General features: G+C 62.9%; 113 protein-coding genes, 1 other RNA gene and 1 pseudogene (2 of these 115 only partly in view). 64 read left to right on the top strand and 51 right to left on the bottom strand.

The features are described from left to right. A protein-coding gene (locus AC72UB_RS14025; RefSeq protein WP_505190320.1) for a peptidoglycan -binding protein crosses the window boundary here: on the top strand, positions 1-228 show its 3' end. The gene continues 1227 nt to the left of window position 1, outside the view; the window shows 228 of its 1455 coding nt (coding positions 1228-1455); its start codon lies off the left edge, out of view; the stop codon is at positions 226-228. A gap of 101 nt (positions 229-329) precedes the next feature. On the opposite strand, the gene AC72UB_RS14020 is transcribed toward AC72UB_RS14025, so the two are convergent. From AC72UB_RS14020 to gloB, 3 genes are all read right to left on the bottom strand, one after another. After that, positions 330-1238 (bottom strand): M23 family metallopeptidase, encoded by a 909-nt coding sequence (locus AC72UB_RS14020; RefSeq protein ID WP_505190319.1) that lies wholly within the window; start codon positions 1236-1238, stop codon positions 330-332. A 35-nt stretch (positions 1239-1273) separates the two neighbouring features. Further along, a complete protein-coding gene (clpA, locus tag AC72UB_RS14015) occupies positions 1274-3589 on the bottom strand; it encodes an ATP-dependent Clp protease ATP-binding subunit ClpA (RefSeq protein ID WP_463289580.1) in 2316 nt (771 codons plus the stop codon). Between the two features lie 216 nt (positions 3590-3805). Further along, positions 3806-4573: a hydroxyacylglutathione hydrolase gene (gene gloB / locus AC72UB_RS14010; protein WP_505190318.1), complete on the bottom strand. Its 768-nt coding sequence runs from the start codon at positions 4571-4573 to the stop codon at positions 3806-3808. A gap of 63 nt (positions 4574-4636) precedes the next feature. Between gloB and AC72UB_RS14005 the strand changes: the two genes are divergently transcribed. Both AC72UB_RS14005 and AC72UB_RS14000 read left to right on the top strand, forming a co-directional pair. Further along, complete coding sequence (locus AC72UB_RS14005) at positions 4637-5383, top strand: class I SAM-dependent methyltransferase (protein WP_505190317.1); 747 nt, start codon at positions 4637-4639, stop codon at positions 5381-5383. Between the two features lie 47 nt (positions 5384-5430). Then, the gene (locus tag AC72UB_RS14000) at positions 5431-5868 is read left to right on the top strand and encodes a DUF3429 domain-containing protein (protein ID WP_505190316.1); all 438 of its coding nucleotides are present in this window, start codon (positions 5431-5433) and stop codon (positions 5866-5868) included. A 55-nt stretch (positions 5869-5923) separates the two neighbouring features. Here the strand turns inward: AC72UB_RS14000 and AC72UB_RS13995 are convergent, their stop codons facing one another. Next, complete coding sequence (locus tag AC72UB_RS13995; protein WP_505190315.1) at positions 5924-7759, bottom strand: hypothetical protein; 1836 nt, start codon at positions 7757-7759, stop codon at positions 5924-5926. Between the two features lie 625 nt (positions 7760-8384). Between AC72UB_RS13995 and AC72UB_RS13990 the strand changes: the two genes are divergently transcribed. The 6 genes from AC72UB_RS13990 (at position 8385) to AC72UB_RS13965 (ending at position 13709) form a co-directional block, all read left to right on the top strand. Next, entirely contained in the window at positions 8385-8945 is a 561-nt protein-coding gene (locus tag AC72UB_RS13990) for a F0F1 ATP synthase subunit delta (protein WP_505190314.1), read from the top strand. After that, complete coding sequence (gene atpA, locus AC72UB_RS13985; protein WP_463289587.1) at positions 8945-10483, top strand: F0F1 ATP synthase subunit alpha; 1539 nt, start codon at positions 8945-8947, stop codon at positions 10481-10483. The genes AC72UB_RS13990 and atpA overlap by 1 nt, the downstream gene beginning before the upstream one ends. Positions 10484-10505: 22 nt before the next feature. Beyond that, positions 10506-11372, top strand: a complete 867-nt coding sequence (locus AC72UB_RS13980; protein WP_463289588.1) for a F0F1 ATP synthase subunit gamma — start codon at positions 10506-10508, stop codon at positions 11370-11372. Positions 11373-11390: 18 nt separating this feature from the next. Beyond that, entirely contained in the window at positions 11391-12845 is a 1455-nt protein-coding gene (gene atpD, locus AC72UB_RS13975; RefSeq protein WP_463289589.1) for a F0F1 ATP synthase subunit beta, read from the top strand. A 9-nt stretch (positions 12846-12854) separates the two neighbouring features. Then, positions 12855-13247: a F0F1 ATP synthase subunit epsilon gene (locus AC72UB_RS13970; RefSeq protein WP_463289590.1), complete on the top strand. Its 393-nt coding sequence runs from the start codon at positions 12855-12857 to the stop codon at positions 13245-13247. Positions 13248-13358: 111 nt separating this feature from the next. Beyond that, entirely contained in the window at positions 13359-13709 is a 351-nt protein-coding gene (locus AC72UB_RS13965) for an H-type lectin domain-containing protein (protein WP_505190313.1), read from the top strand. 412 nt (positions 13710-14121) lie between these two features. Here the strand turns inward: AC72UB_RS13965 and AC72UB_RS13960 are convergent, their stop codons facing one another. After that, complete coding sequence (locus AC72UB_RS13960; RefSeq protein ID WP_463289592.1) at positions 14122-15141, bottom strand: ribose-phosphate pyrophosphokinase; 1020 nt, start codon at positions 15139-15141, stop codon at positions 14122-14124. Positions 15142-15242: 101 nt separating this feature from the next. On the opposite strand from AC72UB_RS13960, the gene AC72UB_RS13955 reads away from it, so the two are divergent. Together AC72UB_RS13955 and AC72UB_RS13950 are read left to right on the top strand one after the other, a co-directional pair. Continuing rightward, the gene (locus AC72UB_RS13955) at positions 15243-15839 is read left to right on the top strand and encodes a 2-hydroxychromene-2-carboxylate isomerase (protein ID WP_505190312.1); all 597 of its coding nucleotides are present in this window, start codon (positions 15243-15245) and stop codon (positions 15837-15839) included. Beyond that, positions 15840-16685, top strand: coding sequence for an alpha/beta fold hydrolase (locus AC72UB_RS13950; protein ID WP_505190311.1), 846 nt, complete (start codon positions 15840-15842; stop codon positions 16683-16685). Positions 16686-16755: 70 nt separating this feature from the next. On the opposite strand, the gene AC72UB_RS13945 is transcribed toward AC72UB_RS13950, so the two are convergent. The 5 genes from AC72UB_RS13945 to AC72UB_RS13925 form a co-directional block, all read right to left on the bottom strand. Continuing rightward, a complete protein-coding gene (locus tag AC72UB_RS13945) occupies positions 16756-17784 on the bottom strand; it encodes a threonine aldolase family protein (RefSeq protein ID WP_505190310.1) in 1029 nt (342 codons plus the stop codon). Beyond that, positions 17785-18237: a YcgN family cysteine cluster protein gene (locus AC72UB_RS13940; RefSeq protein ID WP_505190309.1), complete on the bottom strand. Its 453-nt coding sequence runs from the start codon at positions 18235-18237 to the stop codon at positions 17785-17787. It lies immediately after the preceding gene. A 361-nt stretch (positions 18238-18598) separates the two neighbouring features. Beyond that, the gene (locus AC72UB_RS13935) at positions 18599-19522 is read right to left on the bottom strand and encodes a bifunctional riboflavin kinase/FAD synthetase (RefSeq protein ID WP_505190308.1); all 924 of its coding nucleotides are present in this window, start codon (positions 19520-19522) and stop codon (positions 18599-18601) included. A 35-nt stretch (positions 19523-19557) separates the two neighbouring features. After that, positions 19558-20001: a MaoC family dehydratase gene (locus tag AC72UB_RS13930; protein ID WP_463291408.1), complete on the bottom strand. Its 444-nt coding sequence runs from the start codon at positions 19999-20001 to the stop codon at positions 19558-19560. 125 nt (positions 20002-20126) lie between these two features. Then, positions 20127-20990, bottom strand: a complete 864-nt coding sequence (locus AC72UB_RS13925; RefSeq protein WP_505190307.1) for a TIGR01459 family HAD-type hydrolase — start codon at positions 20988-20990, stop codon at positions 20127-20129. A gap of 115 nt (positions 20991-21105) precedes the next feature. Between AC72UB_RS13925 and AC72UB_RS13920 the strand changes: the two genes are divergently transcribed. Continuing rightward, positions 21106-21501 (top strand): rhodanese-like domain-containing protein, encoded by a 396-nt coding sequence (locus AC72UB_RS13920; protein WP_505190306.1) that lies wholly within the window; start codon positions 21106-21108, stop codon positions 21499-21501. A 69-nt stretch (positions 21502-21570) separates the two neighbouring features. Here the strand turns inward: AC72UB_RS13920 and AC72UB_RS13915 are convergent, their stop codons facing one another. From AC72UB_RS13915 to AC72UB_RS13900, 4 genes are all read right to left on the bottom strand, one after another. Further along, a complete protein-coding gene (locus AC72UB_RS13915) occupies positions 21571-22491 on the bottom strand; it encodes a manganese-dependent inorganic pyrophosphatase (protein ID WP_505190305.1) in 921 nt (306 codons plus the stop codon). Positions 22492-22602: 111 nt separating this feature from the next. After that, positions 22603-23511 carry a DMT family transporter gene (locus AC72UB_RS13910; protein ID WP_505190304.1) on the bottom strand — a complete coding sequence of 303 codons (909 nt, stop codon included), beginning with the start codon at positions 23509-23511 and terminating at the stop codon, positions 22603-22605. Next, positions 23475-24245, bottom strand: coding sequence for an N-acyl homoserine lactonase family protein (locus AC72UB_RS13905; protein WP_505190303.1), 771 nt, complete (start codon positions 24243-24245; stop codon positions 23475-23477). The genes AC72UB_RS13910 and AC72UB_RS13905 overlap by 37 nt, the downstream gene beginning before the upstream one ends. Beyond that, positions 24242-25267, bottom strand: coding sequence for a TraB/GumN family protein (locus tag AC72UB_RS13900; RefSeq protein WP_505190302.1), 1026 nt, complete (start codon positions 25265-25267; stop codon positions 24242-24244). The genes AC72UB_RS13905 and AC72UB_RS13900 overlap by 4 nt, the downstream gene beginning before the upstream one ends. A 214-nt stretch (positions 25268-25481) precedes the next feature. Here AC72UB_RS13900 and AC72UB_RS13895 point away from each other — a divergent pair, with 214 nt between their 5' ends. The 4 genes from AC72UB_RS13895 (at position 25482) to AC72UB_RS13880 (ending at position 28499) form a co-directional block, all read left to right on the top strand. After that, on the top strand, positions 25482-25769 hold the full coding sequence (locus AC72UB_RS13895) for a co-chaperone GroES (RefSeq protein WP_463291401.1): 288 nt from the start codon (positions 25482-25484) through the stop codon (positions 25767-25769). Positions 25770-25845: 76 nt separating this feature from the next. Further along, positions 25846-27492: a chaperonin GroEL gene (groL, locus tag AC72UB_RS13890; protein WP_463291400.1), complete on the top strand. Its 1647-nt coding sequence runs from the start codon at positions 25846-25848 to the stop codon at positions 27490-27492. An 82-nt stretch (positions 27493-27574) separates the two neighbouring features. Continuing rightward, positions 27575-27979: a low affinity iron permease family protein gene (locus tag AC72UB_RS13885; protein ID WP_463291399.1), complete on the top strand. Its 405-nt coding sequence runs from the start codon at positions 27575-27577 to the stop codon at positions 27977-27979. Positions 27980-28010: 31 nt separating this feature from the next. After that, the gene (locus AC72UB_RS13880) at positions 28011-28499 is read left to right on the top strand and encodes a GNAT family N-acetyltransferase (protein WP_505190301.1); all 489 of its coding nucleotides are present in this window, start codon (positions 28011-28013) and stop codon (positions 28497-28499) included. 58 nt (positions 28500-28557) lie between these two features. Here AC72UB_RS13880 and AC72UB_RS13875 read toward each other — a convergent pair whose 3' ends face one another. From AC72UB_RS13875 to AC72UB_RS13865, 3 genes are read right to left on the bottom strand one after another with little or no spacing between them, the layout of a single operon-like run. Further along, entirely contained in the window at positions 28558-29043 is a 486-nt protein-coding gene (locus AC72UB_RS13875) for a GNAT family N-acetyltransferase (protein WP_505190300.1), read from the bottom strand. Next, positions 29024-29527: a GreA/GreB family elongation factor gene (locus tag AC72UB_RS13870; protein ID WP_505190299.1), complete on the bottom strand. Its 504-nt coding sequence runs from the start codon at positions 29525-29527 to the stop codon at positions 29024-29026. The genes AC72UB_RS13875 and AC72UB_RS13870 overlap by 20 nt, the downstream gene beginning before the upstream one ends. Next, positions 29524-29976 (bottom strand): NUDIX domain-containing protein, encoded by a 453-nt coding sequence (locus AC72UB_RS13865; RefSeq protein ID WP_505190298.1) that lies wholly within the window; start codon positions 29974-29976, stop codon positions 29524-29526. Before AC72UB_RS13865 ends, AC72UB_RS13870 begins: the two co-directional genes overlap by 4 nt. Positions 29977-30063: 87 nt before the next feature. On the opposite strand from AC72UB_RS13865, the gene AC72UB_RS13860 reads away from it, so the two are divergent. After that, entirely contained in the window at positions 30064-30771 is a 708-nt protein-coding gene (locus AC72UB_RS13860) for an alpha/beta hydrolase (RefSeq protein WP_505190297.1), read from the top strand. 64 nt (positions 30772-30835) lie between these two features. On the opposite strand, the gene AC72UB_RS13855 is transcribed toward AC72UB_RS13860, so the two are convergent. The 3 genes from AC72UB_RS13855 to AC72UB_RS13845 all read right to left on the bottom strand — a co-directional run bounded on the left by AC72UB_RS13855 (position 30836) and on the right by AC72UB_RS13845 (position 32809). After that, positions 30836-31909 (bottom strand): 5-(carboxyamino)imidazole ribonucleotide synthase, encoded by a 1074-nt coding sequence (locus tag AC72UB_RS13855; protein WP_505190296.1) that lies wholly within the window; start codon positions 31907-31909, stop codon positions 30836-30838. Beyond that, positions 31902-32384: a 5-(carboxyamino)imidazole ribonucleotide mutase gene (purE, locus tag AC72UB_RS13850; protein WP_505190295.1), complete on the bottom strand. Its 483-nt coding sequence runs from the start codon at positions 32382-32384 to the stop codon at positions 31902-31904. The genes AC72UB_RS13855 and purE overlap by 8 nt, the downstream gene beginning before the upstream one ends. A gap of 206 nt (positions 32385-32590) precedes the next feature. Next, positions 32591-32809, bottom strand: a complete 219-nt coding sequence (locus tag AC72UB_RS13845; protein WP_463291391.1) for a YdcH family protein — start codon at positions 32807-32809, stop codon at positions 32591-32593. Between the two features lie 226 nt (positions 32810-33035). Here AC72UB_RS13845 and AC72UB_RS13840 point away from each other — a divergent pair, with 226 nt between their 5' ends. Together AC72UB_RS13840 and AC72UB_RS13835 are read left to right on the top strand one after the other, a co-directional pair. Then, positions 33036-33449: an Hsp20 family protein gene (locus tag AC72UB_RS13840; protein ID WP_463291390.1), complete on the top strand. Its 414-nt coding sequence runs from the start codon at positions 33036-33038 to the stop codon at positions 33447-33449. Between the two features lie 11 nt (positions 33450-33460). Next, complete coding sequence (locus AC72UB_RS13835) at positions 33461-33688, top strand: DUF1150 family protein (protein WP_463291389.1); 228 nt, start codon at positions 33461-33463, stop codon at positions 33686-33688. A 75-nt stretch (positions 33689-33763) separates the two neighbouring features. On the opposite strand, the gene AC72UB_RS13830 is transcribed toward AC72UB_RS13835, so the two are convergent. Next, positions 33764-35833, bottom strand: coding sequence for a bifunctional sulfate adenylyltransferase/adenylylsulfate kinase (locus AC72UB_RS13830; protein ID WP_505190294.1), 2070 nt, complete (start codon positions 35831-35833; stop codon positions 33764-33766). Positions 35834-35999: 166 nt separating this feature from the next. Continuing rightward, positions 36000-36938, bottom strand: a complete 939-nt coding sequence (trxB, locus tag AC72UB_RS13825; protein ID WP_463291387.1) for a thioredoxin-disulfide reductase — start codon at positions 36936-36938, stop codon at positions 36000-36002. Between the two features lie 159 nt (positions 36939-37097). Here trxB and AC72UB_RS13820 point away from each other — a divergent pair, with 159 nt between their 5' ends. Next, positions 37098-37598, top strand: a complete 501-nt coding sequence (locus tag AC72UB_RS13820; RefSeq protein ID WP_463291386.1) for an Lrp/AsnC family transcriptional regulator — start codon at positions 37098-37100, stop codon at positions 37596-37598. A gap of 432 nt (positions 37599-38030) precedes the next feature. On the opposite strand, the gene AC72UB_RS13815 is transcribed toward AC72UB_RS13820, so the two are convergent. From AC72UB_RS13815 to lgt, 4 genes are all read right to left on the bottom strand, one after another. Further along, entirely contained in the window at positions 38031-38180 is a 150-nt protein-coding gene (locus tag AC72UB_RS13815; protein ID WP_505190293.1) for a hypothetical protein, read from the bottom strand. A gap of 259 nt (positions 38181-38439) precedes the next feature. Further along, entirely contained in the window at positions 38440-39189 is a 750-nt protein-coding gene (gene pgeF / locus AC72UB_RS13810) for a peptidoglycan editing factor PgeF (RefSeq protein ID WP_505190292.1), read from the bottom strand. A 17-nt stretch (positions 39190-39206) separates the two neighbouring features. Beyond that, positions 39207-40259: a class I SAM-dependent methyltransferase gene (locus AC72UB_RS13805; RefSeq protein ID WP_505190291.1), complete on the bottom strand. Its 1053-nt coding sequence runs from the start codon at positions 40257-40259 to the stop codon at positions 39207-39209. Continuing rightward, positions 40256-41143 carry a prolipoprotein diacylglyceryl transferase gene (gene lgt / locus AC72UB_RS13800; protein ID WP_505190290.1) on the bottom strand — a complete coding sequence of 296 codons (888 nt, stop codon included), beginning with the start codon at positions 41141-41143 and terminating at the stop codon, positions 40256-40258. The genes AC72UB_RS13805 and lgt overlap by 4 nt, the downstream gene beginning before the upstream one ends. Positions 41144-41260: 117 nt before the next feature. Here lgt and AC72UB_RS13795 point away from each other — a divergent pair, with 117 nt between their 5' ends. Genes AC72UB_RS13795 through AC72UB_RS13785 form a run of 3 tightly spaced genes read left to right on the top strand, consistent with a single transcriptional unit; the run spans position 41261 to position 42093 of the window. After that, complete coding sequence (locus AC72UB_RS13795) at positions 41261-41503, top strand: accessory factor UbiK family protein (protein WP_505190289.1); 243 nt, start codon at positions 41261-41263, stop codon at positions 41501-41503. Positions 41504-41560: 57 nt separating this feature from the next. Then, positions 41561-41806 (top strand): type II toxin-antitoxin system ParD family antitoxin, encoded by a 246-nt coding sequence (locus AC72UB_RS13790; protein WP_505190288.1) that lies wholly within the window; start codon positions 41561-41563, stop codon positions 41804-41806. After that, the gene (locus tag AC72UB_RS13785; protein WP_505190287.1) at positions 41803-42093 is read left to right on the top strand and encodes a type II toxin-antitoxin system RelE/ParE family toxin; all 291 of its coding nucleotides are present in this window, start codon (positions 41803-41805) and stop codon (positions 42091-42093) included. Before AC72UB_RS13790 ends, AC72UB_RS13785 begins: the two co-directional genes overlap by 4 nt. 3 nt (positions 42094-42096) lie before the next feature. On the opposite strand, the gene rimO is transcribed toward AC72UB_RS13785, so the two are convergent. After that, the gene (gene rimO, locus AC72UB_RS13780) at positions 42097-43479 is read right to left on the bottom strand and encodes a 30S ribosomal protein S12 methylthiotransferase RimO (RefSeq protein WP_505190286.1); all 1383 of its coding nucleotides are present in this window, start codon (positions 43477-43479) and stop codon (positions 42097-42099) included. Positions 43480-43608: 129 nt separating this feature from the next. Here rimO and murD point away from each other — a divergent pair, with 129 nt between their 5' ends. From murD to recN, 12 genes are all read left to right on the top strand, one after another. After that, the gene (gene murD / locus AC72UB_RS13775; protein ID WP_505190285.1) at positions 43609-45006 is read left to right on the top strand and encodes a UDP-N-acetylmuramoyl-L-alanine--D-glutamate ligase; all 1398 of its coding nucleotides are present in this window, start codon (positions 43609-43611) and stop codon (positions 45004-45006) included. 234 nt (positions 45007-45240) lie between these two features. Then, positions 45241-46404 (top strand): putative lipid II flippase FtsW, encoded by a 1164-nt coding sequence (gene ftsW / locus AC72UB_RS13770; RefSeq protein WP_505190284.1) that lies wholly within the window; start codon positions 45241-45243, stop codon positions 46402-46404. Then, a complete protein-coding gene (locus tag AC72UB_RS13765) occupies positions 46401-47492 on the top strand; it encodes a UDP-N-acetylglucosamine--N-acetylmuramyl-(pentapeptide) pyrophosphoryl-undecaprenol N-acetylglucosamine transferase (RefSeq protein ID WP_505190283.1) in 1092 nt (363 codons plus the stop codon). Before ftsW ends, AC72UB_RS13765 begins: the two co-directional genes overlap by 4 nt. Positions 47493-47495: 3 nt before the next feature. Then, positions 47496-48908 carry a UDP-N-acetylmuramate--L-alanine ligase gene (gene murC, locus AC72UB_RS13760; protein WP_505190282.1) on the top strand — a complete coding sequence of 471 codons (1413 nt, stop codon included), beginning with the start codon at positions 47496-47498 and terminating at the stop codon, positions 48906-48908. A 134-nt stretch (positions 48909-49042) separates the two neighbouring features. Beyond that, on the top strand, positions 49043-49972 hold the full coding sequence (gene murB, locus AC72UB_RS13755) for a UDP-N-acetylmuramate dehydrogenase (RefSeq protein WP_505190281.1): 930 nt from the start codon (positions 49043-49045) through the stop codon (positions 49970-49972). Positions 49973-50013: 41 nt separating this feature from the next. Next, a complete protein-coding gene (locus AC72UB_RS13750; protein WP_505190835.1) occupies positions 50014-50934 on the top strand; it encodes a D-alanine--D-alanine ligase in 921 nt (306 codons plus the stop codon). Next, a complete protein-coding gene (locus AC72UB_RS13745) occupies positions 50922-51956 on the top strand; it encodes a cell division protein FtsQ/DivIB (RefSeq protein ID WP_505190280.1) in 1035 nt (344 codons plus the stop codon). The genes AC72UB_RS13750 and AC72UB_RS13745 overlap by 13 nt, the downstream gene beginning before the upstream one ends. Next, entirely contained in the window at positions 51953-53287 is a 1335-nt protein-coding gene (ftsA, locus tag AC72UB_RS13740) for a cell division protein FtsA (RefSeq protein WP_463290153.1), read from the top strand. The genes AC72UB_RS13745 and ftsA overlap by 4 nt, the downstream gene beginning before the upstream one ends. Before the next feature lie 212 nt (positions 53288-53499). After that, complete coding sequence (gene ftsZ / locus AC72UB_RS13735) at positions 53500-55143, top strand: cell division protein FtsZ (protein WP_505190279.1); 1644 nt, start codon at positions 53500-53502, stop codon at positions 55141-55143. A 188-nt stretch (positions 55144-55331) separates the two neighbouring features. Next, a complete protein-coding gene (gene lpxC, locus AC72UB_RS13730) occupies positions 55332-56252 on the top strand; it encodes a UDP-3-O-acyl-N-acetylglucosamine deacetylase (RefSeq protein WP_505190834.1) in 921 nt (306 codons plus the stop codon). Between the two features lie 129 nt (positions 56253-56381). After that, the gene (locus AC72UB_RS13725; protein WP_505190278.1) at positions 56382-57236 is read left to right on the top strand and encodes an outer membrane protein assembly factor BamD; all 855 of its coding nucleotides are present in this window, start codon (positions 56382-56384) and stop codon (positions 57234-57236) included. Between the two features lie 36 nt (positions 57237-57272). Continuing rightward, complete coding sequence (recN, locus tag AC72UB_RS13720) at positions 57273-58913, top strand: DNA repair protein RecN (RefSeq protein WP_505190277.1); 1641 nt, start codon at positions 57273-57275, stop codon at positions 58911-58913. 62 nt (positions 58914-58975) lie between these two features. Here recN and AC72UB_RS13715 read toward each other — a convergent pair whose 3' ends face one another. The 5 genes from AC72UB_RS13715 to AC72UB_RS13695 form a co-directional block, all read right to left on the bottom strand. Further along, positions 58976-59356 (bottom strand): YybH family protein, encoded by a 381-nt coding sequence (locus AC72UB_RS13715; protein ID WP_505190276.1) that lies wholly within the window; start codon positions 59354-59356, stop codon positions 58976-58978. Beyond that, entirely contained in the window at positions 59353-60741 is a 1389-nt protein-coding gene (locus tag AC72UB_RS13710; RefSeq protein WP_505190275.1) for an FAD-binding oxidoreductase, read from the bottom strand. The genes AC72UB_RS13715 and AC72UB_RS13710 overlap by 4 nt, the downstream gene beginning before the upstream one ends. A gap of 9 nt (positions 60742-60750) precedes the next feature. Further along, entirely contained in the window at positions 60751-61422 is a 672-nt protein-coding gene (locus AC72UB_RS13705; protein ID WP_505190274.1) for a DUF1638 domain-containing protein, read from the bottom strand. Continuing rightward, complete coding sequence (locus AC72UB_RS13700; protein WP_505190273.1) at positions 61413-61568, bottom strand: hypothetical protein; 156 nt, start codon at positions 61566-61568, stop codon at positions 61413-61415. The genes AC72UB_RS13705 and AC72UB_RS13700 overlap by 10 nt, the downstream gene beginning before the upstream one ends. Positions 61569-61680: 112 nt before the next feature. Beyond that, positions 61681-62376: a cobalamin B12-binding domain-containing protein gene (locus AC72UB_RS13695; protein WP_505190272.1), complete on the bottom strand. Its 696-nt coding sequence runs from the start codon at positions 62374-62376 to the stop codon at positions 61681-61683. A gap of 152 nt (positions 62377-62528) precedes the next feature. Between AC72UB_RS13695 and AC72UB_RS13690 the strand changes: the two genes are divergently transcribed. Further along, positions 62529-63617, top strand: a complete 1089-nt coding sequence (locus AC72UB_RS13690; RefSeq protein WP_505190271.1) for a PA0069 family radical SAM protein — start codon at positions 62529-62531, stop codon at positions 63615-63617. A gap of 12 nt (positions 63618-63629) precedes the next feature. On the opposite strand, the gene bmt is transcribed toward AC72UB_RS13690, so the two are convergent. Both bmt and AC72UB_RS13680 read right to left on the bottom strand, forming a co-directional pair. Next, positions 63630-64643: a betaine--homocysteine S-methyltransferase gene (bmt, locus tag AC72UB_RS13685; RefSeq protein WP_505190270.1), complete on the bottom strand. Its 1014-nt coding sequence runs from the start codon at positions 64641-64643 to the stop codon at positions 63630-63632. 210 nt (positions 64644-64853) lie between these two features. Beyond that, on the bottom strand, positions 64854-65168 hold the full coding sequence (locus tag AC72UB_RS13680) for a DUF1476 domain-containing protein (RefSeq protein WP_463290142.1): 315 nt from the start codon (positions 65166-65168) through the stop codon (positions 64854-64856). A gap of 214 nt (positions 65169-65382) precedes the next feature. Between AC72UB_RS13680 and AC72UB_RS13675 the strand changes: the two genes are divergently transcribed. The 7 genes from AC72UB_RS13675 to AC72UB_RS13645 all read left to right on the top strand — a co-directional run bounded on the left by AC72UB_RS13675 (position 65383) and on the right by AC72UB_RS13645 (position 74677). Beyond that, positions 65383-66144, top strand: coding sequence for a phosphoribosylaminoimidazolesuccinocarboxamide synthase (locus AC72UB_RS13675; RefSeq protein WP_463290141.1), 762 nt, complete (start codon positions 65383-65385; stop codon positions 66142-66144). Between the two features lie 70 nt (positions 66145-66214). After that, positions 66215-66454, top strand: a complete 240-nt coding sequence (gene purS / locus AC72UB_RS13670) for a phosphoribosylformylglycinamidine synthase subunit PurS (RefSeq protein WP_463290140.1) — start codon at positions 66215-66217, stop codon at positions 66452-66454. 145 nt (positions 66455-66599) lie between these two features. Then, positions 66600-67637 carry an alcohol dehydrogenase catalytic domain-containing protein gene (locus tag AC72UB_RS13665; RefSeq protein ID WP_505190269.1) on the top strand — a complete coding sequence of 346 codons (1038 nt, stop codon included), beginning with the start codon at positions 66600-66602 and terminating at the stop codon, positions 67635-67637. A 134-nt stretch (positions 67638-67771) separates the two neighbouring features. Then, positions 67772-68440, top strand: a complete 669-nt coding sequence (gene purQ, locus AC72UB_RS13660; RefSeq protein ID WP_505190268.1) for a phosphoribosylformylglycinamidine synthase subunit PurQ — start codon at positions 67772-67774, stop codon at positions 68438-68440. 46 nt (positions 68441-68486) lie between these two features. Beyond that, positions 68487-70262, top strand: a complete 1776-nt coding sequence (locus AC72UB_RS13655) for a sensor histidine kinase (protein ID WP_505190267.1) — start codon at positions 68487-68489, stop codon at positions 70260-70262. A 10-nt stretch (positions 70263-70272) separates the two neighbouring features. After that, entirely contained in the window at positions 70273-71601 is a 1329-nt protein-coding gene (locus AC72UB_RS13650; protein WP_463290137.1) for a sigma-54-dependent transcriptional regulator, read from the top strand. A gap of 436 nt (positions 71602-72037) precedes the next feature. Continuing rightward, complete coding sequence (locus AC72UB_RS13645; RefSeq protein ID WP_505190266.1) at positions 72038-74677, top strand: Rne/Rng family ribonuclease; 2640 nt, start codon at positions 72038-72040, stop codon at positions 74675-74677. A 73-nt stretch (positions 74678-74750) separates the two neighbouring features. Here AC72UB_RS13645 and AC72UB_RS13640 read toward each other — a convergent pair whose 3' ends face one another. After that, a complete protein-coding gene (locus AC72UB_RS13640) occupies positions 74751-74984 on the bottom strand; it encodes a sulfurtransferase TusA family protein (RefSeq protein WP_505190265.1) in 234 nt (77 codons plus the stop codon). Between the two features lie 158 nt (positions 74985-75142). Here AC72UB_RS13640 and AC72UB_RS13635 point away from each other — a divergent pair, with 158 nt between their 5' ends. Genes AC72UB_RS13635 through AC72UB_RS13625 form a run of 3 tightly spaced genes read left to right on the top strand, consistent with a single transcriptional unit; the run spans position 75143 to position 78526 of the window. Next, positions 75143-75901 (top strand): cytochrome c biogenesis CcdA family protein, encoded by a 759-nt coding sequence (locus AC72UB_RS13635; RefSeq protein WP_463290134.1) that lies wholly within the window; start codon positions 75143-75145, stop codon positions 75899-75901. A 58-nt stretch (positions 75902-75959) separates the two neighbouring features. Beyond that, positions 75960-77177 carry a hypothetical protein gene (locus AC72UB_RS13630; RefSeq protein WP_505190833.1) on the top strand — a complete coding sequence of 406 codons (1218 nt, stop codon included), beginning with the start codon at positions 75960-75962 and terminating at the stop codon, positions 77175-77177. Then, positions 77174-78526 (top strand): cytochrome P450, encoded by a 1353-nt coding sequence (locus AC72UB_RS13625; protein WP_505190264.1) that lies wholly within the window; start codon positions 77174-77176, stop codon positions 78524-78526. Before AC72UB_RS13630 ends, AC72UB_RS13625 begins: the two co-directional genes overlap by 4 nt. 52 nt (positions 78527-78578) lie before the next feature. Here AC72UB_RS13625 and AC72UB_RS13620 read toward each other — a convergent pair whose 3' ends face one another. The 4 genes from AC72UB_RS13620 to fumC are packed head-to-tail and all read right to left on the bottom strand — an operon-like array spanning position 78579 to position 80644. Continuing rightward, positions 78579-78809, bottom strand: coding sequence for an N-(5'-phosphoribosyl)anthranilate isomerase (locus AC72UB_RS13620; protein ID WP_463290131.1), 231 nt, complete (start codon positions 78807-78809; stop codon positions 78579-78581). 36 nt (positions 78810-78845) lie between these two features. Continuing rightward, entirely contained in the window at positions 78846-79064 is a 219-nt protein-coding gene (locus AC72UB_RS13615; protein WP_505190263.1) for a ribbon-helix-helix domain-containing protein, read from the bottom strand. Continuing rightward, the gene (locus AC72UB_RS13610; RefSeq protein ID WP_505190262.1) at positions 79061-79234 is read right to left on the bottom strand and encodes a DUF4169 family protein; all 174 of its coding nucleotides are present in this window, start codon (positions 79232-79234) and stop codon (positions 79061-79063) included. The genes AC72UB_RS13615 and AC72UB_RS13610 overlap by 4 nt, the downstream gene beginning before the upstream one ends. A 15-nt stretch (positions 79235-79249) precedes the next feature. Next, complete coding sequence (fumC, locus tag AC72UB_RS13605; protein ID WP_505190261.1) at positions 79250-80644, bottom strand: class II fumarate hydratase; 1395 nt, start codon at positions 80642-80644, stop codon at positions 79250-79252. Between the two features lie 101 nt (positions 80645-80745). On the opposite strand from fumC, the gene AC72UB_RS13600 reads away from it, so the two are divergent. Then, a complete protein-coding gene (locus AC72UB_RS13600) occupies positions 80746-81555 on the top strand; it encodes a TylF/MycF family methyltransferase (protein ID WP_505190260.1) in 810 nt (269 codons plus the stop codon). A gap of 24 nt (positions 81556-81579) precedes the next feature. Here AC72UB_RS13600 and AC72UB_RS13595 read toward each other — a convergent pair whose 3' ends face one another. From AC72UB_RS13595 to AC72UB_RS13585, 3 genes are all read right to left on the bottom strand, one after another. Then, positions 81580-82032 carry an SspB family protein gene (locus AC72UB_RS13595; protein ID WP_505190259.1) on the bottom strand — a complete coding sequence of 151 codons (453 nt, stop codon included), beginning with the start codon at positions 82030-82032 and terminating at the stop codon, positions 81580-81582. Positions 82033-82294: 262 nt separating this feature from the next. Then, positions 82295-82650: a transfer-messenger RNA gene (gene ssrA / locus AC72UB_RS13590) on the bottom strand. 65 nt (positions 82651-82715) lie between these two features. After that, positions 82716-83768: an ABC transporter substrate-binding protein gene (locus AC72UB_RS13585; protein ID WP_505190258.1), complete on the bottom strand. Its 1053-nt coding sequence runs from the start codon at positions 83766-83768 to the stop codon at positions 82716-82718. Between the two features lie 362 nt (positions 83769-84130). Between AC72UB_RS13585 and AC72UB_RS13580 the strand changes: the two genes are divergently transcribed. The 6 genes from AC72UB_RS13580 to AC72UB_RS13555 all read left to right on the top strand — a co-directional run bounded on the left by AC72UB_RS13580 (position 84131) and on the right by AC72UB_RS13555 (position 90225). After that, positions 84131-85363, top strand: a complete 1233-nt coding sequence (locus AC72UB_RS13580; protein WP_505190257.1) for an aminotransferase class V-fold PLP-dependent enzyme — start codon at positions 84131-84133, stop codon at positions 85361-85363. A 167-nt stretch (positions 85364-85530) separates the two neighbouring features. Further along, complete coding sequence (locus AC72UB_RS13575; protein ID WP_505190256.1) at positions 85531-86946, top strand: cryptochrome/photolyase family protein; 1416 nt, start codon at positions 85531-85533, stop codon at positions 86944-86946. Between the two features lie 57 nt (positions 86947-87003). Further along, positions 87004-88212: a class I SAM-dependent methyltransferase gene (locus tag AC72UB_RS13570; protein ID WP_505190832.1), complete on the top strand. Its 1209-nt coding sequence runs from the start codon at positions 87004-87006 to the stop codon at positions 88210-88212. A 77-nt stretch (positions 88213-88289) separates the two neighbouring features. After that, on the top strand, positions 88290-88730 hold the full coding sequence (locus AC72UB_RS13565) for a TrgA family protein (RefSeq protein WP_505190255.1): 441 nt from the start codon (positions 88290-88292) through the stop codon (positions 88728-88730). A gap of 100 nt (positions 88731-88830) precedes the next feature. After that, positions 88831-89505: an NUDIX domain-containing protein gene (locus tag AC72UB_RS13560; protein ID WP_505190254.1), complete on the top strand. Its 675-nt coding sequence runs from the start codon at positions 88831-88833 to the stop codon at positions 89503-89505. A 60-nt stretch (positions 89506-89565) separates the two neighbouring features. Continuing rightward, positions 89566-90225 (top strand): GntR family transcriptional regulator, encoded by a 660-nt coding sequence (locus AC72UB_RS13555; protein ID WP_505190253.1) that lies wholly within the window; start codon positions 89566-89568, stop codon positions 90223-90225. A 112-nt stretch (positions 90226-90337) separates the two neighbouring features. Here the strand turns inward: AC72UB_RS13555 and AC72UB_RS13550 are convergent, their stop codons facing one another. Beyond that, positions 90338-90778 carry a TetR/AcrR family transcriptional regulator gene (locus AC72UB_RS13550; protein WP_505190831.1) on the bottom strand — a complete coding sequence of 147 codons (441 nt, stop codon included), beginning with the start codon at positions 90776-90778 and terminating at the stop codon, positions 90338-90340. A 3-nt stretch (positions 90779-90781) separates the two neighbouring features. Next, positions 90782-90889: pseudogene (locus AC72UB_RS13545) on the bottom strand (TetR/AcrR family transcriptional regulator); the annotation flags it as partial. Between AC72UB_RS13545 and AC72UB_RS13540 the strand changes: the two are divergent. Further along, the gene (locus AC72UB_RS13540; RefSeq protein WP_505190252.1) at positions 90851-91774 is read left to right on the top strand and encodes an SDR family NAD(P)-dependent oxidoreductase; all 924 of its coding nucleotides are present in this window, start codon (positions 90851-90853) and stop codon (positions 91772-91774) included. The pseudogene AC72UB_RS13545 and the gene AC72UB_RS13540 overlap by 39 nt on opposite strands. A gap of 174 nt (positions 91775-91948) precedes the next feature. Next, positions 91949-93343 (top strand): aspartate aminotransferase family protein, encoded by a 1395-nt coding sequence (locus AC72UB_RS13535; RefSeq protein WP_505190251.1) that lies wholly within the window; start codon positions 91949-91951, stop codon positions 93341-93343. Between the two features lie 73 nt (positions 93344-93416). Here AC72UB_RS13535 and AC72UB_RS13530 read toward each other — a convergent pair whose 3' ends face one another. Continuing rightward, positions 93417-93773, bottom strand: a complete 357-nt coding sequence (locus AC72UB_RS13530) for a YbaN family protein (RefSeq protein ID WP_505190250.1) — start codon at positions 93771-93773, stop codon at positions 93417-93419. A 173-nt stretch (positions 93774-93946) separates the two neighbouring features. On the opposite strand from AC72UB_RS13530, the gene rnd reads away from it, so the two are divergent. Then, entirely contained in the window at positions 93947-95104 is a 1158-nt protein-coding gene (gene rnd, locus AC72UB_RS13525) for a ribonuclease D (protein WP_463290115.1), read from the top strand. 13 nt (positions 95105-95117) lie between these two features. Here rnd and AC72UB_RS13520 read toward each other — a convergent pair whose 3' ends face one another. Further along, positions 95118-95576 (bottom strand): hypothetical protein, encoded by a 459-nt coding sequence (locus tag AC72UB_RS13520; RefSeq protein ID WP_505190249.1) that lies wholly within the window; start codon positions 95574-95576, stop codon positions 95118-95120. Positions 95577-95712: 136 nt separating this feature from the next. On the opposite strand from AC72UB_RS13520, the gene AC72UB_RS13515 reads away from it, so the two are divergent. Then, positions 95713-96123 carry a SufE family protein gene (locus AC72UB_RS13515; protein WP_463290113.1) on the top strand — a complete coding sequence of 137 codons (411 nt, stop codon included), beginning with the start codon at positions 95713-95715 and terminating at the stop codon, positions 96121-96123. A 22-nt stretch (positions 96124-96145) separates the two neighbouring features. Here AC72UB_RS13515 and AC72UB_RS13510 read toward each other — a convergent pair whose 3' ends face one another. The 3 genes from AC72UB_RS13510 to cobS form a co-directional block, all read right to left on the bottom strand. Then, positions 96146-97951: an aminopeptidase P family protein gene (locus AC72UB_RS13510; protein WP_505190248.1), complete on the bottom strand. Its 1806-nt coding sequence runs from the start codon at positions 97949-97951 to the stop codon at positions 96146-96148. Positions 97952-98029: 78 nt separating this feature from the next. Continuing rightward, positions 98030-99901 carry a cobaltochelatase subunit CobT gene (gene cobT / locus AC72UB_RS13505; protein WP_505190247.1) on the bottom strand — a complete coding sequence of 624 codons (1872 nt, stop codon included), beginning with the start codon at positions 99899-99901 and terminating at the stop codon, positions 98030-98032. A gap of 145 nt (positions 99902-100046) precedes the next feature. Then, positions 100047-101021 carry a cobaltochelatase subunit CobS gene (gene cobS / locus AC72UB_RS13500; protein WP_463290110.1) on the bottom strand — a complete coding sequence of 325 codons (975 nt, stop codon included), beginning with the start codon at positions 101019-101021 and terminating at the stop codon, positions 100047-100049. Positions 101022-101206: 185 nt separating this feature from the next. Here cobS and msrB point away from each other — a divergent pair, with 185 nt between their 5' ends. The 3 genes from msrB (at position 101207) to AC72UB_RS13485 (ending at position 104293) form a co-directional block, all read left to right on the top strand. Then, positions 101207-101665: a peptide-methionine (R)-S-oxide reductase MsrB gene (gene msrB / locus AC72UB_RS13495; RefSeq protein WP_505190246.1), complete on the top strand. Its 459-nt coding sequence runs from the start codon at positions 101207-101209 to the stop codon at positions 101663-101665. A 157-nt stretch (positions 101666-101822) separates the two neighbouring features. Beyond that, positions 101823-102629: a hypothetical protein gene (locus AC72UB_RS13490; protein WP_505190245.1), complete on the top strand. Its 807-nt coding sequence runs from the start codon at positions 101823-101825 to the stop codon at positions 102627-102629. Continuing rightward, positions 102629-104293, top strand: coding sequence for a glycosyltransferase family 4 protein (locus AC72UB_RS13485; RefSeq protein WP_505190244.1), 1665 nt, complete (start codon positions 102629-102631; stop codon positions 104291-104293). The genes AC72UB_RS13490 and AC72UB_RS13485 overlap by 1 nt, the downstream gene beginning before the upstream one ends. Before the next feature lie 115 nt (positions 104294-104408). Here AC72UB_RS13485 and AC72UB_RS13480 read toward each other — a convergent pair whose 3' ends face one another. Further along, positions 104409-105041 (bottom strand): DnaJ domain-containing protein, encoded by a 633-nt coding sequence (locus AC72UB_RS13480; RefSeq protein WP_463290106.1) that lies wholly within the window; start codon positions 105039-105041, stop codon positions 104409-104411. Positions 105042-105109: 68 nt separating this feature from the next. Between AC72UB_RS13480 and AC72UB_RS13475 the strand changes: the two genes are divergently transcribed. After that, positions 105110-105361, top strand: coding sequence for a BolA family protein (locus tag AC72UB_RS13475; protein WP_505190243.1), 252 nt, complete (start codon positions 105110-105112; stop codon positions 105359-105361). A gap of 72 nt (positions 105362-105433) precedes the next feature. Here the strand turns inward: AC72UB_RS13475 and AC72UB_RS13470 are convergent, their stop codons facing one another. Then, positions 105434-107578 carry a malate synthase G gene (locus AC72UB_RS13470; protein ID WP_505190242.1) on the bottom strand — a complete coding sequence of 715 codons (2145 nt, stop codon included), beginning with the start codon at positions 107576-107578 and terminating at the stop codon, positions 105434-105436. Positions 107579-107750: 172 nt separating this feature from the next. On the opposite strand from AC72UB_RS13470, the gene AC72UB_RS13465 reads away from it, so the two are divergent. The 3 genes in view from AC72UB_RS13465 to AC72UB_RS13455 are tightly spaced (at most 3 nt apart) and all read left to right on the top strand, a layout consistent with a single transcriptional unit that may run on beyond the window. Further along, complete coding sequence (locus tag AC72UB_RS13465) at positions 107751-108095, top strand: ArsR/SmtB family transcription factor (protein WP_505190241.1); 345 nt, start codon at positions 107751-107753, stop codon at positions 108093-108095. Continuing rightward, positions 108092-108571 carry an SRPBCC family protein gene (locus tag AC72UB_RS13460; protein WP_505190240.1) on the top strand — a complete coding sequence of 160 codons (480 nt, stop codon included), beginning with the start codon at positions 108092-108094 and terminating at the stop codon, positions 108569-108571. The genes AC72UB_RS13465 and AC72UB_RS13460 overlap by 4 nt, the downstream gene beginning before the upstream one ends. Before the next feature lie 3 nt (positions 108572-108574). Then, on the top strand, positions 108575-109174 hold the 5' portion of the coding sequence (locus tag AC72UB_RS13455; RefSeq protein ID WP_505190239.1) for an SRPBCC domain-containing protein. 276 nt of this gene lie beyond the right edge of the window; 600 of the gene's 876 nt are visible here — the first part of the coding sequence; the start codon lies at positions 108575-108577; its stop codon lies beyond the right edge, outside the window.

Here is a 109174-nt window from a genome sequence, read left to right as displayed (position 1 = left end):
CACACCGACAACGTGCCTCTGTCCGGCACCGGAGAATTCACCGACAATTGGGAGCTCTCCCAAGCCCGCGCGCTGTCGGTCGTGCGCTTCATGGTCGATGATCTGGGCTTTCCCCCCGCCCGCCTTGCCGCCACCGGATTTGGCGAGTTTCAGCCCGTGACGGCAGGCGACAGCCCCGAGGCCCGCGCCCAGAACCGGCGGATCGAGTTGAAACTGACCGAGCGCTAGAAAATTCTTGGCGCAAGAATTTTCGGGGGGCCGTCTGCCCCCCAAGCTGCAATTGCCGGGCAATTGCAGCCCCCCCGAGAGTATTTCGGCCAAGATGAAACCTAAGGGGTCACCGTCAGGGTGATCTCTTGCCGCGACAGTTCTGCGCGGTCGCGGATCAGGGTCGCGGTGGCGGTATAGCGGCCGGGTGGCCAGGCGGGCAGGGTCAGCTTGCGGCCCACCGCGCGGAAGGCGAGCGCTTGGGTCTTTTCGATCTGCACCCGTTCGGTCACCACGGCACCTTCTGGCCCGACAAGGTCGAACAGGATCGCATCCCCCGCCCTTGGGCCAAAGAGATAGGCCCAGACCACCAGGGCGGGCGCTGTGGCGGGCAGATCGGGTGAGGGCAGGCCGGATTTGATCTCGTCAAATGCGGGCACCTGATCGGTCAGGCCAAGGCCAAGGATGCCGCCCGGTTGATGCGGCAGGTCGCGGGTCCAAAGATCGTCTCCCACTGCGTCGCAGGCGGTGGCACCGGGCGCGAAAGGGTCGATCTTGGCGCCCTCGTGGCGGACCGCGAAATGCAGATGCGGAAACTCGGCCCGGCCGGATTGGCCGATCTGGCCCAAGGCGGTGCCGACGGTGACAGGCTGGCCTGATTTGACCCGGACTGAACCTTGTTTCATATGGCAATATTGGGTTTCCCAGCCATTGCCATGGTCGATTACCACGCCATTGCCGCAGTCTTGTCCGGTCGGGAAGGGGGCGGCATCGGCCACCCCGTCGCGCAGGCCCTTGACCACGCCGGGGGCGGCGGCCAGCACCGCGATCCCGGCCGCCATGGCCGCACGGGTGGGCAAGGCAATGTCGGTGCCGTCATGTCCATCGTAGCTGAGCGGCCCGCAGGTATAGTCCGTGGCCTCTGGCCCCGGGTCATGGTCATGATATTGCTGGATATAGCAGTCTTGACCCAAAGTGCAGTCCGCCGGGAACGCCAAGTCAAAGGCCCCCGCCGGGGGGGCGAGGGCCATGAGAAGTGGGGCAAGCGCCCGGATCATCTTTGCGGTTATTCCGCCGTGAGAAGCGGCGGTTTTTGACCCGTCAGACGCGGCTTTTGCGGCTCTTCATAGGTCAGGTGCAGCGCGCCGTCCTTGACGCCGACATGCACCGTGCCGCCCTTGGTCAGCTTGCCAAAGAGCAGCTCTTCAGCCAGCGGTTTCTTGATGTGCTCTTGAATGACCCGGCCAAGCGGGCGCGCGCCCATCTTGTCATCATAGCCCTTCTCCCCAAGCCAAGCGGCGGCCTCGGTCGTCAGGTCGATGTGGACGTTGCGGTCAATCAGCTGCGCCTCAAGCTGCAGGACGAACTTGGTCACCACCTGCATGATGATGTCGCGGCCCAAGGGCGCAAAGGCGATGACCGCATCCAGACGGTTGCGGAATTCCGGCGTGAAGGTGCGCTCAATCGCCGCCGTATCCTCGCCCTCGCGACGGTCGCGGCCAAAGCCGATCGCCGCTTTCGCCATTTCCGACGCGCCTGCGTTCGAGGTCATGATCAAGATCACATTGCGGAAATCCACCGTCCGGCCGTTGTGGTCGGTGAGTTTCCCGTGGTCCATCACCTGCAACAGGATGTTGTAGACATCCGGGTGCGCCTTTTCCATTTCGTCCAGAAGCAAGACGCAATGCGGGTGCTGGTCGACCCCGTCCGTCAACATGCCGCCCTGGTCAAACCCGACATAGCCCGGAGGGGCGCCGATCAGGCGGCTGACCGCGTGCTTTTCCATGTATTCCGACATGTCAAAGCGCAAAAGTTCGACGCCAAGCGACGAGGCCAATTGCTTGGCCACCTCGGTCTTGCCCACGCCCGTTGGCCCGGCGAAGAGATAGTTGCCGATGGGCTTTTCAGGTTCCCGCAGCCCCGCGCGGGCCAGTTTGATGGCCGAGCACAGCGCCTCAACCGCTTTGTCCTGCCCGAACACCACGCGTTTCAGCGTCTTTTCCAGATCGCGCAGCGTTTCGGCATCATCCTTCGAGACCGACTTGGCCGGGATGCGGGCGATTTTGGCCACCACAGCCTCAATCTCCTTGACGCCCAAGGACTTGCGCCGCTTGCCTTCGGCCAACAGATGCTGCGCGGCACCTGCCTCGTCGATCACATCAATCGCCGAATCCGGCAGCTTGCGGTCGTGGATATAGCGCGCCGCCAGTTCGACGGCCGATTTGATCGCGTCATTGGTGTAGCGCAGATCGTGGTGATCCTCAAAATGCGGCTTCAGCCCCATCAGGATCTTGATCGCATCGGGCACCGAAGGCTCATTCACGTCGATCTTCTGGAACCGGCGCGACAGCGCGCGGTCCTTCTCAAAGTGCTGGCGGAATTCCTTGTAGGTGGTCGAGCCCATGCAGCGCAGCTTGCCGCCCTGCAACGCGGGCTTCAACAGGTTCGAGGCGTCCATCGCCCCACCCGAAGTGGCACCCGCGCCAATCACCGTATGGATTTCGTCGATGAAGAGGATCGCATCCGGGTGATCTTCCAGCTCTTTCATCACCTGCTTCAGCCGCTCTTCGAAATCACCGCGATAGCGGGTTCCGGCCAACAAAGCGCCCATATCCAGCGAATAGATCGTCGCACCCGACAGAATATCCGGCGTCTGCTTGTCGACGATCTTTTTGGCCAGACCTTCGGCGATGGCGGTCTTGCCGACGCCCGGATCGCCCACCAACAACGGGTTGTTCTTGCGCCGACGGCACAGAACCTGAATCGCGCGCTCCACCTCGGCCTCGCGGCCGATCAGCGGGTCAACGTCGCCCTTCAGCGCCTTGACGTTCAGATCAACGCAGAACTTCGACAGGGCGGATTCCTTGGCCTCACCGGCCTCGGCCTTCGGAGTCTCATGCTCTTCGGCCCCGGACACTTCGCGCGCCTCGCCGTAAGACGGATCCTTGGCCACACCATGGGCGATGAAATTCACCGCATCATAGCGCGTCATGTCCTGCTCTTGCAGGAAGTAGGCGGCGTTCGATTCGCGCTCGGCAAAGATCGCGACCAGCACATTGGCCCCGGTCACCTCATTGCGACCGGACGACTGCACATGGATCGCCGCGCGCTGAATGACGCGCTGGAAGGCGGCTGTCGGCACCGCCTCGGACCCTTCAACGCTGGTGACCAGCGTCGACAGATCGTCATCGATGAAATCAATCAGGGTCTTTTTCAACTCATCCAGATCAACCGCGCAGGCCTTCATCACGCGGGCTGCGTCAGGTTCTTCGATCAGCGCCAGAAGAAGATGCTCCAGCGTGGCCAGCTCATGTCGGCGGGCATTGGCCAAGGCCAGTGCCGAATGGATCGCCTGCTCCAGTGTGGTCGAGAATGACGGCACGTTCCTGTGCTCCTGTTTTCAGGGCCGGGGAAGGGAGAAAACCCCCGATCCGACCGTGGCCTCATAAGGTAAAGGATCGGTTTTCTTGGGCGGGTTTCAAGCCCTAAATCCAACTCTTTTGCGCAGGGGACAGAAAAGTGATCGGGGGTGACATTTCTGAATCACCGCTGAGAATCTCAAGCCTTTGATTGAGCAGGATATAAACCCATTAACGGCTTAAAACCGATCCTTGCGCGCCCGCAGTTCGGCAAAGACCGCCGCATCGCTTTCGCCCTCCATTCCGAGGGCTGTCTTCATTTCGGGTCGGGACGCGCGCAAAAATGGGTTGGTGGCGCGCTCGCCCGAGAGGCGCGAGGGCACCGAAGGCCGCCCTTCGGCCCGCGCTTTCATCACCCGCAGGGTGCGCGCGGCAATCGCCGGATTGGCCGGTTCCATCGCGGCGGCAAAGCGAAGGTTGGACGCGGTGTATTCATGGCCCGAGCAGATTTGCGTTGCATCGGGCAGGGCGGCCAGCTTTTGCAACGAGGACCACATCTGATCGGGGCTGCCTTCAAAGAGCCGCCCACAGCCCGCCGCCATCAGACTGTCGCCGGTAAAGGCCAGACCGGAGTCGGCAAACACATATGCGATATGGCCGAGCGTATGGCCCGACACGTCGATCACCACGCCAGACTCGGGACCAAAGGGCACCGCGTCCCCCTCGGCCAGCGCCACATCCAAGGGCGGCAGCCGGTGCCGGTCCGCCGCCGCACCCCAGACCTTGGCCCCGGTCGCGCCGCGCAGCGCCTTCACGCCTGCGATATGGTCGTCATGGTGATGGGTCAGGAAGATATCGCTCAGCACCCATTCGCGGCGCGAAAGCTCGGCCAGAATGGGCGCGGCGTCGGGCACATCCACCACGCCTGTGGCCCCCGACACCGGATCATGGATCAGATAAGCATAGTTGTCGGCCAGACAGGGCAGGGTGACAAGTTCAAGTGGCATGGCTTTTTCCCCCGATCCCGGTATCCTTGGCCGCCACTGTGACCAGAAGGGCGGCAAGCTGCAATGCACCTTGATGTGCTGGACCTGCGCAATTTCTACTACCGCACGCAGCTGGGCCGCGTGGCCCAGCGCGCCATCCGCGACCGGATGGTTGACCTTTGGCCACCTTTGGCCGGGCAGACGGTGGCGGGCTTTGGCTTTGCCGTCCCGCTCCTGCGCCCCTATCTGGCCGAGGCGCGGCGCGTCGTCGGGTTGATGCCGGGGCCGCAAGGCGTGATGCCATGGCCTGCAGGGCTGCAGAATGTCTCGGTCCTGTGTGAGGAACATCTTTGGCCCCTGCCCACCGGCATGGTGGACCGTCTGGTCCTGATGCACGGGCTGGAAACCTCGGAAAACCCCGGCTCGGTGCTGGATGAGGCGCACCGCGTGCTTGGTCCGGGGGGCCGGGCGCTGATCGTGGTGCCGAACCGCGCGGGGCTTTGGTCGCGCTCGGATGCCACCCCCTTCGGCTTTGGCCGCCCCTATACCGCCAGCCAGCTGGAAGCGCAGCTCAAACGCCACGGCTTCACGCCCGAACGCAACTTCACCGTGCTGCACGCCCCACCCTCGCAGGCCCCGTTCTGGCTGCGCTCGTCCAACCTGTGGGAGCGGCTGGGCCGCCGATTGCCGTGGCTTTCGGGTGGGGTCTTGATGGTCGAGGTGTCAAAACAGGTCTACGCCCCCACGCGCGGCGGCCTTTTGCAACGCGCCACCAAACCCGTCCGCCTGTGGGAGCCCGCCGCCCAGCCAGTGGCCAGCCCAAAGCAGTGACGCGCCGCCGGGCTTGTCTGCGTTTTGGCGCGCGCTAAACTTGCGCCATGACCAAAGCGCACCCCAACCATGATTTGCCGCCCGCTGTCCGCCTTCTGGGCCTGTCCGGCATCTTGCCGCAATTGGCCTGCATTGCCCACACGCTGGCCTTCGGGGGCAGTTTCGCCGGGCAGGCGGGGCTGGCCTATGCGGCGGTGATCTTGTCCTTTCTGGGCGGGCTTTGGTGGATGGCTGCACTTCTGTCCGGCTTGCGTGACCCGATCCCCTATGTCGTGGCGGTGCTGCCCAGCCTTGTGGGCTGGGGCGCGATGCTCTGGCCTGATGGCGGGCTTTGGCTGATGGCGCTGTGCCTCTTGGCCAGCCCGCTGGTGGATATCAGCCTGTCGCGCCGCATCACGCTGCCGAACGGGTGGCTCCGCTTGCGCTGGCAAATGGCCAGCGGCCTTGGCCTGACCACCCTGATCCTCGCCGCGCTCACCGCCTAATGGGCGTCTTGCAGCGTGCCGTAAGCTTCGCACCCATGACCGCCCACCGGCCCCGTCAATTCTCCAACGGTTCTTGAGTCAGCCGCAAATCGGCGGGCGCAAAGCTGGTGATGCCGTTCAACTGAATCAGCGTCAGCGGAACCTGTGACCCGTCAGCCATCGCCTGATTGACCGTCACCAGCGTAAAGTTTCCAGCCGCATCAAAGGCAGATGTCACCCGCAGATCGAATTGCGAAAACTCGGCGTTCACCGGCACCTCAAACGCCAACTGGTCCTGCGCAGGATCAAAATCGGTAATGATCGTCCGGCTTGCCGGGATGGTCTCGTTGGATGAGCCATCGCTGATCGTCATGCGGTCAGCCCCCGTGCCGCTTTCCATGGTGACAAAGTGGTCGGTCGGCGCGCCGGTGAAATTGGTGAAATCCACCGTCAGCCTGTCATCACCAGCCCCGCCATAAATGGTTGACGCGCTTCCCACCTCAAGCCTGTCATTGCCATCGCCGCCGTAAAGCTGAGATCGATCCGTCGCCACCCCGAAATCATCGCCAACCCCGGCATTCGCAACCGACCCTTGGGTGGCATAAACCACATCATTGCCCTCGGCCGCAAAGCCCGAAGCCCCATTGCGCGCCCAGACAAAATCATTGCCCACCCCGCCATGGGCCTCGCCTGTGCCATCGGCCAGCACATAGTCATCGCCCTCGCCACCAAAGACCGTGGCATTGTCCGGCCCCGTCAGGCTGTCGTTGCCCTCACGGCCATAGGCGGTGGCATCGTCCTCGGCGATCAGCGTGTCATTGCCCGCGCCGCCAAAGCCCACTGCACTGTCACTCAGGCTGATCTGGTCATTGCCCGCCCCGCCAGTGACCACATCATTGCCCGATCCGCTCAACGTCTCGTTGCTGACATCGGGGGCAGGGGCCCAATCCACCACATCGCCGATCTCGGTGCCGTAAAGCACCACGTCATTGACATCAAAGCTGGTCACACCCTGCAGGGTAAAGCTGGCAAAGCGGCCCTCCGCGCCTTCGGTCAAATCGACGATGGTGGCGTTTTGCACCGTGTCAAACCGCGAGCTTATTTCGACGCCATCTACCTCGCGGTTGCCCAAAAGCACCGCAATCTGCTCGGCCCCGGGTTGGAAATCCGTCACCGTCAGCCGCGCCTCGCCGTCCGAGGCATCGTCACGTGCCAGATCCGCGATGAAGGCATCATTCCCGCCGCCGCCGCTCACCAAGGCCCGGCCCGAGACGATCAGCTGGTCAAACCCCGCCCCACCGGCGCCAAACCCCTCGCCAATCGTCTCACCGCGCATGTAGAGCGTATCGCCACCGTCACCGCCATAGGCGCGCGCATCGCCGCTGGCACTCAGCGTGTCATTGCCATCGCCACCGTAAACCGCCGCATCGCCCGTGGCGGTCAACTGATCATCGCCCACCCCGCCATAAGCGACGGCCTCATCTGCGGCCAAAAGCGTGTCATCCCCGGACCCGCCTTGAAGGGTGGCGTTTTCATCGCCGCTCAGCCAGTCATCGCCGCCCAAGCCATAGCCGACCGCGCCATCGGTGACTGTCAGCCGATCATTGCCCTCGCCGCCCAAACCCTGTGCTGCGCCGGAGAGATCAAAGCGGTCCGCACCCGCGCCTCCAAAGGCTTGGGCGCGATCTGCGGCGATCAGGTGGTCATCCCCTGACCCACCCCAGCCCACAGCCTCACCTGCAAGCGACAACAGGTCATTGCCCGCCCCGCCCGCGATCTGGTCATTGCCTGCGCCTTGTAGGCTGTCATCGCCGCCCCCACCATCGTCGCCCCCACCATCCGCACCGCTGCCGCCATCGGCGGAGGTGGCAAGACCGGCAACCAGCAACAACGACAACAGAACAAATTCCACGGCGGCACCTTTTGAAAAGACTACTAAAATGAAAACCTTATCCCTGACCCTGACGAGGGGACGCGACCGGTGTCAATCGCGGTGACAGTGTCGGCCGGGTTTATCCCCCGAAATCACCGCAAGACCGCGCCAGCTGGCCCGGATTGTTTCCACACGCTCCACAAAGCCCCAGTCCCAACGTGACGCTGCGTCACTCTCGCCCCGGTTCACAGCGCCACATCGGTCTGCTGGCTCGGCAGGCAAAGCCCCCCTCTGCCCCCTCGAATCGCGCCTCTGCGACCACAGGGAATCGCCCCCGCACCCTGTGCGCTGTCAAAGCCCCGCATCCAGCCAAGACCCCGGCCTGTTGCGAGGCAGGGGCCAAAACATCGGATGTTAGCGCCGATCCCCGACCCCAAGACCTCTGCCCGGCCCATCTGCACCCCATCTGCTCGGCCATGCCGCAGCGAAATGCCTCATTTGCCGCATGCTTTTCCGCACAAAACCCACCTCTGCCCGGTTGCGGGGTGGGGAAGGCTCTGCTAGAGACGCGCCCAATCGAAAGACGCATGCACCTCGCCTGCGCCATGGTCGGGTTCTGCCCGACCCGGGACAGAAGCGGGTCAAAGACAGCGGAAGGGATGACGTGTCCGAACCAGTTTCGATCTCGCAAGGTATCGCCGGGCGCTACGCCCAGGCCTTGTTTGAACTCGCCAAAGAAGCCAAAGGCCTGAAATCGCTTGAGGCAGATGCCGATGCGCTGCAGGCCGCGCTGGCCGCCAGTGCCGATCTGTCCGACGTGATCGCCTCGCCGGTGATCTCGCGGGGCGAGCAGGCCGCCGCCATTTCGGCCGTGGCCGCCAAGATGGGCCTGTCGGACCTGATGGCCAACACGCTGGCGCTGATGGCCGGCAACCGCCGCCTTTTCGTGCTGCCGCATCTGATCGTTGATCTGAAAGCGCGCATCGCGGTTGAAAACGGCGAGATGACGGCTGACGTCACCTCGGCCACCAAACTCTCGGCGGCTCAGGCCAAGAAACTGGCCGAAACGCTGAAAGCCTCGGTCGGCAAGACCGTGAAACTGAACACCACCGTGGATGAAAGCCTCATCGGCGGTCTTATCGTCAAGCTCGGCTCGACCATGATCGACACCTCGGTCAAATCGAAGCTCGCGGCTCTCCAGAATGCAATGAAAGAGGTTGGGTGATGGGAATTCAGGCTGCTGAGATCTCTGCGATCCTTAAGGACCAGATCAAGAACTTTGGCAAAGACGCACAGGTGGCCGAAGTTGGCCGCGTGCTGTCGGTCGGCGACGGCATCGCCCGTGTGCACGGGCTGGACAATGTCCAAGCCGGTGAAATGGTGGAATTCCCCGGCGGGATCCGCGGCATGGCGCTGAACCTCGAAGTCGACAACGTCGGCGTCGTGATCTTCGGTTCGGACCAGGACATCAAAGAAGGCGACACCGTCAAGCGCACCAAGTCCATCGTGGACGTGCCCGCTGGCAACGCCCTTCTGGGCCGCGTTGTGGACGGCCTTGGCAACCCGATCGACGGCAAAGGCCCGATCGCGGCAACCGAGCGTCGCGTGGCTGACCAAAAAGCCCCAGGCATCATTCCCCGCAAATCGGTGCACGAGCCGATGGCAACCGGCCTCAAGGCCGTGGACGCGATGATCCCCGTTGGCCGTGGCCAGCGCGAACTGATCATCGGCGACCGTCAGACCGGCAAAACCGCCGTGGCCCTTGACGCGATCCTGAACCAAAAGTCGTACAACGACGCTGCCGGTTCGGACGAATCGAAGAAGCTCTACTGCATCTACGTCGCGATCGGCCAAAAGCGCTCGACCGTGGCTCAGTTGGTGAAGAAGCTCGAAGAAACCGGCGCCATCGACTACACGATCGTTGTGGCCGCCACCGCTTCGGACCCGGCTCCGATGCAGTTCTTGGCTCCCTATTCGGCCACCGCGATGGCAGAATTCTTCCGCGACAACGGCCGCCATGCGCTGATCATCTATGATGATCTTTCCAAGCAGGCCGTCGCTTACCGTCAGATGTCGCTCTTGCTGCGCCGCCCGCCGGGCCGCGAAGCCTATCCGGGCGACGTGTTCTATCTCCACTCCCGCCTCTTGGAGCGTTCGTCGAAGCTGAACGAAGATTTCGGCGCGGGCTCGCTGACGGCTCTGCCGATCATCGAAACCCAAGGCGGCGACGTGTCGGCCTTTATTCCGACGAACGTGATCTCGATCACCGACGGCCAGATCTTCTTGGAAACCGAACTCTTCTACCAAGGCATCCGCCCGGCTGTGAACACCGGTCTGTCGGTGTCTCGTGTGGGCTCGTCCGCTCAGACCAACGCCATGAAGTCGGTGGCAGGTAAGGTGAAACTGGAACTCGCTCAGTACCGCGAAATGGCGGCCTTTGCGCAGTTCGGTTCCGACCTTGACGCTTCGACCCAGGCTTTGCTGAACCGCGGCGCGCGTCTGACCGAGCTGATGAAGCAAAACCAGTACTCGCCGATGACCAACGCCGAAATCGTCTGCGTGATCTACGCGGGCACCTCGGGTGCGCTCGACAAGATCGCCGTCAAGGACATCGGTCGCTTTGAAGCGGGCCTCCTGAAGCACCTGCGCACCACCGGCAAGGCGCTTTTGGAAGACATCACCAAGAACGACCGCAAAGTCGCGGGCGATCTGGAGAAAGCCATCAAAGCCGAAATCGCTGCTTTCGCCAAAGATTTCGCGTAACCGGCCCTGAAGGAGAAGGCACATGCCCAGCCTTAAGGACCTAAAAAACAAGATCGCGAGTGTCAAAAACACGCGTAAGATCACCAAAGCGATGCAGATGGTCTCTGCGGCAAAACTGCGCCGTGCGCAGGATGCCGCCGAGGCTGCCCGTCCCTACGCTGAACGCATGTCCGCCGTGATGGCGGGCCTTGCGGCCGGCGTTGGCAAATCGGAAAGCGCACCGAAACTTCTGGTCGGCAACGGCTCGGACAAGGTGCATCTTCTGGTCGTCATGACCGCGGAACGCGGGCTGTGCGGTGGCTTTAACTCGACCATCGTCCGCCTTGCCCGCGCCAAAGCGATTGAGCTATTGGCCGCTGGCAAGACGGTGAAGATCCTGACCGTCGGCAAAAAAGGCCGCGAACAGCTGCGCCGCGACCTTGGCGCGCATTTCGTGGGCCATGTCGATCTGAGCGAAGTGAAGCGTGTTGGCTATGCCAATGCCCAGACCATCGCCCGCGACATCCTCGCCCGCTTTGAAGCTGGCGAATGCGATGTGGTCACGCTGTTCTTCAACCGCTTCCAGTCGGTCATCTCTCAGATCCCGACCGCACAGCAGGTCATCCCTGCCGTGTTCGAAGATGCGGGTGCGGCGGCTCAGTACGACTATGAACCCAGCGAAGAAGCCATCCTGATGGACCTTCTGCCGCGGGGTTTGGCCACGCAGGTCTTCACGGCTCTGTTGGAAAATGGCGCCTCCGAGCAGGGCGCGCGGATGTCCGCCATGGACAACGCGACCCGCAACGCAGGCGAAATGATCACCAAGTACACGACGATCTACAACCGCTCGCGTCAGGCTGCGATCACCAAAGAGCTTATCGAAATCATTTCGGGCGCGGAAGCGCTCTGACGAACCGGAGAAACGTAAATGGCAAGAGCAACGAAAGCGACTGCTGCAGCGGCCACCGCCGCCGGCAAGGTGACCCAGGTCATCGGCGCCGTGGTTGACGTGAAATTCGAAGGCGCGCTGCCCGCGATTTTGAACGCGCTGATCACCGACAACAACGGCAAGAAGCTGGTTCTCGAAGTGGCCCAGCACCTTGGCGAAAACACAGTGCGCACCATCGCCATGGACGCGACCGAAGGTCTGGTTCGCGGTGCAGGCGTGTCCGACACCGGCGCGCCGATCTCGGTTCCGGTGGGCGACGCCACCCTTGGCCGCATCCTGAACGTCATCGGCGAGCCGGTGGACGAAAAGGGCCCGGTCGTGGCGAAAGAATACCGCGCCATCCACCAAAAAGCCCCGTCCTTCTCGGAGCAGGCCACCGAATCTCAGGTCCTCGTGACCGGGATCAAGGTGATCGACCTTCTGGCACCCTACGCCAAGGGCGGTAAGATCGGCCTCTTCGGCGGCGCCGGCGTGGGCAAGACCGTTCTCATCATGGAACTCATCAACAACATCGCCAAAGTGCACTCGGGCTATTCGGTGTTCGCAGGCGTTGGTGAACGGACCCGTGAAGGCAACGACCTCTATCACGAAATGATCGAATCCGGCGTTATCAAGATTGATGACCTGACCGCTTCGAAAGTGGCCCTTGTCTACGGCCAGATGAACGAACCGCCGGGCGCACGTGCCCGCGTCGCTCTGACCGGTCTGACCTTGGCCGAACAGTTCCGCGACCAGTCCGGAACCGATGTTCTGTTCTTCGTCGACAACATCTTCCGCTTCACCCAAGCCGGTTCCGAAGTGTCCGCACTTCTGGGTCGTATCCCGTCCGCCGTGGGCTACCAGCCGACGCTGGCCACCGACATGGGCGCGCTGCAGGAACGCATCACCTCGACCAAAGCTGGCTCGATCACCTCGGTGCAGGCCATCTACGTTCCGGCCGACGACTTGACCGACCCCGCGCCGGCCACCTCGTTCGCCCACCTCGACGCCACCACCGTTCTGTCGCGTGCGATCTCGGAACTCGGCATCTACCCGGCCGTGGACCCGCTCGACTCGACCTCGCGTCTGTTGGACCCGGCCGTCATCGGTCAGGACCACTATGACGTGGCCCGTTCGGTGCAGGGGATCCTCCAGCGCTACAAGTCGCTGCAGGACATCATCGCCATCCTCGGCATGGACGAACTGAGCGAAGAAGACAAACTGACCGTGGCCCGTGCCCGGAAGATCCAGCGCTTCCTGTCGCAGCCGTTCGACGTGGCAAAAGTCTTCACCGGCTCGGACGGTGTGCAGGTTCCCCTGGACAAGACGATCGCCTCGTTCAAGGCGGTTGTGGCCGGTGAATATGACCACCTGCCCGAAGCGGCCTTCTACATGGTCGGCGACATCGAAGAAGTGAAAGCCAAGGCCCAGAAACTCGCTGCGGCTGCGGCGTAAGGGGGGATCATGGCAGGCACCCTGCAATTCGATCTCGTCTCGCCGGAACGTCGTTTGGCTTCGGTCAAGGCGTCCGAGGTGCAGATCCCGGGCGCCGACGGCGACCTGACGGCGATGGAGGGGCATGCCCCCACCATCACCACGCTGCGCCCTGGCATTCTGAAGGCGGTCTCGTCCGAAGGCACCAAGGCCTATGTCGTGACCGGCGGTTTCGCGGAAATCTCCGCCACCGGTGTGTCGGTTCTGGCCGAACGCGCTGTGGCGATGGATGACATGACGCCCGCGCTGATGGAGCAACTGATCGCCGACGCCAGCGAGGCGACCGCTGTCGCTTCGGACAAGGACGCCGCCGACAAGGCGATGGCCGATCTGGTGGCTCTGCGCGCCTCGGTCGCGCAGTAATCTCGGTCCTTATCTGTTCAAAAGGCCCCGGTTCGTCCGGGGCCTTTTCATTTTCTGGAATCTTTCGGCTGTTTTGTGCTTAGACTGGCCGAAAGGACGATGAGGCATTTTATGAAACGCATTTCCGCAGGCCGGGTCGGCATCCTGCAAGGCAGCCGCGTGCTGTTTTCCGATTATGCCGATGGCGGTGTGATGTGGACGGGGCAGGGCGACCGCGAAAGCCGCCACGTCATCACCTTCAAGCCGCCCTTCACCGAACCGCCGGCCGTTATGCTCGCCATTTCCATGTGGGACACCGACCACGCCCACAACGCCCGCGCCGACCTCACGGCGGAAAAGATCACCGCCAAGGGCTTTCATCTGGTGTTCCGCACCTGGGCCGACACTCGCGTCGCCCGCATCCGCGCCGACTGGACCGCGATTGGGGCTGTCCGGGATGAAGAGGATTGGGATGTGATGTGAGCGGGAAATGGCAGGTTTGAGCCCAGAGCGGACGTTAGTCCGCCTGCCTTCTTTTGCCCGGAATCAAGGCGCGGATGCGCCGCCGGGCCGCGCCCGACCTCCCCCTGGGAGGGCGCGTCTGCAACGGGTGCCAGCAGAAATTCGGGGGAAGAACTGGAACCATAAAGTGCCTAGAACTTTTGTCGGCGCGCCGTCCCGAGGTCGGGCGCGGCCCTGTGTTGGATCCGGTCAATGACCACTTCGTCCGCGAAGCTGCCGGTCGCCACACCTCGCCGAACGGGCTTGGGCACAGTTGGCTTGCCCACAGCCAAATGCCCGTAGAACCCGCCCAAACCTTAACAATTCCTGAATCCGCCCAAGCCAACCCCTTGAAAAGGTCGGCCTCGAAAAATGCCCTCCGTCAGGACACCCCTCACCCCCGCGGGTAGAACCCTTCATAAATCGGCACCAGCGTGTCCGTTTCAAAGAGGCTCGACACCGACATGCCGCCCCAGATGTTCAAGATCGCCTGACCAAAGATCGGCGCGGTGGGCACGATGCGGATATTGGGGCAGTTCTTCACCGCCTCCGTCGGCTCAATCGAATCCGTGATGACCAGCGATTTCATCACCGAGTTTGTCACCCGCTCCACCGCAGGGCCCGACAGCACGCCATGGGTGATATAGGAATGCACCTCGGTCGCGCCGTTCTCCAACAAGACCTCGGCCGCCTTGCACAGCGTGCCAGCGGTGTCGCAGATGTCATCCACAATGATGCACTTCTTGCCCGACACATCGCCGATCACCGTCATGCCAGCGACTTCGCCCGCCTTTTCGCGGCGCTTGTCAACAATGGCCAAAGGCGCGTTGATCCGCTTGGCCAGTTCCCGCGCCCGTGCCACGCCGCCGACGTCTGGCGAGACCACCATCAGATCATGCATCTGGTCCTTGAAATGGTGCTCAATGTCCAAGGCAAAGACCGGGCTGGCATAAAGGTTGTCCACCGGAATATCAAAGAACCCCTGAATCTGCGCCGCATGCAGATCCAGCGTCAGCACCCGGTCCACCCCAGCCTCGGTCAGCAAGTTTGCCACCAGCTTGGCCGAGATCGGCGTACGCGCCTTGGCGCGGCGGTCTTGGCGGGCATAACCGAAATAGGGGATCACGGCGGTGATGCGGTCCGCGCTTGACCGGCGCAGCGCGTCACACATGATGAGCAGTTCCATCAGGTTGTCATTCGCCGGCGACGAGGTGGGCTGGATGATATACATATCCTCCCCCCGCACGTTTTCGAACACCTCAACGAAGACCTCGCCATCGTTAAAACGCTCCACCCGCGCATCCACCAGATTGACGCTCATCCCCCGGTGCATCGACATGCGCCGGGCGATGCCCTTAGCCAATGAGAGGTTGGCATTGCCCGAGATAAGCTTCGGTTCGTTGATCGGCGGCATGGGGCACCTTCGGCAAGGGATTCGCACGGGAATCGTGACGTTGACACCGCTTACCACCGGGTTAGGTTTTGGGAAAGTTCACCGCACGAAAGGGTATAGAATTGGCGCATATTGATTACTTCTTGGCGCTCCAATCGCCTTATGTCTATCTTGCGGGCACCCGGCCGGCCGAAATTGCGGCCCGCCACGGCGCGACCGTGGTCTACAAGCCCTTGGACGCCGCGCAACTCTTCCCCCGCACCGGCGGCAAGGTCCGCGCCGAACGCCATCCTTCGCGCAACGAGTATTCCGCGCAAGACCGCGCGCGGCAGGCGCGCAAGCTTGGCCTACCTTTTGACCCCCAGCCGATGTTTGCAGCATCCAACCCAGCACCGGCGGCCTACGCGGTGATCGCGGCCCAAGCCGTCGGCGGCGGCGATCTGGCCGGACTGGTCGTTGCCCTCTCCCGCGCCATGTGGGCCGAGGGGCGCGATATCTCGGATGATGAGGTGATCCGCGCCGCCCTCGTGGCCCATGGCTTTGACGCGGGCACCGCCGACCGGGGCATGCTGATGGCGGCCGAAGCCTATGCCGCTAATCTCGAAGATGCCGTCTCACGTGGGGTTTTCGGCGTGCCGTTTTTTGTGATAGGCGAGCAGAAATTTTGGGGTCAGGACCGGTTGGACGATCTCGAACTGCACCTCGCTGGAAAGCTCTGAATGTTCGACGCCTCTCGCCCTTTGACGCCCTTTACCGCCAACGCCCACCCGCTGCCCCCGCATCGGCACTGGCCACGCGGCGGTGACCGCCCGGTTTTGGCACTGCATTGCAGCCTCGCCCATGCCGGGGCGTGGTCAGGTCTGGCAGAGCGGCTGACGAACCTTACCCTCACGGGCTTTGACCAGATCGGCCACGGTCGCGCGCCCGATTGGGATGGCGTGACCGATCTCCACGACGCCGCCACCGCCGATGCCATCGCAATGGCCGAGGCTTTGGGGCAGGGCGCGCCCATCGACATCTTTGGCCATTCCTTCGGCGGCACGGTGGCCTTGCGCGTGGTGCTGACCCGGCCTGACCTCGTGCGCAGCCTGATGCTGGTTGAACCCGTGATCTTCGCCGCCGCCCGCGCCGCCGGGGCCAAGGCTTGGACGGCGTTTCAAGACGAACATCTCGGCGTTGCCCGGCTTATGTGCTCAGGCGATCGTCTGGGTGCCGCACGGCTCTTCCACGGGCTTTGGGGCACGGGCGAGCCTTTGGAAAGCCTGCCCGATCGCGCCCGCGACTATATCATCGACCGCATCCACCTGATCCCGGCGCAAAACGCCGTACTTTTGGACGACAGCAAGGGCCTTTTGCGCGCGGGCGGGCTCGAGGCTCTGCGCGTGCCGGTTCTTTTGGTCGAAGGTGCGCTCAGCCCGGCGATCATCGCAGCCAATCACGCCGAACTCGCCCGCCGCCTGCCGAACGCCCACTGCGCCAGCGTGGCCGGGGCTGGGCATATGCTGCCCTTGACCCATGCGGATGATCTGGCACAGCTGACGACCGCCCATCTCGCGCTCAGCTGACCCTCCTCGACCGCCTTCGGCGTCTCGTCGAGACCTCCCGACGAGCGACGACGTCGACGCGGAGGTGCCGTCAGCGCAGCGCTGCCAAGAACTGATCCACATCGGCCTCGGTCGTCGACCAACTGGCGACCAACCGCGCCCGCTCGCGCCCCATGGGGGCCGGGAAGGGGTAATAGGCCGCGCCCGCCGCCTCAAGCCGTGCATGGGTGCCCACCGCCCATTCGGGAAACAGGATATTTGCCTCCGCCGGGTGCACAAGGCTGACATCGGGCATCTGCGCCAAACCGCGCACCAGCCGCGCGCCCATGGCATTGGCATGGGCCGCGAGCCGCAGCCACAGCCCATCTTCCAGATATCCCACCATCTGCGCCGACAAGAACCGGTGCTTTGAGAAGAGATGCCCGCCGCGCTTGCGCCGCAGCTCAAACTCCCAAGCTTTGGCCGGGTCAAAGATCACCACGGCCTCGACCCCCATGCAGCCGTTCTTGGTGCCGCCAAAGGACACCACATCCACGCCCGCTTTCCACGTCATTTCGGCCGCCGTGGCGCCCGTGGCCACCAGCGCATTGGCAAAGCGCGCGCCATCCAGATGCACGGGCAGGCCATGCGCCCGCGCCACCCCGGCCAAGGCCGCCACCTCTGCCACAGAATGAACCGTGCCCGCCTCAGTCACATTGGTGATCGACACCGCAGCGGCCTGCACCCCATGCACGCCTCCACCCTTGGCCTTGACGATCGCCGCCTCGAGCGCCGCCGGGTCCATCCGCCCATGCGCACCATGCACCAGCGCCAGCTTTGCACCATGCATGTAAAACTCCGGCGCGCCGCATTCATCCTCGGCGATATGGGCATGCTGGTGGCAAAACACCGCGCCCCAAGGCGGCGTCAAAAGCGACAGCGCCAGCGCATTGGCCACGGTGCCCGTGGCCACCAGATAAACCGCCGCCTCAGGCGCCTCGAAAATCTCGCGGATCTGGTCGCGCGCCCGGTCCATGAAGGGATCGGCGCCATAGCTGCGCGCATAGCCCGCATTGGCCGCCGTCACCGCCGCCATCACCTCAGGCGCGGCCCCGCTCGCATTGTCCGATGTGAACCACATTCAGATGTCCTCCTGAAACACGTAATCGTCCCAGTCGTCCTCCGACACCGCCGCCTCGGACACCGTCTTGTTGCGCATGGAATTGCCGGATTTATGCGTGGAAAGCGGATCGCCCGTGACCAGCGGGTGCCATTCGGGCAACGGTTTGCCATTGTGCAACAGCTTGTAGGCGCAGGTCGCGGGCAGCCAATAGGCAATGCGCGGAATGGTTTTCGGGTTCAGCCGGATGCATTCCGGCACATGGGCAAAGCGGTTGGCATAATCGCCGCAGCGACAGGTCGCATCATCCAACAGCCGACAGGCAACGCGGGTGTATTCCACCTCGCCCGTGTCCTCATATTCGATCTTGTTCAGGCAGCACTTGCCGCAGCCGTCGCACAAGGCCTCCCATTCGGGGGCGGTCATTTTCTTCAGCGGGATGGTTTCCCAAAACCGGGGGCGCAGATTTTCCATGGCGGCAAACTGGCCTTTGGCGGGGGAAAAGGGAAGGGGGGATGTGGGGGGCGGTTATTGCTAAAGCTCAGAAACCAAGTCAGGGCAAAACTCTTTCTACTTTGCCCGGAATCAAGGGCGAAGCCCGCCGGGTATGCCATTGGTTGCGCCATTGGTTCGAGAAACCAATGGCATGGCCCGACCTCCCCCCGGGAGGGCGCGTTTGCAACGGTTGCCAGCAGAAACTCTGGGGAAGAACTTGACCCATAAAGCGCCTAGAACCAACTTCGGCGCGCCATCCCGAGGTCGGGCACGGCCCTGTGTTGGCGATACTTCCCTCGTGAGGAGGGGCTGGGGGTGGGGGGCGTCTGGGGCCCGCCCCTCAAACCCCTGCCAAAATCCCGCGCGCTTTGTCGCAATCGGCGGCCATCTGGTCCAACAACCCCTGCAACCCGTCAAACTTCATCTCGGGGCGCAGATAGTCCACCAGGGCGACCGACAGGTGATGGCCGTAAAGATCGCCCTTAAAGTCAAAGAGAAAGGTCTCAAGGTTCGGCACCGCGCCGCCAAACTGCGGCCGCACCCCAAGGCTCGCCGCCCCCAGATAGCTGCCCGTCTGCGGCCCGCTCAGCACATCCACCTTCACCGCATAGACCCCAAACCGCGGCAAATGCAGACCCGCCACGCTCATATTGGCGGTGGGATACCCCAACTCGCGGCCCCGCTTTTCGCCGTGGATGACCTCTCCCTCAATCCGGTGCCAGTGCCCCAGCATCGCCGCCGCCTCGCGCGGGTTGCCAACGGCCAAGGCTTGGCGGATCGCGGTGGAGGAGATTTCCCGGCTGCCATGCTGGACCAAATCCGCGATGGTCACCGCAAAGCCCATCTCCTGCCCCATGGCCACGAGATCCGCCGCCTTGCCCTTGCGCCCAGCACCAAAGCAGAAATCCGCCCCCACAACGACATGGCTTACGCCCAAACCTTCGGCCAGAACCTCAAGGGCAAAGGCCTCGGGCGACAGCCCCGCCATCGTGGCATCAAAGGGCAGCTCAAACAGCCGCTCGACCCCCATCTTGGCCAACCGATTGGCCCGCGCCTCGGCATTCATCAGCCGGAACGGCGCCGCGCCGGGCGAGAAAAACTCGCGCGGGTGGGGTTCAAAGGTGACAATGCCCAAAGGCGCATCCCGGCGGGCAAGGCTGATCACCGACTGGTGGCCCAAATGAACCCCGTCGAAATTGCCCATTGCCACAGAAGCGCCCCGCGCCCCTGCCGGAATGTCATTCCAGTGCTTGAAAACCTGCATCTTGCCCCGTGCGACGGGGAGGCCCCGCCCGTCTGTCAGTCGAACTTGCGGCTGGGCGCCAGAACCAGCGCCTCACCTTTCAGAACCACCGTATCGCCCACTGCACAATGGGTTTCAAGGGTCACCCGCCGACGCGCGTGATCAATGGCAGTGACCTTCACCACCGCCTCCACCGTATCGCCGGGGCGCACGGGGGCCATGAACTTCAGGCTTTGGCCCAGATAGACCGTGCCATGACCGGGCAATTGCTCACCAATCACCGCCGAAATCAGCCCAGCCGTCAGCATCCCATGGGCAATGCGACCCTGAAAGATGGTGTCTTGGGCATAGGCATCATCCAGATGCACCGGATTGCGGTCGGTCGAAACCTCTGCAAAGAGCTCAATATCCCGATCGGTGACAAGCTTGCGCAGATTGCGCGTCATGCCAATCTCAAGGTCTTCGATGCAGATCGTGCCGCGGGGCATATTGTCCAGCATGAGGTGATTCCCGTTCATGTCGCCCCGCAGCATAGGCGATGCTGCGTTGCGGAACAACATCCCCGCGCAGTTTTCGGTCTTGATTGCGACTTAAGGCGCAATTTTGTTACACGAGGGGGCTGCGGTCAGCCCAGAAACCCCATCGCAAAGGTCGGATAAATCTGCCGCTCAGCCAACCAATCGGTCAACAGGCCTGCATCCGGGGTGGCAGGATCGGGGCCGAACTGATCTGCGGCAAGCCCGGCGGTGATAAAGAGCGTGTCCAAACCCTCGGCAATGCCGCCCGCCACATCGGTGCCGATGCCATCCCCAATGCACAAGATCCGCGCCTCGTCGCTTTGCAGCCCCAGCCTTGCCCGGGCCAGATCATAAATCGGCGGATGGGGCTTGCCGAAATACAAGGCCGTGCCGCCCATATCCTCATAGGCCCCCGCCAGCGCGCCCGCACAGTAGAGCCGCTTGTCGCCCAGATCCGCGATGATATCGGGGTTGGCACAAAGCATCGGCAACCCCCGCGTCTTGCCCAGCAACAGCTGGGCGCGATAGTCGGCGGGCGTCTCGGTCAGATCATCCTCAAGCCCGGTGCAGACAATGCCCTCAGCCTCCAGCATCCCCACCCGTTCCGGCGCAACGGCACCTTCGGGCAGCATCGTAAAGAAATCCTCATCCTTGACCGCCCCGATGTGAAACACCTTTTGGCCCACCGCGCCTTGCAGCATCGCCGTCTGCGCTGCATCGCCGGAAGATACCACCAGATCCCAGGCATCGCGCGGCACGCTCATGCGGTCCAACTGGGCGATCACCGCGGCATGGGGGCGCGGCGCATTGGTCACCAGCGCCACCTTGCCCCCCCCGGCGCGAAACCCCTGCAACGCGGCCACAGCGGCGGGGTAGGGGGTCTTGCCATTGTGCAGACAGCCCCACAAATCACAAAACACCGCGTCATAGCGCGCGGCGATGCTGGCAAGCGACGGAATGATCTCGGTCATGGCGGCCTCCGGTGGTTTCGCCGCTTGTGGCATGGCACGGGCGGCGGTGCAAATCACGCGTTGCAGGGGGCGGCGCAATCATATATGAAAATGTGAATTTGAAAGGAAGCATCCCATGACATCAAGACGTCCGCTGTTGATCGGCCTTGCGCTCTTGCCCTTTGCCGGAGTGGCGCGGGCGGAAACCTTTGCCACTCAGGCGATGGCGGTGGCGGATATGCAGGCCAATGGCGGGCTGATCGTCGACATCCGTACGCCCGAGGAATGGGCCGAAAGCGGCGTCATCGAAGGCGCGCGGCTGGTCACCTTTGACGGGGCCGAAAGCTTTCTGGCCGCGCTCGGCCCAGACTTGGCCTCGGGCCGCGATTTGATCCTCGTTTGCCGGTCAGGTCGGCGCACGGCGGCTGCGGCCGATGCTTTGGCGGGCGTCATTGCCAACCGCATCATCTCGGTGGATGGCGGGATGATCGCGGTGGTGCAGGGCGGCTACAGCCCAGTGCCCGCGCCCTAAGCGCCCGCAAATAAAAAGGCCGGGCGCAAGACCCGGCCTCATCTAATCTTCGACGAAATCTCAGCGGTCTTACAGCTTCAGTGCCGGGATGATCTGCTTCTTGCGGCTCATCAGGCCGGGGATCACCACGGTATCGCCGGTGACCTTCACCCCAAACGACGCCTCAGCCAGCGACTTCACCAGATCGTTCGGCACCAAAAGCGTGGCCTCTTCCTTCAGAATGTCGATGACAAAGAGCAAAACCTGATCGGCCCCGTCCTCTTTCGCCACGCCCACCATCGAATTCATCAGGCTCGCCTTGCGGTCCAGAACAACCTTCGGCGCAGTGGTCTCCAGCACCGAGACGCGCAGCTCCTTGCCCGCGACGGTGTATTCCTTGGAATCCATCCGCAGAAGCTCCGCGTCCGAGAACGCGCCAACATCCGACTTGGCCTCAAAAAGCTTCGCCGCATAGTCCGCAATCGACAGGCCCAGATCCTTGGCAAGCGCCTCGGCCAGCGCCTTGTCATGCGCCGTGGTCGTGGGTGAGCGGAATTCCAGCGTGTCCGACAAGATGCACGACAGCATCAACCCCTTGACCCATTTCGGCATCTTCGCCGCATCGGCACCCATCAGGTCATGCATCAAGGTCGCGGTGCAGGCCAGCGGGCGAATGGTGATGTCGATAACGCCTTTGGTCTCCAAGCCCCCCACCAGCTTGTGGTGGTCGATGATCGCCACCACATCCAGCGCGTTGACGTTGGCGGGCAGCTCGGCCGGGTTGTTGGTGTCGACGATCACCGCCTTGGTGCCATCGGCAATCTCGGTCACGATGCGCGGCTTCGGGCAAGCCCAATACTTGACCACGAAATTGGCCTCAGTGTTCGGCTCACCCAGAAGCACGGCTTCGGCCTTGGTGGCCTTCACTTCGTTCAAATACCAAGCCCAGATGATGGGTGATCCGGTGGAGTCGGTGTCAGGGGATTTGTGGCCGAAAACAAGCGTGGTCATGGAACTGCCTATGGGTTGCGATTTGGCCCGGCTTATAGGCGCGGGCGCGGGCTTTGTCACGGGGGGCGGGGCGGGTTAGGGGCGGAATGCTGCGTTGCAGCAACAGCTGGATCAACTGGGGTGCGCCGGGGGATTCGGCGGTGCAGGCCTGCGGCTTTCCACCACGATGAACCAGCCCACCGCCAGCATCACGACCGCCCCTCCGGCCAGCGTCGCAGCCGAAGGGGTTTCGGCAAAGATCAGCCAAACCCACAAGGGCGTCAGCGGCGTCTCCAAAGCCCCCATCAGCCCGGTCACCACCGGGGCCGCACGGCGCGAGCCATAAACAAACAGCGCAAATCCAAGGGTGGAATTCACCAGCCCAAAGGCCGCCATCAGCGCGACATTGCCCGGCGTCACGCCCACCATCGTGGCAAAGGGCAAACAGGCCAAGGGCGCCCAAATCGCCGAGATTGTCCCCGCCGCCAAGGCTGGCATCTCGGGCCGGGCGCGGGCAATCACGATGATCGCGGCCATGGCCAGCACCATCCCCACCGCCATCAGATCGCCCTGCCAGCGCCCATCGCCGCCCAAGCCCACCATGATCACCGCGCCCACCAGCGCCAAGGTCGAGGCATAGATCGCCACCCGCGACGGCACCTCGCGCAGCACCAGCCAGCCAAGGCCGGCGGCGGCAAAAGGCACAGTCGCGTAAATGATCGCCACATTGGCAATGGTGGTCGCCTTCAGCGCACCGACAAAGAACAGCATCCCGATGCCCGACATCAGCGCATAAAGCCAACCCGCCCGCCCGAGCCGGGTGAAATCGGCAAATCCGGCGGGGCCCTTCATCCACAAAAGCGTCAGCACCAGACCCGCCGCGCCAAAAAGCCCACGCCACAAGATCACCGTCGGGGTGTCGAGCGGAATCGACCGCGCAAACAGCCCCGATGTGCTCCACGCAAGGGTGGCCCCGAAGAGAAGGATCAGCGCGCTGCGGTCCATCAAAAGGCCACCGGCGCTTTGGGCAGCCCGGCCCATTGGCTCGGCTCATGGCCGTAAATCACCGTGGCCCCTGTGGCCGCCACATGCGCCATGAGGCGGTGATAGCTTTCCATCGCCGCGCCGGGATCGCGGGCATCGGCAAAGCCCTCATCAGGTTCCGAAATCCGGTTGATCGCATCGGCGGCGAGCAGCACCTGCCGCCCATCAGGCAGCGCCAGCAGCGCCGACAGATGCCCCGCCGTATGGCCGGGCGTCGGGATCAGGGTGATCCCGTGGCAGAGCTGTGTCTCCTCGGTGAGGGTCCGATAGCGCGCCTCGGGCCACGCCATCGGCTGCACGGTCCCGAAATAGCACGGTTTCGGATCGGCCCGTTCGGTCGCGGTCAGGATCATCTCGGCATGGGCAAAAAGCGGCAGACTGCCCACATGGTCAATGTGGCCATGGCTCAGGATCACATGGCTGATATCCGCCGCCGTCAGACCCAGCTTTGCCAACTGCCCTGCGGCGGTCTGCACGGGCCCAAATCCCACCAGAACCCCGAAACTCGCAAGCCCATCGCGCGCCGCCGTCGCCTCGGGCGCGGTGGCATAGGCCGGGTCAAATCCGGTGTCGAAAAGGATCTTCGCCCCCGATCCCTGCCCATCCTCGGTTTCCAACAGAAATCCCGGGATGCCAATCACCCGCTTTCCGGGGCCCACATCAAACAGACCAAAATCCAGCACTGTCAGACGGATCAGCCGCTGGCTGGACAGGTCTTTGGCAGGGGTCATCGAAACGGCAGCCTTTCCAGCGTGAAACCTTCGGCCTGCAACAAAGCCAAAACCCCTTGATCGCCCGACAGGTGCAACGCCCCGAAGGCCGCCAGCACCGGACCATCGGCAGCCGCCCGTGTCAAGACCGGGATCCAATCCTGATTGCGCCGCACCATCAGCGCCTCTTCCATCAGCGCGAATTCGCGGTCCACCCGCTCGGCGCTATAGCCCTGGATCGTCAGCGCCACCGCGCGGCTGAACTCCCAGATCACCCGCGCCTCTTCGTCGAAATAGCTGTCGATCAGGGTCGAGGACATGTCCTCGGACCGATCCTCTATCGCAAGGCTTGAGGTGATCATCGACAACTGATCGGCATCCGACATCTTGTCGAACACCGAAAACACCGTGTCATAAGGCTCCAGCGCCCGCACCGGCAGACCGCGTGCCTCAGCCGCCTCGATCACCCGCGCATCAAGGCCGCGATCCTCGCCCATGGCCTCCAAGGCACAGGGCGGGATCGACAGGATCATCGACAGATACCAAGGCTGCAACTTGGCCGCCATAAAGGGCGGCACCCCGCGCGCCCGCATCGCGCCTGCCAGCTTGTCCCACATCTCGGGCGTCAGCCGCTCGGGCAGGGTGGGGCCATCGACCTGCACCATCAACGCCGGGTCGCGCGCCAACCGGCTTTGCAGCGCGGCTATCTCCTCAGGCCCCGCCTCAACCAGCACAACCTTGGCCGCCGCAATCGCGGGCCCCAGCGCCGCCATCGTCGCATCATGGCGCGAATCGTCCATGTGCAGCGTGCCAACCAGCGTGATCTCCTCCCCCTCCCGCCTTGCGCGCCACAGGTTTCCTTGGGCAAAGGGCACCGCATGGGCGCGCTCAAACAAGGCCTGCCGGTCAGGCTCGGGCAGGGCATCAATCAAATTGCGCCCGGCGCAACTGCCAAAGGCCGGCCCAGCCAGCCCTAAAAACCCGGCAATCACCGGCACATACAGCCAAGAAACAGCGGCCATCCGCGCAAAACCTTGCAACATCAATCGCTCACTCAAATCGAAAACCGCCAATCCCCACAGACTGGCACGCCCCGCCCCACCGGCCAAGGGCCAAGCCGGGCACCGGCGTCAAGAAAATTTCGCATCCCTGCCGTTGACAGTGGCCCTCCAAGTGCCTAACTCAAGCCTCGTTAGCACTCACCCTTGCTGAGTGCTAATCCCAATCAAACCTGGAAACCTAAGGGAGTGTTACCAGATGGCATTCACACCGCTTCACGACCGCGTTTTGGTCCGTCGCATCGAAAGCGAAGATAAAACCAAGGGCGGGCTGATCATCCCCGATTCCGCCAAAGAAAAGCCCGCAGAGGGTATGGTTGTCTCGGCAGGCCCCGGCGCCCGCAAGGACAGCGGCGAGCTGATCGCACCGTCGGTCAAAGCTGGCGACAAGATCTTGTTCGGCAAATGGTCGGGCACTGAAGTCAAACTTGACGGCGAAGATCTGCTGATCATGAAAGAAAGCGATATCCTCGGGATCATCTCCTAAGGACCGGCGGTGCGCAATAAATGCGCACCCTACGGGACCGCTTTCCTTTTCAACATCTTAGACAGGAGTTTCCCCCATGGGAGCGAAAGAAGTACGTTTTGACACCGATGCCCGCGACCGCATGCTGCGCGGCGTCAACATCCTTGCCGACGCTGTGAAGGTTACCCTCGGCCCCAAAGGCCGCAACGTGGTGATCGACAAGTCCTTTGGCGCACCGCGCATCACCAAGGACGGCGTGACCGTCGCCAAAGAAATCGAACTGGCTGACAAGTTCGAGAACATGGGCGCACAAATGGTGAAGGAAGTCGCTTCCCGCACCAATGACGAAGCGGGTGACGGCACCACCACCGCCACCGTTCTGGCCCAAGCCATCGTCAAAGAAGGCATGAAAGCCGTGGCCGCGGGCATGAACCCGATGGACCTCAAGCGCGGCATCGACATGGCGACCACCAAAGTCGTGGCCGCCATCAAGGCAGCTTCGCGCCCGGTCAAAGACTCGGCTGAAGTCGCGCAAGTCGGCACCATCTCGGCCAACGGCGAAGCCGAAATCGGCCGCCAGATCGCTGACGCGATGCAGAAAGTCGGCAACGAAGGTGTGATCACCGTCGAAGAAAACAAGGGTCTTGAGACCGAAACCACCGTTGTCGAAGGCATGCAGTTCGACCGTGGGTACCTCTCGCCCTACTTCGTCACCAACGCCGACAAGATGATTGCCGACTTGGAAGACGCCTACATCCTGCTGCACGAAAAGAAACTCTCGTCGCTGCAGCCGATGGTTCCCTTGCTGGAAGCCGTGATCCAGTCGCAGCGCCCGCTGATCATCGTCGCTGAAGACGTCGAAGGCGAGGCTCTGGCCACGCTCGTCGTCAACAAGCTGCGCGGTGGCCTCAAGATCGCTGCCGTCAAGGCACCGGGCTTCGGCGACCGTCGCAAGGCCATGCTGCAGGACATCGCGATCCTGACCGGTGGTCAGGTGATCTCCGACGATCTCGGCATGAAGCTGGAATCGGTGACCATCGACATGCTGGGCCGCGCCAAGAAAGTCTCGATCACCAAAGACAACACCACCATCGTTGATGGCGCTGGCGTCAAGGCCGAGATCGAAGCCCGCGTCGGCCAGATCCGCGCCCAGATCGAGGAAACCACCTCGGACTACGACCGCGAAAAGCTGCAAGAGCGTGTGGCCAAGCTGGCGGGCGGCGTTGCCGTCATCCGCGTCGGTGGCATGACCGAAGTCGAAGTGAAAGAGCGTAAGGACCGCGTTGATGACGCGCTGAACGCCACCCGCGCCGCCGTGCAAGAAGGCATCGTGGTCGGCGGCGGCGTCGCTCTGATCCAGGCTGGCAAAGTGCTGGAAGGCATGACCGGGGCAAACTCCGATCAGACCAACGGCATCAACATCGTTCGCCGCGCGCTCGAAGCACCGCTGCGCCAGATCGCCCAGAACGCGGGCGTTGATGGGGCTGTGGTTGCTGGCAAAGTCCGCGAGTCGAAAGACAAGAACTTTGGCTTCAACGCCCAGACCGAAGAATATGGCGACATGTTCAAGTTTGGCGTCATCGACCCGGCCAAAGTGACCCGCACTGCTCTGGAAGACGCCGCTTCGGTGGCTTCGCTCCTGATCACCACCGAATGCATGATCGCAGACCGTCCGGCTGACAAGGCCGCAGGCGGCGCTGGCGGCGGCATGGGCGGCATGGGCGGCATGGATGGCATGATGTAATCTGCCCACCGGCATGATAAGAAAAGGGCGGCCCTTAGTGGCCGCCCTTTTTCATTCGCACCACCATGTTAGGACAGGCATTATGGCCGACGCATATGGCAGCATCGCCAAGAAAATCGCGCATTGGTGCGGTCATCAAAGCACCTTTCTGCTCGCCCTTTCGGTGATCGCCGCTTGGATTTTAACCGGGCCGATCTTTGGCTTTTCGGACACTTGGCAACTCGTCATCAACACTGGCACCACCATCATCACCTTCCTGATGGTGTTCTTGATCCAGAACACCCAAAACCGCGATACTGCGGCGATCCAGCTCAAGCTTGATGAATTGATCCGCGCCACCCAAGGTGCGCATAACGCGCTCCTTGATCTTGAAGAGCTGGACGAGGCCCGCCTCGCCGAGTTCCGCGCCAAGTTCCAAACCCTGGCCGCAGATGCCCGAGGTCGCCTCTCGCGCGGCGAGACCGACACTGACACGCCAGAAACCTGATCCGAAGACCAGATCGAAAAGGACGCGCCCCATGCCCGCAGGCCCCGATTTCATGCGCCCCTTGCGCGCTGGCGAAGAAGAAATGGCCGAAGCGCTTCTCAAAGACGCCTTTCCTGGCCCGGCCGAGGCCGCCTTGGTCCGCGCCCTGCGCGCCGCAGGGCAGATAGAGCTGGAAATGGTCCTGCCTTGGGGCACAGGGCTCGCCGGATACCTCGCCCTCTCCCGCCTCACAGCGCCCGAAGGCTGGCTGGCGCTCGCCCCCGTGGCCATCGCCCCCGACTGGCAAGGCCAGCGCTGGGGCACCCGGTTCGTAACCGGGGTCGCAAAACTCGCGGCGATCAAGGGCCAAACCCTCGTGGTGCTCGGCAAACCCAGCTTCTACACCCGCTGCGGCTTTTCCCACCCCCGCGCGGCGCGGCTAGCCTCCCCCTATGGGACAGACCACACCCTCATCGCCCGCCCCGGCGACGACAGCCCCGAAGCGCCCCTGATCTATCCCGCCGCTTTTCAGGGCCTCTGATCCGCCGTTTCATCTTGGCATAAATACTCAAAACCCCCCGGCGCCGCCCGCGCGCGGGTTACAGACCCTTGCTCAGCCGGTGCAGCACATGGCCGGTCTCGTCATCGTGACGGCTGAGCCCGGTGTCCCGAAACCCCTCCCGCGCCCAAAACGCCCAGCCCCGCGGGTTCTCCGCCAAAACCGCCAGATACAGCACCCCAGCCCCCGCCGCACGCGCGCGCGCCTCCACCTCGGCCAAAAGACCCCGGCCAAGTCCGCGCCCCCGCGCCTCGGGCGCAAGGATCTGCAGGCCCAGATAGGCGTCCCCCGGGGCCGGAAAGCCGAACGACAGTTCCGCCACCCCCATCAGGCCGCCCTCCACAAACATCCCCAACCGATGCGACAGCATGGGGTCACAGCCGGGCGGCGTGTCGGTGAAAAAGTCGCACGCCTTCTGACGGTCCGGCGCGCGGCGATCCGCCAAAATCCAGTAATCGGCGGCGCGGGTGTAAAGCCCCTCCACCGCATCCAGATCAGCGATAGGATCAAGCGCGCGGATCAGCATATGCAATCTCCACGATCTCCAAGGCCACCGCCCCCGCTGGCTTGTGCCACATCACCTCATCCCCCACGATGGCCCCCATCAAAGCCCGCGCCAGCGGCGACTGGGGGGCAATCCGGCCAAGGGCGGCCTCGGCCTCATCCTCGCCGGTGATCTCATAGGCCGACCGGACCCCGCCCTCATCCACCACCGTCACCCGCAAGCCAAACCGCACCTCCGCACAGTCCTGCGCGCCCGGGTCCACCACAATCGCCGACCGCAGCCGCGCCTCAAGATAGCGAATGTCGCGCTCCGCCGCCGCCTCGGGCAGCTTGTCCAACCGCTCGGCCCGCCCGCGCAACACCGCCAAATCGCCCTGCCGCGCCAAAAGCCGCGCGCGCAACGCCGCAAGCCCCCGCGGCGTCACATAATTCGGATGCGCCGATATCGGCAGATCGGGCAACGGCTCCAACTCGCCCATGCCCTCTTTCACAAAGGCCCGGCTCATAGCACCAAGGGCTCCAACGGGTCATAATGACAGCCCGTCCCCCAAGCCACCTCCGCCAAACTGTCCGGCTTGAACCGGATGCGGCCCATCTCGAGATCCGCGCGGGCAAAGAACCGCCGCTCGGTCACCACCCCCTCAGGGTCGCGCCAGGCGGCATCCAGCGTGCCCGACAGGATCGTGCAGCGAAAGAACAGATCCACCTGATGAAAGCCGCTGCGCGGGTCGTGAAACTCGTTCACCAGCGCAGGCGCCCCCACCGCAATCCGCAACCCGCATTCTTCATGCACCTCACGCGCCAGATTGTCGGGCAGCGACGATCCGCTCTCCACCCCGCCCCCCGGCGCGCACCACAAATCCGACTTACCCCCCGGAAAGGCGTTGACCAAAAGCAGCCGATCCTGATGCAAGATCAACGCGCGGGCGGCAAGTCGGGGGGTGCGGGTGGCCATGCGCCCGACTTTACGGGCTGGCCGGGCGATGTCCACCCTTTCAAGCCGACCCCGCAAGGCGTAGGCTGGGGAAAAGGAATTCTCGCCATGAAGATCTTTGCAAAGCCCGGCGCAGGCGATGAGGTGGTGATCCTGCTGCACGGCCTCAGCCGCACGCCCCGGTCCTTGCGGGTGATGCAAGAGGCGCTGATGCAGGCCGGCTACGGGGTGATGAACCACGGCTACGCCTCGACCCGCGCCCCCATGGCTGACCTTGTCGCAGGCATCGGCCGCCGGGTCGCGGCCTGTGGCGCGCGTCGCGTGCATTTCGTCACCCACTCCTTGGGCGGAATTCTGGCCCGAGCTTGGCTTGCCGAAAATCGCCCGGCGCTGATGGGGCGGATGGTGATGCTGGCGCCCCCCAATGGCGGCTCAGAACTCGTGGACCGCTTCAGCGACCTTGGCGCCTTTCAATGGCTGATGGGCCCGGCCGGAATGGAGCTTGGCACCGGGCCGGGCTCTTATCCCAACCGCCTTGGCCTGCCCGAATATGAGGTGGGGGTGATCGCCGGGTCCGTCCCGCTCAACCCCTTCATGGGCGGGCTTATTCCGGGGCCGAATGACGGCAAGGTCTCGGTCGCCTCAACCCGGCTGGAAGGGGCCGCGCATCTCACGATGCCCGTGAGCCATACCTTCCTCATGAACAACCCCTTGGTCATCTCGCAAGTGCTGGCCTTCCTGCGCGAAGGCCAGTTTGAAGAGGGCCTGACCATGCCCGCCGCCGTGATGCGGCTGGTGTCCTCGCTGAAACGCTAGACCCGCGCCTTGCGGTCCCCCGCGAAGAGCGCCGAAGGCGACGATGAGCCGCCCCCGCAAACCCTCAGCCCTTGACCTGCACCCGGTTCACATGACCCATCTTACGGCCCGGCCGCGCCTCGGCCTTGCCATAGAGATGCAGCGCCGCATGACGCTCTTTCAAAATGGCCGGAACCTTGTCGATATCATCGCCAATCAGGTTTTCCATCACCACATCCGAATGCCGCGCCCCATCGCCCAAAGGCAGGCCCACCACCGCTCGGATATGCTGCTCAAACTGATCCACCGCGCAGCCGTTCTGCGTCCAGTGACCCGAGTTATGCACCCGCGGCGCAATCTCATTCACCAAAAGGCCCTGCGGGGTGACAAACAACTCCACCCCCATGACACCGACATAATCCAGCGCATTCAGGATGCGCGCCGCGATCAAGACCGCATCCGACCGCTGGCCGGGCGACAGCCGCGCCGGAATGGTGGTGGTCGCCAAGATCCCGTCCTTGTGGACATTCTCGCCCGGATCATAGGCCGCGACCGACCCATCCAGCCCCCGCGCCGCAATCACCGACACCTCATGGCTGAAGGTCACAAACCCCTCCAGCACCGAAGGCGCACCCTGCATCGCGGCCAAGGCGCCCGGCGCATCGGCGGCAGACATGATCCGCGCCTGCCCCTTGCCATCGTATCCCAGCCGGGTGGTTTTCAAGATTGCAGGCGTCCCGATCTCGGCAATCGCCGCCTCCAGATCGGTCAGCGAATTCACCGCCCGATAGGGCGCGCAGGTCAGGCCAAGTCCGGTCAGAAAATCCTTCTCCGCAATCCGCTCTTGCGAAATCGCCAAGGCGCGGCGGTTCGGGCGAATGGGCTTGGCCGCCTCCAACAAATCCAGCGCAGCCGTCGGGACGTTCTCAAACTCATAGGTGATGACATCGACCGAGGCCGCAAAGGCGGCAAGGGCCGCATGATCGTCATAGCTCGCCGTGGTGCAGGCATGAGCCACATCCGCAGCGGGTGGGTTGGCCGCGGGCTCATAGATATGGGTCTTGTATCCCAAACGGCTGGCCGCAACCGACAGCATGCGGCCCAACTGCCCGCCGCCCAGAATTCCGATGGTCGCGCCCGGTTTCAACATCTCACTCATCCTTCGGCTCATCCGGGATCGAGTCTGACAAAGCCGCGCGCCACGCGTCCAGCCGCGCCGCCAGCGCCGGGTCAGAAATCGCCAAAATCCCCGCCGCCATCAACCCGGCATTGGCCGCCCCCGCCGCCCCAATCGCCATGGTGGCGACCGGATAGCCCTTGGGCATCTGCAAAATCGAATACAGGCTGTCCACGCCCGACAGCGCCTTGGTCTGCACCGGCACCCCAATCACCGGCACGCGGGTCTTTGACGCCATCATGCCCGGCAAATGCGCCGCCCCGCCCGCGCCTGCGATGATAACCTTGATCCGGCCAGCGGCACCCTTGCCGTAGTCCCAGAGCCGATCCGGCGTGCGATGGGCCGAGACGATCTTGGTCTCATAAGAAATGCCCAACTGATCCAAGATCAGCGCGGCCTCTTTCATCGTCGGCCAGTCGGACTGGCTTCCCATGATGATCCCCACATCGACAGCCATGCGCGCGCCTCCATCCGGTGATAGGGCGGCAATATACTGGGGCGGGGCAGGGGGCAAGGCGCTGGCCGAAGGGCGGGCCAAATGTCGGGACGGATGCCAGACGCAGGCCAGACGCAAATCCGACGGATACCAGACAGCCTTTTCTTGCAGTTTCAGAGACTTGCCGCCGCAGATCGGGCGTCAGACCATCACCCCGCCCAAACCACTCAGGCGATGATATCGGGGATCAACTGATCTTCGAACTTCACGATCTGATCTTTCAGCGACAGCTTTTGCTTCTTCAGCCGCCGCAGCGTCAACTGATCGGGCCGACCCGACAGTTCCAGCGCTGAAATCGCCTCATCCAGATCGCGATGCTCGCGCTTCAAGACCTCGAGTTTCACCCGAAGCATCTCCTCAAAGTTCATCTCGCTGGAAATGTTCATGGCTGGATCTTGGTCCGATCATTCTTGCTTTTATAAAGGATACATCGATTCGGCCTTGGCATGGGCAAGAATCTTGATCTCTCGCATTATTTTTACGCAGAACCCGGTTGATTTTCGCGGCCTACCGGGTCTTGCGCCGCGTCCTTGCCCGCCCCATATTTGTCAAGACTGGCCGCCGCACTCCGGGGCCGGACCACAGATGTCGCTTGGATCAAGGACATGGATCATGACGAAACTCAGCTTCGGTGCCCACCCTTTCCTGTTGGGGTTTGAACAGTTGGAACGACTGGTCGAACGCACCGCCAAAACCGCCTCCGAAGGCTATCCGCCCTTTAATATTGAGGCGACCTCGGACAACACCTATCGCATCACACTGGCCGTCGCGGGCTTTCGCGAGGAAGATCTGGCGATCACGGTCGAAGACCGCCAATTGGTCGTGCGTGGCCGCCAAGGCGATGACGGCGCCGACCGTGTTTTCCTGCACCGCGGCATCGCCGCCCGCGCCTTTCAGCGCTCGTTCGTGCTGGCCGACGGGGTCGAAGTGGCGGGGGCCGGGCTTGACCACGGGCTTTTGAACATCGACCTGCGCCGCCAAGTGCCGGAAACCATTGTGCAAACGATCAAGATCGGTCGCAAGTAAGGAGGGCTGTCATGAACGTGAAATTCGACGCGCTGCCGGCAGCCGAACGCAGCATCGTCTATATCCGCGCGGTGCAAGTCGCCGATCTTCCGGCCGACGTGCAGGCCAAGGTGGGCGGGCTTTCCACGGTCTATTCCGTCAACCGCCCCGATGGCGCGCGGCTGGCTTTGGTGGCCGACCGCAACCTGGCCTTCGTGCTGGCGCGCCAGCATGAGATGGATCCGGTGAACGTTCACTAAGGGCTCCCCCCCGCAGACAGCGAAAACGCCGCCCCTTTCGGGACGGCGCGTTAACTTTCCCGAATAGCTGGGCTGTTAGGCTTTTATCAGGCCCATCGACTCCAGCATCAAGATCACCTGATGGGCGCAAGAATCCACTTGGGTGCCTTCAGTGTCGATCACCAGTTCGGCATTGGTGGGCGCTTCATAAGGGTCTGAAATGCCTGTGAATTCCTTGATCTTGCCTTCGCGGGCCAGCTTGTAAAGCCCCTTGCGGTCGCGCCGTTCGCATTCCTCGACCGAGGTGGCGACATGGACCTCAAGGAAGGACCCGTAGTTTTCGATCATCTCACGCACAGCGCGGCGGGTGGCGGTATAGGGCGCGATGGGCGCACAGATCGCGATGCCGCCGTTCTTGGTGATCTCGCTGGCGACATAGCCGATGCGGCGGATGTTGATGTCGCGGTGCTCTTTGGAAAAGCCCAGCTCCGACGACAGATGCTTGCGCACCACATCACCGTCCAACAGCGTCACCGGACGCCCGCCCTGCTCCATCAGCTTGACCATCAGCGCATTGGCAATGGTCGATTTGCCCGAACCGGAAAGCCCGGTGAAGAACACCGTAAAGCCCTGCTTGTCGCGCGCAGGAGAGGTCTTGCGCAGCTGCGTCACCACCTCGGGGAACGAGAACCACTCAGGGATATCCAGTCCCTCACGCAGGCGGCGGCGCAGTTCGGTGCCGGAAATGTCCAGAACCGTGCAGCCTTCCGGCACTTCGTTGGCCGGATAATACTGTGCCTTTTCCTGCACATAGACCATGTGCTTGAAATCAACCATGGTCACGCCAATCTCGGCCTCGTGCTTTTTGAACAGCTCTTGCGCGTCATAGGGGCCGTAGAAATCTTGGCCCGCGCTGTTCTTGCCGGGGCCGGCATGGTCGCGGCCGACGATGAAATGCGTCACGCCATGATTGCGACGGATCAGCCCGTGCCAGACCGCCTCACGCGGGCCAGCCATACGCATGGCAAGGTTCAGCAAGGACATGGTGGTGGTCGAGGCCGGATACTTGTCGATCACCGCCTCATAGCAGCGCACGCGGGTAAAGTGGTCCACATCGCCCGGCTTGGTCATGCCCACAACGGGGTGGATCAGAAGGTTGGCCTGCGCCTCTTTGGCGGCGCGGAAGGTCAGTTCCTGATGCGCGCGATGAAGCGGGTTGCGGGTTTGGAAGGCCACAACCTTCTGCCAGCCCACCTTGCGGAAGAACGCGCGCAATTCATTGGGGGTGTCGCGGCGGGCCTTGAAATCATAATGAACTGGCTGCTGGATACCCGTCACCGGGCCGCCCAGATAGACCTTACCCGCTTGATTGTGCAGGTAATTCACCGCCGGATGCGCCAGATCATCGGCGCCAAACACCATCTCGGCCTCGCGTGCCTTGTTCGGCACATATTTGTCGGTCACCGACATGATGGCCAAGATCACGCCTTCAGCGTCGCGCAGCGCGATGTCCTGACCGGGGGCGACCTTTTCGGCAAAGGCCTCGTTGACGTCCAGCGTCACCGGAATGGGCCACAGATGGCCGTCCGCCGTGCGCATGTTCTCGACAACACCGTTGTAATCGGCCTCGGAATGAAAGCCCTTCAGCGGGTAGAACCCGCCGTTCATCAGAAGTTCAAGGTCGCAGACCTGACGCGCGGTCAGATCCCACGAGGGCAGCGTGGCGGCCTCATGCTTCAGTTTCTGTGCGGAGTCGTAGGAAACATAAAGCTCCGGCAATGGAGCATGGTTGTTCTGCATGACCTCAGTCCTTTGTTTAAGCGTCACTATTCCTGCTGCTTGCCCAGTCAATTCGGCGTGCAGCGCAAGATATTCGGCAAGCTTTCCTGCCAGAAACCGATCGGCCAGCCGGGACTTTTCGGCCCCACCCTTCGCGGTCAGCGCATAGGCAAAGCGCTGGCGGCGATCGGTGCTGTCGCGGTCGGTGATGCGGATGAACCCCGCCGCTTGAGCTGCCTGCAAAAGCGCATTCAGCTTGCCCAGCGAAAGGCCCAGAGTTTCGGCGGTGGCGCGCTGTGAGGCCTCTGGCACCCGGTCAAGCTGCCGCAGAACGCGGAAAAGCGCGTCCTCATCGGGCAGAAAGGCAGGGGTTTGTGGGGCGTTCATCGCGGCGTCAAAAGTTTGTTCAATGATGAACATATCTCATGGCGCGCAGCCAAAGCCAAGCCAAACCTTGGTTTATGGGCGCATTCTGCCGTTCACGCAGGTGCTGCGCGGCAGAAATGGCACAGTGGGGTGGGGGCCCGCGCCGGTCTTGGCGCGGGAAAAGGGCTTAGTGCCCTGACAGAAACTTCTCGGCGTCCAAAGCGGCCATGCAGCCCATCCCGGCGCTGGTCACGGCCTGACGGTAGATGTGATCGGTCAGATCGCCCGCCGCAAACACACCGGGAATCGCAGTGCGGGTCGAGCCCGGCTCGACCGTCACATAGCCGCCCGAGTGCAGTTCCAGCTGGTCTTTCACCAGCTCCGACGCGGGCGCGTGGCCGATGGCCACAAAGAACCCTGCGCAGGGGATCACGGCTTCGGCCCCGGTTTGCAGGTTGCGGGTTTTCACGCCGGTTACGCCCAAGGGGGCCTCGGTGCCCTGCACCTCGGTCACCTCCGAGTTCCACACCAACTCAACCTTGGGATTCTTGAACAGCCGATCCTGCATGATCTTTTCAGCCCGCAAAGAATCGCGGCGGTGGATCAGCGTCACCTTCGAGGCGAAATTGGTGAGGAATAACGCCTCTTCCACCGCCGTATTGCCGCCACCAATCACCACAACCTCCTTGCCACGGTAGAAAAACCCGTCACAGGTGGCGCAGGCCGAGACGCCAAAGCCCTTGAACTTTTCCTCCGACGGCAGGCCCAGCCATTTGGCCTGTGCGCCGGTGGCCAGGATCACCGCATCAGCGGTGTAGGTGGTGCCGCTGTCGGCCTCTGCGGTGAAGGGGCGCTTTTGCAGATCAAGCGAGGTGATGTAATCCGAAATCACCTCGGCCCCCATCGCCTCGGCATGGGCCTGCATGTTCACCATCAGCTCCGGGCCTTGGATATGCGTCTCGCCTGGCCAGTTTTCCACCTCGGTGGTGATGGTCAACTGCCCGCCGGGTTGCAGACCCTGCACCAGAACCGGGTTCAGCATGGCCCGCGCGGCATAGACGGCGGCGGTATAGCCTGCCGGGCCCGAGCCGATGATCAGAACGCGCGTGTGCTTGGTGTTGGCCATGGTATCCCCCGGATTCTTGCTTGCCTTCATATAGGCCCGCCGCGCGGCACGGGGAACCCCTAGGCTTTGGGGGATCATGACGAAAAGTTGCGCAGGTGCGAAATATTATTGCGCAGAGCTGCCCTTGCGCCTAATAAGCAGTCCAAAAGGGAGACACGCATGGCCACCTCAAAGCTGGACCCAATCGATCGTCGCATTCTGGCCGAGTTGCAGGCCGATGGGCGGATGACGAATGTGGAACTGGCCAGCCGCGTGGGAATCTCGGCCCCGCCCTGCCTGCGCCGCGTGCGCACGCTGGAGGAAGAGGGTTATATCAAGGGCTACCACGCCGATATCGACGCGCGCGAATTGGGTTTTGAGGTGAAGGTTTTCGCCATGGTGCGGCTGCGTAGTCAGGCCGAGGTGGACCTGTCGGCCTTTGAACAGCGCTGCCGCGAGTGGCCCTTGGTGCGCGAGTGTCACATGCTGAACGGCGAGATCGATTTCATTCTGAAATGCGTGGCGCCTGATCTGTCGACCTTTCAAAGCTTTCTGACCGAAGGGCTGACCTCGGCGGACAATGTGGCCTCGGTGAAAACCAGCCTTGTGATCCGCTGCGCCAAGGACGAGCCGGGCCTGCCCTTTGACGTGCTTGAGGCGCGGCTGGCCAAGAACGCCTGAGATCAGAAGCGCGACCCCGGAAAAGCTCAGGCCGCCCCGTGATGGTGCCAGAGGAGCACCGGGGCGGCCTTGACCGTGCGCAATCCCGTGATGGCCCGATGGGGCCGATCTGGGTCGCGATGGGGGGAGCCGTTGAGGTCTTACCGCGCCGCCACCGCTGGTTTCACAGAGGGACATCTGTGAGGCAGAAGATGGCGCAATCGGGACGGGCTGTCAAAATTTATCCTTAATTGGGCAGGTTTGCGCCCCGATCTTCATCAGGAAGGCCGGATTGTTTTTGCCCCTGCGAACAATCGGCCACCCAAGCGGGGCAAATGTGATTCGTCAGCCCCGTGACGCACCCGCTTTCGGCGCATTGGCATGCAAAAAGGGCCGGGGGGCGTGCCCCCGCGGCCCTTGTCGTTGCGCGCGGTGGCGCGGTCTGAAGGTAGATCAGCGGGCCGCCTGGGCGCGCGGGGCCGCTTTTGCGGCGGGTTTCATCGCTTCAGGGCGGCGGCGGGTGCCCCGCGCCCAAGGCAGGCTGACCTGCACCTCGTTCGAGGCGGCGATGACGGATTTCATCCAGCGGCGGTCTTTTTTCATGGCGATGCTCCAACTGCGAACCTGTCGGGGATGGGCCCGACCTTGGGACCAGTTTCGCCACAGTTTGCGGCAGGGATTTGGCCCTGTCTTGCCCGGCTGAGGTTTTTTTGCCCCGCGGCATGGGGCAATTGTGGCAAGCCCACCCCCACCCACACGGGCCTGAAAACTCCAAGAAATCAGCAAAAATCGAAACAATGGCCCCGGATTGTTTCTGATTTGGTGGCAATCATCGGGCAAGCCCGCCGCAGTCTTGCCCCGATCACAGCCGGATGACTGAAATCTGCCGTCCATAGTCGGCCTCACCGGCATGGGTGGTGCGGCGGTAGGAATAGAACCGGGCCGGATCGCGGTAGGTGCAGTGGCGCGTCCAGTCGGCATGGCCCACCCCGGCCTCGCGCAGCCGCCACAGCCCATAGGACGGCAGATCAAAGAGATAACGGTCTCCATTGCCGTTCACGAAAAACCGCCGGGCCTCGGGGGCATCGTCGGTGAAGCTTTCAAAAAACTCCTGACCCACCTCATAGGCGGTCTGGCTGATGCAGGGGCCAATCACGGCGGTGATCTGCCCGCGCCGCGCGCCAAGGACTTCCATGGCATCGAGCGTGGCCTCCATCACCCCATCGCGCGCGCCTTTCCAGCCCGCATGGGCCGCGCCGATCACGCCCGCCTTGGCATCGGCAAAAAGCACCGGCTGGCAATCGGCGGTCAACACCGCCAGCGCCAAGCCCGGCGTGGCTGTCACCATCGCATCGGCGCGGGGCCGGTCGGCAAGGGGGGCGGTGACGGTCACCACATCGGGCGAATGGACCTGATGCACGCTGACCAAGCCCTCCACCCCCAGACCCATCGCATCGGCGACGCGGGCGCGGTTGATGGCGACGATCTCGGCCTGATCCGAACTGCCAGTGCCGCAATTCAGCCCGGCGAAAATGCCCGAGGACGCGCCACCCTTTCGGGTGAAAAAGCCATGACGGGGCGCAAGGGCATCCGAGGTAATGATTTCCAGCATCTGCGTCTTTCAGGCAATCAGGCAAAACCGGGCGGCGGTGGGGCAGAGGGGCCGTAAAGGGCCAGCACTTTGAACAGCGAACCCATTTCGGCGTCATTGGTCAAGCGGTGATGCGCGGCGCGGTGATTTTCCAAGGCTGGTCCGGTCAGACCCTGCGCCAGCCGTGCCGCGCGGGCCTCGATCCCGAGCGCGGTCAGAAACGCGCCTTGGGTGGTGTAGCGATAGGGCGCCCAGCCTGCGGCCAGCGCCTCGAAATCGACATGGGCGGTCAGATCGGCGCGGCCCGGTTCGGCCAAGGGGTCGGTGAAGGCGTGGGATTTCAGGGCCTGCAGCGTGTCGCCCTTTGACCGCCAGCCCCCGTAATCGACGATCAGCGCAAGGCCGCCATGGGCGTGCAGGCGGTGCTGGATCGTGGCCATGTAGGGCCGCGCCTGCGGGCAGGTTTCCACGACGGTCCCCTCAGGTTCCGCCGCAAACTGTGGGCCGGGGCCGCCGTTGGTGGGGTCTGGCGCGATACCAAAGGCCAGATGGTCCGCCTGTAGCCCGATCAGCCGTTCGTGCCACTGGCCTTGGGTCCGCTGGTATTGGTGGATCGGCAGGGCATCGAAGAATTCGTTCGCGATCAGAAAGAGGGGCTGGTCGGGCAGGGCGTCGATCTCTGCGATCCACTGCGGATGAAAGCCCCGCAGGGCGTGCGCCTGCACCGCGCGCAAGGCGGGAGAGGCTTCGTGCAGCACCAATCGCATGGCCGCATGAAATCCCGGCACGCCGCGCGTCGCGCGCAAGACATCGGCCATCAGCGTGCCGCGACCCGGGCCCAATTCGGCCAGCGTAAAGGGCGCGGGTGCACCCTGATCAAGCCAAGATTGCGCCAAGCAAAGGCCGATCAACTCGCCGAACATCTGGCTGATCTCGGGGGCGGTGACGAAGTCGCCTTGGGCGCCAAAGGGCGGCCTAGTGGTGTAATAGCCATGCTCGGGGTGCATGAGGCATTCGGCCATGTAGCTCGCCACCGTCATCGGCCCATCCTCACGGATGCGCCGGATCAGGATCTCGGCCAGCGCGGTCATGCTTGCGGCGGGGTCTGCCGGGCCCGCGCCAAGACCCAAAGCCCGGCGATGATCATCGGCAGGCTGAGGAGCTGCCCCGCCGTCAGGCCCACACCGCCCAAGTGGAGATAAAGTCCCAGCGGGTTCTCGGCCGTCACGAACTGGGCGTCGGGCTGGCGGAAGAACTCCACGAAAAAGCGCGCCGCGCCGTAGCCGATGAAGAACAGCCCCGCAATCGCGCCGGGAAAGCGGAACCAACCGCGCCACCAGATCAGGTAAGTGAGCAAAACCAAGAGCAGCAACCCCTCTAACCCCGCCTCGTAAAGCTGGCTGGGGTGGCGGATGCAGGGCAAGTCGGTGGTCGCGCAGGATTGCGCCGCATCACCCGGAAAGGCCACGCCCCAAGGCAGGGTGGTGGCGCGGCCCCAAAGCTCGGCGTTGATGAAATTGGCGATCCGGCCCAAGAGAAGGCCGATCGGCGCGACGGCTGCCATCAGATCGGCCATCGGCAGCATGGGGATGTTTTCGCGCCGACAGAACAGGATGCCGACCACAACCACGCCAAGGAAGCCACCGTGGAAAGACATGCCACCCTCCCAGACCCGCAAAATGCGGGCGGGGTCGATGGCAAAACCGGCCAAGTCGTAAAAGAGCACATAGCCCACACGCCCGCCCAAGATGACGCCGACGATGACCCATGTCAGCAACCGCTCAATCTGCTCGGGCCGCGCAGGTGCCGCGCCGGGCCAAAGCCGTGGCGTCGTGATCATGCGCACGATCAGCTTCCAGCCCGAGATCAGCCCGACGATATAGGCCAGCGCATACCAGCGCAGCGCCAGGGTCACCGGGCCGATGTCGATGGCGAAGATTTCAGGCGAGATATCGGGAAAAGGGATGTAGGTCATAGGATCTGCCTTTGCTATGTCGTCTTCTCCGGCAGGGGGCGGGCCTTGTCAATCTTTGGCAGGCTTGCGGCGGGGGGCGTGTCGGACCATATAGGGCGAAACGGAATGGAGAGCGCCATGCAACCCGGCAACAAGTTTCTTGACGATATGTCCAAGCTCATGACCAACGCCATGGGCGTGGCGCAGGGGGCCAAGACCGAGGCCGAAACGGCGATGAAAAGCCTGATCGACCGCTGGATGGCCGACCGCGATTTCGTGACACGCGAAGAGTTTGATGCAGTGCGCGCGATTGCGCAAAAGGCGCGTGAAGAGAACGCGGCGCTGGAGGCGCGGATCGCGGCGCTTGAGGGGAAGAAGTAGGTTTTGCCTGTGACGAGGCGGCGTGTTACCATTTGTTGGTAACGTGCCGAGGCGGACATGACCAAGAACACCTCTATCGCCCTGAGTGACCATTTTGCCGAGTTTCTGAACGAGCAGGTCGCCTCGGGCCGCTATGGCAGCGCTTCCGAGGTTGTGCGCGCGGGCTTGCGTTTGCTGGAAGAACGCGAGGCGGCTTTGACAGACCTGCGCGCCGAGATCGCCAAAGGTGAGGCGAGCGGCGTCGCAGAAGGGTTTGATGTTGATGACTGGTTTGACAAAGTGATCGCCGGGGATGCTGCGTGATCCTTGATATCACGCCGCTTGCCAAGCTGGACATCGTCGAGATTTATCAGTTTTCCAAGGCGGAATGGGGCGCGGCCCGCGCACGCCGCTATGCCAATGATCTGCGTGGGCGGCTGAAGGCTTTGGCAGTCGGTCAATTGTCAGGCCAATCCGCAGATGACGTGACCGCTGGACTGCGGCGGCAAGTATCGGGCGCGCATGTGATCTGGTTCAGGCATGAGACAGACCGCGTCCTGATCATCCGGATCCTGCACCAAAGCCGCGATGTGGGGCGGTGGCTGGGGTAGGGGTTAAACCACCCGCCCCCAGAGATCATACTCCCCGGCTTCTTCCACCGTCACCGTCACCAGATCGCCGGGGGCCATACCCTCGAACCCTTCATCAATGAAGAGGTTGCCGTCGATCTCCGGCGCGTCCGCTTTGGTGCGGCAGGTGGCGCCTTCGTCGTCGATCTCATCGACGATCACCTGAATGACCTTGCCAACCTTGGCCGCCAGTTTCGCCTCGGAAATGGCTTGGGCCTTTTCCATGAAGCGATCCCAACGCTCTTGCTTCACCTCGGGCGCGACATGGTCGGGCAGGGCGTTTGACCGGGCCCCGGCGACGTTTTCGTATTGGAAGCAGCCGACACGATCGAGTTGCGCCTCGTCCATCCAATCCAGAAGCGTCTGGAATTCCTCTTCCGTCTCACCCGGATAGCCGACGATGAAGGTAGAGCGCAGCACGATTTCAGGGCAATCGCGGCGCCATGCGGCGATTTCATCCAGCGTCTTGGCCGCCGCCGCAGGCCGCGCCATGCGGCGCAGGGTCTCGGGGTGGGCGTGTTGGAAGGGTATGTCGAGATAGGGCAGGACCAGCCCCTCGGCCATCAAAGGCACCAACTGGCGCACATGGGGGTAGGGGTAGACGTAGTGCAGCCGCACCCAAGCACCCAAGCTGCCCAACTCGCGCGCGAGATCGGTGATATGGGCGCGCACCTCGCCGCCTTTCCAAGGCGACAGGTCATGCTTGCGGTCCACGCCATAGGCCGAGGTGTCTTGCGAAATCACCAAAAGCTCCCGCACGCCCGCATCCACCAGCTTTTCCGCCTCACGCAAGATCGCATGGGCAGGGCGGCTGGCCAGTTTGCCGCGCATGTCGGGGATGATGCAGAATTTGCAGGCGTGGTTGCAGCCTTCGGAAATCTTCAGATAGCTGTAATGCCGAGGGGTCAGTTTGACGCCCGTCGCTGGCATCAAGTCGATGAACGGATCGGGCGCGGGCGGCACGGCCTTGTGCACGGCGTCCAAGACCGCCTCGTATTGATGGGGGCCAGTGACGGCGAGAACCTTGGGATGCGCGCCGGTGATGTATTCGGGTTCCGCCCCGAGGCAGCCCGTTACCAGCACTTTGCCGTTTTCACGCAAAGCCTCGCCAATCGCCTCAAGGCTTTCGGCCTTGGCGCTGTCGAGAAACCCGCAAGTGTTGACGATCACCGCATCAGCACCCTTGTAATCGGGGCTGATCGCATAGCCTTCGGCGCGCAGGCGCGTCAGGATGCGTTCACTGTCCACCAGCGCCTTGGGGCAGCCCAAGGACACCATGCCAATGGTCGGCTGGCCCGCGCGGCGGTCGGTGTCAAACACCGGTTTCGGGGCAAGATCAGGGCGGAGGTTCGGGGGGTTCTGGCTCATGCGCGGTGCTATAGCGCAAACTGGGGCGGCGGCAAAGGGGCGCGTCTGCGCCCGCCCCGTGGCACCCCGGCTTGCGCCCATCGGCGGCTCCGGTGCATTCTGCCACCCAATTCAGGAGGATGCGGCACCATGATTCCCGTCACAGGTTATTCCGGCCAAAAGGTCGCCGTTCTGGGCCTTGGCCGTTCGGGGCTGGCCACGGCGGCAGCGCTGGTGGCGGGCGGGGCGGAGCCTGTGGTCTGGGACGACAGCCCCGAGGCGCGCGAGAAGGCCGAGGCGGCAGGCTATGCCTGCGTGGACTTGACGCGCCAAGGCGTGTTGGAGGGGGTGGTGGCGCTGATCACCTCTCCCGGCATCGCGCATCTTTACCCCAAACCCAACAAGGTGATTGCGCGGGCGATAGAGCTGGGCATCCCGGTCGACAATGACATTGGTCTCTTTTTCCAGTCCTTTGGCAGCCAGGACTGGGCCGATTTCGAAACGCCGCCCAAGGTGATTTGTGTCACTGGGTCGAATGGCAAATCGACGACGACGGCGCTGATCCATCACATCTTGCAGGTGGCCGGGCGGCCTACGCAGATGGCGGGCAATATCGGCACGGGGGTGTTGTCGATTGACCCGCCGCAAGATGGTGAGGTGGTGGTGCTGGAGTTGTCCTCCTACCAGACCGAGCTGGCCCGCGCCCTGACCCCCGATGTTGCGGTGTTCACCAACCTCTCGCCCGATCATCTGGATCGGCACGACGGCATGGGCGGCTATTTTGCCGCCAAGCGGCGGCTCTTTGTCGAAGGTGGGCCGGATCGGGCGGTGATCGGGGTGGATGAGCTGGAGGGCCGCTTCATGGCGGGCCAATTGGCCATGGGGCCGCAGGATGACCGGGTGATCCGCATCTCCTCGGGCCAAAAGCTTGACGGGTTCGGTTGGTCGGTCTTTGCGCGCAAGGGGTTTCTGGCCGAGTGGCGGCGCGGCAAGCAGATGGCCTCGATCGACCTGCGCGAGGTGGCGGGCCTGCCCGGCGCGCACAATCACCAAAACGCCTGTGCTGCCTATGCGGCCTGCCGCGCTGTGGGGATTGCCCCCAAGATGATTGAGGGCGCGTTCCAGTCTTTCGCGGGCTTGCCGCACCGCAGCCAGCTGGTGGGCGAAAAGGGCGGGGTCAAGTTCGTGAACGACAGTAAGGCCACGAATGTGGACAGTGCTGCCAAGGCCTTGCAGACGTTCAACAATATCCGCTGGATCGTGGGCGGCATGGGCAAAGATGGCGGTCTGGCGGGGTTGGAGCCCTATCTGGGCGCGGTCCGCAAGGCCTATCTCATCGGCCATTCGGCGCGCGATTTTGCGGTCCAAATCGGGGATACCCCGCAAGAGATTTGCGAGACGATGGAACGCGCCGTGGCCCGTGCCGCGGCCGAGGCCGAGCCGGGCGATGTGGTGCTGTTGGCCCCGGCGGCGGCCAGCTTTGACCAATACGCCAATTTCGAAAAGCGCGGCGACGACTTCGTGGCGCGTGTGAAGGCGCTGCTTTAGGGGCGAAGTCTTGGCTGTGGCCGCGTCGTTTCAAGTAGCTCAAGCCCCCCGCGCCAAGCCATCGAACGGGCGCTTAACCCCTTCGATTCGCGGCAAGACGCCGATGCCTGCGTGGGTGACGAATCACCCTGCCTTTGTGCTGGCCAAATGCCCACGCATTGGATAGAATCACCCCTACTGATCCGGGACCAACCCGGGCGGTCTTCGAGCAGGCGTTGAACAGGCGGATATTCCATGACTGAGATGGTCTACGGCTCTATGCCCGGCAGGGTGGCAGAGCCTGTCATTCCCCGCTGGTGGCGGACGATCGACAAATGGTCGCTGACCGCAATCCTGATCTTGTTTGCCATCGGGCTTTTGCTGGGGCTTGCCGCCTCGGTTCCCTTGGCCGAGCGCAACGGGCTGGACCCGTTCCACTATGTGCAACGTCAGGCCTTCTTTGGCGGCGTGGCGATGGTGGTGATGGTGCTGTTTTCCATGATGTCGCCCGAGATGGTGCGCCGGATTGGGGTTCTGGGGTTCCTTGCGTCCTTCGTCGCGCTGGCTTTGCTGCCCGTTCTTGGGACCGACTTTGGCAAAGGTGCCGTGCGGTGGTTTTCCTTGGGCTTTGCATCGGTGCAGCCGTCGGAGTTTCTTAAGCCCGGCTTGATGATCTTGACCGCGTGGCTGATTGCGGCGGCGCATGATCTGAACGGACCGCCAGGGCGGATGATCTCGTTTGGGGTTGCGCTGACGGTGGTTGGCTTTCTGGCCATGCAGCCCGACTTTGGTCAGGCGATGCTGGTGCTGTTTGGCTGGGGCGTGATCTATTTCGTCGCCGGTGCGCCGATGGTGCTGATCGCGGTGATCTTGGCCTTCATCGGCGTGGGTGGTTTTGCCGCTTACAATATGTCCGAGCATTTCGCGCGCCGGATCAACGGCTTTCTGGCCTCGGACGTCGATCCGCGCAGTCAGCTTGGCTATGCCACCAATGCCATTCAAGAGGGCGGCTTCTTTGGTGTCGGCGTTGGCGAAGGGCAGGTTAAGTGGACGCTTCCTGATGCCCATACCGACTTTATCATTGCAGTGGCGGCCGAAGAATATGGCCTCGTGCTCGTCTTGGTGATCATCGCACTTTACATGACAATTACCGTGCGCTCGCTGTATCGGCTGACGCGTGAGCGGGACGTGTTCACCCGTCTGGCGGGCACGGGGTTGGCTTGCATCTTCGGGGTTCAGGCGATGATCAATATGGGTGTGGCGGTGCGGCTGTTGCCGGCCAAGGGGATGACGCTGCCCTTCGTGAGCTATGGCGGCTCTTCGGTGATTGCGGCGGGCATCACGGTGGGAATGCTTTTGGCCCTGACGCGCAACCGGCCACAGGGCCAGATGAGCGATCTCTTCCGGAGCCGCAGATGACCGGGCGCTTGCTGCTGATTGCAGCGGGCGGCACCGGGGGGCACATGTTTCCGGCCCAAGCGCTGGCCGAGGCCATGATTGCGCGTGGCTGGCGGGTGAAGCTGTCGACCGATGCGCGCGGCGCGCGCTATGCGGGCGGCTTTCCTGAGGCGGTTGAGGTGGTGGTGTCCGGCTCTGCCACCTTTGCGCGCGGTGGGGTGCTGGCCAAGGTGGCGGTGCCGTTTCGCATTCTGGGCGGAGTGCTGGGGGCGACAGCGCGGATGCTGATCGACCGGCCCGCCGTCGTGGTGGGCTTTGGCGGTTACCCAACGATACCAGCGCTTTCGGCGGCGTTCCTGACAGGCCGTCCACGGATGATCCACGAGCAGAACGGCGTTCTTGGACGGGTGAACAAGATATTCGCCCCCCGCGTGCACAAGGTCGCCTGTGGCACTTGGCCCACGGCGCTGCCTTTGGGCATTGAGGGCGAGCACACGGGCAACCCGGTGCGGGCGGCGGTGTTGGAGCGGGCAGGCGCGGGCTATATCGCGCCGGGTGATTATCCGATGTCGGTGGTGGTGATCGGCGGCTCACAAGGCGCGCGCATCCTGTCGGATGTGGTGCCTGAGGCAATGGTACGCCTACCCGACGGCCTGCGCCGCCACGTTCGCGTGGCCCAGCAGGCGCGCCCCGAGGATCTGGATCGCGTTGTCGCGGCCTATGAGGCCGCTGGAATCATTGCTGAGGTCGCGCCCTTCTTTGCCGATATTCCGCGTCGTCTGTCTGAGGCGCAGTTGGTCATCAGCCGCTCGGGCGCCTCATCGGTCGCCGATATCTCGGTGATCGGGCGGCCTGCGATCCTGATCCCCTTTGCTGCCGCGACCGATGATCACCAAACCGCCAATGCACGTGGGTTGGTCGAGGCAGGTGCTGCCGTCGAGATGGCGGAAAAGGCGCTTGACGCCGACACGCTGGCCGCGCAGATGGCGGCCATTCTGGGCCAGCCCAATAAGGCAGAGGCAATGGCCCGCAACGCTTTGGGGCAGGGACGCCCAGATGCCACCGAGCGGCTTGTTGCGCTGGTGGAAGGTCTTTCAGGGAAAGGTTGATCGATGAACGCCACCAAATTGCCGCTGGAACTGGGGCCCATCCACTTCGTCGGGATCGGCGGCATCGGGATGTCGGGCATCGCTGAAGTGCTGATGACGCTGGGTTACCGGGTGCAAGGGTCGGATGCCAAGGCGTCAAAAATCACCGATCGGCTGGTCAAGCTGGGCGCGACAGTTTTTGAGGGGCAAAGTGCCGCGAATATCGGGGCTGATGTTTCGGTGGTGGTGATTTCCTCGGCGATCAAGAAGGGCAATCCCGAATTGGAAGAGGCGCGGCGGCGCAACCTGCCCGTGGTGCGCCGGGCCGAGATGCTTGCGGAACTGATGCGCCTGCGGTCAAACATCGCGATTGCTGGGACACATGGCAAAACCACGACGACCACGATGGTGGCCGCCCTTTTGGACAAGGGCGGGTTTGACCCGACCGTGATCAACGGTGGGGTGATCCACGCCTATGGTTCCAACGCACGCGCGGGGGCGGGGGAGTGGATGGTGGTCGAGGCTGATGAAAGCGACGGGTCCTTCAACCGTCTGCCCGCGACCATTGCCATCGTCACGAACATCGACCCCGAACATATGGAGCATTGGGGCAGCTTTGATGCGCTTCGCAAAGGCTTTCTCGATTTTGTCTCGAACATTCCGTTTTACGGCTTGGCGGTGTGCTGCACCGACCATCCCGAGGTGCAGGCGCTGGTTGGCAAGCTGACCGACCGCCGGGTGGTGACCTTTGGCTTTAACGCTCAGGCAGATGTACGAGCGGTGAACCTAAGGTTCGAAAATGGCGTAGGACACTTCGATATCTTGCTTCAAAATGAGGAGCAAGGTTCGAAAATTGAAAATTGTGCGCTGCCGATGCCGGGGGATCATAACGTGTCCAACGCGTTGTCGGCGGTGGCCGTGGCCCGCCATCTGGGTATGAAGAAGGACGAGATCCGCGAGGCGCTGGCCGCATTCTCGGGCGTCAACCGCCGCTTTACCCGCGTGGGCGAGGTGAATGGCGTGACCATCATTGACGACTATGGCCACCACCCGGTGGAGATTGCCGCCGTCTTGAAGGCCGCGCGTCAGGCGACCAAGGGGCGCATCATTGCCGTGCATCAGCCGCACCGCTTTACCCGGCTGTCGAGCCTGTTTGACGATTTCTGCACCTGCTTTAACGAGGCTGATGTGGTGGCGATTGCCGATGTCTATTCGGCGGGCGAAGAACCGATCCCGGGCGCCAGCCGCGATGATCTGGTGGCGGGCCTGATCGCCCACGGTCACCGCCATGCGCGCGCTTTGCTGGACGAGGCGGATCTGGCGCGGCTGGTTAAGGAACAGGCACGCCCCGGTGACATGGTGGTTTGCCTTGGCGCAGGCACGATCAGCGCTTGGGCCAATGCGCTGCCCGCCAAGCTGATGGGGCAGGCGGCCTGAGGCGGCCCTGTTTCTGCCCGCTGGGGCCAGTGTGCTGCGCTGGCCGGTGGTTTCGCTGTGGCGCTGGGTGAAATCACGCTTGGCGGAGCGGCCAAACTTGCCCGAGGGGCGAAATCCCCGTATCTGATGCGGCCATGACCCAGACCCTTCCCCCCGTGCGCGGCACTTTGACCCCGAACCGCCCCTTGGCTGATCTGACTTGGCTGCGGGTTGGCGGACCGGCGGATTGGCTGTTTTCCCCCGCAGATGAGGCGGATCTGGCCAATTTTCTGGCCGCAGTTGATCCGGGCCTGCCGATCTTTCCAATGGGCGTGGGCAGCAATCTCATCGTGCGGGATGGCGGGATCCGGGCGGTGGTGATCCGGCTTGGGCGCGGGTTCAACGCCATTCAGATCGACGGCGACACGGTGACCGCAGGGGCGGCGGCGCTGGATGCGCATGTGGCGAAGAAGGCGGCTGAGGCGGGGCTGGACTTGACCTTCCTGCGCACCATACCGGGCAGCATTGGCGGGGCGGTCCGGATGAACGCGGGCTGTTATGGGTCTTATGTGGCCGATCATCTGGTCAGCGTGCGGGTTATCACCCGGCAGGGCGCGATCAAAGAGATTGCCGCGGCTGATTTGCAGCTGGCCTATCGTTCGTCGGTTATGCCGGAAGGCTGGGTGGTTGTGTCCGCCACCTTCCACGCCGCCAAAGGTGACCCGGCAGCGCTTGAGGCGCGCATGGTCGACCAGATCGCCAAGCGCGATGCAAGCCAGCCGACGAAAGACCGCAGCGCCGGGTCCACCTTCCGCAATCCGGCTGGGTTTTCCAGCACCGGGCAGGCCGATGACACGCATGAGTTGAAGGCCTGGAAGGTGATTGACGAGGCCGGATTGCGCGGTGCGACCCTTGGCGGGGCGCAGATGAGCCCGATGCATTCCAACTTTTTGATCAACATAGGGGGTGCCACCGCCGCAGATTTGGAAAATCTGGGGGAAGAGGTGCGAAAAAAGGTTTTCCAACAGCAAGGTATCACGTTAGAGTGGGAAATCATGCGGGTGGGCGAAGCACTGCCCGAATAACACGACCACGGGGGACAACCCCCGGGATGAGGCAGTAAATGATGGCGGGAACCTCCGAGCGGGTGGTCTCCAAAGTGGCGGTGTTGATGGGTGGGCTTTCCGCAGAGCGGGAGGTTTCGTTGTCATCTGGGCGTGAGTGCGCCAAAGCCCTACGGGAGGCCGGATATCAGGTGGTCGAGGTCGATTGCGGCCCCGATCTCGCCCTGCGTTTGTCCGAAGTGAAGCCCGACGTTGCCTTCAATGCCCTGCATGGCCGCTGGGGCGAGGATGGCTGTGTGCAAGGCATTCTTGAGTGGCTCGGCATTCCTTACACCCATTCGGGCGTGCTGGCCTCGGCCCTTGCGATGGACAAGCAAAAGGCCAAAGAGGTCTATGCCGCCGCGGGCCTTCCGATTGTGCAAAGCAAGCTCGCGGGCCGTGACGAGGTTGAGGCAGGCCACGTGCTGCCACCGCCGTATGTGGTGAAGCCCAACAACGAAGGCTCGTCCGTTGGGGTCTATATCGTGCATCCCGGCAGCAATGCGCCGCGCCTGTCGGACAGCATGCCGCCGGTGGTGATGGTCGAAACCTATGCGCCGGGGCGCGAGATGACGGTGGCTGTGATGGGTGACCGGCCGCTCTGCCTGACCGATATCATCACCGAAGGCTGGTATGACTATACCGCCAAGTATTCGGTCGGCGGCTCGCGCCATGTGGTCCCGGCGCAAGTGCCGCAAGAGATCACTGATGCTTGCATGGATTATGCGCTGCGCGCCCACACTGCGCTGGGCTGCCGGGGCGTCAGCCGCACCGATTTCCGCTGGGACGAGGCGCGTGGGCTGGCGGGGCTGATCCTGTTGGAAACCAACACGCAGCCCGGCATGACCCCGACGTCGCTGGCCCCGGAGCAGGCGGCCTATTGTGGAATTTCCTTCCCCGAGCTCTGCCGCTGGATGGTGGAGGACGCGTCATGCAACCGCTGAACCGCCGCCCGCCACCGTTGCAAGCGCCGCGCCGTGGGATTACCGGCGCGGTGATCGGGGCTGCCAAGGGTGCGGTTATGGGGGCCGCCCGCGGCGCTGCGATGGGGGCCTCGGGTGAGGCGCAGACGCAAGCGCCCAAAGGCGCCCGTCGGCACGATCCGTCGCCCAGCTATTGGGATTACAAGATGCAGCGGCTGTGGTTGACACCGCAGTTCCGTGTGTTGTTCCGCTTTGGCCTGCCGGTTATGGTTGTGGCGCTGATTTCGGCATTGGTGCTGGCCAGCGAAAGCCGCCGCACGGCGGTGGCAGGGGGCGTTGCCCATGTCGTGGGGCAGTTTCAGGACCGTCCCGAGTTTCGCGTCTCTTTGTTGTCGGTTGATGGGGCCTCGCCTGATCTGGCCGATGCGGTGCGGGCACAGTTGGGGGTGAGCTTTCCGGTCTCGTCCTTCAAACTTGATCTCGACGCTTTGCGCGAAAAGGCGGAAAGCCTTGATGCGGTGGCGCAGGCTGATTTGGCGGTGCGCTCGGGTGGTGTGCTCCATGTCGCCATTCAGGAACGCGAACCGGCGCTGGTGTGGCGCACCGAAGACGGGCTGACGCTTTTGGATGCCACTGGGCACCGCGTTGCGGGGCTGGCAGCCCGGGGCGACCGGCCTGATTTGCCGTTGATTGCGGGCGAAGGGGCTGATCTGGCCGCGACCGAGGCGCTGGCCTTGATGGATGCCGCCGGTCCGTTGACCAAGCGTTTGCGCGGTTTGGTGCGGGTGGGTGACCGGCGCTGGGACATGGTCTTGGACCGCGACCAGCGGCTCTTGCTGCCCTCAGATCGCCCGGTGCAGGCGCTGGAACGGCTTTTGGCACTGGACCAGGCCGAGGACCTTCTGGCGCGTGACCTAGTTGCGATTGACCTTCGAGATGAAAAACGCCCGGTCCTGCGACTGGGCGAAGATGCCCTTATGGCGGCCCGGCGTGCCCGTGGCCTGATCCCTGACGAAAAGAAGAAGACGGAGAGCGACCTATGACCGACCTCTACCAGTCCCAGCGCGCCATGCGCGCCTTGCGGCGTGCCGCGATGCATCGCGGTGTGGTGGCCATTTTGGATGTTGGCACATCCAAGATTGCCTGCCTTGTCCTGAGCTTCGACGGAACCGATCCCGATGGGGACTTCGACGGCGTCGGTCCGATGGCGGGGCAGGCAGGCTTTCGGGTGATCGGGGCGGCGACGACCCGGTCGCGCGGGGTGCGCTTTGGTGAAATTTCGATGATGAACGAAACCGAGCGCGCCATCCGCACCGCCGTGCAGGCGGCGCAGAAGATGGCCAATGTTCGGGTGGACCATGTGGTGGCTTGCTTCTCGGGGGCCGAGCCGCGCAGCTATGGGCTGGCGGGCGAGTGGGACTTGCAAGATTCCGTGGTGTCCGAACAGGACGTGGCCTCGGTGCTGGCTGCCTGCGACGTGCCGCCCTTGGGTGATGGCCGCGAGGTGCTGCATGCCCAGCCTGTTAACTTTGCGCTGGATCATCGCTCTGGCCTTGGTGACCCGCGTGGCCAGATCGGCAACCGGCTGACCTGTGACATGCATCTGCTGTCGGTTGATGCCGATGTGATCCAGAACCTGTTGTACTGCATCAAGCGCTGCGATCTGGAATTGGCCGGGATTGCGTCCTCGTCCTATGTTTCGGCGATCTCGTCGCTGGTTGAGGATGAGCAGGAACTGGGTGCGGCCTGCATCGATATGGGCGGTGGTGCGACCGGCCTGTCGATCTTCATGAAAAAGCACATGATCTTTGCCGATGCCGTGCGCATGGGCGGCGATCATGTGACCTCGGACATTTCCAAGGGCCTGCAGGTGCCGATGGCGGTGGCTGAGCGCATCAAGACCAAGCACGGCGGCGTGCATGCCACGGGCATGGATGACCGCGAGATGATCGAGATCGGCAGCGACAGCGGCGATTGGGAAAAAGACCGCCGTCAGGTCAGCCGCACCGAGCTGATTGGCATCATGCGTCCGCGTGTTGAGGAAATTCTGGAAGAGGTGCGCGCGCGGCTGGACGTGGCGGGCTTTGACACCCTGCCCAGCCAGCAGATCGTGCTGACGGGCGGGGCAAGCCAGATCCCCGGTCTGGACGGATTGGCCAGCCGCATCTTGGGCAGCCGCGTTCGCATGGGCCGCCCCTTGCGCGTGCAAGGTCTGCCGCAGGCTGCTACGGGCCCAGCATTTTCCAGCGCGGTCGGGCTGTGCCTTTTCGCCGCGCATCCGCAGGATGAGTGGTGGGATTTCGACATTCCCGCCGAGCGTTACCCTGCACGGTCCATCAAAAGGGCCTTCAGATGGTTCAAGGACAACTGGTGACCCCCCATATTCAGACAAACCGGCAATATCCCGCTAAGGCGGCCCTAATTCGGCCCATATTTTGTGGTCGCACGCGTTTTTCGCGTGACCTTATGACGGCTTGTGGATAGAATCGTGGATAAATCGGCAAATCGCAGCTCAGGGACGGGGGCGACAAGACCGATAACGGCAACTGGCGGGGCGCCCGCTCAAAAATGACAGGCGGATAGAACATGGCATTGAATCTGATCATGAATGACGCTCGCGAAGAGCTGAAGCCCCGGATTACGGTGTTTGGCGTCGGCGGGGCAGGGGGCAATGCGGTCAATAACATGATTGACCAGCAGCTTGAGGGCGTCGAATTCGTGGTGGCGAACACCGATGCGCAGGCGCTGCAGCAGTCCAAGGCCGCTGCCCGTATCCAGATGGGTGTCAAAGCGACCGAGGGTCTGGGCGCTGGGGCCCGTCCGACGGTTGGCGCCGCCGCCGCCGAAGAAACCATCGAGGAAATCGTCGATCATCTGGCTGGCGCACATATGTGCTTTATCACCGCCGGCATGGGTGGCGGGACCGGCACGGGTGCCGCCCCGATCATCGCGCAAGCCGCGCGTGAGCTGGGTGTGCTGACCGTTGGCGTCGTGACCAAGCCCTTCCAGTTCGAAGGCAACAAGCGGATGCGTCAGGCCGAAGAGGGCATTGCCGCGCTGCAAAAGGTTGTCGACACGCTGATCATCATTCCGAACCAGAACCTTTTCCGTCTGGCCAACGAGCGCACCACCTTTACCGAAGCCTTCGCAATGGCCGATGACGTGCTCTATCAGGGTGTCAAGGGTGTGACCGATCTGATGGTTCGCCCCGGCCTCATCAACCTTGACTTTGCCGACGTGCGCTCGGTGATGGACGAGATGGGCAAGGCCATGATGGGCACTGGCGAGGCCTCGGGCGAGGATCGCGCCGTGCAGGCGGCTGAGAAGGCGATTGCCAACCCGTTGTTGGACGAAATCAGCCTGAACGGCGCCAAGGGCGTGCTGATCAACATCACCGGCGGCTATGACCTGACGCTGTTTGAACTGGACGAGGCGGCGAACATCATCCGCGAAAAAGTCGATCCCGATGCGAATATCATCGTGGGCTCGACGCTCGACACCAGCATGGAAGGGTCGATCCGGGTCTCGGTTGTGGCCACGGGCATCGACGTTATGCAGGCCAAGTCGGAAACCCCGCTGACCCGTCGTCCGATGGGCGCGCCGCTTCCGGCCAGCTTTGCTGCCCCCGCTGCTGCCCCGGTCGCCGACACCCGGCGCGAGGCGCCGATGCCTTTGACCATGGCCCCAGTCGCGGCTGCCGCACCGGTGCCGCAACCCGAAGTGGCACCTGAGCCGTCGTTGTTCGACCGGTCGCACGAGCCTGAAACCTATGCGGCGGAACCGGAGGACATGATCGACAACGATCTGCCGCCCCCGGCCTATCGCCCTCAAGCCGCTGCGCCCCGGTCCTATGGCAGTGCCGCCCTTGATGCCGACGCTGCAAGCTTTGTCGCACCGAGCGCACGTGCACCCGGTGCGCCGTCGCCCGAGGCGATTGCCCGTCTGCAAGCGGCCTTGTCCAAGGGCCAGCAGCCTGCCCGTGGTCCCGTTGCCCAGGCACAGCCTGCGCGGAACGCAGCACCTGCCGCCAAACCCGCCGAAAGCCGTCCGCGCTTTGGGATCGGTGGCCTGATCAGCCGCATGGCAGGTGGTGGCCAGTCTGAGCCGCAAGAACGTGCCTCGGCAGGCCGCGCCCAGCCGCCCGTCACTGCCTATGACGACGAGCAAGAGCATTCCTCCGACAATGACCGCATCGAAATTCCGGCTTTCCTGCGGCGCCAAGCAAACTGAGTCGGTTTCAAACTGTGTTACAAAGCCCGGTGTGAGCCGGGCTTTTTCTTTTGAATCAACGCCTTGAGTGGCGCGGGCTCTGTCATAAACCGTCACAAACTGTGAATTGAGATATGGGGCCTACCCGCTTAGGTAAAACTTGACGCAATGGGGCTCTATCTGCCCCGCGTGCTATGGAGTCGGTCCAGGTGCAAAACACGTTGATCCGTTCGGTTACCTTCACAGGCGTTGGCCTGCATTCGGGTGCGCCGGTGACGATGACGGTGCATCCTGCCGCAGAAGATCACGGGATCTGCTTTCGCCGCACTGACGTCGTGACCGGCGATGCGCAGGTTCCTGCTCAGTGGGATGCGGTGGTGCCCTCGCGCCTGTGTACCCTCGTTGCCAATGGCGCCGGGGTTTCGGTGTCAACCATCGAGCATATCATGGCCGCGCTGGCTGGTTCTGCAATCCATAACGCGCTGATCGACATTGATGGTCCCGAAGTTCCAATCCTTGACGGCTCGGCCGCCCCTTTTGTCTCTGGTTTTCTTGATGCTGGCATCGTGGCGCAAGGCGCGCCTGTGCGCGCGATTCGTGTGCTGAAGGCGATTGAGGTGCGTGAGGGCGAGGCCGTTGCACGGCTGGAGCCGTCTGACATGCTGGAAATCGCCTTTCAGATCGACTTTGCCGAGGCGGCGATTGGCCGGCAGGACAAGGTTCTGAACATGGCCAATGGCGCCTTCGTGCGTGAATTGTCCGACAGCCGCACCTTCTGCCGCAATGCCGAAGTGGTGGCGATGCGCGAACGTGGGCTGGCCTTGGGTGGCACGCTGGAAAACGCCGTGGTGTTTGAAGGCGATAAGGTCCTGTCGCCTGGCGGTCTGCGCTATGCGGACGAACCGGTACGCCACAAGATGTTGGATGCCTTGGGGGATCTGGCACTCGCAGGGGGGCCGATCTTGGGCCGCTATACCGGTATTCGCGCGGGTCACGCCCTGACCAACCGGCTGTTGCGCGCTCTTTTCGCCGATCCGAGCGCATGGCGCGCGCAGGATTGTGTGGGCCTTGCCAGCGGCAAATTGCCCGGCGTCGGCGTGCATCGGGGTGATCTGCCGCTTTCGGCCTGAAAATCAATGCCTCGGGGTGGTGAAAGCCGTTTTGCGCCTTGGATTTTTCTGTGCTACGAGGATCGGTGAATGCTGCGCATCCGCGTGATCTAGCGGTGTCGCACAGGGTGAGCACAGGATATTCGGAAGATGGCAGGCGATTTCTTCACAGCGGTGCGGCGGGGGATGTGCGTGGCGCTTCTGGCCGGGTCGCTTGGGGCCTGTGCAGGGGGATTGGGCGGAAATAAAGAAGCGCCGCTTGACGAACTGCCGCCCGAAGAGATTTACAAACGCGGTGAGCTGACGTTGGAAACCGCGCGTAAGCCGGGCGACAGCTTGCGCTATTTCGCCGAAGTGGAGCGGCTTTATCCCTATACGGAATGGGCGAAGCGCGGTCTGATTATGCAGGCCTTTGTGCTGCACAAATCGAAAGAATACGAAGAGGCGCGCGTCGCAGCGCAGCGCTATCTCGACTTCTATCCCGGCGATGAAGATGCGGCCTATGCCCAGTATCTGATGGCGCTGTCCTATTACGACGAGATTGACGAGGTTGGCCGCGATCAAGGTCTGACCTTCCAGGCGCTGCAATCGCTGCGCGTGGTGATCGAGCAATACCCGGACAGCGAATATGCCAAGTCGGCGATGATGAAGTTCGATCTGGCCTTCGACCATCTGGCGGGCAAGGAAATGGAGATCGGGCGCTACTACCTGAAGCGCAAGAATTATCCGGCTGCCATCAACCGGTTCAAAGTTGTGGTGCAGGATTTCCAGACCACGACCCACACCGCCGAAGCGCTGCATCGGTTGGTTGAGGCCTATCTTGCGCTTGGCTTCGCCGATGAGGCGCAGACTGCGGCCGCGATCCTTGGTTACAATTACCAGTCCAGCCCGTTTTATGAGGACAGCTTCCGTCTGCTGAAAGGTCAGGGCCTTGCGCCCGAGGCGAAAGGCAGCAACTGGCTGTCCACGATCTATCGTCAGATGATCAAGGGCGAATGGTTGTAAGCAAGAGGGGCGGAGTGCCGCGCCGACGGGGCCCAAATGCTGCGCACGCTTGAAATTCGTGATGTGCTGATCATCGATCGGCTCTCTCTGGCCTTGGGGCCGGGGTTGAATGTGCTGACCGGTGAAACCGGGGCGGGCAAATCGATCTTGCTGGATGCCTTGGGCTTTGTGCTGGGTTGGCGGGGCCGGGCCGATCTGGTGCGCGCAGGGGCGGCGCAGGGTGAAGTTGTGGCGGTCTTTGATCTGGATGCGCTCCATCCGGCCCATGCGGTTCTGGCCGAGGCGGGGATCGAGGCAGAAGAGGGTGAGTTAATCTTGCGCCGCATCAACACGGCGGACGGGCGCAAGACGGCTTGGGTCAACGACCGCCGGGTCAGCGGCGAAGTGCTGCGCGATCTGTCGGATGCGCTGGTGGAACTGCATGGCCAGCATGATGACCGGGGTCTCTTGAACCCGCGCGGGCATCGGCAGCTCCTTGATGCCTTCGCCGGGCTGGATCTGGCCGGGATGCGCGCGACTTGGCGCGCGCGGGCCGAAGCGCGGACGGCACTTCAGGCGGCGCAAAGCGCGCTGGAGCGGGCGCAGGTGGAAGAAGAGTATCTGCGCCATGCCGTGGAGGAGTTGGACAAGCTGAACCCTGAGCCGGGCGAGGAGGCGACGCTGGATGCCCGCCGCCGCCTGATGCAAGGGGCCGAGCGGATCCGCGCCGATATCGTCCGCGCCCATGGCGCCTTGTCTGACGGGGCCGAGGGCGCGATGCGCGACGCGCTGCGCTGGATGGAGGGCGCGTCGGACCGGGCCGAGGGGCGGCTTGACGGTGCGCTTGGGGCGCTGAACCGGGCCTTGATCGAACTGGGCGATGCGGTGGGCGGGGTTGAGGAGACGCTGCGCAGTCTGGATTTCAACCCGGCCGAGTTGGAGGCGCTGGAGGAGCGGCTGTTTGCCATCCGGGCGCTGGCCCGCAAGCATGGCGTCTTGCCCGATGATCTGGGCGGTTTTGCCGAAGGCTTGCGCGGACGGCTGGCCGCCATTGATGGTGGGGCGGCGGGTTTGGCGCGGTTGCATGAGGCGGTGACCAAAGCCGACGCGGCCTATCTGCGCGAGGCGGCCGCCTTAACGCTGGCACGGCGGGCGGCGGCCAAGCGGCTGGATCTGGCCATGGCGAGCGAACTTGCGCCGCTCAAGATGGAACGCGCGGTCTTTACCACCGAGATGACCTTGGCCGAGGCGGGGCCTGATGGGGTGGACAGCGTGACCTTTACCGTGGCCACCAACCCCGGCGCGCCAGCGGGGCCCTTGAACCGCATTGCCTCGGGCGGGGAACTCAGCCGGTTCCTCTTGGCATTGAAGGTCTGTCTGATGGGCGACAGCCCCGGCATGACGATGATTTTTGACGAGATCGACCGCGGCGTTGGCGGGGCCACGGCGGATGCGGTGGGCCGACGCCTGAAATCGCTGTCAGACCGCGCGCAGGTGCTGGTGGTGACCCACAGCCCGCAGGTGGCCGCCAAGGGGGCGCATCACTGGCAGGTGTCGAAGCGCGTGGAGAACGGTGCGACGCTGTCCAGCGTGGTAACCTTGTCTGCCGATGAGCGGGTCGAGGAAATCGCCCGGATGCTGGCGGGTGATACGGTGACCCAAGCCGCACGTGAGGCGGCGCGGGCGCTTCTTGGCTAACGCCTCGGGCGCCTTCGGCTTCTCGTCGTCGCGACGACGCGCGACGCAGTCGACGAGGATTGTCAGGCCAAAACGGTGAAGGTCAGGCTGATCGCGCGCCAGTTCAGCCCGTCTGCTTGTAGAACGGCAATCAGCATTGCGCCAAACCGTGGCATTTCCTCGCCAGTTTCCTCAATCGCCCCGGTGACCACATAACGCTGGCGCAACAGGGCGACATCGGGCCCAAGCGGCACGACGGTGCCCTTACCCGTCACCAGCCGGGCGCGGACGAAGATGCCGGTCGCCTCAGCCTCAAACGCCTGGCGCGCGGCCTCGCGCCCCTCAGCCCAGATGCCGGTCAGCGTGTGGGCCGTGGCTTCCTCGGTCATCAGTTCGGCCATGGCCTTTGCGTCACGGTCGCCAAAGGCATAGGCAAAGGCGCGGGAGAAATCGTCAGGGGTCATGAGCCCACCTTGGGTTGCGGCACCAGCTTGCCGGGGTTCATCAGATTCTGCGGGTCAAGGGCGCGTTTGATCTGGCCCATCACCGCCCAAGCAGCCCCATGTTCGGCTTCCATGAGCGGCAGTTTGCCCATCCCCACCCCATGCTCGCCGGTGATGGTGCCGCCCAAGCCCAAGGCGCGTTCGGCCATGCGGGTGGCAAGTGCTTTGGCGGTGGCGGTTTCCTGCGGATTGGCTGGATCGATTAGCAGGATGGCGTGGAAGTTGCCGTCGCCGACATGGCCAAGGATCGGGCCGGGCAGGTCGCTTTGGGCAATGTCGGCGCGGGTTTCCTCGACCGCTTGGGCAAGGGCTGAAATCGGCACACAGACATCGGTGACAACCGCCGTCGCGCCCGGTCTGCTGGCCAGAATGGCGCGATAGGCGTCGTGGCGCATCTTCCACAACCGGCTGCGGTCCTCGGTGGCCTTAGCCCAAAGAAAACCGGTGCAGCCGAAGTCTGCCGCGATGGCGCCAAAGCGTTGGGCCTGTTCGGCCACACCTTCGGGCGAGCCGTGGAATTCCACCAAAAGCTGCGGGCACAAGGGCAGGTCGGTGCCGGAAAACGCATTGCAGGCCGCAACGGTTGCAGGATCGAGAAACTCGATCCGCGCCATGGGCAGGCCGGTCTGGATCGTGGCAATGACGCAATCGACGGCAGCGGCCATATCGGCAAAGCCGCAACTCGCGGCCGAAGTCGCCTCGGGCTGGCCGTGCAGGCGCAATGTGAGCTCGGTGATGAGGCCGAGCGTGCCCTCGGCCCCGACGAAAAGCGCGGTCAGGTCATAGCCGGCAGAGGATTTTGGCGCGGCGGTGCCGGTGCGGATCACCTCGCCTCCGGCCAGAACCACCTCAAGCCCCAGAACCGCGTCGCGCATCGTGCCATAGCGCACGGCCGTGGTGCCGCTGGCGCGGGTGGAGGCCATGCCGCCAAGGCTGGCATCGGCACCGGGATCGACAGGAAAGAACAGCCCGGTGTCGCGCAGGGCGTGGTTCAGCGCCAAGCGCGTCAGGCCGGGTTGCACGGTGCAGAGCATATCCTCAGGATGCACGGAGATGACGCGGTTCATGTCGCGGAAATCGACAGTGACCCCGCCCTTGACCGCCAGCGCATGCCCTTCGAGCGAAGTGCCCGCGCCCCAGGCCACGAGGGGCACGCCGTGCTGGGCGCAGACTGCGGCGATCTGCGCGACCTCTGCGGTGCAGGTCGGGTAGACCACGGCATCGGGTTGGCCTGCGGTCATGTAGCTTTCGCTTTGGGCGTGCAGTGCGCGATCGGCTGCGGTGGTCGAGAGCCGGGGACCGAGGAGGGCTGCAAGGTCGGTCAGGAGAGGGCCGGGCAACGCCATCACGCGCGCTCAGGCGGCGGGGCTGCGCGTGGCGACGCGGGCCATTTCAACCGCCAGATCGCCATAGCCGGTGAAGCGACGTTCATAGGCCAGTCCCAGCCGCGCGGCGCAGTCCTGCGCCTTGGCGTCCAGTGCTGGGTCTTCGGTCTGCGCCTGATAGACAAGCTTGGTGTAATTGCCGAAATACATGTCGCGCAGCTGCGGATGGCGGTCCAGCCCCATGGGTTTCCAGACAAAAGCATCAAACTGGCGCACCAGAAAATCGGTCAGGTAGAAGGCGGTGAATTCGCTGTCAGCATGGGCGGCGAAGGTGTCATTGCCCTCAAAGAAGGAATAGCAATGCGGGCCTGCCAGCATCTCGACACCCAGTTCGGCGCATTTGGCCTGCAACAGCCCGCCCGTGCCGCAATCGGCGTAAAGCACGAAGATTTGGTCAAAAGCGGCGCGCTGTTCGGTCACGGTGCGGGCGACTTCAGCCGTAATCTGGTCGGGGTAAAGATGCAGCTTTGCGGGCAGGCATTGCAGATGCAGATGATCCCAGCCGTTCAACCGTTTCAGCGCCAGCACCTCATGCGCCAAGGCCCCACAGGCGATCAACAACACGGGGCCCGCGCCGGGCACATGCAGGCCCTCTTCGGTCAGCGTGGCGTCGTCGGGCAGCAATGCGGCCGTCACGGCCATGCAAAGGCCCGAATGGCCAAAGCCGCCAAGAGCGCCGCAATCGCCAGCGCGCCCATCGAGACGCCAAGGCCAGAGGCCGCCCAGATCGTTAGACCTGCGGTTGCCACCACGGCGAGGATAAGCGCAAGGAAATGGGGCAGGGGCATGATCGTCTCCTTCCCAGCTAATTTGGGGTCAGGCGCGGCAAATGCCAAGGGGCAAAACGAAAACCCCGGGCACGATGGCCCGGGGTTTGCGATGTAAAGCAGCAGAGTGAACTTAGGCGCCCAGCTGGTTGTGCTTGCGCGCCACAAACTGCTTGGCGGTTTCCACGGCCACGGCCGCATCGCGGCAATAGGCGTCTGCACCGATGGCTTTGCCAAACTCTTCGTTCAAGGGCGCACCGCCCACCAGCACGATATAGTCTTCGCGCAGGCCCTTTTCCTTCATCGTGTCGATCACGACTTTCATATAGGGCATGGTGGTGGTCAGAAGCGCCGACATGCCCAGAATATCGGGCTTTTCGGCTTCCAGCGCCTCGAGGTACTTTTCAACCGAGTTGTTGATGCCAAGGTCGAGCACTTCAAAGCCAGCGCCTTCCATCATCATCGCGACAAGGTTCTTGCCGATGTCGTGGATGTCGCCTTTGACAGTGCCGATCACCATCTTGCCCATGCGGGGCGCGCCGGTTTCGGCCAGAAGCGGCTTGAGGATGTGCATCCCGGCCTTCATGGCATTGGCGGCCAAAAGCACTTCGGGAACGAACAGGATGCCGTCGCGGAAGTCAGCGCCCACGATGGTCATGCCGGCAACCAAGGCTTTGGTCAGCGTGTCATAGGGCGTCCAGCCACGCTCGATCAGGATGTTAACACCCTCTTCGATTTCTTCTTTCAGACCGTCGTAGAGGTCGTCGTGCATCTGCAGGACAAGCTCTTCGTCGCTCAATTCGGCCAAGTTGATTTCGTCGTCTGACATGCTGCGCTCCTTCGGGGCTTTGGGCCCGTGATGCGGTGAAAGGCCGTTTGGCACTTTCCGGTTTCCGACATGCCCCAAGCGAAAGCCGACAGCAAGGGGAAGGGGGTAAATTAATCGTTCCATTTGTTCCCTTAATGTTCTATTTCTCACTCATGCAACAGCATCATGAGAGTTTGAAACAGGGCCAACGCCTGCGCGCGCGCGGAGTGTCGTCGAATGTCGCGGGCCGGTTTGAGCCTGAGGCGCGGGTCGCGGTGGATGATGGGTGGGATCTGCCGGAAACCGACCGTTTGCTGCGCACCGAAACGCGGGTTGAGCGGCCACGGTCCGCGCTGGCGTGGAACCGCTCGCCCGATTTGCCGTTTGACCGGTCGATCAACCCTTATCGGGGGTGTGAGCATGGCTGCGTCTATTGCTTTGCCCGGCCAAGCCATGCGTTCTTGAACCTGTCGCCGGGGTTGGATTTTGAAACCCGGCTGATCGCCCGTCCCGGTATTGCGGCTGTGCTGGCGCAAGAGTTGCGGGCGAAAAGCTATCAGGTGGCAACGGTGGCCATTGGCACTAACACCGACCCCTATCAGCCGATTGAGGCCGATCATCGCCTGATGCGTGAGGTGTTGGAGGTGCTTTGGGCCTATCGACATCCGGTGGCAATCACCACCAAGGGCACGCTGATCGAACGCGACATCGACCTTTTGGCGCCCATGGCGGCGGCGGGGCTGTTGCGGGTGGGGATTTCGGTCACCACGCTGGATGCGCGCCTGAGCCGGACGATGGAGCCGCGCTGCCCGGTGCCTGCGCGGCGCTTGGCGACCATCCGTCGGCTGGCTGAGGCGGGCATTCCGGTGCGCGCCATGCTGGCCCCGGTGGTGCCGGGGCTCACAGACCTTGAGCTGGAGCCGATCCTTGCGGCCGTGCAGGATGCGGGGGCGGTGGCGGCAAGCTATATCGCGCTGCGGTTGCCGCGCGAGGTATCGACGCTCTTTCAAGACTGGTTGGCGGCGCATGTGCCTGACCGCGCGGCCAAGGTCATGGCGCGGGTGCGCGAGATGCATGGCGGGCAGGATTATGACCCGGCCTTTGGGCGGCGCATGCGGGGCGAGGGGCTGTGGGCCGATCTTTTGGCGCAGCGCTTTGCCAAGGCGGTGGCGCGGCTAGGGCTGGCCACGCAGATGCCGCCCTTGCGGTGCGATCTCTTTCGCCTGCCGCCAAGGGCAGGCGATCAGCTTTCGCTGCTCTAGGCCAAGACTGCCTTAGCCGCGCCGACCGCGACGTTCGCGTGCGGCGGGGCCAGCGCCGTCGGTGCCATCCGAGGTTGAGGAGAAGGTGCCAAGCTTGGCCTGAATGTCCTCAAGGCTGGGGACCGGGCCTCGGGGGCGGCTTTCAAGGGCCGCGCGCATGGCTTTCAGATGCTCGGGCATGGTGCCGCAGCAGCCGCCGATGATCCGCACACCTGCGTCGCGCGCGAGCACGGCATATTCGGCCATCAACTCGGGCGTGCCGTCGTAATGGATATGGCCGTCATGGTATTTCGGGATGCCCGCATTGCCTTTGGCGATCAAGGGCACCGCAGGACCTGCGGCCACAAAGCCCATCACCGTGCGCATCAGGTCCGACGCGCCGACACCGCAATTGGCGCCAAAGGCCAAGGGCGGATAGGGCAGGCCTTTGACCATCTCGACCAGCCCAGCCGAGGTGAGGCCCATCATGGTGCGCCCGGCGGTGTCAAAGCTCATGGTGCCGCACCAGGGCATGCCAGCCAACTTGGCGGCCTCAGCGGCGGCTTTGTATTCTTCTGCGGCGCTGATGGTTTCGATCCACAAGACATCGGCGCCGCCTTCTTTCAGGCCCTCGGCCTGTTCGTGGAACATCTCCACGGCGGCGGCATGGGTCAGAGTGCCCATCGGTTCAAAGATGTCGCCCGTCGGCCCAACAGAGCCGGCCACGACGACCGGGCGGCCTGCGGCGTCCGCAATCTCGCGGGCAAGGCTGGCGCCGATGCGGTTCAACTCGCGCACCCGGCCCTGTGCGCCGTGCAGCTTCAACCGGCTGGCGTTGCCGCCGAAGGTGTTCGTGAGGAAAATGTCCGACCCCGCCTCGACTGCGCCGCGATAGAGGGTTCGGATGCGGTCGGGGTAGTCGACGTTCCAAAACTCGGGCGGCTCACCGGCGGTGAGGCCCATGTTGAACAGGTTGGTTCCAGTGGCACCATCGGCCATCAGCCAGTCACGGCTGGCCAGAAGTTTGGAAAGAGCGTCAAGGGCCATGGTCTGTCTCCGGGCAATTTTGGCAGGAACAATTGCATACATCCGCGATGTGCCACGGCTGGGCAGGATAGGCAAATTCATATTCCGCATGATCTCGTTCGATCTGCGTCATGATCGGCGGTGGGTCACCCAAGCAAAAAGGCCGCGCCGGTTGCCCCGGCGCGGCCTTTTGAACACATCGGCCTTGGCCGTGCTGGCTTGGCTCTGGTCTCAGACCTCGGACATCAGCTGGGCCTTGGCGACCGGCAGCAGCTCGGCCATCTTGGCGCGGACCTCATCGGCGCTGGCCTTGCCGGCGAGATCGCCTGCGACCTTGCGCACGACGTCCTCGATACCGGCTTCTTCGAAATCGGCGGAGACCACGCTCATGGCATAGTCGGCAGCGTCATCGCCCGACTTGCCCAAAAGCCCGGCGGCCCAAAGACCGACCAGCTTGTTGCGGCGGGCCTCGGCGCGGAACTGCATATCTGTGTCATGGGCGAATTTCGCTTCAAACGCGTTTTCGCGATCGTCAAACGTGGTCATGGACTGGACCTCCTATTCAAGAATGCTTTCATCTCATATGCCCGCAGGGGCGGGCGCGTTCAAGCCCCCGGCTGCGATTGCCGCCGTGCAAAGGCCGCTTCGCAGGGCTTGTCCGGCTTGGCCGGGTTGCATGCGGCGCGTGCAATGCGTATAGCCGGGCAGACCGGGAAGGGTGGCAGTCGCCGCCCTATTTCCCATTGTGATTGAGGCATTCATGGCGCGCAGGAAAAAGGTCTACGAGGGCAAGGCGAAGATCCTTTACGAAGGGCCCGAGCCTGGCACGTTGATCCAGTATTTCAAGGACGACAGCGCACCCACCGCGGAAGAGCCGACGCCTGCGGCCGTGGATGGCAAGGGCGTGCTGAACAACCGCCTGTCCGAGTTCTTTATGTCCGGCCTCAATGCCATCGGCGTGCCCACCCATTTCATCCGCCGCGTCAACATGCGCGAGCAGATGGTGCGGATGGCCGAAATCCTGCCGTTGGAAGTTGTGGTGCGCAATTTTGCCGCGGGCGAATTGTCGACCCGTCTCGGGATTCCCGAGGGCATGGCGCTGCCGCGCCCGATTGTCGAATACTACTACAAGGACGAGCGGCTGAATTCGCCGATGGTGGCCGAAGAACATATCGTGGCCTTCGGTTGGGCCAATCAGCAGGATTTGGATGACATGGTGGCGCTGGCCTTGCGGGTCAATGATTTCATGTCAGGTGTTATGCTGGGTGTGGGCATCCGGCTGGCCGATTTCCGGCTGGAGATGGGCCGGGTTTGGGAGGGTGAGTTCATGCGGCTGATCGTGGCCGATGAGATCACGCCAGACAGCTGCCGATTGTGGGACCTGCGCGCGGCGGGTGAGCGGGAGGGCCAACCGGCGGTCGACCCGGCTCCTTTGCCGGACGTCTATACTGAACTTGCCCGCCGTTTGGGCGTCTTGCCGTCCAACGTGACCCATACGACGAAGCCGACACTGATCAACTGACCGCCGTGCCCCCTTGTCGGCCTGAGGCGGCAAGGGTAAGGGGGCGGCAAATCGCAACTTGGGGGATGCCATGAAAGCCCGTGTCACTGTCATGCTGAAGGCCGGAGTTCTGGATGTGCAGGGCGAGGCGGTGCGTCATGCGCTGGGCGCCTTGGGCTTTGGCGGTGTGAATGGCGTGCGGCAAGGCAAGGTGATCGAGCTGGATCTGGCCGAGACCGACCCTGCGGCGGCTGAAACCGCTGTGAAGGCGATGTGCGAAAAGCTCTTGGCCAATACCGTGATCGAAAGCTACCGGGTCGAGATCCTGTAAGGCGCTGCGGCGCGCACCAAGATTTTGCAAAAATCTTGGCAAATTTCTTCGAAGAAATTTGTGACAGCCGACATCGGCTGTCGTTTCCCTGTCTGACAGGCTGGGCGATTTTGGTCTGATGGGCCAAAATCCAAAGGAGTGCCGCATGCGCGCCGCTGTCATCCGTGAGTATAACGCCGATCTGTCCTTGGAAACCGTGCCCGATCCGGTCTGTGAAGCGGATGGGGTGGTGCTGAAGGTCTTGGCCTGCGGTATTTGTCGCAGCGATTGGCATGGCTGGGTGGGCGAGCATCCCAAGGTGAAGCTGGGCGCCATCCCGGGCCATGAGTATTGCGGCGAGGTGATGGAGGCAGGGCCTTTGGCGAAATGGCGGGTGGGGGATCGGGTGATTGCGCCCTTTATCCTGTCTTGTGGCCAGTGCCCGGAATGCCAGTCGGGCCAGACCACCACCTGCCGGGCCCAGCGGGTGCCGGGCTTTGGCGAGCCGGGGGCCTATGCCGAATATGTCAGCGCACCCCATGCCCATAACCTTGCGCGCCTGCCCGAAAGCCTGACGCCGGCCCTTGCGGCTGGATTGGGCTGCCGGGTGACCACGGCCTTTCATGCGCTGACCGGCCGGGCAGCCTTGCAGGCGGGCGAGTGGCTTGCCGTGCATGGCACCGGCGGGGTGGGATTGTCGCTGTTGATCTTGGGCCGCGCGCTCGGCGCGCGGGTGGTCGTGGTCGATGTCGTGCAAGAGCGGCTGGATCATGCGCTGTCCTTGGGGGCCGAGGCTGCGATCAACGCCAAGGATGGCGATGTGGCGGCAAAGATCATCGAGATCACCGGCGGCGGCGCGCATGTGAGTGTGGAGGCTTTGGGGATTGAGGCCACGGCCAACGGGTCCTTGGAATGTCTGCGCACGATGGGGCGGCATGTGCAGGTGGGCTTGCCGGTGGGCCATACTGCCAAGATGCAGATCAACATGAACGCGGTCTATATGAAGCAGCTGTCGCTCTTCGGGTCGCGTGGGATGCCGTCGTGGCGTTATCCGTCTTTGCTGACACTGATTGAGATGGGGCGCGTCGATGTGGCGCCGATCGTGGCGCGGCACGTGGCGCTGTCGGACGCCTCGGCTGAGCTGCGTGCTTTTGGCGGGCCGATGCCGCCCGGGGTGGCCGTGATCACCCAGATGGCGGGGTGAGCGTTCTGACAGGGCAGGGCTTCTGACAAGCGTTGGAATGAGTATTTTTGCCAAGATGAAAGCCATTTCGGGGTGGAAGGCTGGGGGGCTTTGCGCTATGGGGCGACCATTCCCAATCTTCGGAGGCCATGGCCATGAAAGCCGCTGTCGTCACCTTCCCCGGTTCCAACTGCGACCGTGATCTGGCGCTGGCTTTTGAACGGGCGGGCTTCGAGGTCGTGCGGGTCTGGCACAAGGACAGCAGCTTGCCCGCAGGCGTCGATGTGGTGGGCGTGCCGGGGGGCTTTTCCTTTGGTGATTACCTGCGCTGCGGGGCGATTGCCGCCCAATCGCCGATTGCCGGTGCCATTCAGACCCATGCCGCGCGGGGCGGATATGTCTTGGGCATTTGCAACGGATTTCAGGTTCTGACCGAGATGCGGCTGTTGCCGGGGGTCTTGATGCGCAATGCGGGGCTGAAATTCGCCTGCAGGACGGTGGAGTTGAAGGTGGCGACCACCGCAAGCGCCTTTACCCAAAGCTATGCCAAGGGCCAGTCTTTGATGATTCCGATCGCCCATCATGACGGTAATTACACCATCGATGCTGAGGGTTTGGCGCGGCTGAAGGGGGAGGATCAGATTGCCTTCACCTATGGCCAAAACCCCAATGGTGCGATGGCGGATATTGCTGGGGTTCTCTCGGAGAACCGCCGTGTGCTGGGGATGATGCCGCATCCGGAACGTGCCAATGACCCTGTCTTGGGGGGCACGGACGGCGCCGGGCTCTTCGCCGGTCTGATGCGCGGGATGGCGCTGGCCTGACGCGCTTGTGCTTGAGGCGCGCCGCCCGGGGCCCTAGATTTGCGCCATGACCGATCTGCCCAATCCTGACAGCCTTAAGCCCGCGCCCTATGGCGGGTCGTGGCGCATGCGTCTGGCGATCGGTCTCTTGATCGTGCTGGCCATCGGCGTGGTCTTGGTCACCAATCGCTGGCTGTCTGAGCGGTTCACCGAAACCACCCGCAACCGGGCCGAACTGCGCTTGGCGCTTTATTCGGGCAACATGCTGTCGGAGTTGCAGCGCACCTCGGTTGTGCCCTTGCTTTTGGTGGATGACCCGGCGATCCGCGATGCGCTGGTGCGCGGCCGGTTTTCGGACACCACGCTGCGCCTGATCAAGGTGCAGGGCGAGATTGGCGTCGCCTCGATCCTGTTGTTGGACAAGGATGGGCGGGCGGTTGGGGCGACGAACCGCAATCTTCTGGGCACAAGCCACCGCACCAGCCCTTATTTCGTAGATGCCATGCGCAGCCGTGACACGGTCTTTGCCGCCGTCCCGCGCGCAGGTGGTGGCTATGAATTCACCTATTCGCGCCAGATTTTTGCCGATGGCCGCCCGCTGGGGGTGATCGTCGTCGGGGCCGATCTGATGAAGCATGAACGCGCTTGGGCGGGGTTGCAGGATGCGGTCATTGTGGCCGACAGCACGGGCACGGTGCTCTTGGCGACCGAGACCATCTGGCGTGGCAAGCCCTTGGATGAGGCCTTGATGAGTGCCGAGGAGTCTTCGGCCTTTGGGCGGGCCCTGAAGGGGGCGGCGGATTGGGCGCAGAACCCGCCCGATGCCTATGTGGCCGGTGAGGCGGTGTTGCGCACCGAGGCGCGGGTGCCGTTCCGGGGGTGGCGCATGGTGGCCTTTACCGCCTATGATTCGGTGCGCGAGCGGGTGAACGGTGTGATTGCGCTGGTTATCATGGCCTTTGCCATTCTGGCCGCTTTGACCTTTTACATGCTGTCGCGCCGAGCCTGGTCGCAAAGCCAGTCTTTGCAACGGGAATCGGCCGAGTTGCGGCTGTTGAACGCCCGGTTGAACCGCGAAATCGCTGAGCGGGAGAAGGTGCAAAAGACGCTTGAGGTCGCCGAGTTGACCTTGGCGCAGTCGTCCAAACTCGCCGCTTTGGGCGAAATGTCGGCGGCTGTGAGCCATGAGTTGAATCAGCCTTTGGCCGCGATGAAAACCTATCTGGCCGGCGCGCGGCTTTTGTTGCAGCGCAAACGGCCCGAGGAGGCGCTGTCGTCCTTCCAGCGGATTGATGATCTGATCGAGCGGATGGGCGCGATCACGCGGCAGTTGAAATCTTATGCCCGCAAGGGCGGCGAGGCGTTTGAGCCGGTCGATCTGCGCGCCTGCCTCTCTTCGGCGCTGGCAATGATGGAACCGCAGCTAAAGCAACGAGTGGTGCAGATCACCCGCACCTTGCCGCGCCAGCCGGTCATGGTGATGGCCGACCGTATCCGGCTGGAGCAGGTGATCATCAACCTTTTGCGAAATGCGCTGGATGCGACGAAAGATGTGGCCAAGCCGCAGATTGATTTGTTGATGACCATGGGTGATCTGGCCACGCTGGCGGTGCGCGACAATGGTCATGGCATCACCGATATCGGTTCTGTGTTTGAACCGTTCTACACCACGAAAAAGCCGGGCGAGGGGGTGGGCTTGGGCCTTGCCATTTCGTCGGGCATTGTCACCGATCTGGGCGGCCGTCTGACCGCCCACAACGCCGAAGATGGTGGGGCGGTGTTTGAAATGCAGCTTCCGGTTCTGGCCTCGGCCTCCGGTCGCACCCCCAAGGCAGCAGAATAATGAGGGCAGCATGGCACGGGCAATGAAGGTGGCGATCGTCGATGACGAGGCGGACATGCGGGCCTCGATCAGCCAGTGGCTGGCCTTGTCGGGCTTTGACACCGAAACCTATGCGAGTGCCGAAGAGGCGCTGAAGGTGATCGGGCCGGAGTTTCCCGGTGTGGTGGTCAGTGACATCAAGATGCCCGGCATGGATGGCATGGCCTTTTTGAAACGCCTGATGGGGATGGATTCGGGCCTGCCGGTCATCATGATCACCGGCCACGGTGATGTGCCGATGGCGGTTGAGGCGATGCGGGTCGGGGCGTTCGATTTTCTGGAAAAGCCCTTTAACCCCGACCGGATGACTGAACTGGCCAAAAAGGCCACTCAGTCGCGTCGGCTGACCTTGGACAATCGTGCGCTGCGCAAGGAATTGTCGGATGGCAGCACGATTATGAAAAAGCTGATCGGTGCCAGTCCGGCGCTGGAGCGGCTGCGCGAGGATATCTTGGATCTGGGCCAAGCCGACAGCCATGTGCTGATCGACGGTGAGACCGGCACCGGCAAGACGCTGGTGGCCCATGCGCTCCATGCGGTGGGGCCGCGCGGGTCGAAGAAGTTTGTCAGCATCTCATGCGCGGCTTGGGGTGAAGAGCAGCTGGTGGCCAAGCTGTTTGGCCCCTCCGAGGATGGGAACCTGCCCTTGGTCGAAGAGGCGCGGGGCGGCACGCTATGCCTTGAGGATATCGAGGCGCTGAGCCATCCGCTGCAATCGCGGCTGTTGACGCTGATCAATGATCAGTCGACCCCGCCCGAAACCCGGATCATCGGCATTTGTAACGAACACGCGCCGGACAAGACGCTGGAAGACCTGTTGCGCGCCGATCTGTTCTATCGGCTGGGGGCCATGACGATTATCTGCCCGCCCTTGCGGTCACGCGGTGAGGATATCTTGACGCTCTTCGCCCGCGCCTCTGAGTCTTTTGCCGAAGAATATGGCTGCGACGCACCGCAGGTGACGGCGCAAGAGGCGGCCCAGCTGTTGCAGGCCCCTTGGCCGGGCAATGTGCGCCAACTGGTCAATATTGCCGAACGCGCCGTGCTGCAAAACCGCCGGGGGTCCGGGTCGATTGCGAGCCTTTTGATGGCGGACAATGAGGCCTCGGGGCCGGCAATGACGACCGAGGGCAAGCCCTTGAAGGAATATGTTGAAAGCTTTGAGAAAATGCTGATCGACAACACCATGCGCCGCCACAAGGGCAGCATCACAGCGGTGATGGACGAGCTGTGTCTGCCGCGCCGCACGCTGAACGAAAAGATGGCGAAATACGGCTTGCAGCGGCAAGATTACACCTGATCTTCGCCGCAGGGTTGCGTGGCGTGCGATTGGCCGTCCAGACCTTCCGCAGAAAGGCATTGTATTTGCCGCCCCTTTGCCGCTAGGGTTCTGTTAGGCGATCTCTATCGCCGCGAAATTCTCTGCCCGAACTCACTTGATGCGTTTATGCGCCGTGGGCAAGGGCGGTCGGATCGGCCCGATTGGCCGCGAAATTGCGCGTAAACTTTTGTTTTCAAAGGAATACGCGCTTAAACAGGTGGGCGGCCCCAAAAGCCGCTCAGACGTGAACCGCGATGGCGCGTGCTGTGATTGCATGGACAGGTGAGGAGTGCCCACAGGGCATGTCCCGCCAGCATGTCTTGCGCGCGCCCGCCCGAACAAGCCGCCTTGTTTCGTATGACACCCCCTCCGGTCCGCCGGGGGACATCTTGCGTTCAAGGCGCAATGGATTGATATGTCAAAGAAAATGCTCATCGATGCCACACATGCGGAAGAAACCCGCGTGGTTGTGGTCGACGGAAACAAGGTTGAAGAATTCGACTTTGAAACCCTGAACAAGCGCCAGCTTGCAGGAAACATCTATCTGGCCAAGGTCACCCGCGTTGAGCCGTCCTTGCAGGCTGCCTTTGTCGATTACGGTGGCAATCGTCACGGGTTCTTGGCTTTTGCCGAAATTCATCCCGATTACTATCAGATCCCGGTCGCCGACCGTCAGGCGTTGATCGAGGAAGAGCGCGCCTATAACCGCGCGCAGGAAGAGGAAGAAAACCGCCGGTCGCGTCCGCGCCGGGGGCCAAAGCCCGGCCCGAAGGCCGAACGCGCCACGTCCAGCGACGAAGTGGCCACGGGCGAGATTTCCTCGATGGATGTGGTCGATCTGACCGAAACCGAGTCGAGCGTCGAGTCTTATGCCGATCAGGCCACCGAAGCCGAAACGCGCGGCGGCGATGAGGCTGACGAGGGCCATGGTCACGACCACGCCTATCACGCGATCGACCATGCCTCGGACACCGATGACGACATCGAATCCATCGCCGAAGAGGATGTGGCCGAGGAAATCAGCCAGCCCCGCCGTCCGCGTGCGCGGCGCTACAAGATCCAAGAAGTCATCAAGATGCGCCAGATCATGCTGGTGCAGGTGGTAAAAGAAGAGCGCGGCAACAAAGGCGCGGCGCTGACCACCTATCTGTCGCTGGCAGGCCGTTATTGCGTTCTCATGCCCAACACCGCCCGCGGTGGCGGTATCAGCCGCAAGATCACCCAAGCCGCAGACCGTAAGAAGCTGAAAGAAATCGCGGGCGAGATCGAAGTGCCGGAAGGTGCTGGCCTGATCATCCGCACGGCGGGGGCCAAGCGCACCAAGCCCGAGATTAAGCGCGACTATGAATACCTGATGCGTCTGTGGGAACAGATCCGCGAGTTGACGTTGAAATCCATTGCGCCCGCCCCGATCTATGAAGAGGGTGACCTCATCAAACGGTCGATCCGCGATCTTTACACCAAAGAGATTGAGGAAGTGCTGGTCGAGGGTGAGGCCGGCTATCGCACCGCCAAAGACTTCATGCGGATGATCATGCCGAGCCACGCCCGGCAGGTGATCCGCTATACCGACCCGACCCCGCTGTTTGCCCGCTATCAGGTGGAAGGCTACCTTGGGGGCATGTTCAACCCGACGGTGCAGCTGAAATCGGGTGGCTATATCGTGATCGGCGTGACTGAAGCGCTGGTTGCGATCGACGTGAACTCGGGTCGCGCCACGAAAGAAGGGTCGATTGAGGACACCGCGCTCAAGACCAACCTTGAGGCCGCCGATGAGGTGGCCCGCCAGTTGCGTCTGCGTGACCTTGCGGGTCTGATCGTCATCGACTTTATCGACATGGAAGAGCGTCGCAACAACGCGGCCGTCGAAAAGCGTCTGAAGGACAAGCTGAAAACCGACCGTGCGCGGATTCAGGTGGGCCGCATCTCGGGCTTTGGCCTGATGGAGATGAGCCGCCAGCGCCTGCGCCCGGGGATGCTGGAAAGCACCACCCAGCCTTGCCCGCATTGCCACGGCACCGGGTTGATCCGGTCGGATGACAGCATGGCGTTGCAGGTTCTGCGCGCGCTGGAAGAAGAGGGCACGCGCAAACGCTCGAAAGAGGTGCTGTTGAAGGCGCCGATCGGGATTGTGAACTTCCTCTTCAACCAAAAGCGCGAACATATCGCGCTGATCGAGGCCCGTTATGGGATGAGCGTGCGGATCGAGGCCGATCCTTCGCTGATCAGCCCCGATTACGCGATTGAAAAGTTCAAGACTGCCACCCGCTTTGTGCCGGAACATGCGCCGGTGATTTCGGGCCATGCGGGGCTGATGGGTGATCCGGTGGATGAGGCCGATGAGGATATTGTCGAAGACGATATCGTCGAAGAGGCCGAGGCCGAAGGCGAAGCCGTTGAGGTGGTTGCATCGTCGGACAATGCCGAAGGCAATGGCGGCAACCGCAAGCGCCGCCGTCGCCGTCGTCGCCGCAAGCCCGGTGGGGCAGGGGCCGCAGGTGAGGCTTCTGACAACGGTGGCCAGGATGATGGCCAAGATGATGGGTCCGATGAAGAGGACGGCGAAGGCGAAGCTGACGGCGGCGCAGATGATGCGGTGACCGAGGCAGCGGCAGAGCCGACTGTTCCTGCAAAGCGTGGTGTCACCCGCAGCCGCAAGCCCGCTGCCGCGCCGAAGGCCGCAAAGGCCGAGGTGGAGGCTGCTGCCGAAGCTGCGCCGAAGCCGCGCACCCGCAGCCGCAGCGCCAAGCCGAAGGCAGACGCAGAGCCGGTCGCCGCCGAGGTGGTTGCCGAGGTTGCTGAGGCCCCGGTTGCGGAGCCCGTTGCAGAGGCACCCGCCAAGCCCAAGGCCACCCGCAGCCGCGCCAAGCCCAAAGCGGCAGAGCCGGTCGCCGAGCCGACAGTTGCTGAGGCCAGCTTTCCGGCGGACCCCGTTCTGAGCGAACCCGCGCCAAGTGCGGCGCTGGTGCCCGATCCGCAGGATACCGTGGCCCCGCCCCCCGAGGATGGCCCGCCGAAGCCCCGCAAAAAGGGCTGGTGGTCCGCAGGCCGCTAAACACAAAAAGGCGCGGCCGGAGACCCCGGTCGCGCCTTTTGAGTTTAAGGCGCAAAGCGCCTGCGCTGAGGGATCAGCCGCGGCCCACCCGGATCAGGTACAACGCGACCGAACCCTCATTCATGGCGGCCAGAAACTCGTGCCCGGCTTCGGTGCAGAAATGCGGCAGGTCGATTGCCGCCATGGCATCGGTGGCCCGCACGCGCAGCACCGCACCCGGCGCCATGCTTGCCAGACGCTTGCGCGCCCGCAGCACCGGCAAGGGGCACAAAAGGCCCTCGCAATCTATCTCGGCATCAAATTCCATTGTCCGGCCTTGCGTTGGTTCGGCCCCAGATACCCTTGTCTGTGGCCTATACGCCAGCCCCTTGGCGGCGCATGTAACCCTGATCTGACGGGGATGTGACACTGCGGGGGGGTGACGGACCTGCCCGTGCCCGCTATCACGGCGGCAAGGAGACGCCCATGTTCGGTTTCGATATTTTGGATGCAGGTCTGGTTCTGGCCAGCCTCTTGGCGTTTGCCGGGGGGCTTTTGTCCTTTCTGTCGCCCTGCGTCTTGCCCGTCGTGCCGCCCTATCTGGCCTATATGGGCGGCATTTCGATGGGCGAGATGACCAGCCCCGGCACGGCGCGCCGCCGCGTTATCTTGCCGGCGCTCTTCTTTGTGCTGGGCCTCTCGACGATTTTCTTGCTTTTGGGCTTTGCCGCCTCGGCCTTTGGCCGGTTCTTCCTGTCGAACCTTGAGCTTTTTAACCAGATTGCAGGCGCTGTGGTGGTCGTCTTCGGCCTGCATTTCCTAGGCGTGTTCCGGATTGGCATCTTGGACCGCGAGGCGCGGCTGGATGCCGGGGATCGCGGCGGATCGGCGCTTGGCGCCTATGTGCTGGGGCTCGCCTTTGCCTTTGGCTGGACACCCTGCAACGGGCCGATCCTGTCGGGCATTCTGACCATGGCGATGCAGGGCAATGACATGGGCCGCACGATGTATTTGATGGGCGTTTATGCCATGGGCCTGGGACTGCCCTTCCTATTGTCGGCCATCTTCATCGCGCAATCCATGAGCCTGATGCGGCGGATCAAGCCCCATATGCGCAAGATCGAAATGGCGATGGGGCTTTTGCTGGTAATCGTGGGGCTGACCTTGTTCACCGGCACCTTCTCGGTGTTTTCGGGCTGGCTTTTGGACATCTTGACCGCGCTGGGCCTGCCGCTTTTGGGGTGATCGCCCTTAATTCTGCCAAGGTTTCATGGCAGTGTGCAGAGAAATCTGTGAGGGCGTGATGGGTGAATTGGTGGATCAGGGCGCAGAGGCGGTGTTTCGCCGGCGGGTGTTCTACATCCCCGGCTATGACCCGGTGCATCCCCGCCGCTACCGCGAGTTGTACCGCAAGGAAGGTGCGCAACAGGCGCGGATCCAAGGCTATGCGATTGATCTAAAGCCGAAATCCCTTGCGGGGTCTTATGGCTGGCAGGTCACTGCGCGGATCGACAACCGCCCCTGTCAAGCCGAAGTCGAGGTGCTGGTCTGGTCTGACATTGTGAAAACCTCGATGGAGCGCGGCATTGCGGGCACCTATCTGCAACTGGTGCGCACAGCTTGGGCCTATATCGGCACGGGCGCGCTTTTTCGGCTGATGAAGCTGCGCGGGGGGCCGATGGTGGCCGCGCTCTATCCGATCGCGATGTTGATCCTGCAACTCGTGCTGGCGCTGGTGCTGGGGGGGGCAGTTGCGCTTTTGGGGGCGTTACTGTCCCATTGGGCCCTTGGCCTTCTGGCGGGTGGGGCGACCGTCTGGACGGTACTTTTGGCCTTTAAGCGCCGGGATGCCCGGATTCTGGCCTATTACCTGATGCATGATTACGCCTATTCGGCCCAAGCGCGTGGTGCGAACCCGCCCGAGTTGGAGGCACGGATGGCCGAGTTTCGCGCCCGCATTGCCGACGCGATGGCCGAGCCGGTGGATGAGGTGCTGGTGGTCGGCCATTCCTCGGGGGCGCATCTGGCGGTGTCGATCCTGTCGGACCTGATCCGTGAGGGGTTGCCGGAAAAGCGCCCGGCACTGGCTTTGCTGACCTTGGGGCAGGTGGTGCCGATGGTGTCCTTTCTGCCCGAGGCGCGGCGCCTGCGGCGGGATCTGGCCTATCTGTCGACGCGCGAGGAAGTGACTTGGGTCGATGTGACCGCCCCCGGCGATGGCTGCGCCTTTGCACTGTGTGATCCGGTGTCGGTGAGCGGTGTCGCGCCCGAAGGCAAGCTCTGGCCCTTGGTCTTGTCGGCGGCCTTCTCGCAGTCTTTGTCGCCCGAGCGCTGGCAGCTGCTGCGCCGGCAATGTTTTCGGCTGCATTTTCAGTATATGTGCGCCTTTGATCGGCCCGGGCATTACGACTATTTCCAAATCACGGCAGGCCCGGTCACGCTCGGCGCGCGCTATGCAGGGCGGGCGCCGTCGAAAAGCCGGATCGAGACGCCGCTTTCAGGCTTTCGGTCGGTCGCATGATCCCGCCCAAGCCACAGGCCCGTCCGGACAAGGCTGGTTTTTGGCAGCATCTGCGGCTCTTTCGTCAAGACATCCTGTCCTCGCAGCCCGCCCGGCTTTACCGGGCTTGGATGGCCGAGTTTCGCACGCCATTCTTTCGCAGCTATCTGTGCAACGACCCCGCACTTGTGGCGCGGATCCTGTCAGAACGGCCGGAGGATTTCCCGAAGTCCAACCGCATCCGCGAGGGGCTGAGCCCGCTTTTGGGCAATTCGGTTTTTGTCACCAATGGTGAGGTCTGGAAGCGTCAGCGCCGGATCATCGATCCGGCTTTTGAGGGGGGCCGATTGCGCGACACCTTTCCGGCCATGGTGGCGGCCGGGGCGGCAAGCGCGACGCGCATGTCGCCCGGTGTGACCGAAATCGAAGAGGACATGAGCCACGCGGCGGCCGATGTGATCTTTCGCACGCTGTTTTCCATTCCCATCGAACACGAGATCGCCTCGGCGATGTTTCGGGAGTTTCGCACCTATCAGCGCACGCAGCCGCTTTTGAACCTTGCGGCCTTTTTGCCCTTGCCCGGCTGGATGCCACGGTTTCACAAACCGGCGACCCGGCGGTCCGCGGGGGTGATCCGGGGGCTGATCGCGCGGCTGTGCGAGGCGCGCGCTGAGGCGATTGCCGCAGGCACCGCGCCGGATGATTTGGCCACAAAGATTATGACGACGCGCGACCCTGAATCTGGTGAGACGTTCACGACGGAAGAAATGATCGATCAGGTGGCGATCTTCTTCCTTGCGGGCCATGAAACCAGCGCCTCGGCCTTGTCTTGGGCGCTTTATCTCTTGGCGCTTTATCCGCAGGTGCAGGATCGGGTAGCAGCCGAAGCGGTGAGCCTTGGCCAAGCGCCTGATTTTGCAGAGCTTTCAAAGCTGAGATACACCCGAGATGTGTTTCGTGAGGTGCTGCGGCTTTACCCGCCGGTGCCGATGATGGTGCGCGAAAACCGCTGTCCTGAAACGATGCGTGATCGCAAGGTGGCCCCGGGTGCGCAGATGGTGCTGTCGCCATGGCATCTGCACCGCCATGAACGGATCTGGCCGAACTCTGACGCCTTTGATCCCGACCGCTGGCAAACCGAGGAGAACCGCGCCTGCGCGCGTGATGCCTATCTGCCGTTTTCGACCGGACCACGGGTCTGCACAGGGGCTGGGTTCGCCATGGTGGAAGGGCCGCTTCTTTTGGCAATGCTGGTCCGGGATTGGCAGTTTGCGCGTATCGAAGGGCGCGATCCGGTGCCGGTGGCGCATCTGACGGTGCGGGCGAAGGATGGGATATGGTTGGACCTGTCGCGACGCTTGCTCGGTTGAAACAGCAAGAGTTTTCGAAAACTCTTGCAAATTTCTTCGAAGAAATTTGCTTTCAGACAACGATGGAAATGGCATCACGGTTGCAGAAGATCACGAATTGCCCGGCGTTTTCCACAGCACGAAATCCACGTCGGCGCACTTCAAAGCAAAAGCGCTGGCGCCCAACCAAGCGTTCTACATCCTCAACAGATCGGCGCAGTATTCCACCTTCGGCGGCGGCGCGGGCACTGAACAACTGAATGATCCAGCGATCTGGCGTAATGGGTGCAGGCAAATCCTTCATGGCACACCTCCTGCATCAAGTGTTGCCGATACACCGTTAACGCGCCGTTAAAGCCCGCAAAACCCAAACCCGAATGGCCGAAGCCAGTCCCACATCGCCGCTTCGCCCCGCATCCACTTCGGCGGCCAGCTCATTCAGCGACAGTCCCCGTGCGCGGGCAAGGCTTTGAAACGCCTCCCAAAACTCGGCCTCCAACGAGACGCTGGTCCGGTGGCCCTTGAGGGTGAGCGAGTGTTTGACGGGCCGCCCGGTCATTCGCGCGCGTGCCCGTCAAGATCGCGCCGGGCCTTTTCGGCCCGGGCTTTTTCAAGATCTTTCGCAGCCTTGGTCCGACCGAACTTCGCGGCGTTCTGATCGCCCGTCGCGCGGGATGTTTCCCGCTCTTTGGCCTTGCGGGCCGCGCGAAGGTTGACGATCTTGGCCATGCCAGCCCCCTGAAATCAGCCCTTGGGGCCGATCATGTCTTCGGGCCGCACGATGCGGTCGAAGGTTTCGCCATCGACATAGCCCAAGGCAATCGCCTCTTCGCGCAAGGTTGTGCCGTTCTTGTGGGCGGTCTTGGCCACCTTGGTCGCTGCGTCATAGCCGATGGTGGGGGCCAGCGCTGTGACCAGCATCAGCGATTCCTTCATCAGCTTTTCAATCCGCGCGGTGTTGGCTTGGGTGCCGACCACCATATTGTCGGTGAAAGACCCGGCCGCGTCACCCAAAAGCTGCATGGATTGCAGGACGTTGTAGGACATCATCGGGTTGTAGACGTTCAATTCAAAGTGGCCTTGCGATCCGGCAAAGCCCACGGCGGCGTCGTTGCCCATGACATGGGCGCAGACCATGGTCAGCGCCTCGGCTTGTGTCGGGTTGACCTTGCCCGGCATGATGCTTGATCCCGGTTCATTCTCTGGCAGGATCAACTCACCAAGGCCCGAGCGCGGGCCCGAGCCCAAAAGGCGCAGGTCATTGGCGATCTTGAACAGGCTCGCCGCCACGGTTTTCAAGGCACCCGAGAACATCACCATGGCGTCATGGGCTGCCAGTGCTTCGAACTTGTTCGGGGCGGTGACGAAGGGCAGGTTGGTGATCTTGGCGATTTCGGCGGCCACGCGGGTGTCAAAGCCGACGCGCGTGTTCAGGCCGGTGCCCACGGCGGTGCCGCCTTGGGCCAATTCATAGATATGCGGCAGGCACATCTTGACCCGCTCGATCCCGCGCTCGACCTGTTTGGCATAGCCCGAGAATTCCTGCCCCAAGGTCAGCGGCGTTGCATCCTGCGTATGGGTGCGGCCGATCTTGATGATGTCTTTGAACTCATCCGATTTCGCGGCCAGCGCGCGGTGCAGCTTTTCCAGCCCCGGCAACAGCACATCGCGCGCCATCATCCCGATGGCGACATGCATCGCGGTGGGGAAGGTGTCGTTCGAGGATTGGCCCATGTTCACATGGTCATTGGGATGGACCGGCTTTTTCGATCCCATCACCCCGCCCAGCATTTCGATGGCGCGGTTGGAGATCACCTCGTTGGCGTTCATGTTGGATTGGGTACCCGATCCGGTCTGCCAGACCACCAGCGGGAAGTTGTCGTCAAACTTGCCCTCGATCACCTCTTGGGCCGCCGCTGAGATGGTCTTGCCCAGATCCGCATCCAGATCACCTTGCGCCACGTTGACCAGCGCGCAGGCCTTCTTGATGACCCCCAGCGCGCGGATGATGGCGACGGGCTGACGCTCCCAGCCGATGGGGAAGTTGATGATCGACCGCTGGGTCTGCGCGCCCCAGTATTTGTCGGCGGGAACCTCCAGCGGGCCAAAGCTGTCGGTTTCTGTGCGGGTAATTGTCATGGCGTCTTCCCGGATTAACTTGGATGTGCGCCACTGCTATGCGATTTGAATTGCGCAAACAAACATCGAATCGCATGTGCGACAATCAAGGGCAGCAAAAAATGACCGAAATCGATACTCTGCGGGACGCCTATCTCGATCTTTTGCGAGATACAATCATCAACGCAATTTACGACGATCCGGGCATGGCGCCACTGAAGCCGTGGCAGGTGCTGAAATCGCTGGCCGGGCAAAAGCACCGGGTCAAGGGCTTCGACGCGACCAAGCGGGAAAGCGGGCTTGATTGGCCGTCTGTTGCCCATTCGATGATTGGGCGCAAGCGGATGGACAACCTACGCCAGTGCCTGACCGATGTGATCGGACGCGGCGTGCCGGGGGACTTCGTGGAAACCGGAGTCTGGCGCGGTGGGGCCTGCATTCTGGCGCGCGGCATCCTGCGGGCTTACAGCGACAGCGCCCGCAAAGTCTGGGTCTGCGACAGCTTTGAAGGCCTGCCGCCGCCGGACGTCAAAAAATACGCCGCCGACAAGGGCGACAAGCATTACAAGAACAACCTGCTTGCTGTCGGGCTGGAGCAGGTGCAGGACAACTTCCGTCGGTATGGGCTTTTGGACCATCAGGTGCAGTTTCTGAAAGGGTGGTTTAAGGACACCTTGCCCGGCGCGCCCATTTCAGCGGTTTCGGTGCTGCGTCTGGATGGCGACATGTACGAATCCACAATGGACGCCCTGCGCGCGCTTTATGCTAAGGTCAGCGATGGTGGCTATGTGATTGTTGACGACTATCACGCGGTTGCGGGATGTCGTCAGGCCGTGCATGATTTCGTTGCGGCCGAACATCCTGCCGAGCCGTTGGAAATTCATGAGATTGACGGAGTTGGGGTTTATTGGAAACGGGCGCTGCGAGGGTAAACCGTATCCTCGTGACCAGGCTGTCTAGGTCTTTCGGAACTTGTCCAGCCGGACCACCTGCGCATCGTGCTGCGGCGGCTCGGGGTCGTCCTCGGGCTCATCCTCGGCGTCGTCTTCGTCGCTCTCGTGAGTTTCAAAACGCAGGCCGAATTCCACCGAAGGATCGACAAAGGTCCGCAGTGAGTCGAAGGGGATAATCAGCGGTTCGGGCTGATTGCCGAAATTCAGCGTGATCGAGAAGCCCTCATCGGTGACGACCATGTTGTCGAACCAATGCTGGATCACCACGGTCATTTCCTGCGGATAGCGCGCGCGCAGCCAGTCGGCGATTTCCACGCCCTCAGCCGTGGTGTCGAAGGTGATGAAAAAATGATGGGCACCGGGCAGGCCGTTGTCGGCCACATCCTTGAGAACGGTCTGGATCAGCCCACGCATCGCGCGGTGCATCAGATTTCCGTAATCGATGGTCCGTGCCATGCTTGCCCCTTGAACTTTGACGCGGCCAGCATAGGGGATTCGTTCTCGAAGGAAAGGGGAAGGCGACAAGACGGGGCGACCAATCGGCCTGTCATGCTGCCGCAGGTGGGAAAGTGCCGGAGCCTTTGGTCGCGCTCCGCCCCCAAAAGCTGGAATTCGCTGGAGCCTTTGCGCTGCGAGGGGGGAAGGTCCAGGATTCTGTTGCCAGGCTCCACCCCCAATTGAGAAACTCGCCGGAGCCTTTGCGCAGTGAGGGGGGGTAAGTGCCGGATTCTGTTGCCAGGCTCCGGCGGGCCCCGCCTTACGCGGCTAAGCGGAAGGGCTTAGGTTTCGATGTTCGGACCGCTTACGCAGCCAGAGCCATCGGAGCGTGGTTGTCATTGGCAACTACACTTGTGGTCCGATAACGGTGGTGCCTACCGGGTAAAAGCTGGCCTCTTTAGACGTCCGTCGATCCTATTTCGGCCCCAAACCCCCGCAATGTCGGGTGAGATGGTGGAGCCGCCGGGTACCGCCCCCGGGTCCGAGCCGTTTATTACAGGTGCGTTTATCACCATAGTCCGGAGCAAGCCCCGAACAGGTCAAGATATAAGAGGGCAGGGCTCGACACGCAAGGGCTGGCCAAACGCAAAACGCCCGCAAGCGGGGCTTGCGGGCGTTTCAGGATCTTTGCGCTGCGGCGATTAGAAGCCGGTTTTGATCATCTCAAACTCTTCCAGCATCTTCTCGCGCATGCCGTGGTCGATCGGCGTCTGGGCCAGAAGGGTGCCGTCCACCGGGCTAACATCGGCCGCCGCGAGTTCTTCTGCGGTGATCGAGGTCATCGCGGCATCATTGCTGTGGGCGTAGCCGAAGTTTTCCAGCAGGCCCTTGGCCGAGCCATGCTCAAGCCAAGCGTTGATGAAGTCATAGGCCTTGTCTTCGCTGCCCGGCGCGTCCTTGAAGTTCACATAGCCGCAGAACCAGGTCGTGGCACCTTCGGCTGCCGTGCGCTGGAAGCCAACGGGGAAGTTTTCAGCCCGCATCAACGCGATCGAGTCGTTCCACGACCACGCCAGCAGAACTTCGCCCGACGCCATCAGCTGCGACAGTTCCGACGGGTCGGACCAATAGGCGCGCACATTGGGGTGCACTTCACGCAGCCAAGCCGCGGCAGCGGCGAACTGCTCGTCGGTGATCGAGGTCCAATCGGTCACACCGGTCGCCAGAAGCGCCAGCGCCCAGACGTCGTCGGTGTTGTCGGGCAGCGAGATGCGGCCCGCGTATTTCGGGTCCTTGAACACGTTGAGCGAGGCAACATCGGCCTCAGGGACCTCGGTCGTGTTCCACGCAATCGCGGTGTAGGCGTAATCGGTCGGGATGTACCAGACGCCGCCATCATCGGCGAAAATCTTGGAATCCTTAAAGCGCGCTGCGATGTTGCCGTATTCCGGAATCCGGCTGACATCCCAAGGCTCAATCAGGCCTGCGTCGCGATACTTGGACACCATCTGCGAGCAGGGGTGCGCCACATCGGCCTTGAAGCCCGAGGACATTTTCTGGAAGGCTTCGTCGTCATCGGCGAAGAAGGCATAGGTCGGCATCTGGCCATGCTTGGCGACATAGCCTTCGATCAGGGCTTGGTTTTCAAATCCAGCCCAATCAAACACGGTCAGCTCCGGATCGGCGGCCGAGGCCATCGAAGCAAAGCCAATCACGGTCGCGGTCGAAAGAAGAAGTCGGGACAGTTTTTTCATGCGGGTCCTCTGCTGTTGGTGTCGGCGGGGTCGTTGCCCGGAAGAAGGTGTCAAACGATGACAGGACGCTAGCGGCTGGTCTTGTCAGGCTCAAGCCCCCTAGAGATGCGTGTGATTTTGTAGGATGCAAGGGCAGAACCCCATTTGCGGCGCAAAAAGCGCCGAGTTTGCCCGGTTTTTGGGCACGGGCGGGCTTTACCTTCGTGCGGACGCCGCATAGCATTTTCGTGATCCTTGGCCGCGCGACAGCGTAACAAGGTCTGCCCCTTGGCCCCAAACGGGCTGTGCGGGCTTGGCGGGAAGACCTGCCACGGGGGCGGCTGCCCTCGTTCCCGTTCAAACCAGATCGACAGGACACCTTGATGACCAGCCCGCTGAACCTTGATTTTGTCCGCAGCCAGTTTCCGGCCTTTGCCTCGCCCGTGTTGTCGAGCCATGCGTTTTTTGAAAACGCTGGCGGGTCATACCCTTGCGCGCAAGTGGTGGACCGGTTGCACCGGTTCTACACCGACCGCAAGGTGCAGCCCTATGGCCCTTATCCGGGGGCGCAGGCAGGCGGGGCGGAAATGGATGAGGCGCGCACGCGGCTTGGGGCGATGATGGGCGTCAAGCGCGAAGAGGTCAGCTTTGGCCCCTCGACCAGTGCCAACACCTATGTGCTGGCCCAAGCGGTGCGGCAGTGGCTGCGCGGCACCGATGGGGCGATTGTGGTGACCAATCAGGACCATGAGGCTAATTCGGGTGTCTGGCGGCGTCTGGCCGATGAGGGGATCGAGGTGCGCGAATGGCAGCTTGACCCGGCGACCGGCAGCCTTGATCCGGCCGATCTTCAAAAGCTTCTCGCCGATGGCCGCGTGAAACTGGTGGCCTTTCCGCATTGTTCAAACGTGATTGCCGAGATCAACGACGTGGCGGCGATCTGCGAGATCACCCGCGCGGCGGGCGCGCGCACGGTGGTCGACGGCGTCAGCTATGCCCCGCATGGCTTTCCCAATGTCACCGCCTTGGGCTGCGATGTGTATCTGTTCTCGGCCTACAAAACCTTTGGCCCGCACCAAGGCATCATGGTCCTGCGCGAGGCCTTTGGGATGGAACTGCCGGGGCAGGCGCATTTCTTCAACCAAGCTACGCTGTACAAGCGGCACACCCCTGCCGGGCCGGATCACGCGCAGATTGCCGCCTGTGCGGGCATGGCGGATTATGTCGATGCCGTTGCCGCCGCCCATGGCATTGGTGGTGATGCCGCCAGCCGCAACAGCGCCGTGCATGACCTGATGCGCGCCCAAGAAGTGGCGGTGATTGCGCCCTTGCTGGACTATCTTGCGGGGCGCAACGATGTTCGGCTGTTGGGCCCGCGCGATGCGGGTAAGCGCGCGCCGACCGTGGCGGTGGAACTGGACCGCGCTGCGGTTCCGGTGTCGGAAGAGCTGGGTCGCAACGGCATTGCCTGCTGGGCGGGCGATTTCTATGCCGTGCGGCCTTTGGCGGCGCTGGGCATTGACCGCGAAAAGGGTGTCCTTCGGATGTCGGCGGCGCATTACACCAGTGCCGAGGACGTCAGCCGCCTGATCGCGGCTTTGGACCTTGTGCTGTAAGCCCCGCGCGCAAGCGGTATGAACGCTGGGTCGGTGGCCTTTGGCCGCTGGCCAAGCGGTCTTTGGCAGGGGGGCAGCCCTCTGCCTTACCGCGCCCACAAGGTATTTCTGGACCGATACTGAACCAGTTGCCGGTTTCCTGCGTATCTTGTTGAAATGGGGATAGAATGTCAGACGCGCCGTTGATCTTGTGGTTCCGCCGTGACCTGCGGCTTGGGGACCATCCGATGCTGACGGCTGCCGTGGCCAGCGGTCGGCCGCTGGTGCCCGTTTTCATTCTGGACCCCGAGACCGAGGCGCTGGGGGCGGCACCAAAATTCCGCTTGGATCTGGCGCTTGCCGCTTTTGCCGCCACTCTCGCTCGCCATGGGTCGCGGTTGATCTTGCGGCGGGGTCCGGCGCTGGCGGTCCTTGAGGCGCTGGTGGCCGAAACCGGGGCCGCGGGTGTGATGTGGAGCCGCAGCTATGACGCCGCCGCGCGCGACCGCGATCAGGCGGTGAAGACGGCCCTAAAGGCGCGGGGGCTTCTGGCCCAAAGCCACCCCGGTTCCCTATTGTTCGAGCCTTGGGAGGTCGAGACCGGGCAGGGTGGGCCCTACCGGGTGTACACGCCCTTCTGGCGCGCGGTGCGGGGCCGTCCGGTGGCCGAGGCATCACCAGCGCCCGCCACTTTGCCTGCACCGTCCGTCTGGCCCGCCTCAGACCGATTGGACGACTGGCAGCTTTCTGCCGCCATGAATCGCGGCGGTGCTGTTGTGGCGGCCTATCAGCGCGTGGGTGAGGACAAAGCCCTGACCCGGCTCGAGGAATTTTCAGCAGGACCGATGGCCGCCTATGCGGCGGATCGCGATCTGCCGGGGCTGACGCGTGCGACCAGCGGTCTGTCGGAAAACCTTGCATGGGGCGAGATCGGCCCGCGCGCGATCTGGCATCGCGGCTGGCGTGCCATGGCCGAGGGCAATGCCGGGGCCGAGACCTTTCTCAAGGAACTGGTCTGGCGCGAGTTTGCTTGGCATTTGATGTATCACTACCCGCAACTCGACCGCGCCAGCTGGAAGCCCGGCTGGGAAAGCTTCCCTTGGCGCGCCGACAATTCGGACGCCGAGGCGTGGCGGCGCGGCATGACGGGCGAGCCTTTTGTCGATGCCGCCATGCGCGAGATGTATGTGACAGGCCGCATGCACAACCGCGCGCGGATGATCGTGGCCAGCTATCTGACGAAACATCTTTTGACAGACTGGCGCGTGGGTCTGCAGTGGTTTGCAGACTGTCTGACCGATTGGGACCCGGCCGCCAATGCCATGGGCTGGCAATGGGTGGCGGGCTGCGGGCCGGATGCGGCCCCCTATTTCCGCATCTTCAACCCTGCGGGGCAGGCGGAGAAATTCGATACCGATCAAACCTATAGGCGCCGCTGGATTTCTGAATTAACCCGCCAGCCAGGACCCGAGGCGCAAAGCTATTTCGCCGCCGTACCCCGCACATGGCAGCTTGACCCCGTGCGGCGATATCCGCTACCGCGCATCGATCTGGCCGAGGGGCGCGCCCGCGCTTTGGCGGCTTTGCAGCAAGGAAAGACTTGAGTGATGTCGCGTGATCTGAATAGCTTGCTGCAAAAAGAACCCGTGGGGGGTGTGTCGATGGACGTCCTGACGTCGGTGAAAGGCCAAACCGGCCTGCCGCGCTATTTTTCTGCCGCCTTTGATCTGGCCAGCCGGATGCAACATGGCCGGGTGGATTTTCTGTTGCCAGATGGTCGGCGGTTTCGGGTTGAGGCCCCGGGTGCGGGCCCGGTGGCCGAAGTGCATGTGCATGACCCCGACGTGTTTGCCCGGCTGATCCGCGAAGGCGATGTCGGCTTTTGCGAGGCCTATATGGAGGGCGGCTGGTCCACCCCCGATCTGCAGGCGGTGATGGATCTGGCCCAAGGCGGCAACAATGATGCGCTGGACCGCATGATCGGTGTCACCCTTGTGCGCGCCTTTGAGCGTTTGCGCTTTTGGCTGCAATCGAACTCCAAGCGGCAGGCCAAGAAGAACATCGCCTATCACTATGATCTTGGGAATGACTTTTACCGGCTGTGGCTCGATGACAGCATGACCTATTCCAGCGCGCTGTTTCGCACTGGCCAAGAAAGCCTTGAGACGGCGCAAGAGCAGAAATACGCCAGCATGGTGGATCAGATGGGCGCAAAGCCCGGCGATCATGTGCTGGAAATCGGCTGTGGCTGGGGCGGCTTTGCGGAATATGCCGCCGCCAAGCGCGGGCTTAAGGTGACGGGGCTGACGATTTCCAAGGCCCAGCATGACTATGCCGTGGCGCGGATTGCGGCGGCGGGTCTGTCGGACCGGGTTGAAATCAAGCTGCAGGACTACCGCGACGAAACGGGCGTCTATGACGGCGTCGCCTCGATCGAGATGTTTGAGGCGGTGGGCGAAAAATACTGGCCCACCTATTTCAACACTTTGCGCGAGCGGCTCAAACCCGGGGCGCAGGCCACCTTGCAGATCATCACCATCGCTGATGACCGCTTTGCGATGTATCGAAAAACGGTTGATTTCATTCAGAAATACATCTTCCCGGGCGGCATGCTGCCCTCACCCTCGGCGCTCAAGGCGGAGATTGCGCGGGCGGGGTTGGAGTTTACCGGCTCGATCGAGTTTGGCCAAAGCTACAGCCAGACCTTGCGGCGCTGGCATGACACATTCAACGCCCGCTGGTCCGAAGCGCAGGCCATGGGCTTTGATGATCGGTTCCGGCGGATGTGGAACATGTATCTGACCTCTTGTGCGGGGGCGTTTCAGGGTGGAAACTGCGATGTGACGCAAGTGACGCTCAAGCGCCCCTAAGGGCATCCTGCTGCTTTTCTGCCTGCCATTTTTTGAACGCGCCGTTTTTCCGTCTGCCGATTTTGACTGAGGATTTCATGCCAACTGCGCCCAAGCTGTTTTCCGCTGTGTTCTTCGCCCTTGTGGCCGCGCTAGCGGCTCACATGTTCATCCCGGTCTTGCCTGAGGGCACGCAGACCAAGCTGTTCCGCGAGCTTTCGGCGGTGATCGGGTTGTTCTGCGGCTGGTTCATCATGGGACGGTCCACCGGGCGGGGTATGACCGAGGCGCTCAACCGGGGTCTTATCACCGCGGTGGCGGTTTTGTTTTGGTGTCTCTTGCTGTTCTCGATTTACTTCATGGTCCGCAAATCGACCCGGATGATGTACGACGGGCCGATGGAAGCCGTCTTGGGGATCTTTGAGATGATGCTGGAATATGGTGCGCTCTTGCGCCACCCGGCGACGCCCGTGGTTTTGGTGAGCGGTGGTGTTCTGGGCGGTGTTGCGGCCGAATGGATCGGTCGGCGCTGGAATTAGCCTATGGGCGGCTGGGCTTCTCCGGCCGCGGCTTTACCCTAGCCTTGCCCTGCGATATCAGCGCAAAGGCCCTTGTGGGCGGCCAAGGGGGCAGGTTTCCATGCGATCCGACGACCAACACATTCGCGCCCGCGCGGCCCAGATCGTCCCCGCCACCCAACGGCGCGTGGCCCTGCCGGGCGATGTGGCCGTACTGACAAGGGCCGAGCGCTTTGCCGGTTTTTTTGCCGTCGAGGAGCAGGGCCTGCGCTTTCGCCGGTTTGACGGCACGCTGTCAGATCCGGTCAACCGCGAGGCCTTTGTGTCAGGTGATGCGGTGACGGTGCTGCCCTATGACCCGGTGCGCGACAGGGTCTTGTTGATTGAACAGTTCCGCGTCGGCCCGCATCTGCGGGGGGATGCCAATCCTTGGCAGCTTGAGGCGATTGCCGGGCGTATTGATGACGGCGAGACCGCCGAGGCCACCGCGATCCGCGAAGCGAAAGAGGAGGCGGGGATCGAGATCAACCGCCTTGTGCCGATTGCGGGTTATTACCCAACGCCGGGGGCGGTGACCGAGTTTCTCTATTCCTACCTTGCGCTGGTCGATTTGCCCGACAGTACCACGGGCACCTTTGGGCTGGCGACCGAGTCTGAGGATATCCGGGTGCATCTGGTCAGCTTTGATCGGTTGATGGAATTGTGCGCCAGCGGCGAGGTCGGCAATGCGCCCACGCTTTTGTCGGCCCTGTGGCTGGCGCGCGAGCGTCCGACCCTGCGCACGGCTGCGATCTGAACCCTTGCAACGTGGCACCTCAAGGGCATAACTGGGCCCAGCCTATGGATGAGCATGCCGATGACCGACGACGCCCGCAAAGTTCCAAGCCACGAGCTGACCTATGTCCGTCTGCGCGACATGGTGTTGTTTGGAGCTCTGGCGCCCGGACAGCCGGTGACCATTCAGGGCCTCATCAGCGATCTGGGCGCGGGCATGACCCCGGTGCGCGAGGCGATCCGGCGGTTGACAGCCGAGGGCGCGCTGGAACCGCAGGGCAACCGCCGCGTCACTGTGCCAAGGCTGGAGCCGGGGGTCTTGGAGCAGCTGGCCTTTGCCCGCCTGACGATTGAGCCCCGGCTTGCCGAGCTTGCCGCCGCGAACCTGACGCCTGCGCTGATTGCCCGGCTGCAGGGGTTGGACGCCACCGTGAATGACGCGATCCGGGGCGGGGATGTGACCGCCTATCTGACCGCCAACCATGCCTTCCACTTTGCTTTGTATGAGGCGTCCGGCGCGGGTGTTCTTCTGGACATGGCGCGGTCCATGTGGCTGCGCTTTGGCCCTTCCCTGCGGGTTGTGGCCACGCTGGCTGGGGCGTCGGGCCTGCCGGATCAGCACGCCGAGGCGCTGGCCGCCATGCGCGCGGGCGATGGCGCGCGGCTGGCGCGGGCGGTGAAAGACGATATCGCTCAGGGCGTCGAAGAGGTGCGCGCGGCTTTGGCGAGGGGCGAGGTTTAACGGGCCAGGTCTGCCAGGTCGGCCCAAGCACCCTCTTGCAGCAAGAGCTGCGATGGATCGCGGTGGACTGCCACGAATAAGACTGCCAGCAAAAGCACCATCTGTGCCTGTGCTAAGGTTCAAACAGCAGCGCGACCTTTCCCAAAGCCATGATCTGGGCGCAAAGTTCTTCTGAGGATTTCTCTGCAAGCCCCTGAACTTGAAAGTTTTTCCGGATCAAGGCGATCCCGAACAGAACCGCCAACAGCATCGCGGCCCTTTCTTGTGCTTGGGGGCCGCCAAGCTTCTCAGCAAGTGGTGCTGCCAGCACTTGCTGCACAAACGTACGAATACTGTCGCCCATGACCGGGTCAATGACATTCACCAACAGCATCATGAACGGGTTTACCGAATCCGTCTCCGGATCGTAGGGTCGAGAAAAGCTTTCGACGGCTTTGGTCAACAGATCTTCACGATCAGATGCCAGCACGTCCCAAGGCGGAACATCCGCCAAGGTCGCCTCGAACAGCCCCTGCTTGCCCCCGAAATAGCGCGAAACCAGCGCCGCATCCACGCCCGCCGCCCCGGTGATGTCACGAACCGAGACATTGGAATACCCGCGCGTCCAGAAAAGTCCGCGCCCGGCTTGCAGCAGTTTTTCTTTGGTCGAGATGGGTTTTGTCATTGTCCTTTGTCTAATGAACAAAAAAACGCTGGTCAACAATCGTTGACAATGCGTCAGGGTCGCCCTGGGTGGGTGTCAACGATTGTTGACCTGTTTATGGAGAACATCATGTCAAACACGGCCCTCATCACCGGTGCTTCTTCCGGCATCGGTGCGGAATTCGCCCGTTATCATGCTCGAAAAGGCGGTGATCTTGTCGTCGTCGCGCGCCGCAAAGAACCTTTGCAGGCGCTGAAGACAGAGCTTGAAGCGGCGCATGGCGTGCGCGTGACGGTGTTCGCCCAAGATGTTGGCACGCCGGCACAGGCCGCAGCACTTTACGACGCTGTGAAAGCCCAAGGGATCCAAGTGGACATCTTGATAAACAATGCCGGTTTTGGGGGGCATGGCGGGTTTCTTGACCGTGATCTTGCGAAAGATCAGGCGATGATTGATCTGAATATCTCGGCCCTTGTGACCCTGAGCCACCTTTTCGGCACGGACATGAAAGCGCGAAAGGGCGGCAAGATGTTGCAGGTCTCCTCGACCGCCGGTTTCCTGCCCGGGCCTTATCAAGCGGTCTATTATGCAACGAAGGCCTTTGTGACCTCGTTCAGCCAGGCGATTGACCAAGAGTTGCGCAAAGACGGCATTACGTTGACGGCGCTGTGCCCGGGCCTTGTCCACACGGAATTTGTGGCCTCGGCGGATTTGGCAGGCACCGGGCTTGCCAACCAAAAGGGCGCGACAGCGGCTTCGGTTGCGAAATGCGGCTACGACGCCATGATGAAGGGCGCCTTGATTGCGATCAACGAGCCTCAGCTGTCCTTAATGATGAACTGGCTTATCCCCGTCATGCCGCGCCGGATGGTTCTGAAAATGATCGAGAAGATGCAGACCAAATAGCCATACACGTCTGACCCTCGGGCAGGCCAGTTTGGCCTGCCCCAGTTCGCTTTTCGGCAGCGCCTGCATAATTTGATCAAATTTCTTGAACAGCCCCCGCGTTTGATCATATCTTGCGCCAAAGCGCCCGAGGATTCCCAAAGGATTCAGGGCCCGTGACCGAAGGGACATCCCATGAACATGATCACCAACCACATGTCGACGGCCGAGCTGCAAAAGCTGGACGCGGCGCACCACATGCACCCCTTCACTGATGCCAACGGCCTTGCGGCCAAGGGCGCGCGGGTCATCAAATCGGCCAAGGGCGTCTGGCTGCAAGACAGCGAAGGCAACAAGATCATCGACGGCATGGCCGGGCTGTGGTGCGTCAACATCGGCTATGGCCGCACCGAACTTGGCGATGTGGCCAAGCGCCAGATGGATGAGCTGAGCTATTACAACACCTTCTTCCAGACCACCCATGTGCCTGCCATCGCGCTGGCGGCTGAGCTGGCCAAGATCGCGCCTGAGGGGATGAACCACACCTTCTTTGCCGGGTCCGGCTCGGAAGCCAACGACACCAATATCCGCCTTGTGCGGCGCTATTGGCAGGTCAAGGGCATGCCCGAAAAGCGGGTGATCATCGCGCGCAAGAACGGCTATCACGGCTCGACCATGGGGGGCGGCAGCCTTGGGGGCATGTCGCCGATCCACGCCCATGGCGGCAAGATCGACGGCATTCACCACATCGACCAGCCTGACTGGTGGTCCGAGGGCGGCGATCTGACCCCCGAAGAGTTCGGGCTTGAGCGCGCCCGGCAGTTGGAAACCGCGATCCACGAGATCGGTCTCGACAAGATCGCAGCCTTTATCGGTGAGCCTATTCAGGGCGCGGGTGGGGTGATCATTCCGCCCTCGACCTATTGGCCGGAAATCCAGCGCATCTGCGACAAATACGGGATCCTGCTGATTGCCGACGAGGTCATCACCGGCTTTGGCCGCACCGGCAATATGTTCGGCTCCACCACCTTCGGCATTCGCCCCCAGATCATGACCATCGCCAAGGGCCTGTCGTCGGGCTATCAGCCGATCGGTGGCTCGATCATCCACGACGAGGTGTTCAAGGTCGTGGCCGAGGGGGGCGAGCTGTATCACGGCTATACCTATTCCGGCCATCCGGTGGCCGCCGCTGTGGCACTGGAGAATCTGCGGATCATTCAGGAAGAGGGCATCATCGACCATGTCCGCAACGTCGCGCACCCGTATCTCAAGGCGAAATGGGACGCGCTGACCGAGCATCCGATGGTGGGTGAGGCAAAGCTGGTGGGCCTGATGGGGTCGATCGCGCTGACGCCAAACAAAGCCACCCGCGCCAAGTTCAAAGCCGAGGCGGGGACGGTCGGCTTTAAGGTGCGCGAGCGCTGCTTTGCCAACAACATCATCATGCGCCATGTAGGCGACCGCATGATCATTGCGCCGCCGCTGATCATCACGCCGGACGAGATTGACGTTCTGATCGCGCGCGCGACGAAATCGCTGGATGAGGCCTACAAGATCGTCAAGGACGAGGGCCTGTTCGTCGCGGGATAAGCTGCGGCAGGCCCCCCACCCCCAGCCCCTCCCCACGAGGGGGGGAGGGGAGGCGAGGGATGTGTCAGCGCTGCTATGGCCCCTCAGGCCGGGTCCAGATCCAAGCGCCCATCACCACCAACACAACTCCCTGCACCGCGAGCATCTGCCAGCTAAGGCCGAGTGCCAGGCTGATCACAAAAGCCACCGCCATGGCGATCAAGGACAGGCGTTTGGCCTTCGGCGCGATGGCGCGGTGGGCGCGCCAGTTGTGGATGGCAGGGCCGAAACTGGGATGTGAGACCAACCAGTTGTGCAGTCGTGGCGAGGATTTGGCAAAGCAGGCGGCGGCCAAAATCATGAAAGGCGTGGTCGGCACCAACGGCAGCACAACCCCGGCCAGACCAAGGGCAAGGGCGACAAGGCCAAGGCTGATCCAGAGCAGACGCATGGGTTCGGGTGTTTCACAGACCCTCGCCCCTGTCGAGGGCGCGGGGGCGTCTAACCGCGCCAGTCATATGGCAAAACCGGGCCTTTTGCGCTTGGCCTTTTCTTTTCCCGCCCCCCCGCCTATAGGGGCCTATGGCGGGATGCCCCCGCGCCCCTTGCTGTGAAAGGCCGCCCATGCGGACCATAACCACGACCGAAGACCTTGCCGCCTTTTGCGCTGCGGCCAAGGATCATCCCTATGTCACCATCGACACCGAGTTTCTGCGCGAACGCACCTATTGGTCCAAGCTTTGCCTGATCCAGATGGCGCTGCCGGGCAAAGACGGCGACGCGGTTCTGGTGGACCCGATCGAAGGGTCGCAGATGTCGATGGAGCCGCTCTATGACCTCTTTCGCCACAAGGCGACGGTGAAGGTCTTTCACGCGGCGCGCCAAGATCTGGAAATCTTTTTCGTCGAGGGCAATGTCTTTCCCGATCCCTTGTTTGACACGCAGGTCGCTGCCATGGTCTGCGGCTTTGGCGAACAGGTCGGCTATGAGACGCTGGTCAAGAAGATCGCCAAGGAAAACCTTGATAAAACCAGCCGCTTTACCGATTGGTCGCGCCGTCCGCTGACCTCGGCGCAAAGCGAATATGCGCTGGCCGATGTCACGCATCTGCGGGTGATTTATGAATGGCTGGCGGCCCAACTGGCCAAGAATGGCCGGCAGGGCTGGGTGGAAGAGGAGCTTTCGCTTCTGACCGACCCCGAAACCTATATCACACGGCCCGATGAGGCTTGGATGCGTGTCAAAACGCGCACCACCTCGGGTCGGTTCTTGGCGGTGGTCAAGGAGCTGGCGCGGTTCCGTGAGGGCTATGCCCAAGGCAACAATGTGCCGCGCAGCCGCGTGATGAAGGATGACGCACTGTTGGAGCTGGCCTCAACCCGACCCACCTCCATGGAAGAGCTGGGCCGCTCGCGGCTATTGCAGCGCGAAGGGCGCAAGACCGAGATTGCCGAAGGCATCATCGCAGCCATCAAGGCGGGCCTTGAGATGCGGCCCGAAGATATGCCGAAGCCGGATCTTGAGCGTGAGCAGTTGCAGGTGAACCCGGCCTTGGCCGATCTCTTGCGCGTGCTCCTCAAGGCCAAGTCGGAAAGTCTGGGCGTGGCACCGCGCCTGATTGCCTCGGCGGCAGATCTTGATGCGATTGCCGCCGGAGAGCGCAAGGTAGATGCGCTGAATGGCTGGCGCGCCGAAGCCTTTGGCGATGACGCGATGCGGCTCTGCCGGGGCGAGATTGCGCTCTCGGCCAAGGGCAACGAAGTGCGGGTGGTGCGGCTGTAACGCCGCCCCGCCTTTAGCGGCGGCTAGACCGGGCGTTCTGCGCGCCCTGCACGACGATTTCGCGGATGCTGTCGAGTTTGATCTTAGACAGATGGGCAGCCACGGTCACCTCACGCGTGCGCTGGGCACCAGCAGGCGTTGGGCCGGGCGGAGGCATCAGGCGGAAGTCATAGACCAAGACACCGTTCTCATCCAGCGGGCGCGCCACCAATTCGGCGTCGTAATGGCCTTGGGTGGGCGATAGGCCCGTGGCGCGCACAATAGCGCCGTAAGGCGTTTGCTCGATGCTCATCGACAGAACCTGATCGACCAGCGGGCGCGCCTCAATCATGGCGGGGATGCCGAACTCATCGGCCTGCGCCTCGCGTGAGCCGCCGAACCAGTTCAGCGGGTTCAACCGCGACTCGCGCATTGAGCCGCAAGCGGTCAGCACCATCACGGCAGTCAGGGCGAGGGTCAGGGAAAGGCGCATCGGCAGGGTCCTTGCAAGCACTCTCCTTTGGCTATCCGATCAGGGCCCCTTTGAAAAGGCCGCAGCGTTTGTGGGGCAGGGGCTGGACAGGGGGGCAGGGGCGAATTAGCTGACACGGGAATAAAGGAGTTGCACCATGGCCACCCCCGCCTTTGAGGAGATTGCCGAAACCTTCGAGTTTCTCGACGACTGGGAGGATCGTTATCGCCATGTCATCGACATGGGCAAGGCGATGTCGGCCTTGGACGACAGCTTCAAGGTGCCGGGCTACAAGGTGGATGGCTGTGCCAGTCAGGTCTGGCTGCGCCCGGTGATCGCGGGCGGGCGGTTCGATTTTCAGGGCGATTCGGATGCGATGATCGTGCGCGGGCTGATCGCGGTCTTGCATGCCTTGTATTCAGGCGTGCCGGTCGGGCAGGTGGGCGCGGTGGATGCGCTCGCCGAACTCGGCCGTTTGGGGCTGAACGAGCATCTCTCGGCCCAGCGGTCCAACGGCGTGCGCGCCATGGTGGAGCGCATCCGCAAAGTGGCGGCTGAGGCGGCCTGAGCGCGAAAAATCGCGCCGACCGTCAGATCGGCCCACAGGCCGCGCGGCACCAGTCCAGCGCGGCGGGCGACAGGCGCGGGGTCAGTTTTTCCAGCACCTCGGCGTGATAGGCGTTCAACCACTCCCGCTCACCGGGGGCGAGCATCTCGGCCACGATCAAGCGGCGGTCAAAGGGCACAAAGGTCAGCGTATCGAACCGCAGCTGCTCGCGCTCGCTGTCACCGCCTTGCAGGTGTGGGGCTGGTTCCACCACGATCAGGTTCTCCAGCCGGATGCCAAACTCGCCCTCGCGGTAATAGCCCGGCTCATTCGACAGGATCATCCCAACTTCCAGCGGCACTTCAGAGACCCTGCTGATGCGCTGCGGGCCCTCATGCACCGACAGGAACGCCCCGACACCATGGCCCGTGCCATGGTTGAAGTCTTGGCCCGCCATCCACAAGGCGGCCCGCGCCAAAGGGTCAAGATCGCGGCCCGTCAGCCCCTTGGGCCAGCGCACGCGCGAGATGGCGATGGTGCCTTGCAAGACGCGGGTATAGCAGGCGCGGGCATAATCGCCCGGATCGCCCACCGCCACGGTGCGGGTGATGTCGGTGGTGCCATCGAGATACTGGCCGCCCGAATCCACCAAGAGCAATGAATTGGCCTCAACCGCCCGGTTGGACTCGTCAGTCACCCGGTAATGCATGATGGCGCCATTAGGGCCCGCGCCGCAGATGGTGTCAAAGCTGATCTCATGCAGCGCATTGGTCGCGCGGCGATAGCCCTCAAGCGCGGTTACCACATCGATCTCGGTCATGCCGCCTTGGGGCAGTCGGTCGTCCAGCCAGCATAAAAACTCCACCACCGCGGCGCCATCGCGCAGATGTGCGGCCCGCATCCCGGCAATTTCGCCCGCGTTCTTGCAGGCCTTGGGCAGACGGCAGGGATCATCGCCCCAAGCCACGGCAATCCCGGCCTCTTCCAACTCCATTGACACCGCAAGCGGGGCGGTGCCCTTGTCCACCCGCACGGGGCCTTGCAACGTGCGCAGCGCGGGCACAAAGGCCGCAACCGGGCGCAAGGTCACCTCGGGGCCAAGATGGGCGCGCGTGGCCTCGTCAAACTTCTCAGCCGCCGCGAAAAGCGTGACGCCGCCATCGTCATGCAGGATCGCATGGCCATGCAGGATCGGGTTGCGCGGCACATCGGCGCCGCGGATGTTCAAAAGCCAGCACAGGGAGTCGGGCAGGGTCAGCACCGCCGCCCGCTCTCCCGCCTTCACCAGCCCTTCTGCCAGCCGCGCGCGCTTGGCGGCAGCCGGTTCGCCTGCCAGCGCATCCGGATGGGCAAAGGCCCGGCCCATGGGCGCCTCAGGCTGATCGGCCCAGATCCGGTCCACCAGATTGTCGCAAGGGCGAAGCGACAGGCCACTGCCCTGCAGACCCGCCTCCAGCCGTGCAATCTCATCGGCGGTGTGCAGCCACGGATCAAAGCCGATCACGCCCGTCTCAAGCTGCGCCTTCATCCAATCGGCAGGCTTCACCTCGGGCCAAGGCACAGGGGTGAAATGGGCCAGATCGACCTGACCCTTCACTTGGGTGCGATAGCGACCGTCGATAAAGACCCCGGCCACCCCCTGCAGCACGATGGCAAAGCCCGCAGATCCGGTGAACCCGGTCAGCCATTGCAGCCGCTCATCGCGTGCGGCCACATATTCCCCCTGATGCACATCGGCGCGCGGCACCATAAAGCCCGCCAGCCCTTCGGCGGCCAGAACGGCGCGCAGCGCGGCCAGACGGGCCGGGCCTTGGGCGGGGTTGGCGGTGGTCTCAAACGTCTGGAACATCGAGGGCTCCTTCAATGCGGTGAAAATATCCTCAAGGGGGTGAATTGGCGCAGCCAAGAGGGGGACAGACTGTCCCCCTTACCCCGCCTTGCGCATCCCCAAGGCCCGGGCGCGTTTCTTGGGGTCCACCTCGAACAACCCGGCAAGCTGTTCGGTCATGGCCCCCGCCAATTGCTCGACATCGGTGATCGTCACGGCGCGTTGGTAATAGCGCGTCACGTCATGGCCAATGCCGATGGCAATCAGTTCCACCGCACGGCGCTTTTCGACCATGGAGATCACGTCGCGCAGGTGCTTTTCCAAGAACGAGGCCGCGTTGACCGACAGCGTCGAATCGTCCACCGGCGCGCCGTCCGAGATCACCATCAGGATCTTGCGCGCCTCGGGGCGGGCCATGGACCGGCGGTGCGCCCATTCCAGCGCCTCACCGTCGATGTTTTCCTTCAAGAGCCCTTCTTTCATCATCAGCCCCAGATTGGGCCGCACCCGCCGCCACGGCGCATCGGCGGATTTATAGATGATGTGGCGCAGATCGTTCAGCCGTCCCGGAGCCTGCGGGCGGCCTTGGGCGAGCCAGCGTTCACGCGACTGGCCGCCTTTCCACGCCCGGGTGGTAAAGCCCAAGATCTCCACCTTGACCGAGCAGCGTTCCAGCGTCCGCGCGAGCACATCGGCACAAATGGCAGCAATCGAAATGGGACGACCGCGCATCGAGCCGGAGTTGTCGATGAGAAGCGTCACGCAGGTGTCGCGGAATTCGGTGTCTTTTTCCTGTTTGAACGACAGGGGTGTCGTGGGGTTGGCAATGACGCGGGCCAAACGGCCTGCATCCAGCGTGCCTTCTTCCAGATCAAAGAGCCACGAGCGGTTTTGCTGGGCCTGAAGGCGGCGTTGCAGCTTGTTGGCCAGCCGCGACACGGCGCCTTTCAGCGGTTCAAGCTGTTGGTCCAGATAGGCGCGCAGGCGTTCCAGCTCGGCCGGTTCCGCCAGTTCCTCGGCGCGGATTTCTTCATCGAAATCTGTGGTATAGACGGTGTAGTTCGGGTCGGCATCGGAATAGGGCGCGGGCGGAGGGGGCTCCAGCGGAGCCTCGCCGTCGGGCAGTTCGGTCTCGTCGCCCTGCTCCATGTCGGCGCTGTCTTCCATGGTGACTTGCGCTTGGGACTGGTCTTCCTGCTCGTCTTGGCTGCGCTCGGGGCTGGCCTCGGACTCGTCGCTTTCTTGGTCTTCCGAACCTTGGCTGTCGGGGTTGTCCTGATCTTCCTCGGCCTCGTTGCCGGCCTCATCCTCATCTGGCGCGTCCGGGTCATCGCCCAATTGGTCGCCATAGCCGAGATCCGAGATCACTTGCCGCGCAAAGCGGGCAAAAGCGGCCTGATCGGCCAGCACATGATCGAGGTTGTCCAGCGTGCCGCCGGCCTGTTCTTCGATAAAGCCACGCCACAGGTTCATGACGTTTTCGGCGGCCTTGGGCAGCGGGTTGCCGATGGCCAGATGGCGCACAAGGTAGCCTGCGGCGACCGAAAGCGGCGCCTCGCCGGGGCTTGTGATGGTGGCATAGCCCTTGCGATCAGCCTCATGGGCGATCTTGGCGTCAATGTTGGTGGCCGTGCCGGGCATGACGCGGGCACCCACCGCCTCGCAGCGGGCAGTCTCCATCGCGTCGTAGATTTCGCGCGCCAGTTGCCCGGTGGGGGCATAGCGGTTGGAGGTCGCCTCGTTGTGATACTTGCGCTTCAGTGCAAAGGCGTCGGCGGTGCCGCGCGCCAAAAGCACCTCATCGCGCGTCATGCGGCGCGACACCTGCGGCAGGCGCACGCCGTCTTTGGTCATCCCCGAGGGGTCGACCGAATAGGTGACGGTCATCTCCGGATCATCGGCCATGACGCGGGTGGCCTCGGCAAGGGCCTTTTTGAACGGATCGGCGGGGTTGTCGTTGGGTTTGGTCATGATCTGCCCCGTTTTGCCTTTGGCTGGCGGCCCCCCTCCCATCCTCCCCCACGAGGGGGGAGGAGGCGCCCCTTGCCGCAGGTCATTGCCTTTTGTCGTCCCGGTGCCTCCCTCCCCCTTCGTGGGGGAGGGCTGGGGTGGGGGGTTACTTCATCGCCATCGAGGCAGCGCTTTCCGGCAGTTCCTCGCCAAAGCAGCGCTGGTAGAATTCGGCCACGGTCTGGCGCTCCAACTCGTCGCATTTGTTCAGGAAGGACAGCCGGAAGGCATAACCCACGTTGCGGAAGATCTCGGCGTTTTCGGCCCAGTTCAGCACGGTGCGGGGCGACATCACGGTCGAAAGGTCACCGTTCATAAACGCCGTGCGGGTCAGGTCGGCCACGGTGACCATCTGCGAAATGGTCTTGCGACCTTTCTCGGTGTTGTAATGCGGGCGCTTGGCCAGAACGATGGCGGCTTCGGCATCATGGCTCAGATAGTTCAGCGTCGCCACGAGCGACCAGCGGTCCATCTGGGCTTGGTTGATCTGCTGGGTGCCGTGGTAAAGCCCGGTCGTGTCGCCCAGACCCACGGTGTTGGCCGTGGCAAACAGGCGGAAGGACGGGTGGGGGGTGATGATCTCGTTTTGATCGAGCAGTGTCAGCTTGCCATCATGTTCCAGCACGCGCTGGATCACGAACATCACATCCGCCCGCCCGGCATCATATTCGTCGAACACAATGGCCACAGGGTTGCGCAGCGCCCAAGGCAGGATGCCTTCGTGGAACTCGGTCACCTGCTTGCCATCGCGCAACTTGATCGCGTCTTTGCCGATCAGGTCGATCCGGCTGATATGGCTGTCGAGGTTCACCCGCACTGTCGGCCAATTCAGCCGCGCGCCAACCTGTTCGATATGGGTCGATTTTCCCGTGCCGTGATAGCCTTGGATCATCACCCGGCGGTTATAGGCAAAGCCCGCCAGAATGGCCAAAGTGGTGTCAGGATCGAACTTGTAGGTCGGGTCGATGGCCGGCACGCGATCGGTCGCTTCGGCAAAGCCTTTGACCTTCATATCGGTGTCGATGCCGAACACGTCGCGGACCGAGATCTCTTCGGTGGGTTTTTGCAGGGTCTCAGCCATTGTCGTGGTCCATCATCGAAAGCCTCGGGGCCGTGGGGCCCCCTTTGGGAGTGAAGTAGTGGAGCATATCGGCAGGGGCTGCAAGGGCTGGACTCACGGGTTTTCGCAACTTGGTGAGCGCTTGTAACCTTTGCCCCTTGGCGCGCTTTGATGTGCTAAGATAGCCCGAAGAAGGAGATTTGCCGATGAACCGCCGTCTGTTCGTATCGACCGCACTTGCCGCTTTGGGATTGGGCAAGGCCGCCCGCGCCGAAAGCTTTGAATTCACTCTGACCGATGAGGAGTGGCGCGCGCGCCTCTCGCCCGAGGCTTATCAGGTCTTGCGCCATGAGGCGACCGAACGCGCAGGCACCAGCCCCTTGGACAGGGAAAAGCGGGCAGGCACCTTTCATTGCGCGGGCTGTGATCTGCCGCTGTTCTCATCGAGCACCAAATACGACAGCGGCACGGGTTGGCCGTCCTTCTGGCAGCCTTTGGACAATGCCATACGCACAAGGGCGGATCCGGGCATCTTTGGCGACCGGATTGAGGTGCATTGCCGCCGCTGTGGCGGGCATTTGGGACATGTGTTCGAAGATGGGCCACAACCAACGGGTCTGCGCTATTGCATGAACGGGGTGTCGCTGGCTTTTGTGCCGGGCTGACGGCTTAGGGACAAGGACTGACGGCTAAAGACGGCGCGCCAGGATCAGGCTGCGCCTGACGTTGGTTTACAGGGGCCTCGGGCGGGGCTAGGGTCGGGGGATTGCATACCCCTTTTCGATCCAACCCTTTTTGTCCCGGAGCCTTGTCTTGGCCTTGATGCCGAACCCGCCTGCCTTGTCCTTCAGCGAGGCTGTTGCTGACCGTGTGCAAAGCCTTTTGGCCCCGCCCGTCACCCCCAACACGTTGAACTCTGCGCTTCGGCATCTGGCCAAATGGCGGTCTGAGTTGGTGGCCAATACTGTCTTGGCGCGGTCCGGGGCGGTGGTCCAATCGGGGCCGTTCAAGGGGATGGCCTATCCGGTGCGCGCCTCGGAAGGGTCACGCGTAGCGCGTCTTCTGGGGGCTTATGAGGCCGTGTTGCATCCGGTGATCGAGGCGATCATCGCCCGCGCGCCGGATCTTGTGATCGATATCGGCTCGGCCGAGGGCTATTACGCCGTGGGTCTGGCGCGGCGCTTGGAGCGCACGCGCATTTTGGCCCGCGATGCTGATGACCGCGCGCAGGCGCTTTGCCGCAGCTTGGCTGAGGCCAATGGGCTGGCCGAGCGGGTCGAAGTGGGCGGGCTTTTTGGTCACAGCGACTTTGACATCTGTGCTGCGGGCCGCGCGGTGGTAATCTGCGACATCGAGGGGGGCGAAGATGCGCTTCTTGACCCGGTCGCAGCGCCCGGCCTGTTGCGGGCCGATGTGCTGGTGGAATGTCACCCCGGTTTGGCCGCGGGGGTGACCGAGCGGATCACGGCGCGGTTTGCCGCGACCCACCGGATCACCCGGATTGACCGCAAGCTGGATGACGCCGCCTTGCCCGAGTGGATGCAGGAGCTGTCCGATCTTGATCGGCTGCTGGCGCTGTGGGAGTGGCGCAGCGGTCCGACCCCGTGGCTCTGGATGGAGGCGTTGTGATGGGCCCGCGCAACGCTGCGATCTGGTATGCGCAAGACGGGTTTGATCCCGCCGCCAAGGGCATCAACGGGCGGCGCGTGGCGGGGGAAAGCTTTTTGAAGGGTTTTCTGCGCCATGCCGAGGTTGACGAGTTCGTTCTCTTGTCAAAGCTGCCCGAGGATGTGGAACCGGTGCGCGCGCTGGCCGATGAGCTGCGGCCCGGCGTGCCGCTGCGCCATGCCAGCCTGATGCGGCCGACAAGCATCGGCCCTGTGTCCGCCGTGTTCTATCCCAGCCCAAACTTCGCCGCCGAGGCATGGCGGCGCGCGCCCTATGGCACGGGGGCCTATGCCCTCACGGGGATCACGCACACCACCTCGACCCAAGCCGTGATGGAGGGCTGGTTGAACCTGCGCGTCGCGCCGGTGGCAGAATGGGACGCGGTGATCTGCACCTCGCAATCGGTGCAGTCTAGCGTGCGCTATCAGCTGGATCTGATCGATACGCATCTGAAGCGCCAGCTGGATGCCAATCTGCGCCCGCGCCCACTGTTGCCGGTGATCCCCTTGGGCATTCATTGCGACGATTTTGTGCCAGATGCTGCAGCAGGCAAGGCGCTGCGCGCGCGCTTGGGGGCGGGGGAGACGGATGTGGTCTTCACCACCATCGCCCGGCTAACTCCGCATGAAAAGTTTGACCCCTTACCGATCTATCTGGCCATGCAGGCGGCGCAGAAAAAGCTGGGGGCGGGGCAAAAGCTGCATGTCGCCTTTTGCGGGGTGTTCCGCGAAGAGTATTCGCGCAAGGTCTTTGAAGAAGGCGCGCGGCGGTTGATGCCGGATGTGAGCTTTGCGCTTTTGGATGGGGCGAATGCGGCTGAACGCAAGGCAGTCTTGTCAGGGGCAGATGTGTTCATGTTACTGATCGACAACATACAGGAAACCTTTGGTCTGGCCCCACTTGAGGGGATGGCGGCTGGGGTGCCGCTTTTGGTGTCAGATTGGGATGGTATGAAGGACACGGTGACGCCGGATGTCGGTTTTCGGATCACCAGCCGCACCTTGCCCGGTCCGCATCTTGCGCAAGAGGCGCTGCGCTATCAGGGCGGCTATGACAGCTATGTGCAGTATTGCTCGATCGCTTCGGCGATGACCGAGATTGATATGGGCGAGTTGACAGCACGAATTGTGGATTTGGCGCAGAACCCCGGCTTGCGCCGTAAGATGGGGGCGGCGGGGCAGGCGCGGGCGCGGGCACTTTACGATTGGTCGCGGATCATTCCACAGATGCAAGATCTGTGGGGCGAGCAGGAGGCGCGGCGCACTGCGGCCGAGGCGCGGCCTGCGCGCTATGCCGCCGATGCCTTGCCGATTGCGCCCTCTCCCACGGGGTTGTTTGGCAGCTATCCCACGGGGTTTGCGAGTTTCGCCGAAGTGGTGCTGGTGGCGCGGGATCTAACCGGGCGGCTTGGTCCGGCCGAGACGATGGATCTGCGCTACTATGCCGGGGTCAAGCGGGTCTTTGCACCCAAGGCGCAGGTCTTGGCGGTGTTTCAGGCGATTGAAGGGGCTGGCGCGCAGGGCGCGCGGATCGCGCCGCTGGCCACGGGCTTGGGCGTGCCGCCACATGTGATCGAGCGCATTGCGATGTGGCTTTTGAAATACGATTTCATCCGCCGAATGTGAAAATCGGGGGTTTCACACCCCCACGCGGGTTTGCCAAGGCAAACCCGCGCTCCCCGTGGAGTATTTGGGCCAAGATGAAAAGCAATTTTAGCCAAGTTTGAGGGGAATTTGCCGATCATTCCTTAAAAAAGCGGCTGTCCTTGATTTGGTCCCAGGCCCAGACCACCTCTTGCAGCCGCTCCTCATCGCGCCGGTCGCCGCCGTTCATGTCGGGGTGCAGATCCTTGACCAAGGCCTTGTAGGATTTGCGGATGTCAGACTTGGTCCAGGTGTCTCGGGCATCCAGGATCTCAATGGCCTTGCGTTCGGTCGGGGGCAGTTTGCGGGTCGCGGTGGAGACCACTTTGCCGGGGTTTTGCGTGGCCTTTTCGCCCAAAAGCTGCATCGGGTCATTGACGCCAAGCCGCTGCCACGCGCGCCCGTCGTCTTTTTTCGAGAAGGGGCGGGTTTCACGCTCCCACAGCCGGTCTTTTTCCAGAAGCTTCTGGAATTCCTCATCGCTGGCGGTGCCGAAGAAATTCCAGCGCAGATTGTATTCGCGCACATGGTCGCGGCAGAACCAGAAAAACTCGTCCAGATGATCGGGCGACTTTGGCGCGCGGTAGACGCCTTTTTCCTTGCAGTCTGGGAAATCGCAGGCACGTTGTGAGGTTTCAAAGGCGCCAGACATGCCGCCCCGGCGCACGGTCTTGCGCTTTGCCTTGTCGGAGGAAACCCGAAGGTCAAATTCGAACGGGGGTTTTACCATGCGTCTCAGGCCTTTCCGACTCGGGGCCATGAGTTTAGGGATTTGTACGGCAAGGTGAAGGGGGTCCGATGTCTATCGAGAGCGAAATCCGGTCAAGACTGACCGCAGAGTTCCAGCCGGTGCAGCTGGAAGTGGTGAATGACAGCGCCAAGCACGCCGGACATTCGGGCGATGACGGCACGGGTGAGAGCCATTTTGCCGTCTTGATCCGGGCCGAGGCGCTGGCTGGATTGAGCCGCGTCGCGCGGCACCGCGCGGTGCACAAGGCGCTGGGCGACTTGACGACGCGGGTGCATGCCATGGCGATTGACGCGGGCTGATCGCCTTCGCCCATCGCGACGCGCGTCAGGGGCCCTCGACGAGACGCGCAGCGCGCGCCCGAGGAGACGGGATCAGCCGGCCTTAGCCATCAGGCGGTAACGGTGCAGCAAAGGCTCGGTATAGCCCGAGGGTTGCTCGCGCCCTTTGAACACCAGATCGCAGGCGGCCTGAAAGGCGATGCCCTGAAAGCCCGGCGCCATGGGCCTGTAGGCTGGATCGCCAGCGTTCTGGCGGTCGACCACGGCGGCCATTTTCTTCATCGCCTCCATCACCCGGGCCTGCGAAACGATGCCGTGATGCATCCAGTTGGCGATGTGCTGAGCGGAAATCCGGCAGGTGGCGCGGTCCTCCATCAGCCCAACATCGTGGATGTCGGGCACTTTGGAGCAGCCCACGCCCTGATCGATCCAGCGCACGACATAGCCAAGGATGCCTTGTGCGTTGTTTTCAACCTCGCGCAGAACCTGATCGTCGCTCCAGCGGCGGTAGGTGGCCAAGGGGACTTCCAAAACCGCATCGACATGGGCGCGACGCCCGCCCTTGGCAAGTTTCGCCTGCACCGCCATCACGTCGATCTTGTGGTAGTGCAACGCATGCAAGGTGGCGGCGGTGGGCGAGGGCACCCAAGCGCAGTTGGCCCCGGCCTTGGGGTGGTCAATCTTTTGTTCCAGCATGGCGGCCATCAGGTCGGGCATGGCCCACATGCCCTTGCCGATCTGGGCGCGGCCTGACAGGCCACATTCCAGCCCGATGTCGACGTTCAGCACCTCATAGGCGCCGATCCAGCCTTTGCGCTTGATGAAATCCTTACGGCTGAAGGGGCCAGCCTCCATCGAGGTGTGAATCTCGTCGCCGGTGCGGTCAAGAAACCCGGTGTTGATGAAGGCGACGCGCGATTTTGCAGCGCGGATACACTCTTTCAAGTTCACCGAGGTGCGGCGTTCCTCGTCCATGATGCCGAGTTTCACTGTGTGGCGCGGCAGGCCGAGGATCTCTTCGACGCGGTCAAAGGTTTCGGCGGCAAAGGCCACCTCTTCCGGCCCGTGCATTTTCGGTTTTACCACATAGACCGAGCCTTGGGTCGAGTTGCGCAGCCCGTCGGTCTTGCGCAGGTCGTGGCAGGCGATCAGCGTGGTCAGCATCGCGTCCATCAGGCCTTCGGGCACTTCAGACCCATCGGGCAGCAAGATGGCCGGGTTGGTCATCAGGTGGCCCACGTTGCGCACCCACAAAAGCGCACGGCCCTTGATGGTCAGCGTTCCACCGTTCGGAGCTGTATAGGTCCGGTCGGGGTTCAGGCGGCGTTCTAGGGGCTTGCCACCTTTGAGGAAGGTCTCGGTCAGATCGCCGCGCATGAGGCCCAGCCAGTTGGCATAGGCCTGCACCTTGTCGGCGGCATCCACGCAGGCCACGGAATCCTCGCAATCCATGATCGCGGACATCGCGCTTTCGATCTGCACATCGGCCAGCAAAGCCTGATCGCGGCCACCGATGAAATGGGCGCGGTCGAAGACCAGTTCGACGTGGAGCCCATTGTTTTTCAGCAAGATCGCATCGGGGGCCTTGGGGTTGCCCTTGTAGCCGACGAATTTCGCGGGCTGCACCAAAGGCATGTCATCAACCAAAAGCGCACCGTCCTTGACGATGTAGCGCCGCGCATCGGCGTGGGATGTGCCGTCGATCGGGAAGGCCTCATCCAGAAACACCCGGGCGCGGGCGATGACGCGTGCGCCGCGTCCCCGCTCGTATCCGCCGGGCGGGGGGGCAGAGCCCATGGCGTCAGTGCCGTAGAGGCAGTCATACAAACTGCCCCAGCGGGCGTTGGCCGCATTCAGCGCATAACGCGCGTTGGTGACCGGGACCACCAGTTGCGGCCCCGGAACTGAGGCGATTTCGGGGTCGACGTGGGTGGTGTCGATCTGGAAATCAGGGCCTTCGGGAAGAAGATAGCCGATCTCGGTGAGGAAGGCCTTGTAGGCCTCATGATCATGGACCTGCTTCCGGTGGTCGCGATGCCAGGCATCAATGCGGGCCTGCAGATCTTCGCGCTTGGCCAGAAGGGCGCGGTTTTTCGGCGCGAGGTCCGCCAAAAGCCCGGCAAAGCCCGCCCAAAAGGCGGCTGGGTCAACCCCGGTTCCGGGCAGCGCTTGGGTGTTGATGAAGGTGGCCAGCGCGCTGTCGACGTGCAAGCCGTTGATTTGGGTTCGCGCGGTCATGGACCCTCCTGAGGTATACTGCGGAATACAATAGGCTCCACGCCCCCGCGGGGCAAATGAAAGCCGGGTGCCTTTTTCATTTATTTGCAGAAAGCACCTTCCATCGTCGATAGAAAATGGTGTGTGCGATCTCTGCGCTTTAACGGGATGCGGGGTTATGTTACTTAGCCATATGGCTAAGCATGATCCCGATCTTGATCTGATCTTTCAGGCGCTGTCTGATCCGACACGGCGCGCGATGCTGGCGCGGCTGGGGCAGGGCGTGGCGGCGGTGAGTGCCTTGGCGCAGCCCACGGGACTCGCTTTGCCCACGGTGATGCGGCATCTGTCGGTCTTGGAAGCGGCGGGGTTGATTGTCACCGAAAAGGCGGGCCGGGTGCGGATGTGCCGGGTTGAACCTGCCGCTTTGGCCCCTGTTGCCGATTGGCTGGCCGCCCAGAAGGCGCAGTGGAACGGCCGGTTGGATCGGCTTGAGGCCTATGTTCAAACCCTGACAGAGAAAGAGACGCACGAATGACCGAGACATTGGACCCCGCCCTTGATCTGGTGCTGGAGCGTGACATCGCCGCCCCGCGTGCGCTGGTCTACAGCTGCTGGACCACGCCTGAGCATCTCATGCAGTGGTTTGTGCCCAAGCCGAACAAGGTGACGGCCTGCCATCTGGACGTGCGCGTCGGCGGGGCCTTTAACACGACCTTCGACGTGGAGGGCACCATTATGGAGAACAACGGCGTTTATCTTGAGGTGATCCCCAACGAAAAGCTGGTGTTCACCGACACCTATACCGTTGGCTGGAAACCCGCGCCCGAGCCCTTCATGACGGCGATCGTGACCTTTGAGGACGCGGGGCCGGGCCACACCCGCTATCGCGCGGTGGCGCGGCATCGCAGCGCCGAGACGGCCAAGCAGCACGCCGATATGGGCTTTCAGGACGGCTGGGGCACGGTGGCAACGCAGCTTGAGGCCTATGCCCAAAGTCTGATGAAAGGCTGATCCATGACTGACCGCTTTGTCACGCTGACGTTTGAACGTGCGGTCGCCGCCCCGGTTGAAACGCTTTGGCAGGCGTGGGTCACTCCGGGCGCGCGCGCCCTTTGGTCCGCGCCCTCGCCCGAAGTGACGGTGGACTACCTTTCCCACGCGACCAAGGTGGGTGAGCGGGAAACCTCGCTGTGCAAGGTCGACGGTGAGCCCGTCGTGCAGGTGGACGCGGGCTGGCTCATGCTGCAGCCCAATGCCCGCAGCGTGAGCTACGAAGTGGTCTCAGCCGAGGGCAGCACCATGTCTGCCGCACTTGTGACGGCCGACTTTCAGGCGGCCGGCGCAGGCAGCCAGATCACGGTGACGGTGCAACTGTCGTCCCTCGTGCAGGATATGGCCGATGGATATCGCCACGGCTTTGGCGGCGGATTGATGAACCTGTCCGATCTTGCGGCACGCTGCATGACGATCCGGCGCATAATCAAGGCGCCGGTGTCCGCCGTCTGGGGCGCTTGGGTCAATTCTGAAACGCTGCCGCACTGGTGGGGGCCGGACGGCTTTTCCTGCAAGACCCGTCGGATCGACCTGCGTACGGGGGGCGAATGGGTGTTTGAC

Source organism: Allotabrizicola aquatica (SeqCode) (assembly GCF_965194375.1).
In the GTDB taxonomy this organism is placed as follows: domain Bacteria; phylum Pseudomonadota; class Alphaproteobacteria; order Rhodobacterales; family Rhodobacteraceae; genus Tabrizicola_A; species Tabrizicola_A aquatica.
This window is presented reverse-complemented; position numbering and strand designations above follow the sequence as displayed.

Coding starts and splice junctions, on each gene's coding strand:
- AC72UB_RS13640 (WP_505190265.1), bottom strand. CDS start 74,984: ATGGAATTTGATGCCGAGATAGATTGCGAGGGCCTTTTGTGCCCCTTG.
- AC72UB_RS13665 (WP_505190269.1), top strand. CDS start 66,600: ATGCGCGCCGCTGTCATCCGTGAGTATAACGCCGATCTGTCCTTGGAA.
- gloB (WP_505190318.1), bottom strand. CDS start 4,573: ATGCCACTTGAACTTGTCACCCTGCCCTGTCTGGCCGACAACTATGCT.
- AC72UB_RS13465 (WP_505190241.1), top strand. CDS start 107,751: ATGGCTAAGCATGATCCCGATCTTGATCTGATCTTTCAGGCGCTGTCT.
- AC72UB_RS13480 (WP_463290106.1), bottom strand. CDS start 105,041: ATGGTAAAACCCCCGTTCGAATTTGACCTTCGGGTTTCCTCCGACAAG.
- AC72UB_RS13805 (WP_505190291.1), bottom strand. CDS start 40,259: ATGACCGCGCTGGCCGAGATCCTGATCCGGCGCATCCGTGAGGATGGG.
- AC72UB_RS13865 (WP_505190298.1), bottom strand. CDS start 29,976: ATGGCCACCCGCACCCCCCGACTTGCCGCCCGCGCGTTGATCTTGCAT.
- AC72UB_RS13745 (WP_505190280.1), top strand. CDS start 50,922: ATGCAACCGCTGAACCGCCGCCCGCCACCGTTGCAAGCGCCGCGCCGT.
- AC72UB_RS13615 (WP_505190263.1), bottom strand. CDS start 79,064: ATGACCGGGCGGCCCGTCAAACACTCGCTCACCCTCAAGGGCCACCGG.
- AC72UB_RS13530 (WP_505190250.1), bottom strand. CDS start 93,773: ATGCGTCTGCTCTGGATCAGCCTTGGCCTTGTCGCCCTTGCCCTTGGT.
- AC72UB_RS13860 (WP_505190297.1), top strand. CDS start 30,064: ATGAAGATCTTTGCAAAGCCCGGCGCAGGCGATGAGGTGGTGATCCTG.
- AC72UB_RS13855 (WP_505190296.1), bottom strand. CDS start 31,909: ATGAGTGAGATGTTGAAACCGGGCGCGACCATCGGAATTCTGGGCGGC.
- atpD (WP_463289589.1), top strand. CDS start 11,391: ATGGCAAGAGCAACGAAAGCGACTGCTGCAGCGGCCACCGCCGCCGGC.
- AC72UB_RS13535 (WP_505190251.1), top strand. CDS start 91,949: ATGAACATGATCACCAACCACATGTCGACGGCCGAGCTGCAAAAGCTG.
- AC72UB_RS13470 (WP_505190242.1), bottom strand. CDS start 107,578: ATGACCGCGCGAACCCAAATCAACGGCTTGCACGTCGACAGCGCGCTG.
- murD (WP_505190285.1), top strand. CDS start 43,609: ATGATTCCCGTCACAGGTTATTCCGGCCAAAAGGTCGCCGTTCTGGGC.
- purE (WP_505190295.1), bottom strand. CDS start 32,384: ATGGCTGTCGATGTGGGGATCATCATGGGAAGCCAGTCCGACTGGCCG.
- AC72UB_RS13595 (WP_505190259.1), bottom strand. CDS start 82,032: ATGGCACGGACCATCGATTACGGAAATCTGATGCACCGCGCGATGCGT.
- AC72UB_RS13580 (WP_505190257.1), top strand. CDS start 84,131: ATGACCAGCCCGCTGAACCTTGATTTTGTCCGCAGCCAGTTTCCGGCC.
- AC72UB_RS13710 (WP_505190275.1), bottom strand. CDS start 60,741: ATGGCGTTGCCCGGCCCTCTCCTGACCGACCTTGCAGCCCTCCTCGGT.
- AC72UB_RS13980 (WP_463289588.1), top strand. CDS start 10,506: ATGCCCAGCCTTAAGGACCTAAAAAACAAGATCGCGAGTGTCAAAAAC.
- AC72UB_RS13875 (WP_505190300.1), bottom strand. CDS start 29,043: ATGCTGATCCGCGCGCTTGATCCTATCGCTGATCTGGATGCGGTGGAG.
- AC72UB_RS13655 (WP_505190267.1), top strand. CDS start 68,487: ATGACCGATCTGCCCAATCCTGACAGCCTTAAGCCCGCGCCCTATGGC.
- ftsA (WP_463290153.1), top strand. CDS start 51,953: ATGACCGACCTCTACCAGTCCCAGCGCGCCATGCGCGCCTTGCGGCGT.
- AC72UB_RS13725 (WP_505190278.1), top strand. CDS start 56,382: ATGGCAGGCGATTTCTTCACAGCGGTGCGGCGGGGGATGTGCGTGGCG.
- AC72UB_RS13895 (WP_463291401.1), top strand. CDS start 25,482: ATGGCATTCACACCGCTTCACGACCGCGTTTTGGTCCGTCGCATCGAA.
- AC72UB_RS13610 (WP_505190262.1), bottom strand. CDS start 79,234: ATGGCCAAGATCGTCAACCTTCGCGCGGCCCGCAAGGCCAAAGAGCGG.
- murB (WP_505190281.1), top strand. CDS start 49,043: ATGACCCAGACCCTTCCCCCCGTGCGCGGCACTTTGACCCCGAACCGC.
- AC72UB_RS13600 (WP_505190260.1), top strand. CDS start 80,746: ATGACCGAAATCGATACTCTGCGGGACGCCTATCTCGATCTTTTGCGA.
- cobS (WP_463290110.1), bottom strand. CDS start 101,021: ATGGCTGAGACCCTGCAAAAACCCACCGAAGAGATCTCGGTCCGCGAC.
- AC72UB_RS13915 (WP_505190305.1), bottom strand. CDS start 22,491: ATGACCACGCTTGTTTTCGGCCACAAATCCCCTGACACCGACTCCACC.
- AC72UB_RS13585 (WP_505190258.1), bottom strand. CDS start 83,768: ATGAAAAAACTGTCCCGACTTCTTCTTTCGACCGCGACCGTGATTGGC.
- lgt (WP_505190290.1), bottom strand. CDS start 41,143: ATGACCTACATCCCTTTTCCCGATATCTCGCCTGAAATCTTCGCCATC.
- AC72UB_RS13630 (WP_505190833.1), top strand. CDS start 75,960: ATGGGTGAATTGGTGGATCAGGGCGCAGAGGCGGTGTTTCGCCGGCGG.
- AC72UB_RS13795 (WP_505190289.1), top strand. CDS start 41,261: ATGCAACCCGGCAACAAGTTTCTTGACGATATGTCCAAGCTCATGACC.
- AC72UB_RS13790 (WP_505190288.1), top strand. CDS start 41,561: ATGACCAAGAACACCTCTATCGCCCTGAGTGACCATTTTGCCGAGTTT.
- purQ (WP_505190268.1), top strand. CDS start 67,772: ATGAAAGCCGCTGTCGTCACCTTCCCCGGTTCCAACTGCGACCGTGAT.
- AC72UB_RS13885 (WP_463291399.1), top strand. CDS start 27,575: ATGGCCGACGCATATGGCAGCATCGCCAAGAAAATCGCGCATTGGTGC.
- AC72UB_RS13555 (WP_505190253.1), top strand. CDS start 89,566: ATGACCGACGACGCCCGCAAAGTTCCAAGCCACGAGCTGACCTATGTC.
- AC72UB_RS13840 (WP_463291390.1), top strand. CDS start 33,036: ATGACGAAACTCAGCTTCGGTGCCCACCCTTTCCTGTTGGGGTTTGAA.
- AC72UB_RS13705 (WP_505190274.1), bottom strand. CDS start 61,422: ATGGCCGTGACGGCCGCATTGCTGCCCGACGACGCCACGCTGACCGAA.
- AC72UB_RS13920 (WP_505190306.1), top strand. CDS start 21,106: ATGACATCAAGACGTCCGCTGTTGATCGGCCTTGCGCTCTTGCCCTTT.
- AC72UB_RS13485 (WP_505190244.1), top strand. CDS start 102,629: ATGGGCCCGCGCAACGCTGCGATCTGGTATGCGCAAGACGGGTTTGAT.
- AC72UB_RS13830 (WP_505190294.1), bottom strand. CDS start 35,833: ATGAACGCCCCACAAACCCCTGCCTTTCTGCCCGATGAGGACGCGCTT.
- AC72UB_RS13690 (WP_505190271.1), top strand. CDS start 62,529: ATGCAACAGCATCATGAGAGTTTGAAACAGGGCCAACGCCTGCGCGCG.
- AC72UB_RS13715 (WP_505190276.1), bottom strand. CDS start 59,356: ATGACCCCTGACGATTTCTCCCGCGCCTTTGCCTATGCCTTTGGCGAC.
- AC72UB_RS14005 (WP_505190317.1), top strand. CDS start 4,637: ATGCACCTTGATGTGCTGGACCTGCGCAATTTCTACTACCGCACGCAG.
- AC72UB_RS13870 (WP_505190299.1), bottom strand. CDS start 29,527: ATGAGCCGGGCCTTTGTGAAAGAGGGCATGGGCGAGTTGGAGCCGTTG.
- AC72UB_RS13675 (WP_463290141.1), top strand. CDS start 65,383: ATGGCGCGCAGGAAAAAGGTCTACGAGGGCAAGGCGAAGATCCTTTAC.
- AC72UB_RS13965 (WP_505190313.1), top strand. CDS start 13,359: ATGAAACGCATTTCCGCAGGCCGGGTCGGCATCCTGCAAGGCAGCCGC.
- AC72UB_RS13960 (WP_463289592.1), bottom strand. CDS start 15,141: ATGCCGCCGATCAACGAACCGAAGCTTATCTCGGGCAATGCCAACCTC.
- rimO (WP_505190286.1), bottom strand. CDS start 43,479: ATGAGCCAGAACCCCCCGAACCTCCGCCCTGATCTTGCCCCGAAACCG.
- AC72UB_RS13510 (WP_505190248.1), bottom strand. CDS start 97,951: ATGTTCCAGACGTTTGAGACCACCGCCAACCCCGCCCAAGGCCCGGCC.
- rnd (WP_463290115.1), top strand. CDS start 93,947: ATGCGGACCATAACCACGACCGAAGACCTTGCCGCCTTTTGCGCTGCG.
- AC72UB_RS13900 (WP_505190302.1), bottom strand. CDS start 25,267: ATGTTGCAAGGTTTTGCGCGGATGGCCGCTGTTTCTTGGCTGTATGTG.
- AC72UB_RS13515 (WP_463290113.1), top strand. CDS start 95,713: ATGGCCACCCCCGCCTTTGAGGAGATTGCCGAAACCTTCGAGTTTCTC.
- AC72UB_RS13700 (WP_505190273.1), bottom strand. CDS start 61,568: ATGCCCCTGCCCCATTTCCTTGCGCTTATCCTCGCCGTGGTGGCAACC.
- AC72UB_RS13820 (WP_463291386.1), top strand. CDS start 37,098: ATGGCCACCTCAAAGCTGGACCCAATCGATCGTCGCATTCTGGCCGAG.
- AC72UB_RS13765 (WP_505190283.1), top strand. CDS start 46,401: ATGACCGGGCGCTTGCTGCTGATTGCAGCGGGCGGCACCGGGGGGCAC.
- AC72UB_RS13845 (WP_463291391.1), bottom strand. CDS start 32,809: ATGAACATTTCCAGCGAGATGAACTTTGAGGAGATGCTTCGGGTGAAA.
- AC72UB_RS13625 (WP_505190264.1), top strand. CDS start 77,174: ATGATCCCGCCCAAGCCACAGGCCCGTCCGGACAAGGCTGGTTTTTGG.
- AC72UB_RS13695 (WP_505190272.1), bottom strand. CDS start 62,376: ATGTCAGACGACGAAATCAACTTGGCCGAATTGAGCGACGAAGAGCTT.
- AC72UB_RS13475 (WP_505190243.1), top strand. CDS start 105,110: ATGTCTATCGAGAGCGAAATCCGGTCAAGACTGACCGCAGAGTTCCAG.
- AC72UB_RS13680 (WP_463290142.1), bottom strand. CDS start 65,168: ATGACCACGTTTGACGATCGCGAAAACGCGTTTGAAGCGAAATTCGCC.
- AC72UB_RS13460 (WP_505190240.1), top strand. CDS start 108,092: ATGACCGAGACATTGGACCCCGCCCTTGATCTGGTGCTGGAGCGTGAC.
- AC72UB_RS13575 (WP_505190256.1), top strand. CDS start 85,531: ATGTCAGACGCGCCGTTGATCTTGTGGTTCCGCCGTGACCTGCGGCTT.
- murC (WP_505190282.1), top strand. CDS start 47,496: ATGAACGCCACCAAATTGCCGCTGGAACTGGGGCCCATCCACTTCGTC.
- AC72UB_RS13565 (WP_505190255.1), top strand. CDS start 88,290: ATGCCAACTGCGCCCAAGCTGTTTTCCGCTGTGTTCTTCGCCCTTGTG.
- msrB (WP_505190246.1), top strand. CDS start 101,207: ATGAACCGCCGTCTGTTCGTATCGACCGCACTTGCCGCTTTGGGATTG.
- AC72UB_RS13880 (WP_505190301.1), top strand. CDS start 28,011: ATGCCCGCAGGCCCCGATTTCATGCGCCCCTTGCGCGCTGGCGAAGAA.
- AC72UB_RS13910 (WP_505190304.1), bottom strand. CDS start 23,511: ATGGGCCGGGCTGCCCAAAGCGCCGGTGGCCTTTTGATGGACCGCAGC.
- AC72UB_RS13750 (WP_505190835.1), top strand. CDS start 50,014: ATGGCGGGAACCTCCGAGCGGGTGGTCTCCAAAGTGGCGGTGTTGATG.
- AC72UB_RS13905 (WP_505190303.1), bottom strand. CDS start 24,245: ATGACCCCTGCCAAAGACCTGTCCAGCCAGCGGCTGATCCGTCTGACA.
- purS (WP_463290140.1), top strand. CDS start 66,215: ATGAAAGCCCGTGTCACTGTCATGCTGAAGGCCGGAGTTCTGGATGTG.
- fumC (WP_505190261.1), bottom strand. CDS start 80,644: ATGACAATTACCCGCACAGAAACCGACAGCTTTGGCCCGCTGGAGGTT.
- bmt (WP_505190270.1), bottom strand. CDS start 64,643: ATGGCCCTTGACGCTCTTTCCAAACTTCTGGCCAGCCGTGACTGGCTG.
- AC72UB_RS13650 (WP_463290137.1), top strand. CDS start 70,273: ATGGCACGGGCAATGAAGGTGGCGATCGTCGATGACGAGGCGGACATG.
- AC72UB_RS13925 (WP_505190307.1), bottom strand. CDS start 20,990: ATGACCGAGATCATTCCGTCGCTTGCCAGCATCGCCGCGCGCTATGAC.
- ftsW (WP_505190284.1), top strand. CDS start 45,241: ATGACTGAGATGGTCTACGGCTCTATGCCCGGCAGGGTGGCAGAGCCT.
- pgeF (WP_505190292.1), bottom strand. CDS start 39,189: ATGCTGGAAATCATTACCTCGGATGCCCTTGCGCCCCGTCATGGCTTT.
- trxB (WP_463291387.1), bottom strand. CDS start 36,938: ATGGCCAACACCAAGCACACGCGCGTTCTGATCATCGGCTCGGGCCCG.
- ftsZ (WP_505190279.1), top strand. CDS start 53,500: ATGGCATTGAATCTGATCATGAATGACGCTCGCGAAGAGCTGAAGCCC.
- atpA (WP_463289587.1), top strand. CDS start 8,945: ATGGGAATTCAGGCTGCTGAGATCTCTGCGATCCTTAAGGACCAGATC.
- AC72UB_RS13490 (WP_505190245.1), top strand. CDS start 101,823: ATGCCGAACCCGCCTGCCTTGTCCTTCAGCGAGGCTGTTGCTGACCGT.
- AC72UB_RS13930 (WP_463291408.1), bottom strand. CDS start 20,001: ATGCTGGACAATATGCCCCGCGGCACGATCTGCATCGAAGACCTTGAG.
- AC72UB_RS13835 (WP_463291389.1), top strand. CDS start 33,461: ATGAACGTGAAATTCGACGCGCTGCCGGCAGCCGAACGCAGCATCGTC.
- groL (WP_463291400.1), top strand. CDS start 25,846: ATGGGAGCGAAAGAAGTACGTTTTGACACCGATGCCCGCGACCGCATG.
- AC72UB_RS13560 (WP_505190254.1), top strand. CDS start 88,831: ATGCGATCCGACGACCAACACATTCGCGCCCGCGCGGCCCAGATCGTC.
- AC72UB_RS13815 (WP_505190293.1), bottom strand. CDS start 38,180: ATGAAAAAAGACCGCCGCTGGATGAAATCCGTCATCGCCGCCTCGAAC.
- AC72UB_RS13970 (WP_463289590.1), top strand. CDS start 12,855: ATGGCAGGCACCCTGCAATTCGATCTCGTCTCGCCGGAACGTCGTTTG.
- AC72UB_RS13570 (WP_505190832.1), top strand. CDS start 87,004: ATGGACGTCCTGACGTCGGTGAAAGGCCAAACCGGCCTGCCGCGCTAT.
- AC72UB_RS13620 (WP_463290131.1), bottom strand. CDS start 78,809: ATGAAGGATTTGCCTGCACCCATTACGCCAGATCGCTGGATCATTCAG.
- recN (WP_505190277.1), top strand. CDS start 57,273: ATGCTGCGCACGCTTGAAATTCGTGATGTGCTGATCATCGATCGGCTC.
- AC72UB_RS13950 (WP_505190311.1), top strand. CDS start 15,840: ATGTTCGACGCCTCTCGCCCTTTGACGCCCTTTACCGCCAACGCCCAC.
- AC72UB_RS14000 (WP_505190316.1), top strand. CDS start 5,431: ATGACCAAAGCGCACCCCAACCATGATTTGCCGCCCGCTGTCCGCCTT.
- cobT (WP_505190247.1), bottom strand. CDS start 99,901: ATGACCAAACCCAACGACAACCCCGCCGATCCGTTCAAAAAGGCCCTT.
- AC72UB_RS13945 (WP_505190310.1), bottom strand. CDS start 17,784: ATGTGGTTCACATCGGACAATGCGAGCGGGGCCGCGCCTGAGGTGATG.
- AC72UB_RS13520 (WP_505190249.1), bottom strand. CDS start 95,576: ATGCGCCTTTCCCTGACCCTCGCCCTGACTGCCGTGATGGTGCTGACC.
- AC72UB_RS13940 (WP_505190309.1), bottom strand. CDS start 18,237: ATGGAAAATCTGCGCCCCCGGTTTTGGGAAACCATCCCGCTGAAGAAA.
- AC72UB_RS14020 (WP_505190319.1), bottom strand. CDS start 1,238: ATGGCCCTCGCCCCCCCGGCGGGGGCCTTTGACTTGGCGTTCCCGGCG.
- AC72UB_RS13645 (WP_505190266.1), top strand. CDS start 72,038: ATGTCAAAGAAAATGCTCATCGATGCCACACATGCGGAAGAAACCCGC.
- AC72UB_RS13635 (WP_463290134.1), top strand. CDS start 75,143: ATGTTCGGTTTCGATATTTTGGATGCAGGTCTGGTTCTGGCCAGCCTC.
- AC72UB_RS13935 (WP_505190308.1), bottom strand. CDS start 19,522: ATGCAGGTTTTCAAGCACTGGAATGACATTCCGGCAGGGGCGCGGGGC.